Raw genomic sequence first — 86,458 nt, forward strand, 5'->3', positions numbered from 1 at the left:
CATGTCGGCGGCGATGAACGGCATGGCGCTGCATGGCGGCATCCGGCCCTATGGCGGCACGTTCATGTGCTTCACCGATTATGCCCGCCCCGCGATGCGGCTCGCGGCCCTGCAGAGGGTCCCGACCGTCTTCGTGATGACGCATGACAGCATCGGCCTCGGCGAGGACGGCCCGACGCACCAGCCGGTGGAGCATCTTGCGATCAGCCGCGCGACGCCGAACATGCTCGTCTTCCGCCCCGCCGACGTGGTCGAGACCGCGGAGGCGTGGGAGATCGCGCTGACGCAATCCTCGACACCGTCGGTGCTGTCGCTGACCCGTCAGGGCGTGCCGACCGTGCGGACCGAGCACAAGACCAAGAACCTCAGCGCCCAAGGCGCCTATGTCCTCGCCGAAGCCGAGGGCAAGCGGCAGGTAATCCTGATCGCGACGGGGTCAGAGGTCTCGGTCGCCATGTCCGCGCGCGAGGCGCTGCAGGCCGAGGGGATCGGCGTGAGGGTCGTGTCGATGCCGTGCATGGAGCTTTTCGAGCAGCAGGACGAGGCCTACCGCAAGCGGGTGCTGCCGGCAGGTCCTGTCCGCGTGGGCATCGAGGCGGCCGTGCGCATGGGCTGGGATCGCTGGCTCTGCGGCGAGCGCGGCCGGGCCCAGAAGTCGGATTTCGTCGGCATGGAGGGCTTCGGCGCCTCGGGCCCTGCCGAAGAACTCTTCGAGTATTTCGGCATCACGCCCGGCGCGGTTGTCGCGAAGGCCAAGGCGCTTCTCTGAGCGCAAGCATGTCCTCGGGTGCCCGGGCTACGCGCCGGGCACCTGCCAAGACCCTGGCTCTGCGCCTACCCGCTTGGAAGCTTGAAGATGGCTGACCGCCTTGTGATCGGCCGCCCTGGCAATCCGCACTAGCTCTCCCCTACTCGTCTTAACGGAGAGAGCCATGCGCCCGACCACGTCCATCGTAGCCGCGCTCAGCGCGCTCGGCATAAGCTCCTGCGCTGAAGCGCAGAATTTCGACCGCTCACCCAAGGAAGCCAATTTCGAGCCCGCTTTCGCCGAACAGACCCGCGCACCGCTGGTTTCTTCGGATGTCCAGACATCGATGCAGACGATCGCGGACGGCCTCGTCCATCCCTGGGGGATCGAGGTCCTGCCGGGCGATGCGGGTTATCTCGTCACCGAGCGTCCGGGGCGGTTGAGAATCGTCAGTCGCGACGGCGCGCTTTCCGATCCCATCTCTGGCGTGCCGCAAGTCGTCGCGCAAGGCCAGGGTGGCCTTCTCGACGTGGCGCTTGCGCCCGATTTCGAGACGAGCCGCCGGGTCTATCTTAGCTACGCCAAGCCCGTCGGGAACGGTCTCTCCGCGACGGCCGCCGCCTACGGAACCCTCTCCGAAGACATGTCGGCGCTCGAGAATGTCACCGACATCTTCGTGCAGGAGCCGGGCTCGCGGGTGAAGAAACATTACGGCAGTCGCATCGTCTTCGATGGCGCCGGCCATGTCTACGTAACGACGGGCGAGCATTCCTCCGACGAGACGCGGGTCTACGCGCAGGATCTCGACAAGACGTACGGAAAGGTCGTGCGCCTGACGCTCGACGGCGAGGTGCCGCAGGGCAATCCCTTCGCGGGCCGGGACGGCGCGATCCCGTCGATCTGGAGCTACGGGCACCGCAACCTGCAGGGCGCGATGATGCGGGATGGCGAGCTCTGGACCATCGAGCACGGACCGCGCGGCGGCGACGAGCTCAACCGGATCGAGGCGGGCGCGAATTACGGCTGGCCGGTCATCTCTTACGGTATCCGCTATTCCGGCGGGCCGATCGGATCGGGCGAATCCAAACGCGAAGGCATGGAGCAGCCCGTCTATTACTGGGATCCCGTCATCGCACCCGGCGGCATGCTGACCTATGACGGCGACGCCTTCTCCGAATGGCAGGGCGACGTCTTCATCGGCTCGCTCTACCCCGGCGGCATCGTGCGGCTTGAGCTGTCAGGTGATCGCGTCGCGGCCGAGGAGCGCATACGGATGGAACTCGGCCGGGTGCGTGACGTCGAGATCGACAGTGACGGCGCCCTCCTCGCGATCACCGACAAGCAGAACGGGGAGCTAGTGAAGATCACGCCCGGATCGTCGAGCTGACGACCTGGACGGCGGCTCAATGCGCCGCCGTCTCCCCTCCGCCGAAGATGCGGCCCCAGATCGGACCGATCACCTTGGTGCCGAGCGGTATGAGCGCGAAGCCGAGCGCGATCCCGAGGATGCCGTCGCAGATCGCCGTCACGATCCATTCCGCCGTGCCGCGCGCCGCCTCGGGCAGGCCGCCGCCGATTGCCACAGCGATGGAATGGATGATCTCCTCGGGCGCGTGCCAGCCCATCTGGGCGAGACCGTGCACGATAATCGACCCGCCGACCCAGAGCATCGCCGCCGTTCCGACAACCTGCAGCAGGCGCATCACGCCGGGCATCGCCTTGACGATCCCGCGCCCGAGGCCCCGGCCCGCGCCGGTGCGCCCCGTCTCGGCGAGGTGAAGCCCGATATCGTCCATCTTGACCAGCAGCGCGACGGATCCGTAAACGGCGACCGTGATCATCACCGCGACCGCGGCAAGCGTCGCCGCCTCGAGCCAGAAACTGCTTTCCGGAATGGCCGAGAGCGCGATCGTCATGATCTCGGCGGAGAGGATGAAATCGGTCTTGATCGCGCCCGCCACCTTCTGCTTTTCGAGATGCTGCGCGTCGAGCGGCTTTTTCTCCTTCTCCTTCGCGTCCGTCTCGTGCGCGAAGAAGGCGTGGTAGAGCTTTTCCGCCCCTTCGAAGCAGAGATAGGCGCCGCCGAGCATCAGGAGCGGCGGGATCAGCCACGGCGCGAAGGCGGAGAGCAGGAGCCCGGCCGGCAGCAGGAACACAAGCTTGTTGATCAGACTGCCGCGCGCGATCTGGGCGACGATGGGCAGCTCGCGGGCCGGCGGGAAGCCGTGCACGTATTTCGGCGTCACCGCGGCGTCATCGATCACGGCTCCCGCGGCTTTCGTGCCGGCCTTCATGGCCTGCGCCGCGACGTCGTCGACGGAGGTCGCCGCCACCTTGGCGATGGCCGCCACGTCATCGAGTAGTGCCAGAAGTCCGCTCATCGATTGCCCTCGCCGGTCTGCATTCGCCCGGAGCGTAGCGGCGGCGCGCCCCGCTGCAAGGCCGCGACCGAAAACCGGCCCGCCCCATGAGCGGAAAGACAGAGGCATCCGCCGGCGATAGCCCAGTTCTTGACGAAGATGCTCATCTGCCAGGGATCGGAGGGCACGAGATGAAAGACGCTAGTGACCATGCAGTAGAGTGCGAGCAAAGCGGCGACGACCGGAACCCGCCATCCCGCGATCAGCGCAAGCCCGGCAGCAAGATTGAAGAGCGCCGCGGGCCAGACCGGCCAGGCCGGTAACCCCAGTCCGGTCAGAAGCGCCATGGCGGGCGCGGGATCGATCGCCTTCTGCGCCGCGCCTGCAAGGAACAGCAGCGCGATCAACGCCCGCCCGACCAGCACCGCCACATCCGCCATTCCGATTCTCCCACCCCGGAGCACGCAACCCATGCTCGCGCTAACGGTAGCGCGAACCCTGTTCCGGAGTTAGCGCCACCACTCCCGGTGCCCACGCATTTAACGCTAACACATTGCCTCGAAAGACCTTTTGCCTTTGCGCCTGCAGCATCGCCCCACTAGGCAGTATCCGACAGTATACGAACGAGGACAGCCCAATGACCGTCACGCTCGGGATCAACGGATTCGGCCGGATCGGCCGCTGCACGCTTGCGCATATCGCAGAAAGCGCGCGCAACGACGTCGCCGTGGTCAAGATCAACGCCTCCGGACCGATCGAGACGAACGCGCATCTTCTGCGCTACGACAGCGTGCACGGCCGCTTCGGCGGCGAGGTAAAGGTCGAGGGCGACACGATGGATCTCGGCCACGGGCCGATGAAGGTGTTCTCGACCTACGATCCCGAAGAACTCGACTGGTCGGGCTGCGACGTCGTCCTCGAATGCACGGGCCAGTTCAACGACGGAAGCAAGGCCGACGTGCATCTGCGCCGGGGCGCCCGCAAGGTGCTCATCTCTGCGCCCGCGAAAAACGTCGACCGGACCGTGGTTTACGGCGTCAATCACAGGGAGATGCTGGCGGAGGAGCGGATGATCTCTAACGGCTCCTGCACGACGAACTGCCTCGCGCCGCTCGCCAAGGTGCTCGACGAGAAGATCGGCATCGAGGGCGGGATCATGACGACGATCCATTCCTATACCGGCGACCAGCCGACGCTCGACCGCAGGCACGCCGACCTCTACCGGGCGCGCGCGGCGGCGATGGCGATGATCCCCACCTCGACCGGAGCCGCCAAGGCCATCGGCGAGGTGCTGCCCGGCCTCGCCGGCAAACTCGACGGCTCGGCCATCCGGGTGCCGACGCCGAACGTGTCGGCGGTGGACCTGACCTTCGAGGCGGGGCGCGACGTGACCGTGGACGACGTGAATGCCGTGGTGCAGGACGCGGCCGCGGGTCACATGGGCTCGGTTCTCGCCTACGATCCCGAACCTAAGGTCTCGATCGACTTCAACCACACGACCGCGAGCTCGATCTTCGCGCCCGACCAGACGAAGGTCATGGGCCGCCGCCTCGTGCGCGTTCTGGCATGGTACGACAACGAATGGGGGTTTTCCGCGCGCATGGCCGACGTCGCCGGAGCGATGGGCCGCCTGCTCCACTGACCGCCACGCGCCGCGGCGTCGATCGGCGGCCCCCTTCTTCTTGACGAAAATATCCCGGGAGCGCGAGGGCAGAGCCCTCGCCGCCGCAGGCGATCAGGCGCTCAGAGATAATCCGAGCGCTGCAGGCTGTACTTCGCCATCTTCTCATTGAGCGTCCGGCGCGGGAGGCAGAGTTCCTCCATCACTGCCGAGATCGACCCCTTGTGACGCCGCATGGTGTTGTCGATGAGCATGCGCTCGAACGCCTCGACATATTCCTTGAGCGGCTTGCCTTCGGTGGTCATCACCGGCTTCATCTCCTCGTGGTCGTTCATGAGGAGCGAGGCGATGGTGCCCGAGCCGCGGCGCGACTGGAGCGTGGCGCGTTCGGCGAGGTTGATGAGCTGGCGGACATTGCCCGGCCATGGCGCCTGAAGGAGCTGTGCCGCCTCCTGCGCCGAGACCTCGGGCGCGTCGCAGCCGTATTCCTCGGCATATTGCTCGGACAGGCGCGTGAAAAGCGTCAGGATGTCCTCGCCGCGCTGGCGCAGCGGCGGCACCGTGATGCGCAGCGCCGCAAGGCGGTAGAAGAGGTCCGAGCGCAAAGCCGTCTCGCAGGTCTTGCCCTCGTCCTGAAGATTGCAGATGGCCACGATCCGCGTCTCTGGCGGGTTGCCCTGCTCGTTGATCACCGACAGCAGGCGCGCCTGCGCCTGATCGCTCAGCGCCTCGATATCCTCGAGCACCAGCGTGCCGCCGCGCGCCTCCTCCATCGCGGGGAGAACCACATCGCCCTCCTCCATCGGCCCGAAAAGCCGTTTCATCAGGGTCGGCTCGTCCATCGCGGCGCAGGGCAGCAGAACGAACTTCTTGCCGGCGCGCGAGCCGACGGCGTGAAGCGCATGCGCGACAAGCGTCTTGCCGGTGCCGGTCTCGCCGTCGATCAGGACGTGCCCGTCGGCCTGGCCGAGATCGAGAATGTCCTCGCGCAGCCGCTCCATCGCGGGAGAGGAGCCGATCAGCTTCTGCATGATCTGCGTGCCGTCCGAGAGCTCCTTGCGAAGCTGGCGGTTGTCGAGCGTCAGGCGGCGCGCATTCGTCGCCTTCTTGGCAAGCTCGGACATACGGTCCGGGTTGAAGGGCTTCTCGAGGAAGTCGAAGGCGCCGATGCGCATCGCCTCGACCGCCATCGGCACGTCCCCGTGCCCGGTGATCATCACGACGGGAAGCGTGCTGTCGACGCCCATCAGCTTCTTGAGGAACTGGATCCCGTCCATGCCCGGCATCTTGATGTCCGAGATGACGATGCCCGGGTAATCCGGTCCGACGGTCGCCAGCGCCTCTTCGGCGCTCGCAAAGCTTTCGGTGTCGTAGCCCGACAGTGCCAGCCACTGGCTGATCGACTGGCGCATGTCTTTCTCGTCGTCGACGATGGCGATCTTCATGGCCTTGGCCATAGGAGTTACTCCGCGGCTTGTTGGTCTTTTTCTTTGTGAATCGGCAGCTGCATCTCGAAAACCGCGCCACCCCCCTCGGCGTTCCGAGCCGTGAGGCGTCCGCCGAGATCATGCACGATCCCCGAAGAGATGGCGAGACCGAGCCCGGTGCCGTCTCCCGGCTGCTTAGTCGTGTAGAATGGCTCGAAGAGCGCGTCGAGATCCTCGATCCCGTGCCCGTTGTCGCGCACGGTCAGCGTCGCGGTCTCGCCGCTCGCCAGCAGGACCTCAATCTCGGGATTGCGCACGCTCTTGGTCGCATCGAGCGCGTTGCGGAGGAGGTTCACCAGCACCTGCTCGATCCGCACACGGTCGCCGAGTACCAAGACGGGTGTCTCGGGCAGAATGCGGCTGATCCGCACCTGGCGGGACTTAAGCTGGGGCTCCATCATCGACAGCGCCGAAGCGAGCGCCTCGGCCATGTCGACGGGATGGAAGGCGTCGTCACCCTTGCGGGCGTAGGATTTCAGCTGCTTGGTGATCGCGCCCATCCGCTCGATCAGGTCGTCGATGCGGTGGAAGGCGGTCGTGGCCTCCTCGGGGCGGTTGCGGCTGAGCAGGAGGCGCGCGCCGGCGAGATAGGTCCGCATTGCGGCAAGCGGCTGGTTCAGCTCGTGGCTGACGGCGGCAGACATTTCGCCGAGAGCCGCCAGCTTCGAGCTCTGTTCCAGCGTCTGCTCGGCGACGGCCAGGTTCTCCTGCACCCGCTCGCGCTCCGCGATCTCGCCCTGGAGGCGCAGGTTGAGGCGGCGCAGCTCGGCACTCTCGCGCTGGAACAGCGCCATCCTCAGGGCCGTCTTGCGCGACAGGACGTAGAACGCGCCCGCCGCCAGGAGAGCGAAGACCATGATCTCGAGCGCCAGGACGGCATTCACCCGCTCCCGGACAGAGGCGTAGGTCGTGAAGGACGAGATCGACCAGCCGCGGAACGGAATGCGACCGTCGATCCGCATGACGGCCTCGCCCCGGATATAGGCATCCGCCGAGGCGGCGGTCCAGTCGGCGGTAGCCTGGATGGCGCGTTCGATCGCGCTGTCGGGCGGCTGCCGCTCGAGCGCCTCGGAGACCTGCAGGCCGCGCCAGCGCGGCTCGGTCGCGAGGATGATCGCGCCCTCGCTGTCGGTCACGAGCACCGCGTCGGAGAGGCCCGCCCACCCCCGCTCGAACTTGTCGAGATCGACCTCGACAACGATGACGCCGAGGGGCGTTCCCCCAGTCTCGAGCCGGCGCGAGTAGTAGAAGCCGTAATCCCCGGTCTCGAGCTGCTGCGTGGTGAAAACCGTCGAATCGGTCCGCAGCGCATCGACGAAATAGGGCGCCTGCCGGTGCGTCTCTCCGAGACGGGCACGGTCGGTCGCCGCCACCGTCCGCCCGTCCCTGTCGAGCAGCATCATCGACGCGCCGCCGATCTGGTCGGCGTAGTAGATCAGCCGTTGAGAGCTCTGGACGTATTCGGCCGAGTCGAGCGCCTGGATCAGCGACTGGTCGAGGGCGAGAAGCTGCGGCACCACGGCCGCCCGGCGGATCTCGGGCAGCAGGTTCCCCGAATAGAGAGCCAGCCGCAGTTCGGCCCGGTTGCGCGTCGTCTCGGTGAAGCGCGCCGTCAGCATCTGGTTGGTGACGTAGACCGTCGCGACCGCGGCCACGAAGAGCACGATCAATGCCGCCCGGACCCGCCAGCTCAGCGGGCCGGTGCGGCTGGTCTCCTCGCTCGTGTCTGGCGCGTCGGACATTGGGCGACCCTATGCCGGGCGGAGGTCCGCCTCAAGTCAGGCGGTGGCCAGCGTCTCTGCAAGATGCGCAAAGAGCCTTTTTCCGTCGGTGCCGCCGTGACCGGGATCCGCGGCGCGTTCGGGATGCGGCATCATGCCGAGGATGCGGCGGTTTTCCGACAGGATGCCGGCGATGTCGTGCACCGAGCCGTTCGGATTGTCGCCGTAGGTGAAGGCGACGCGATCCTCGCCGGCGAGCCGCGACAGCGTCTCGGCATCGGCGATGTAGTTGCCGTCGTGATGCGCGATGGGGATCTGCAGTTCTTCCCCGGTCGCATAGGCCGAGGTGAAGACGCTGTCCTCGGTCCCGACCACAAGCGGCACGGTCCGGCAGATGTACTTGAGCCCTGCATTGCGCAGCAGGGCGCCCGGCAGCATGCCTGTCTCGGTCAGGATCTGGAAGCCGTTGCAGACCCCGAGCACGTAGCCGCCCCGGTCCGCATGTGCCTTCACCGCCCGGATCACCGGCGAGGTCGCCGCGATGGCGCCGCAACGCAGGTAGTCGCCGTAGGAAAAGCCGCCGGGAACGCCGACGAGGTCGATCCCCTCCGGCAGCGAGGTGTCCTTGTGCCAGACCATCTCGGTCTCGATGCCGGCGGCGCGCAGGGCCACCGCGAGATCGCGGTCGCAGTTGGACCCGGGAAAGACGATGACGGCAGCGCGCATCACAACACCTCGATGCGGTAGCTCTCGATCACGGTATTGGCGAGCAGGCGTTCGCACATCTCGGCGACGCGATCCTCGCTGGTCCCGTCGGCGAGGTCGAGCTCGATGACCTTGCCCTGGCGGACGCCCTCGATACCGTCGAAGCCCATCGCGCCGAGGGCATGACGGACCGCCTCTCCCTGGGGATCGAGGACGCCGTCCTTCAGCATGACGTGAACCCGTGCCTTCATTGCGTCCTCCTTCGACAACCGGGCGCGTCGCGTCGCGCTGTCAATCGCGCCCCGGCTCCTGCTTCTTCTTGGGTGGAATATTCAGATACCGGACGTTGCCGCCCGTCTTACGCTTTCAATTGATGAGCGTCGGCTTCGTGATCGGTTGCGAATTCTTCGGCATCACGCCGAGCCGGCGCGCCACCTCGGTATAGGCGTCGGCCAGATCGCCCAGATCGCGGCGGAAGACGTCCTTGTCGAGCTTCTGGCCGCTTTCCGCATCCCAGAGCCGGCAGCTGTCCGGCGAGATCTCGTCGGCCACGATCAGACGCTGGTAATCGCCGTCGTAGAGCCGGCCGATCTCGATCTTGAAGTCGACGAGCCGGATGCCGACCGCCATCATCACGCCCGACATGAAGTCGTTGACGCGCAACGCGAGGCTCAGGATGTCGTCCATGTCCTGCTGGCTGGCCCAGCCGAAGGCCGCAATGTGCTCTTCGGTGACCATCGGGTCGCCCAGCTTGTCGTCCTTGTAGTAATATTCGACGATCGGGCGCGTCAGAACCGTCCCTTCCTCGATGCCGAGACGCTTCGACAGCGATCCGGCCGCGACGTTGCGCACAACGACCTCGAGCGGAATGATCTCGCAGGACCGGACGAGCTGCTCGCGCATGTTCAGACGCTTGATAAAGTGCGTCGGCACGCCGATGTTGTTGAGCCCGGTCATGAAGAACTCGGACAGGCGGTTGTTCAGCACGCCCTTGCCGTCCACGACCTCCTTCTTCTGCGCGTTGAAGGCGGTGGCGTCGTCCTTGAAGTATTGCACAAGCGTGCCAGGTTCCGGCCCTTCATATAGAATCTTGGCCTTGCCTTCGTAGATCTTCTTGCGACGCGCCATGACGGCCCTTTCGTTCTGGGATCTCGGATCAGTCTCCCGCCCGCGCATCCTTTAGTCCATGGACAGCAGCGTCGCAAGCTGTGCCACTGCGCTTGCACCGATGCGCGCGCAGCTTCATAGCTGTGATACCGAACAACTTTGGCCAGGACCGGGATCATGACCACTTTCGATGACCGCGAATCCGCTTTCGAGAACAAGTTCGCCCATGACGAGGAGATGAAGTTTCGCGCCGAGGCGCGGCGCAACAAGCTTCTCGGTCTCTGGGCGGCCGAAAAGCTCGGCCTATCGGGTGACGAGGCCGACGCCTATGCCAGGGAGGTCGTGAAGGCCGACTTCGAGGAGGCCGGCCACGAGGACGTGGTTCGGAAAGTGGCCGCGGATCTCGGCGACAAATCCTCGCCCGAGGAAATCCGCTCCCAGATGGCCGAGTGCCTGCTCAACGCCAAGAAGCAGCTCGCCGAAGAGCACTGAGTGCCCTGGCCCGGACGGCGCCGGACGCGCCGTTTCCGGGCCACGCGATGCCGCTGGCAGGCAGGCGCCCTGCCCGGCCCTGCGGTCTCTGGCCTGTGGACACCCCCGGGGAGAGACCATCATGAACGATCCGTTGACCGCCCTTCTGTCTCGCCGCGACTGGCTGCTCGCGGATGGCGCGACCGGAACGAACCTCTTCGCCATGGGGCTCGACGCCGGTGAGGCGCCGGAGCTCTGGAACGCCGATCGTCCGGACGCCGTCCGCGCCCTTTACCGGGGCGCCGTCGAGGCCGGGTCGGACCTCTTCCTCACGAATTCCTTCGGCGCAAACGCCTCGCGCCTCGCATTGCACGCGTCCGCGGACCGGGCGTTCGAGCTGTCGCGCCGGTCCGCGGAACTCGGACGCGAGATCGCCGATGCGGCCGGCCGCGAGGTGATCGTCGCCGGCTCCGTCGGCCCGACGGGAGAGATCATGGAGCCCTTGGGGCCGCTCTCCCATGCCCGCGCGGTCGAGATGTTCCACGAGACCGCCGAAGGGCTGAAGGAGGGCGGCGCGGACGTGCTCTGGCTCGAAACGATCTCGGCACCGGGCGAGTATCGCGCTGCGGCCGAAGCTTTCGCGCTCGCGGACATGCCCTGGTGCGGAACCATGAGCTTCGACACCGCCGGTCGGACGATGATGGGCCTGACCGCGCCCGGGCTCGCGGACCTCGTCGAGGACGTGCCGAACTCTCCCGTGGCGTTCGGGGCAAATTGCGGCGTTGGCGCCTCGGATCTCCTGCGAACGGTGCTGGCGCTGAACGAGCACGGTACCGCGCGCCCCATCATCGCCAAAGGGAATGCGGGGATCCCCCGCTTCGTCGAGGGCCATATCCACTACGATGGCACCCCCGATCTGATGGCGGCCTATGCCGTTCTCGCCCGCAACGCCGGTGCGCGGATCATCGGCGGGTGCTGCGGGACGACACCAGAGCATTTGCGCAAGATGCGCGCCGCGCTCGAGGGCACGGAGCGCGGTGAACGCCCGACGCTCGGGGAGATTGCGACCACGATCGGTCCCTTCTCTTCCGCCGAGGACGGGACAGCCGAACCGACCGCCACCCCGAGGGCCGGCAATCGGCGGCGGCGCCGGGGCTGAGGCCGGTTGGACGGACGCCGAAGCTTTTCCTGGCAGGAACCGGCAGCTCAGAACAGGTCGAGTTGATCACCCGGTGACGGCGGCGGTCGGAAGAGGTCGCAGCGCAGGGGAGCGGTCTTCCGATCCAGTCTCAGCCGCCGCGCCGCGATGTCGAACCGGTGCCGGATCAGATCGGCATATTGCCCCTCGCCCCGCATCCGGCGGTGCCAGCGGCTGTCGTAGTCCTTGCCGCCGTGCATCTCCCGCAGACGGTTCATGACACGCACCGCACGGTCCGGATAATGCGTCTCAAGCCAGTCCTGCCAGAGCGGAGAAACCTCCCGCGGCAGTCGCAGCATGATCCAGCTCGCCGCATCCGCTCCGGCCTCGGCCCCGGTCTCCATGATCTTCTCCATCTCGGGATCGGTCAGCGCCGGAACGACGGGTGAGACCATCAGCCGGACCGGAATGCCTGCCTGCGCGAGGTTGCGGATCGCGGCGAGGCGGCGCTGCGGCGAGGGTGCGCGTGGCTCCATCCGCCGGGCGAGGTCCCGGTCGAGCGTCGTCACAGACAGACCGACCCGCACGAGCCCTTCCGAGGCCATCTCTGCCAGGATGTCGATGTCGCGTTCGATCAGGGCGCCTTTCGTGACGATACCGACGGGATGGCGGAAATCCCGAAGAACCTTCAACACGCCGCGCATGATGCCCCGGTCGCGCTCGATCGGTTGATAGGGATCGGTGTTGGTCCCGATCGCGATCGGTCGGCACGCATAGCGCTTGGCGCGCAGCTCCCGTTCCAGCACCTCGGGGGCGGAAGGTCGGGCGACTAGACGCGTCTCGAAATCGAGACCCGGCGAGAGGTTCAGATAGGCATGCGTGGGCCGGGCGAAACAGTAGATGCAGCCGTGCTCGCAGCCACGATATGGGTTGATCGTCCGGTCGAACGGGAGGTCGGGTGAACGGACATAATTGATCAGGCTGCGCGGCGCCTCGTCCGAGACTTCGGTGCGCAGCACGGACACCTCCTCTGGGATGTCCCACCCGTCATGTGTCAGCTCACGCCCGAAGCGTTCGAACCTGCCGGTGTCGCAACTCTGCGCTCCGCGGGCGCGGGCCGTTTCGGGAGCGACGGGGTTGAGATGGCGCGGCATGGGTGCATGATTGGAACATTTGACGAACATCCGCAAGGATCCTTGGCGGATCGCGCATGCAAAATTAACGCCTCCGTCGCAGTATGAGCGCGCGAGGTCGCAAACCGGCGATTGTCCGGGAGGACACGGAACCAATTGTGGGGAAACCGCGCGAGATGGGCCGGTGGCCCCCAGGGAGTGTGCAATGTCCGACGATCAAGACGATCTGGTCCTCTCCGAACTCGAGGATGACGACCTCGTGCAGCAGATGCACGACGATCTCTACGACGGCCTCAAGGAAGAGATCGAGGAAGCGGTGAACATCCTGCTCGAACGCGGATGGGAGCCCTACAGGATCCTGACCGAAGCCCTGGTCGCCGGCATGACGATCGTCGGCAAGGATTTCCGCGACGGGATCCTCTTCGTTCCGGAAGTGCTGCTCGCCGCGAACGCGATGAAGGCCGGGATGGCGATCCTGAAGCCGCTTCTGGCCGAAACCGGGGCACCGACGGTCGGGCGCATGGTGATCGGCACGGTCAAGGGCGACATCCACGACATCGGCAAGAACCTCGTCTCGATGATGATGGAGGGCGCAGGTTTCGAGGTGATCGACATCGGCATCAACAACCCGGTCGAAAGCTACCTCGAGGCGCTGGAAACCGAGAAGCCGGACATTCTCGGCATGTCCGCCCTGCTGACGACGACGATGCCCTACATGAAGACCGTCATCGACACTCTGGTGCAGAAGGGGATCCGCGACGACTATGTCGTGCTGGTCGGCGGCGCACCTCTGAATGAGGAGTTCGGCAAGGCGATTGGCGCAGACGCGTATTGCCGAGACGCGGCTGTCGCGGTCGAGACGGCCAAGGCGATGATGGCCCGGCGCCACAATCGTGTCGCAGTCGGCTGATTGGCGCCCGAATCCGGTATCGCTGCGTCAAAGCGCCGTGAGCACGCACGAGAGGCTTTTTCTTTCGCGCAAACGGGACCATATTGTTTGCCAAGAGAGGAGGCCATGAATGCCTGTGACGTTTTTCGCCCTGCTCGTGCTCTTCGTGGCGACCGCGGCCGCGCTGACGGTATGGGCCATGAGTGCCTTTGGGGCCCTGACGGTTCTGCCGGTTCTCCTGATCCTTGCCCTCGCCCTGCGCTGGGGCCTCGGTCACGTTCCTTTCGACGACCGCCACATCTGACCGCAACGCCTCCCGACGACGCATTGACGCATGACGGGATCGCGCCGGCTCGTAGCGGGTCCGTCCTCTTCATCGCGTGCGGCGCGCTGGCACGCGAGATACTAGCGCTCATCGAGCTGAATGGCTGGGATCACGTCGACCTCGTTTGTCTGCCAGCCATTCTGCACAACACTCCCGATGCGATACCGGACGCGGTCGAAGCGGCGGTGCGCAAGCATTCACACGCCTATGACGACATTCGAGTGGTCTATGCCGATTGCGGCACCGGGGGGCGGCTCGAAGACCGCTGCATGGAGCTGGGTGTCGCCATGGTTCCCGGTCCGCATTGCTACAGCTTCTTCGAAGGGAACGCGGCCTTCGCCGCGCACGAAGAGATGACGGCGTTCTACCTGACCGACTTCCTGGCCCGCCAGTTCGACGCCTTCGTCTGGGAGCCGCTCGGCCTCGATCGCCACCCCGCCCTTCGCGATACCTATTTTGGCCATTACGAAACGCTGATCTACCTCGCGCAAACCGATGACCCGGCGCTCGACGCGAAGGCGCAGAGCTGCGCCGATCGCCTCGGGCTCGCATACGAGCGGCGCTATACCGGCTATGGCGATCTGGCTACGGAGCTTCACTCGTGGGCCTGACCTTGCGCCCGCAACGACCCTGAGACCCGGATGAACTCCCTCGGATGTACCGCGCCCGGGATGAGGCCCAGCCGGCCTCGGAAACATTCCACACCACCGACACAGGTATCGACGCACACGACATCGAGCACACCCGCCTGTCGCCGGCGTTGCCTCACGTCGTGACCCGCGACGTTCCGGAGGGACCGGGCTGCTGTCGTGACCCTTGGCGCCCTTGACGCGCCTCCGCCGAGCGAAGCATGTATGGCGCGACCCGCGCATTCGCGGCCAGCCCCAGAGCGGCCCAGACACACAAGGGAACGCCATGCTGCTTCTCATCGACAATTACGACAGCTTTACCTACAACCTCGTCCATTATCTGGGCGAGCTCGGTGCAGAGGTGAAGGTCGCCCGCAACGATGCTCTCGATGTGCAGGAGGCGATGGCACTCTCGCCCGCCGGCATCGTCCTCTCCCCAGGTCCCTGCGATCCCGATCAGGCCGGCATCTGCCTTGCGCTCACGGAAGCTGCGGCGGAAACGCGCACGCCCCTCCTCGGTGTCTGCCTCGGACACCAGACGATAGGTCAGGCCTTCGGGGGACAGGTCGTTCGCGCCAGCGAGATCGTTCACGGCAAACCGGGCCACGTCCGGCATTCCGGCCGCGGCGTCTTCGGCGGGCTTCCGTCGCCGTTCGATGCGACGCGGTACCATTCTCTCGTCGTTGAGCGCGAAACCCTGCCCGACACGCTCGAGATCACCGCGGATCTCGAAGACGGCACCATCATGGGAGTGTCCCACCGCGAGCTGCCGATCCACGGGGTGCAGTTCCACCCCGAGTCGATCGCCTCGGAACATGGCCATCAGCTGCTGCGGAACTTCCTCGAGACGCTACCGGTGCCCGCATGAGTGACGCCCTGAAACCGCTGATCGATGCCGCCGCGGATCGCCCGCTCACCCGGGACGAGGCAGAGGCCGCTTTCACGCTTCTCTTCGATGGTGAAGCAACCCCGAGCCAGATCGGGGGGCTTCTCATGGCCCTCCGCACGCGAGGCGAAACGGTCGAGGAATACGCCGCCGCCGCGGCCGTCATGCGCGCCAAGTGCCACAAGGTCGTGGCGCCCGAGGGCGCCATGGACATCGTCGGCACCGGCGGCGACGGCAAGGGCACGCTCAACATCTCGACGGCCACCGCGTTCGTGGTGGCGGGTGCGGGCGTGCCGGTCGCCAAGCACGGCAACCGTAATCTGTCGTCGAAATCGGGATCGGCCGACGCGCTGACGCAGATGGGCGTGAACGTGATGCTCGATGCGTCGCGGGTCGGGCCCGTCCTGCGAGAGGCGGGCATCTGCTTCATGATGGCCCCGCTCCATCATCCCGCCATGGCTCATGTGGGCCCGACGCGGATGGAACTCGGCACGCGCACGATCTTCAACATTCTCGGGCCGTTGACCAATCCGGCGGGGGTCAAGCGACAGCTCACCGGCGCATTTTCCCGGACCCTGATCCGGCCGATGGCCGAGACCCTGCGCACCCTCGGCTCCGACAGGGCGTGGCTCGTCCATGGAGGCGACGGCACTGACGAGCTGTCGATCTGCGGCATAAGCTGGGTCGCGGCGCTCGATGCGGGCGAGGTCGCCGAATTCGAGATCCACCCCGAAGACGCCGGACTGCCCGAGCATTCGTTCGAGAGCATCGTCGGCGGCGCGCCCGAGCAGAACGCGCAGGCATTCCGCAGCGTGCTCGACGGCGAGCCGTCGGCCTATCGCGACGCGGTGCTGCTCAACGCGGCCGCGGCTCTCGTGGTGGCCGGACGGGCCGAAGACCTCAAGGTCGGCGCGGCGATGGCAGCCGAAAGCCTCGACTCGGGGGCGGCAAAGGCGCGCGTGGAGGCTCTCGCAAGGGCGAGCCGGGCGTGACGTTGACGCCGCCACCCGCATGGGCGCACTTACGGTTCTTCCGGGAGCGGCTGCCGCAGGTCGAGGCGGCGCTGGCGGCAGACGATCGCGCGATCCTGCCTCCCGCGCACCAGACATTTGCGGCACTCGAGGCGCTCCCGCCCGAGGAGGTCCGTGTCGTCATCCTCGGCCAGGATCCGTATCCGACCGCGGGACACGCCCACGGTCATGCATTTTCGGTCGAGCCGGACGTGAGACCCCTCCCCCGCTCATTGGCGAACATTTTCAAAGAGATGGAGGATGATGTTGGTGCGTCACCTGAAGACGGGGACCTGCGGGGATGGGCACGCGAGGGGGTCCTGCTTCTCAACACGGCACTGACCGTGCCGGAGGGCGCCGCGAACGGACATGCGAAACTTGGGTGGAGCGAGCTCGCCAAGGAAATCCTCGCCGAACTTTCGCAGTCTCCTCGGGCATTTATACTTTGGGGTGGCCATGCGAAGTCCTTCTGCCCCTTCATATCCGGCGCCGATCACCTTATCGTCTCGTCGTCACACCCATCGCCGTTGTCGGCACGGCGGGGCTTCTTCGGCTCCCGTCCGTTTTCGCGCGTCAACCACTGGCTCCGGGCCAAGGGCGATAGAGAAATCAATTGGATGAGGACATGACAGAGACCATTCTGGACAAGATCAAGGCCCACAAACTCATGGAGATCGCGTCGGACAAGGCGACGATGCCCGTCGATCTGATCGAGGGCGCCGCCAGGAACGCCGACCCGGTGCGTCCCTTCGCCGACAGCCTCGCCCGCGCGCAGACGAACGGGTACGGGCTCATCGCAGAGATCAAGAAGGCCTCCCCGTCCAAGGGTCTCATCCGCGACAATTTCGATCCGGCCGAGCTTGCGCGGTCCTACGAGCGCGGCGGGGCAACTTGCCTGTCGGTCCTCACCGACATGCACTTCTTCAAGGGCGCGAAGCCGTATCTCAGCCAAGCGCGCAGCGCGACGATGCTGCCGACCTTGCGCAAGGATTTCATCTTCGACCCCTATCAGATCGTCGAGGCCCGGTCCCTCCACGCGGATTGCATCCTGCTGATCATGGCGGCGCTCGAAGACGGCGAAGCGGCCGAGCTCGAAGCCTGTGCCATGGACTGGGGCATGGACGTTCTCATCGAGGTGCACAATCGCGAGGAGCTCGATCGCGCGCTGAAGCTCAAGTCGCGCATGATCGGCGTAAACAACCGCGATCTCAATACCTTCGAGACCTCCCTTGAAGTGACGAAATCGCTCGCCTCGGACATTCCCGAGGACCGCCTGGTGATCTCGGAATCGGGCCTCCACGGCGCCGAGGACCTGAAGGCGATGGCCGAAGCGGGGGCACGCAGCTTCCTGATCGGAGAGGCCCTGATGCGCGAAGAGAATGTCGAGGCCGCGACCGCCCGGATCCTCGCCGACCCTGTCCCGGCCTGATCCGATGCCCGATCTGACCCATTTCGACCAGGACGGCCACGCTCACATGGTCGACGTCTCGGACAAGGCCACGACCGCCCGGACGGCGGTGGCCGCGGGATGGGTGAAAATGGCATCCGAGACACTTGAGATCATTACCGAAGGGCGTGCCAGGAAGGGCGATGTCATTGGCATCGCCCGGCTCGCTGGCATCATGGGGGCCAAGCGGACCTCGGAGCTGATCCCGCTCTGTCATCCGCTGCCCGTGACGAAGGTGGCGGTCGAGCTGACACCCGATCCCGATCTGCCGGGTCTGCGCATAGAGGCGACCGTCAAGACGACCGGCCAGACGGGAGTCGAGATGGAAGCATTGACCGCCGTCTCGACCGCGGCGCTCACGGTCTACGACATGGCCAAGGCGGTGGACAAGGCAATGGAGATCGGCGGCATCCATCTGGAGTTCAAGGACGGCGGCAAATCCGGTCGCTACGAGGCGCCATGATCCCGGTCGAGGAGGCCCTGAAGGCGCTGTTCGACCTTGTCGCTCCGCTCGAGACCGAGGACGTGCCTCTTCTCGAAGCGCATGGCCGGGTCCTGCGGGCCGACATTCTCGCGAACCGGGACCAGCCGCCCTTTGCGGCCTCCGCGATGGACGGTTATGCGGTGGCCGATGCGTCCGTTGGTCAAACGCTCCGCGTCATCGGCGAAAGCTCGGCAGGCCATGGCTTCGCGGGTACGGTCGCCACAGGCGAAGCGGTCCGCATCTTCACCGGAGCGCCGATGCCCGAGGGAGCGCAGCGGGTTGTCATTCAGGAGGATGTCACCGCCGACGGCAACCGCATCACCGTCGGCGATTTGTCCGGCACCACCCATGTCCGTCCTGCCGGTGCCGATTTTCTCGCGGGTTTCCGTGTCGCCGCTCCGCGCAAGATCAGACCCGCCGATGTCGCGCTCTTTGCGGCGATGAACGCGGGCTCCGTTCGCGTGTCCCGGCGTCCTCGGGTTGCGCTGATCGCCACCGGCGACGAACTGGTATCGCCAGGCGAGGTGCCCGGTCGGGACCAAATCGTCGCGTCGAACACCTACGGGCTCCACGCGATGCTGAGGGATGTCGGCGCCGAGCCGCGGATGCTGCCCATCGCAAGGGACACGCACCGGTCGCTCGATACCGTGCTCGGCCTCGTCGACGACGCCGACCTCGTGATCACCGTCGGCGGCGCATCGGTCGGCGACCACGATCTCGTGGTTGACGCCGCGGGCGCACGCGGCATGGAGCGGTCCTTCTACAAGATTGCCATGCGGCCGGGAAAGCCGCTGATGGCCGGATGCCTCGGGGTCGCAGTCATGATCGGACTGCCGGGCAATCCGGTCTCGGCGCTGGTCTGCGGCCATGTCTTCGTGCTGCCGGTGGTTCGTGCGATGCTCGGCCTGCCTGCCGAACCGGCGCGCCGCGCCTCTGCGGTCCTGACGCACGACCTGCCGGAGAACGGCATGCGGGAGCATTACATGCGGGCTTTCCGCGATGCGCAGGGCATCACGGTGTTCGAGCGTCAGGACAGCGCACTCCTGAGCGTGCTGAACGAGGCTGATGCCTTGGCGATACGCCCCGCAAACGATCCCCCCCGCAGCAAGGGCGAGAGCATCGAGTACATCCCGCTCTGACGATCGTCACACCGTTGTCGCGGCCCGTTCCCGATGTTCCTTCGCCAGCGCGAGGTTCTGCCGCACGGTTTCGGCCAGTGCGTTGAGCGAAAACGGCTTCTGGAGAAATTGCGCCCCGTCGATATCGGCCGCCGACGCTTCGAGCGCATCGGCCGCGTAGCCCGACATGAACACGACCGGCATGTCCGGTCGGTCCTTCCGCGCCTCCCGCACCCAGCTGGGGCCGTCGAGCCCCGGCATGATCATGTCACTCACCGCAAGGTCGATGCGCGTGCCGGGGTCGGACAGAATCTCGAGCGCGCGCTCACCGCAATCCGCCTCGATGACCGTCAGTCCCTTGAGCCGCAGACCGCGAACGGCAAACGCCCGCACCGGCGCCTCGTCCTCGACCAGCAGAACGACGCCGCCGAGCGCGGCATCCGAGGGCTTCCTGAGCACCGGCTTGTCAGGGTCCTTCGCACGCGCCGGCACAGGGCCTGTATGGGCGGGGAACATGAGCCGGAATGTCGTGCCCTTGCCGACCTCGCTGTCGAGGAACACGAACCCGCCCGTCTGTTTGACGATGCCATAAACGGTCGAGAGGCCGAGCCCGGTCCCCTCGCCGCTGCGCTTCGTCGTGTAGAAAGGTTCGAAGACCTTGCGGACGTTTTCGGGCGGGATGCCGATCCCGGTATCCGAGACCTTCACGACGATGTAATCGCCCGGCTCCACCCGTGCCCGATCCCGGAGCATGGGTTCGCGCAGGCGCAGGAATTCCGTCTCGACCAGGATGCGTCCCCCCTCGGGCATGGCGTCGCGCGCGTTGACGACGAGGTTCATCATCACCTGTTCGAGTTGCCGGCGGTCGGCCCGGATCGGCGGCAGCGCAGGTTCGTAGCGCAACTCGAGCGTGACCCGCTCGCCCACGAGTCGGTTGAGAAGATGCGTGAGATCCGCGAGCGTTTCGCGCAGGTCGATGATCTCGGCCTTCATCGACTGCTTGCGCGAGAAGGCGAGAAGCTGACCGACCAGTGCCGCGGCCCGATTGGCATTCTGGTTGATCTGCACGACGTCATCGTAATCCTGATCACCGCGGCTGTGTCGGAGCAGCAAAAGGTCGCAATGTCCGGAAATCGCGGTCAGCAGGTTGTTGAAATCGTGGGCTATCCCGCCCGCAAGCTGACCGATCGCCTGCATCTTCTGGCTCTGCACGAACTGGGCTTCGAGCGTCTTGAGCTCGGTGGCGTCCGTGAGCACGGCAATGACCTCGTCCGGGGCACCCCGGGTCAGGGCGACCTGCACGATCGTCTCCTCGGGCGACCGGCTGAGCCGCAGGAATTCGGGTCGCCCGAGGCCGCGTCCCGATGCTGCATCTGCCAGCCATTCGGAAATCGGACGGCCCAGCCCTTCCAGAAGCTGACCGAGACGCGCGTCCTCCCCGTCCTCGAGTTTCAGAAGCTGACGAGCCTCGCGGTTCGCAGTGCTGACGACACCCTCGGGCGTGACGCGAAGGAGGGCGATGGGCAGGCCCTCAAGAATCGGATCACCGCCGCTGGCGGAGGCCGGAAGCAGCGCGACCTCGGTCCGGCCCTGACCGGCCTCGAAACACCGAAGTTCCAAGCGTTGCGACCCAAGAGGAGTATCGAGAAAGAAAGCTGTCCCGGTGCGGGCCTCGTCGCCGAGCCCCAGCTCGCCGAGATCGCGCAGCCTCCGGCCGAACAGCCGATGCGCCGCCTCGTTCATCGCCAGAACGGCGCCGCGCCTCCCGGTGGTGAGCACGGGGACCCCGACTTCGCTGCCGCAGGCTTCGGAGACGGGCAATATCCGCCAGAGGGTGAACGTCGCGTCGATCTTCCGACCGATGATCCGCAAGGCGCCGTTGCCCACGAGGAAGTCTTCGGTCGCGTGCCCCCCGACCTCGATCTGAGTCGCAAGGCGGTGCAGGATCGCCGTGGGATGCGCGATCCGAGGGCGCAGCAGGGTCGCGAGTGACGCGCCGATCTTGGCGTGAACTTCGCCCTGCGCGCGCGGATTGGCGTGCCGGATCCGGAAGGCGGCATCGCAGATCATGCACGACGCGGTATCGTCCTCGACGGCCTGGGCCGCCGAGCGTACCGCGTCGGGCATCCGGGATCCGGGCGACGCGCGGGCGATGAGCGCCATGGTCGCTCCAATCACTGCGCAACTGGCCCCTGCCGCGACAAATGCAACCGAAAGCGATGGAGACCCCGACATTCGCGCCGCGGCGAACGCGAGGACGCCGAGCATGAGGACCAGAACCCACGCGCAGGCAGTGCGCGTTGCATTGGGCATCGTCTGCGCCAAAGTCGTGCGGATCTCTGCCAAATGTCCGACCTGCGAATTGCCCCGCCGGGGACAATGGCGGGGGGTGGCTAACAACGGGTTAAGTCGCCCTCGCACGGATGATGCGCGCGCACCTTGCGCTGCGTCAACGCTCCCGTCTCAGTTGAGCGGTGTAAAAACCGTCACCCTGAGCGTCGGGGAGGAACTGGCGCTCCAGGACGACGGACCAGCCCGGAGCCCGGTGCAAAAAGGCCGAAACGCGTTCGGCGTTCTCCTCCGGGAGGATCGAGCAGGTCGCATATGCGAGCGTTCCACCGGGTGCGACCAGCGAGGCGGCATGATTTAGAATGCCATCCTGCGTCGTCAGGAGATCGTCGAGACCGCTCTCGGTCAGGCGCCACTTTCCCTCGGGCGCACGACGCCATGCACCGCTCCCCGAACAGGGAACGTCCGCGAGCACGATGTCGTACTCGCCTTCCGGCTCGGTACGGATGCGGATCTCGGCGCCCGCGCGCCCGGCCCGCATCGGCAGGTTGGACATGCGGCCCGCATCGGCGTCGTGGGCATCGACCGGTCCTCCGCCGAGGCGCGCCGCAAGGCCCAGCGTCTTTCCTCCGCCCCCTGCGCAGAGATCGAGCGCCGCCATGCCGGGCTCCAGCGGCAAAAGCTCGACGACCGTCTGGCTCGCCGCGTCCTGAAGCTCGACGAGACCTTCGAGATAGGCCCGGGATGCCGCGACCCGGCGCGCGTTGCCGGTCACCGTAAGGGCCATGGGGGCAAGGGGGTTCGGCGCGGTCTCGATTCCCTCGGCGGCAAGCGCCGCCTGGGCCGCGACCACACCGGTTTTCAGCGCATTGACCCGGAGCGTGACAGGGGCGCGATGCCGCAGGGCATGGGTGATCGCTTCGGCCTCTGCACCATATGCCGAGGCGACACGGTCGCAGAGCCAGCCGGGCATTTCCCATGTTTCCCGGCCTTCGGGGGACCTTCCGGCGGCGCGCTCGACCTCGCTCAGCGGTGCAGGAGCGTGCCCCTCGCCGGTGAAGATGCCCTCGGGATCCAGACCTTCTAGGCGAAGGAGACCGAGCACGCGTGCGCGCCCGGTCTCTCCGCCGCCGGCGACAGCGACGGATCGCCAGCGGCGCAGGATGTCGAACACGTGGTCGCGGACAGCCGCGCGATCTTTCGATCCGGCATAGCGTGCCTGCCTCGCCCACCGCGTCAGGGCACGCTCCGCCGGCTCGCCCGACGCAATGAGGTCGCAGAGTTCGGCGGCGGTGGCATAGCGTGCGGCGGGGGTCATCGGGCGGCTCCGGTTTGCGGTTGCGCGCCCTTCTCCCAGAGCCCGCGCGCCTCGGCAATCCGTCGATGCCTGTTGATCTGCCGCAAGGTTCCGCGTTGTGGCCCGCGCTACCGTCTCCGAATGCACCGACGCCTCGAAACGTACAGGAGACGTAATATGGACACGATCGACAAAGGCCGGCAGGAGGAGCAGCTGCTTGCCCGCCGCCAGGAACTCCTGGCGGCGCTCGGGCGCATCGAGAGCGAGCTCGACCAGCCGGCGACCGCGGATCTCGAGGATTGGGCGACCGAGCGCGAGGGCGACGAGGTACTCGAAGCTCTCGGCCACGCCGAGAGCGCGGAGCTGCGCGCGCTCGACGCGGCGCTCGACCGGTTAGCGCGAGGCACCTACGGCACCTGCCTCACCTGCGGCGAGCCGATCTCGGCGGCGCGGCTCGCGGCGGTGCCGACCGCCGCGCTCTGCCGGACCTGCGCCGCCGGGGCGTGAGGATCAGCCGATCCGGTAGTTCGGGCTTTCGCGGGTGATGGCGACGTCGTGCACGTGGCTCTCGCGAAGGCCCGCATTGGTGATGCGGACGAACTCGCAACCGTTCCGCATGTCTTTCACCGTGGCGCAGCCACAATAGCCCATGGCGGCGCGCAGACCGCCGACGAGTTGGTGGATCACCGCGCCCGCGGCGCCCTTGTAGGCCACCTGCCCCTCGATGCCTTCGGGCACGAGCTTGTCCGAGGCCGCATCCTTCTGGAAGTAGCGGTCGGCAGAGCCGCGCGCCATCGCGCCGAGCGAGCCCATGCCGCGATAGGCCTTGAACGACCGGCCCTGGTAGAGAATGACCTCGCCGGGGCTTTCGTCCGTGCCCGCGAGCATGGAGCCGACCATGGCGCAAGACGCTCCGGCCGCGATGGCCTTGGCGAAATCGCCCGAGAACTTGATGCCGCCGTCCGCGATCACCGGAACGTCCCCGGCCGCCTCGGCGCATTGCATGACCGCGGTGAGCTGCGGCATGCCGACGCCCGCGACCATGCGCGTGGTGCAGATGGAGCCCGGCCCGATGCCGACCTTGATCCCGTCCGCACCGGCATCGATCAGCGCGCGGGTCGCCGCGGCCGTCGCGACGTTGCCTGCGACCACCTGCACCTCGTTCGAGAGCCGCTTGGCGCGGCGCACGGCCTCGGCCACGCCTTCGGAATGTCCATGCGCGGTGTCGATCACCACGAGGTCCACACCGGCATCGACCAGCGCGGCCGTCCGCTCGAAGCCCGCATCGCCCACGGTCGAGGCCGCGGCGACGCGAAGCCGGCCGAGCTCGTCCTTGCAGGCAGTCGGGTTCAGCACGGCCTGTTCTGTGTCCTTCAGGGTCAGAAGGCCCGTGAGCCTGCCGTCCTTGTCGGTCACCAGCAGCTTCTCGATCCGGCGCGCCTTCATCAGGTTCTTCGCCTCGTCGCGGTCCGCAGGCTCGGTCAGGATGGCGAGGTTGTCCTTCGTCATCATGGCGTGAACGGGCGTCTCGTCTGAGGTCGCGAAGCGCATGTCCCGGTTGGTGACGATGCCCACGACCCGGCGCTGCTCGTCGACCACCGGAAAGCCGGTGAAGCCGTAGCGCTCGGTCAGCGCCCGCGCATCGCCGAGCGTCTGGTTCGGTGTCAGGGTCACCGGGTTGTAGACGATGCCGCTCTCGAAGCGCTTCACCCGGCGGACCTGGCGGGCCTGCTCTTCGGTGTCGAGGTTGCGGTGAATGACGCCCATCCCGCCAGCCTGGGCCATCGTGATCGCCATCGCGGCCTCGGTCACGGTGTCCATGGCCGAGGACAGCAGCGGGATGTTCAGGGCGATGGATTTTGTGACACGTGTCCGGGTATCGGCAGTCGACGGCAGCACGCTGCTCTTTGCGGGAACCAGCAGGACGTCGTCGAAGGTCAGCGCCTCGCGAATCTCCATGGGGACGGGCCTTTCGGATGGGTTCGGTTGGCACGGCCCTATTGCACGGGCCGGAGCGAAAGGAAAGGCCGCATGAACGGCTTGGCCGGGTCCGTGTCATCATGGCGGGTATGTCCCGCCGACTACGCCTCGGAGCGACGGGCGCCGCAGGTGGCGGAAATGCTCGAAGCGGGGACAACCGACAGGCAACACCTTCGAGACAAACGACACTTCACGCTTGCGCCATGCTCGGCGCAGGCGTTCACCTTGGGCCGAACGATCCCACCCCGGAGACTGCCCGATGACCCTGCCCCTCGCCGGCCTTGTCGTGCTCGACCTCACCCACGTTCTCGCGGGCCCCTTCGCCTCCATGACGCTCGCCGATCTCGGAGCCCGGGTGATCAAGGTCGAACGGCCGGGCATCGGCGACGACACCAGGGCCTTCCCGCCCTTCAAGGACGGGCGCAGCGCCTATTTTGCGGCGATCAATCACGGCAAGGCGTCGATCGCGCTCGACCTCAAGTCCGAGGATGGCCGCGAGACCTTCGAACGGCTGATGGCGCGCGCGGACGTCCTTCTGGAAAACAATCGCCCGGGCGCGATGGACCGGCTCGGTTACGGCTGGGAGGCGGTGCACGAGGCCTATCCCGCGCTTGTCTACGGTTCGGTGTCCGGCTTCGGACATACCGGGCCCGATGCCAAACGCCCTTCCTACGACATGGTCGCGCAGGCGCGTGGCGGGGTCATGTCGATCACCGGCGAGGAAGGGCGCGATCCTGTGCGGGTCGGGGCATCCATCGGCGACATCGCGGCCGGCATGTACCTTACGCAGGGCGTTCTGGCGGCGCTCCTCGATCGCGAGCGCACGGGTCTAGGGCGGCGGGTCGACGTCTCGATGCTCGACAGCCAGCTCGCCCTCCTCGAGCACGCCATCGCCATCGCCTCGGTGACGGGCAAGGCGCCCGGTCCCACGGGTGCGCGGCACCCCTCCATCGCGCCCTTCGAGACGTTTCATGCCAGCGACGGGCTCTTCGTGATCGCGGCGGGCAACGACACGCTCTTCGAGAAGCTCTGCGTCACACTCGGCCTGCCGATCTCGGACGATCCGCGCTTCGCCACCAACCCTGCAAGATGCGACAATGTGCGCCTGCTCAAACGGCTGATCGAGGCGGTGACACTCGAGCATCCCCGCGCGCATTGGATCGCGAAGCTGACCGCCGCGGGCATCCCCACAGGCGCGATCCAGAGCGTCGACGAGGTCATGAAGGATCCGCAGATCATCGCCCGCAACATGGTCGTGGACGTGCTCGACCGGAACGGGCGGCAGGCCTACAAGGCCGCCGGAAATCCGATCAAGATGTCCGGTGCCGAGGACAAGACCAGCCGCGCGCCCGCGCCCGACCTCGACGGCAACCGGGGGGAGATCCTGCGCTGGCTCGACGGGAGCTGACGCGGGCACTTGTCGCGGACGGGCCGCCCCGCTAATCGCGTGGACATGGATATGGCCTTTCTCGTCTCAGCCTTCATCACCCTCTTCGTGGTCATGGACCCGGTGGGCACGACGCCGGTATTCATATCGCTCACCCGCGGCATGTCAGCGGTCCAGCGGCGCACCATCGCGATCCGGTCCTGCGTCGTCGCGGGCGGCGTGCTATGCCTCTTCGCGTTCTTCGGCGAGGCAGTTCTCGGCTTCGTCGGGATCACCATGCCGGCCTTCCGGATCTCGGGCGGTCTGCTGCTGTTTCTCACCGCGCTCGACATGCTCTTCGAACGCCGCAACAAGCGCCGCGCCGACAAGGCCGAGGAAGCCGAAGCCGAGGAGGACGCCGAGGGGCCTGACCCATCCGTCTTCCCGATGGCGATCCCGCTGCTCGCCGGTCCCGGCGCGATCACGTCGGTCATCCTGCTGGTCGGACGCGCGGAGGATGCCGCCACGACCGCGGCGATCCTCGGGGTGATGTTCGCGGTGCTGCTGATCGCGCTCCTGATGCTGCTCACCTCGGGTCTGATCGAGAAGGCCCTCGGGCGGATCGGGATCACCGTCGTGACCCGCCTCCTCGGCCTGCTGCTCGCCGCTTTGTCGGTGCAGTTCGTGGCGGATGGTCTTCTCGCCTTCGGCTTCGGCTCGCCCCAGGGCGGCTGAGCCTTACCTTGGTCGCGGGGACCAACGCGGGAGCAGCTCATGAGCGGAGACGACATCGGCACCTTGGTCTATCTCGGGCTTCTGGGCGCCGTGCTGATCTTCTGGCTCGTGGTTCAGGGCCGGAACTCCATGAACAAGATGCTGCAGCAGATGGCGGTCTGGGTGCTGATCTTCCTCGGGGTGATCGCGGCGGTGGGTCTCTGGGGCGATATCCGCCAGACCGTGGCGCCTCAGCAGACCGTCATGGCGCGCGAGGGACGCATCGTCCTGCCCCGCGCTCCGGACGGGCACTACTACGTCACGCTCGACGTCAACGGCGAGCCGCTCCGGTTCATGGTCGACACCGGAGCGAGCGGTACGGTGCTGACCAAGGCCGATGCCGAGAGGGCAGGCCTGCGGGAGGACGAATTCGCCTTCTATTCCGAAGCGATGACGGCGAACGGACCGGTCCGGACTGCCCCGGTCACGCTCGACCGCGTCTCGCTCGGGCCGTTCACGGACGAGGATGTCTCTGCCTATGTCAACGAAGGCGAGATGTCGCAATCGCTTCTCGGAATGAGCTACCTGCGCCGATACGCCCGCATCGAGATCGCCGGCGGAGAATTGGTGCTGGAGCGCTGATCTAGGTCCCGGCGCTCTCGGCCTTCTTCTCCCATCGGCCCGATTCCTCGGACCAGTAGGTCGCCGTGCAGCCGCCGCCCGTCAGCGTGCGCCACTGGCCGCGCGCCACTTGGACCGCGTCCGGGTCGTTGCCGTCGAAAAAGACGCAGACCCGCTCCAGCGCCTTCACTTCGTCCGGCGTTACCTCCGCTCCGTCCACGGTCATGAGACACGCAGGCTCGTTCGGCATCGCGTCGCCCTCGGTCAGCAGCACCGGCTGCAGGGCGTCGTGCGGCCCGCCCGACAGCCCGTGGGGCAGGAACCCGTCCTCCTGCCCCAGCCAGAGCCGCTGGTCGAGCCAGTCGAGCCGCGCGCGGTCGGTGCCGCGCACCACAACCCACCAGCCATTCGCGAGGGAGCGGTCGAGAAGCACCGGCAGCGCCTCTTCGAGGGGCCGCCGGGTCAGGTGGTAGAAGTAGGCGGCGCCCATCCCGCTCAGGTCTCGTAGCGGTCCCGCACGAAGCGATTGAGTGCCATGACCCCCCAGCCGGTCGCCCCCTTTGGCGACAACGTCTGCTCGGACGGGACATGCGCGACGCCGGCGATGTCGATGTGGATCCACGGGATCCCGTCCTTGACGAACCGGTGCAGGAATTCTGCCGCGGTGATCGATCCGGCGGCGCGTCCGCCCGCATTCTTCACATCGGCGATGTCGGACTTCATGAGATCTGCGTAGGACTTGCCCAGAGGCATTTGCCAGGCCCCCTCGCCTTCTGCTTTCGCCGCCTTGCCGAAGGCCTGCCCGAAGGCCTCATCGGTCGCGTAATAGGCCGCGTTGTCGTTGCCGAGCGCGATGATGCAGGCGCCGGTGAGGGTCGCGAGATCGACGATGCCCGCCGGCTTGTAGGTCTCCTGCGCGTACCAGAGCACATCGGCGAGAACGAGGCGTCCCTCGGCGTCGGTGTTGATCACCTCGATGGTGTCGCCTTTCATCGAGGTCAAGACGTCGCCGGGCCGGTAGGCGCGGCCGTCCGGCATGTTCTCGACGAGCCCCACGAGCCCGATCACGTTCGCCTTCGCGCCGCGGCCCGCCAGCGCCATCATGGTGCCGGCGACCGTACCCGCGCCGCCCATGTCCATGGTCATCGATTCCATCCCGGCGCCGGGCTTGATGGAGATGCCGCCAGTATCGAACACGACGCCCTTGCCGACGAGCGCGAGCGGCGGCTCGTCGCCCCCCTTCATCCACTTCATGACAACGAGCTTCGCTGGCGTCTCCGACCCGCGGGCGACGGCGAGGAGCGCCCCCATGCCGAGCCGTTCCATCTCGTCCTCGTCGATCACCTCGACTTCGAGACCGACCCTCTCGAGGGCCACGAGCCGGTCTGCGAACTCGGTCGTCGACAGGACGTTGGCCGGCTCGTTCACCAGATCGCGAGTGAACACCACGGCCTCGGCCACCGCGCGGCACGAGGCGAATGCGGCCTCGGCCTCGTCGGGCTTCGAGACGTGAACCACTGCGGGAGCCAGCGCGCCGTTCTTTTCGGATTTGTACGTCGTGAAGCTGTAGCTGCGCAGCGCCAGACCGAGCGCGATCTCATGTGCATTCTTCGTGCTTTCCGCGAGCAGGATGACACCCTTGGTGCCGGCGGCCTTGGCGATGGCGGCGCCGGCCTTACGCGCCTCCTCGACGCTTGGCCGGCGGGAGAGGCGGACGAGGTCCACGCCGTCGGCCGCAAGTCCCGCGGGAAAGCCGAGCGACAGCATCTCCCCGGTCTTCTTCTTGCTCCACGCCTCCGAGTCCAGGGCGCGGGCGACAGCGCCCTTCGTCAGGCGGTTGAGACGCCTCGCCCCCGGGCTGAGCGTGCCGTCCTCCGGGATGAGAACCGCGATGCGGCCCTCGGCCTCGGGCAGCGCGTCCATGTCGGTCGCCTGAAAGCTGATCTCGCGGAGGTCGGTCATGAACGCATGTCCTTCGTTGCAACGTCTCGACGATGGCCTACCGGCTCGTTTCCGCAAAGGCCAGAGCGGGCTGACGGGATGCCAGGACGCGCGGCTTTGTGCCCGCCCCTGCGCGCGGCGCACCTTTTCGCCCCTCGCAAGCTGGTCTAGGGTCGCCGCGACACCATCAGGCGGCAAGCGGGAGGCAACGTGGCGAGATTCGACAGATACATGCTGTCGCGGTTCCTCGTGCTCTTCGGCTTCTTTGCGCTGGTGCTGGTCTCGGTCTACTGGGTGAACCGCGCGGTGATGCTGTTCGACCGTCTTATCGGAGACGGGCATTCGGCGGGCATCTTCCTCGAGTTCACGGCGCTGTCCCTTCCGAACGTTATCCGGCTCGTCCTGCCGATGGCAGCCTTCGCGGCGACGACCTACGTCACCAACCGCCTGACCTCGGATTCGGAGATGGCGGTGGTGCAGGCGACGGGCTATTCGCCCTGGCGGCTGGCACGCCCGGCCTTCGTCTTCGGGCTGATGGTGATGGCGATGATGCTGGTCCTTTCACACGTTCTCGTGCCGGCGTCGCTCGGCCAGCTGCGCGAGCGCGAGGGCGAGATCGCGGAATCGGTCTCCGCACAGCTCTTGCGGGAGGGCCAGTTCCTCCACCCGTCGGCCGACGTCACCTTCTACATCCGCGACATCACCGCGGATGGCGAATTGACCGACGTCTTCCTCTCGGACCGGCGCCAGGAGGGGCGGAACGTGACCTACACCGCCGACAGCGCGTATGTCCTCCGAGAGGACGGCGCCACCAACCTCGTCATGCTGAACGGGCTCGCCCAGACGCTCGACCTCGACACGGAGCGCTTGTCGACGACAACGTTCTCGGATCTCACCTACGATATCTCGGGGCTGGTCGCGTCTGGAGGCAGCCAGCGGCCGCGGACCTACGCGATGTCCACCTGGAACATGCTGACCCGGACCGAGGAGATGGCGGAGCTGGCGGACGACCCCGTAGGCGAAGTGCTCGAAGAGGCGCATGGCCGTTTCCAGCAGCCTCTTCTCGCGCTCGTCGCAGCTCTGATCGGGTATGCGGCGCTGATGGTCGGCGGGTATTCGCGGTTCGGCCTCGGCCGGCAGATCGTCTTCGCGATATTCCTTCTGGTCGTGGTGAAGCTCACCGAGAGCCTCGTGACCACCCCGGTGCGCGCCAACGCGATGCTCTGGCCGCTGATCTATCTTCCGACGCTCGTGGGCCTCGGCATCACCGCCGCGCTCCTACACGTGGCCAGCAGACCCTTCCGGCCCGCCCGCGCGTCCTCCGAGGCCGCGGCATGACCCTGCATACCTATTTCGCGCGCCGTTTCCTGTCGATGTTCGCCGGAATCCTGGCGGCGTTCGTGCTGTTCCTCGGGCTTCTCGACCTCGTGGAACAGCTCCGCCGCTTCGATGGAGAGGTGAGCTTCGGCCGCGTGGTCGTGCTGGTGCTGCTCAACGCGCCCGCATCGCTCTACGAGATGCTGCCGCTCATCATGATCCTTGCCTCCGTCGCGGTCTTCCTGAGCCTCGCGCGCTCATCGGAACTCGTGGTGGCACGGGCTGCCGGTCGCTCGGGCCTCGTGACCCTCGTCGGGCCCGCGACCATCGCCGCCGTCATCGGCCTCGTCGCGGTTGCCTTGATGAACCCGATCGCCGCGGCCACGTCGAAGCGGTTCGACACCCTCTCCGAGCAATATTCGAGCGGCGACAACGACGTGCTCTCGATCGGCTCGGAAGGGCTTTGGTTGCGGCAGGGCGATATCGCTGGACAGACGGTGATCCGCGCGGCGCGCGCCAATGCCGACGCCACGACGCTCTACGACGTGAGCTTCGTCACGTACGACCGTGACGTCGGTCCGGTGCGGCGGATCGAAGCCGAGGAGGCGAAGCTCGGTGACGGCCACTGGATGCTGACCGACGCGAAGTCCTGGCCGCTGGCGCCGGGGCAGAACCCTGAGGCGCTGTCCGAGCGCTTCCCGTCGCTCGAGATCGCCTCGACCCTGACGCGCGACAATATCCGCGACCGGTTCGGACGCCCCTCGTCGGTGTCGATCTGGGCGCTGCCGGCCTACATCTCGGATCTCGAACAGGCTGGCTTCTCCGCGCGCCGCCACCTCGTCTGGTTCTGGATGGAAATGGCGCGGCCGCTCTTCCTCGTCGCGCTCGTACTCGTCGGTGCCGGGTTCACCATGCGCCATTCGCGCCTCGGGCGGTCCGGTCTTTCGACGCTGACCGCGGTGCTGCTCGGCTTCGGTCTCTACTACATCCGGAATTTCGCGCAGGTTTTGGGGGAAACCGGGCAGTTGCCCGCGCTCGCGGCCGCATGGGTGCCTCCCGTGGCCTCGTTCCTGCTCGCCATCGGCTTGATCCTGCAACAGGAGGACGGATGAAGCGTCTTGTTCTCGCGCTCGCGCTCCTCTGGACCGGTCCGCTCTCGGCACAGACCGAGCAGGCGCAAGCGCCTGCTTTGCTCGTGGCAGACAGCGTCACGGTCGAAAACCGCTCGAGACTCATAGCAACGGGCAACGTCGAGGCCCTGCACGACGGCACGCGTCTTCGGGCGGAGCGGATCGTCTACGATCAAGCGACAGGAGCCTTGCGGATCGACGGCCCCATCCGCATCACCGATCCCGACGGCACGATCCTCGTCGCCGACACGGCCGAGCTCGACGAGGATTTCGAGAACGGCCTCCTCCGCGGCGCGCGCCTCGTGCTCGATGAACAGCTGCAGCTCGCCTCGGTGGAGGCCCGCCGCGTCGACGGTCGTTACACCTCCCTCAACCGCGTGGCGGTGACATCGTGTCAGGTGTGCGGACCTGGCCAGGTGCCCCTTTGGCAGATCCGGGCAAGCCGGGTCGTTCACGACGAGGTCGAGCAGCAGATCTACTTCGACAACGCGCAGTTCCGCGTGCTGGACGTGCCGCTGGTCTACTTTCCGCGTCTGCGCGTTCCGGACCCTACGCTCGAACGCGCCCGCGGCTTCCTGACGCCGTCGGTCCGCAGCTCCACCCTGCTCGGCTTCGGCATAAAGACTCCCTATTTCGTCCCCCTCGGGCGCCACCAGGACCTGACCTTCACACCCTATCTGTCGCCCGTGACCCGCACCCTCGAGACGCGGTATCGCCGCGCCTTCGCCTACGGCGACATCGAGGTGAACACCGCGGTCAGTCAGGATACCCTGGTGTCCAAGGAAACCCGAGCCTATCTCTTTGCGCAGGGCAGTTTCGAGCTGCCGCGCCGGTTCACGCTCGACTTCGACATCGAGACGACGACCGACGAGGCCTATCTCAACGATTACGATTATTCCGGGAAGGACCGGCTCGACAGCGCGATCACGCTGTCTAGGGCCACGCCATTGTCCTTCTTCTCGGCCGAGCTGGTCCACTACCAGACCCTGCGCGACAGCGAGCGCGACAGCACGCAGCCGACCATCGTGCTCCATTCGGAATACGAACGCCGGTTTCCCGATCTCTGGGGGGGCGAGTTGCGGCTCGGCACGGTCAGCCAGGGACATTACCGGTATTCCGATCTCGACACCGACAGCACCGACCCGGACGATATCGTCGACGGCCGGGACGTCGCGCGCATCACCGCCGAAGCGTCGTGGCGCCGGCGCTGGACCCTGACCGGCGGCGTGCGCGCCGGCGTGACGACGCAGGCCTGGGCAGATCAGTTCTGGATCGCGCAGGATGCAACCTCCGACGAGAAAGCCAGCCAGCTTACCCCGGCCGTCGCGGTCGAACTTCGCTGGCCCTGGACAAGGTCGGGTGGCGACGGGTCGCATTCGCTGATCGAACCCATTCTGCAGACGGCCTGGATCGGCGGCGATCGTCCCGACATCGCCAACGACGAAAGCACGCGGGTAGAGTTCGACGAGGGCAACCTCCTGGCCCTCTCGCGCTTCCCGGCCGCCGACCGGCGCGAGCGCGGCAGGGTCTCGGCCGCTGGCCTGCGCTACACGCACGAAGACCCGTCCGGCTGGTCCGGCGGTCTGACCTTCGGCCGCCTCTGGCGCGAGAATGCCGATCCCTCCTTCACGCCCAGTTCGGGCCTCGATGAAGAGAACTCCGACATCCTCGTTGCGGGATACCTCGCGAACCGGGAAGGCCTGGCGCTGACCGCGCGTGGATTGCTCGACGAGACCGAGGGCAGCTTCACCAAGGCCGAGGCCCGGCTAGACTGGCAAACCATGACCTTTGGCCTCGGCGCCTCGTATCTGCTTGTGCGTGCGGACGCGGCCGAGGATCGCGGCGGGCAGACATCGGAATGGAGCCTCGACGGCGCCTACGACATCGACGACACTTGGTCGACGGCGGCATTCGGCCGCTACGATCTCTCCGGCAACCGCTTTGCGCGCGCGGGGCTCGGGGTCGTCTACGAAAATGAATGCGTCAGCGCCAATTTCACGGTCGAGCGCCGATTTGCCTCGTCCACCACGTTAGAACCCTCGACTGATTTCGGCTTGACCGTCGCGCTGAAGGGCTTCAGCACCGGCGGCAGCGCGAAGGAGTACCGCCGCACATGTTCGTAGTTCCCTCCCGTCTTCTGACCTCTCTGGTTCTCGCTGCCGGCGTGGCGGTGTCGCCCGTGACGACGGCGGCCCAAAACCTCTTCGCTCCGGCGATCACCGTCGACGAACAGGTGATCACCGCATACGAGCTTCAGCAGCGAGCCCGCATGCTCGAGGTGCTCAACGCGCCCGGGGATCCCAACGAAGCCGCCCGCGAGAACCTGATTGAGGAACGCCTGCAACTGGCCGCGGCGCGGCGTGCAGGGATCGCCCCGACCGAGGAGGAGATCCTGGACGGGATGGCCGAATTCGCCGGCCGGGCGGATCTCAGCCGCGAGGAATTCGTCCAACGCCTGTCGCAGGCCGGTATCGCGGAGCAGACCTTCCGGGACTTCGTGCGCGCCGGTGTCTCCTGGCGGCAATTCGTCCGGCAACGCTTCGCGGCCGACGCCAATGTCGCCGAAGCCAAGGTGGACCGCGCCCTCGAGGGAGGCGCAGTCTCGTCGAATATCCGCGTCCTCGTGTCCGAAATCATCATTCCCGCGCCGCCCCCGCAAGCCGCGGAGGCCCGCGCCATCGCGGAGCAGATCTCGACCTACACGAGCGAAGCGCAGTTCTCGGCCGCGGCCCGCGAATATTCCGCGACCGCGACGCGCGAACAGGGCGGCCGGCTGCCGTGGCAGGACATCACCGACCTTCCGCCGCAGCTGCGTCCGATCCTGCTGAACCTCGAACCGGGAGAGGTCAGCGCTCCGCTTCCGATCCAGAACGGCGTCGCTCTGTTCCAGCTCCGCGGGATCGAGGAATCCGGCACCTCCGCGCCCGAGATCGCGGAGCTCGAATATGCCGCCTACTACATTGCGGGCGGCCGCTCGCGTGAGGCGCTCGCGCGCGCCCGCGTCGTCGCGAGCCAAGCCGATCGCTGCGACGATCTCTACGGAATCGCGAAGGGCCAGCCGGCCAACGTCCTCGAGGTCCGCTCCGGACCGCCCTCGTCCCTGCCGACCGACATCGCGCTCGAACTCTCCAAGCTGGATCCGGGCGAGACCTCTTCGGCGCTGACGCGCAACAACGGTCAGACGCTCGTGCTGCTCATGCTGTGCAGCCGCTCGGAAGAGGTCGCGGAGGACGAGGACGCCCGGCGCAACGAGGTCCGGCTCGGTCTCCGGAACCGCCGGGTCCAGCAACTTGCCGAGAACTACCTGGCGGAACTCCGCGCCAACGCCCGCATCGTCGAAAGATGAGCCCTGCCCCCATCGCGCTGAGCTGCGGCGAGCCTGCCGGCATCGGTCCGGAGCTTGCCGTAGCCGCGCGGGAGGCCCTCGGATCGTCCGTGGCCTTCGCCTGGATCGGCGACCCCGATCACCTCCCCGAGGGCACGAACTGTTCCGTGATCGATGACATCGGCGATGCCGCGGATGTGGCGCCCGACGCGCTCCCGGTCCTGCCGCTCGCCTTCCCCGGTCCGCGCGTGCCCGGCACCCTTCAACCGATGCAGGCGGCCAAGGTGGTAGAGGCGATCTCGATCGGCGCCTCCCTCGCCAGCGAGGCACGCGCGTCCGCCCTGTGCACCCTGCCGATCCACAAGAAGGCGCTTGCCGAGGGTGCGGGCTTCGCATTCCCCGGTCACACCGAATACCTCGCATCCCTCGCGGGGGTGGATCACGTGGTCATGATGCTCGCCTCGGAGATGCTCCGCGTGGTGCCCGCGACGATCCACATCCCGATCGCGGACGTGCCGCGCTCCCTCGACACCACGCTTCTGGACCGCACCATCCGGATCACACACGAGGGTCTTCGGCGGCATTTCGGTATCGACGCTCCGAGAATGGCCGTTGCAGGCCTCAATCCGCATGCCGGCGAAGGAGGCAAGATCGGGCGCGAGGATACCGAGATCATCGCGCCTCTGCTCGAGAGGCTACGCAACGAAGGCTTCAAGCTGTCAGGACCGCATTCGGCTGACACGCTCTTCCATGCCGCAGCTCGGGCGCGCTACGACGCGGCGATCTGCATGTACCACGATCAGGCCCTGATCCCGATCAAGACGCTGGATTTCGATCGCGGGGTGAACGTGACGCTCGGCCTGCCGTTCATCCGGACCTCGCCGGACCACGGAACCGCGCTCGACATCGCGGGACAGGGCGTCGCCAATCCGAGTTCCACCGTCGAGGCGCTCAAGCTGGCGTGGCGGATGGCTGGCGGAACGGTGTGACCAGGACAGAGCGGGCGCGCTCCCGCGCAAGGAATACGACATGGCCATAGACGAGCTCCCGCCCCTCCGCGAGGTGATCGCGGCGCACGGACTTTCGGCGCGCAAGGCGCTGGGGCAGAACTTTCTTCTCGATCTCAACCTGACGGCAAAGATCGCCCGGAACGCGGGCGATCTCAGCGGTTTCGACGTGCTGGAGGTTGGCCCCGGCCCAGGCGGGCTGACCCGCGGACTGCTCGCCGAAGGGGCTCGCCGCGTGCTCGCGATCGAGAAGGATCCCCGATGCCTGCCGGCGCTGGAGGAGATCGCGGAGCATTACCCCGGCCGGCTCCGGGTCATCGAGGGCGACGCGCTCGACATCGATCCGCTCGAGCATCTGACGCCGCCCATCGCGATCGCGGCAAACCTGCCGTACAACGTCGGAACGGAACTTCTCGTGCGGTGGCTGACGCCGGAAACCTGGCCCCCGTTCTGGACGTCGCTGACGCTGATGTTCCAGCGCGAGGTGGCGGAGCGGATCGTGGCGGAACCCGGATCGAAGGCCTACGGGAGGCTGGCCGTCCTCGCGCAGTGGCGGACCGACGCGCGAATCGTGATGTCGCTGCCTCCGGGCGCCTTCACGCCCCCGCCCAAGGTCTCGTCCGCCGTGGTGCGTCTGACCGCCCTGCCCGAGCCGAAATTTCCCGCCAATCCCAAGGTTCTGGAGCGTGTGGTGGCGATGGCGTTCAATCAGCGCCGCAAGATGCTGCGCTCGGCGCTGAAGGGTCTTCACCCGGACGTGGAGGATCTTCTGAAGAGCGCCGGGATCTCCCCCACCGACCGGGCGGAGCAGGTGGCCCTGGAGCAGTTCTGCGCGCTGGCCCGCGCCGTCGAGGCGGAAAGCTAGGGCGCGGGGCGGATCACTCCGCCGCGCGCGTCTCGCTCTTCTCCTTGGCGTCACCGTCGTTCGAGTCGGACTTGCCCTCGTCGGCACCCTGCTCGGTCTCGGATTTCTCCGCCGCTGCCTTCTTCGGCTTCGAGGACCTGCGACGCGGCTTGGGCTTGGGCTTCTCCTGCGCCGCGTTCTCCGGCGTCTCTACGAGACCGGAATCGCCCTCGTCAGCCTCGGAGAAGTCGACGACGTCGGTTTCGGCCGCAGGCTGCTGCCGCTTCTCCTTGCCGCCCTGGCCGTCGCCAGTCTGATCGGGCTTGCCCTGATCGCCGTTGCCGTCGCCGGACTGGTCGGATCTGGCCGTGTCGTCGGACTTGCCGCCGCCCTGGTTGTTCTGCCCGTCGCCGTCCTGCTTGTCGCCCCGCTCCTTGTCGCGCTGCGCCTGACGTTCGCGGTTCTCCCGCTCCTGCTGCTCGCGGCGCTGGTCCTGTTCGCGCTGAGCTTCGCCCAGAAGGCGCAGGTAGTGCTCGGCATGCTGCTGGAAGTTCTCGGTCGCCACGCGGTCGTTGGCAAGCTGGGCATCGCGCGCAAGCTGATTGTACTTGTCGATGATCTGCTGCGGCGTGCCGCGAACCTTGCCGTCCGGGCCGGAGCTGTCGAAAACGCGGTTGACCACGTTCCCCATGTTGTTCCGGTTGCGGTTCGACTTGGACCGCGAGCGTGATTTGGAGGATCGCATTTTCTAGATATCAGCCCTGTTTGTGACTGGTTCGTCCGGTGATCGCTGGCTGTGTGCTGGGGACGCGCGGAGCGCCCTCGGAGCCGGATCACGTCAGTGTATGGCTTACAGTCGAGCGGGACGGCGCCGCCATCCGCCGGCTCGACTGTTACTGAGTAAACATGTCTGTTGGCACATTACAACCCGCAACAATTGAAAAAACGTCAATCTCCCTGCGATCCCGGCCATATTGCGGTGACGACACGGGATCGGCCGTCCATGTCGGTTTGCGTTGCGACGTCCCGGAAGCCGGCGATGCGCAGGATTGACGTTACGTCGTCGCGCTGGCTCGCGCCGATCTCGAGCAGCAGACGGGCGGAAGGCACCATGTGCTCGGGCGCCGCGTCGGCGATGGCGCGATAGGCCGTCAGGCCATCGTCGCCATCGGTCAGTGCAAGAGCCGGTTCGTGATCCCGCACCTCCGGAGCCAGGCCGCCCATCTCCGCCGCAGCGATGTAAGGCGGGTTCGAGACCACAAGATCGAACCGTTCCTCGGGTGCGAGCGGACCGGTCCAGCTCCCCTCGCGCAGCGTTGCACGGTCTTCGAGACCGTGGCGCCAGGCGTTCAAACGGGCTACCGCCAGCGCTTTCGGGGAGAGGTCGGTGCCGACACCGGTGGCGCCGCCGCGTTCCGCGAGAAGACTGAGCAAGATGCAGCCCGATCCGGTCCCGAGGTCGAGCACCCTGCCGAAGGGCGCCGCCAGCGCGGCGGCGATCAGCGTCTCGGTCTCGGGCCGGGGATCGAGCACGTCGCGCGTGACCTCGAATTCGCGCCCCCAGAAACTCCGCAGGCCGGTCAGATGACTGACCGGCTCCCGCGCGGCGCGGCGCGCGACGAGATGGTCGAACTGCGTTGCGATTTCCTCGGGAACCTCGTCGCACAGCACAAGGGTCAGCCGATCCGGCGCGATCCCGAGCGCATGAGCCAGGAGACGCCGCGCGTCGCGCGCGGGCTCCGGAACGCCCGCGAAGGTGAGGCGCGGGACGGCCAGCGCAATTGCCTCGGACCCGGTCACTCCGACATCTCGGCGAGAAGCGTCGCCTGCGCATCGGCAGTCAGCGCGTCGATGATCTCGTCGAGATCGCCGGCCATCACCGCATCGAGCTTGTAGAGCGTGAGGTTGATGCGGTGATCGGTCAGGCGTCCTTGCGGGAAATTATAGGTCCGGATGCGCTCGGACCGGTCCCCCGTCCCCACCTGCCCCTTGCGCATGTCCGAGCGTTCGGCCGCCGCGCGTCGGCGTTCGTCGTCATAGAGCCGCGCCCGCAGGACGTTCATGGCGATCTCGCGGTTTCGATGCTGCGATTTCTCCGAGGACGTCACCATGATGCCGGTCGGCAGGTGGGTGATCCGGACCGCCGAGTCGGTCGTGTTGACGTGCTGCCCGCCCGCCCCCGAGGATCGCATCGTGTCGATGCGCAGATCGTTCGGATCGATCGCGATGTCGACCTCCTCGGCCTCGGGCAGGACCGCGACGGTAGCTGCCGAGGTATGGATGCGCCCGCCGCTTTCGGTTGCCGGCACGCGCTGCACTCGGTGCACGCCGGATTCGAATTTGAGCCGCGCGAAGACGCCGTCGCCCGAGATGCGGGCGACCAGTTCCTTCACCCCACCGAGCTCTGTCGCCTGCTCCTCGACGACCTCGAAGGACCAGCCCTGCGCCTCGGCGTGGCGCATGTACATGCGCTGCAAATCGCCCGCGAAGAGCGCCGCCTCCTCCCCGCCCGTGCCGGGCCGGATCTCGAGCACGGCGGAGCGCGCGTCGGCGGCATCCTTCGGCAGGAGGGCGAGATTGAGCGCGTGCTCGGCTTCGGGGAGCCGCGCGCGCAGCTCCCGCGATTCCGCCTCGGCGAGTTCCCCCATCTCAGGGTCGTCCATCATCGCGTCAGCATCCGCGATCCCCGCGGTGAGCGCGCGCCATTCGGCGATCCGCTCCACGACAGGTCGCAATTCGGCATATTCGCGGCCGAGCGCGGCGATGTCGCCGCGACCCTCGGCCATGCAGGCCTCGAGGTACTCGAAACGCTCGACAATCTGGCGCAGGCGGTCTTCGGGGATCATGGGAAGGCTCTGTCGGATATCGGCGCGCTCTGGTCAAGCGGACAGATGCCAGCCCGCTCGCGACCGGCGGATCCGCAGTCGTTGCCCGAGGCCGCCGGGTCCGGTGCCGCGCAGCGAAGCTCGCAGTCCCGAAGGCGGGACGTGCCTTCTCAGGTCTCTTCCCGGAGCTGCCGCAGCCAACCTTCCACGCGGGCCTTGTTCACCCCCATGTCCGCTTGGCCGAACCGCAGCCGGGCATAGATCTCTATGGTGCCGTCGGACAATTGCACGGTCGTGTAGTCGGGAAAGCCGAACCACTTCGAGCGCGTGACGTAGGTGACGCGTCCGCTGTCGACGCTCCCGGCGAGGCGCTCCGTGCGGACGGTCGAAGTGATGATTCCGTCGAGCCTCTGGAGCGTGTCCGTATCACCCGCAATACGCCGGCGGACACCGCCCGCCAGGTCCTGATCGGCACTCGCCTGCGGATCGACATGCCAGACATTGGGATCGGAGGGCGCGAAGCGGATCCATGCGAGGCCGCCAAGTACCAACAGCAGGATCAGCCAGAAGATGATCTTCACGTCGTCGTCCCTTTCTTGCCGTCAGCCGCGCCTGGTCCAACCCCAGAGACACATGATCTCGGTCGCCACATGGGCACCCGCCACAGCCGTCGCGCCCGTCGTATCGTATTGCGGGGAAACCTCAACCACGTCGCCCCCCACGATGTCGAGACCGGCAAGTCCCCGCAGGATGATCGCCGCCTGCCCCGTGGAGAGCCCACCCCAGACAGGGGTTCCGGTACCCGGCGCGAACGCCGGATCGAGCGCGTCGATGTCGAAGGTCAGATAGGCCGGAACCTCGCCGACGATGTCCCGGACCCTGCGTGCTATCCCGTCGGGCCCGGCGCGATGGACTTCGGGCGCGTCGATGATCGTGATGCCGAGCGTGTCCGGGTTGTCCGTGCGGATGCCGATGGCGACCGATTTCTCGACGTCGATGAGCCCTTCCTTCACCGCCTTGTAGACGAAGGTCCCGTGATCGATGCGTTCGGGGTCGTCGTCCACCCAGCTGTCGGAATGAGCGTCGAACTGGACGAGTGCGACGGGCCCGAATTTGGCCGCGTGGGCTCGAAGCAGCGGCAACGTGATCGAATGATCCCCGCCAAGCGTGATCGCGGCGGCCCCGGCGTCGAGGATGCGCCGTGCCGCGGCCTCGATCGCATGTGGGACCTCCCACGTCTTGGCGTAGTCGAAGGCGATGTCGCCCGTGTCGACGACAGTGAATTCCTCGAGCGGCGAAAAGCCCCAGCCGTAGGGTGCGTCACAAGGCTGGAGCGACGAGATCTCGCGGATCGCGCGCGGACCGAAGCGGGTGCCGGGCCGGTGCGTGACCGCCTGGTCGAAAGGCACGCCAAGGATCGCGACATCGACCCCGGCCAGGTCCTTGGTATAGCGGCGGCGCAGGAAGGACGGCGCGCCGGCGAAAGGGTTCTCGAAGGAGAGCCCGCGCGGATCCTCCCGTGTGAAGGCGTGGTCGATCTCGGTCTTGGCGTCTTCGAGGGCCATGCGTCGTCTCCTTACGTCCGTGGGCCGTGGCGGCGCTCGATCAGGCGCGCGAAGAAGGAGGCGCCGACCGGCGCGACCTCGTCGTTGAAGTCGTAGAGCGGGTGGTGGACGGACGGCCCGGCGCCCTGCCCCAGCTTGACGTAGGCCCCCGGACGCGCCTCCAGCATATAGGAGAAATCCTCGGCGCCCATCACTGCCGGGGCGTCGTCGTCGACGGCATCGCCCGCGATGTCCCGTGCCACGTCGACGGCAAAGGCGGTCTGGGCGGCGTGGTTGACGGTGGCGGGATAGCTGCGGTCGTAGTCGATCTCGGCCGCGACGCCGTAACTTGCCGCCTGCCCCTCGACGATCTCGCGGAAGCGCCGCTCGGCAAGGTCCCGCAGGCGGGCATCGAAGGTTCGGATCGTACCCGCGAGCCGCGCCGTCTCGGGGATGACATTCGTAGCCGATCCCGCCTGCACGCAAGTGAGGGACACGACGATCCGCTCCATCGGGTCGGCGTTGCGCGACACGATCGTCTGCAGCGCCTGCCCCAGCCCGAGCGCCGCGGGCACCGGATCGATGGAGGTCTGCGGCCGGGCGGCATGGCCGCCGCGCCCGCGCAGGATCACCTCGAAATCGTCGACCGCGGCCATGATCGGACCGGTCCGGGTCGCGAAACTGCCGGCCGGCCGGCCCGGATCGTTGTGGAGGGCATAGACCTCCTCGATCCCGAAGCGGTCCATGACGCCCTCCTCGACCATGATGCGGCCGCCGCCGATGGTCTCTTCCGCCGGCTGGAAGATCAGCACGACGGTGCCGGAGAAGTTCCGCGTCTCGGCGAGATAGCGCGCGGTGCCGAGCAGCATGGCCGTGTGTCCGTCGTGACCGCAAGCATGCATCTTGCCGGGGCGGGTCGAGGCCCATTCGGCCCCGGTCTCCTCGGTCATCGGCAGCGCGTCCATGTCGGCGCGCAGACCGGTCACCGGGCCCGCGCCCGAGCCACGGATGATGGCCACGACCCCTGTCTGGGCGATGCCTTCGTGCACCTCGTCGACGCCGAACTCGCGGAGCCGCGCGGCCACGAACGCACCCGTCTCGTGACAGTCGAGGCCAAGCTCGGGGTGCGCGTGAATGTGCCGGCGCCAGGCGGCCATGTCGGGCGCGAAGGAGGCGATGGAATTGAGGACGGGCATGGGCTTGAGGCTCCGGTGCATGGACTTGCGCGCCGCGATGCGGCAAGCCCGGACCAAACCGCAAGTGAGGGACGGGCGCAATGACCGACGATCTGATCCACGACCCGAAGGGCGGCATGCCGCGCCTTCTCGAGATCATGCGGCGCCTGCGAGATCCCGAGACGGGCTGCCCATGGGACATCGAGCAGACCTTCGCCTCGATCGCGCCATACACGATCGAGGAAGCGCACGAGGTCGCGGACGCCATCGAGCGCGAGGCCTGGGACGAGCTCAAGGGTGAACTCGGCGACCTGCTCCTGCAATCGGTCTACCACACGCAGATGGCGTCGGAGGCCGGCCTCTTCACCTTCGACGACGTCGCGAACGCGATCTCGGACAAGATGGTCGCCCGGCATCCGCATGTCTTCGGGGACGAGAGCAACGCCAAATCCGCCGAGCAGCAGGTCCGGGACTGGGAGGCGATCAAGGCGGCCGAACGTGCCGGCCGCGCCGAGACGGGCGTGCTCGACGGCGTCGCCAAGGGCCTGCCGGCCCTGACCCGCGCCGTAAAGCTGCAGAAGCGCGCCGCCCGCGTCGGCTTTGACTGGCCGTCGACCGACCAGGTCATCGACAAGATCGTGGAGGAGGCCCAGGAGCTGCGCGAGGCTGAAGGGGCCGCCCATCGCGAGGAGGAATTCGGCGATCTCCTCTTCGTCATGGCGAACCTCGCCCGACACATGGACATCGATCCCGAAGCCGCTCTCCGCGCCGCCAACGCAAAATTCACCCGACGCTTCGAGGCGATCGAGGCGGCGCTTGGCGAGGTCGGGCGAACACCTTATGACAGCGATCTGTCGGAAATGGACGCGCTCTGGGATCGGGCGAAGGCAGCGGAAAAGGCAGGGCGCTGACGGGTCAGGCTTTCGCCACGGCAGGCTGAGAGAGTTTCCCGACAAAACCGATCAGGCATTGACCCGAGAAAATTCGTCGGGAATAACGTCGTCACCATCTCAACGGAGGACGACATGATCCGCACCACCGCGACCGCCCTCGTCGCCCTGGCCGCAGCCACCCCGGCTCTGGCCGAGGTGAATATCTACTCCCAGCGTCAGCCTGAGCTGATCGCGCCGATCACCGACGCCTTCACCGAGAAGACCGGGATCGAGACGAACGTCGTCTTCCTCGAAGACGGCCTGCCCGAGCGCCTCTCCGCCGAAGGCGACCGGTCGCCCGCGGACATCATCATGACCGTCGACATCGCGCGCCTGAGCCAGGTGGTCGAGGCGGGCGTAACCCAGCCGGTCGAGAGCGAAACGCTCGAGAGCAACATCCCCTCGCAATTCCGCGACCCCGACAACCAGTGGTTCGGCGTCACGACGCGCGCGCGCATCGTCTACGCATCGAAGGACCGCGTAGACCCCGCCGAGGTCACCACGTACGAGGATCTCGCCTCGGACAAGTGGGAAGGCCGGATCTGCACGCGCTCGGGCACGCACCCCTACAACCTCGCGCTGCTGTCGGCGATGATCCACCATCACGGCTACGAGGAAGCCAAACAGTGGGCGTCCGACCTCAAGGACAACCTGGCCCGCAAGCCGCAAGGCAACGACCGCGCGCAGGTTCGCTCGATCTGGGCCGGGGAATGCGACATCTCGCTCGGCAACACCTATTACATGGGCAAGATGCTCGAGGATCCCGAGCAGACCGAATGGGCCGAAAGCGTCAACGTCCTCTTCCCCGAATTCGAGGACGGCGGCACGCACATGAACGTCTCCGGCGTCGCGATGACGGCCGCGGCACCGCATTCCGAAGACGCGCTCGCCTTCATGGAATTCCTCGCCTCGCCCGAAGCGCAGCAAATCTACGCCGAGGCGAACTACGAGTACCCGGTGGACAGCGAGATCGAGGCGTCCGACCTCGTCCAGTCGTGGGGCGAGTTCACGCCGGACGAAGTGAACCTCATGGAGCTGGCCGAGCTGCGCTCGGATGCCCTGAAGATCATGGAAGAAGTGAACTTCGACGGTTAAGCCGCCACGTACCTTGTAAAAAAACAACAGCCCGGCCCTTGTGGCCGGGCTGAATTCGCTTCGGGGCTGCTCGCGCCCTACCATATCCGCCACGCCGGCTCCGCAGCGCGACCGGACCGATATGGAGCAAGACAGTGAGCGACGCGACCGACAGCGCAACAACCGACAAGACAAAGACCCGGGGCGCAGGGCACGGCTCACTCAAGGCCATCGACGTGACGCGCCCGCGGCACATCCCCCCCGGTCGCTGGTGGCGCATCCTCTTGCGCGTGGGCCAGCACGCCACAGAGCACAATACCTCGGTCATCGCCGCGGGCGTGGCGTTCTACACGCTTTTGTCGATCTTCCCGGCCTTCACCGCGTTCATCTCGCTCGCCGGCTACGTGCTCGACCCCTCGGATCTGACCGATCAGCTCGAGCAGCTCGTCGGGCTCCTGCCGCAGGAGGCGGCGATGATCATCCGCGATCAGGTGCTCGAAGTGACCGGCGGCGATTCCACCGCGACGGGCATCGCCGCGATCCTCGCCCTGACGCTGGCGCTCTACGGCTCGGTGCGCGGGGTCAAGACGCTGATGGCCGGGATGAACATCGCCTATGGCGAACGCGAGAAACGCAACATCATCATGCTGAACCTCGTCGCGATCGTGCTGATGATCGTCCTGATCGTGGGGGTCGCCATCGCACTCAACGCGGTCATCGTCATCCCCGTTGTAATGGACTTCGTCGGCCTCTCCTCCGGGCTCGACATCTTCCTGCGCCTGCTGAAGTGGATCATCCTTTTCGGCATGGTGGTGTTCGGTCTGTCGCTGCTCTATCGGTTCGCGCCCTCGCGGCGGAAGGCGAAGTGGCGCTGGGTGTCGCCGGGAGCCCTGGTGGCGGCGATCCTCTGGATGATCGGCACCATAGGGTTCTCGGTCTATGTCCAGAACTTCGGGAGCTACAACGAGACCTACGGCACCCTCGGCGGCGTGATCATCCTGCTGACATGGCTGTGGCTCTCGGCCTTCATCGTGCTGCTCGGCGCCGAATTCAACGCCGAGATCGAGCATCACACGACTGCCGACACGACCGCCGGGCGCGACCGGCCGATGGGGCAACGCGGGGCGGTGAAGGCCGACACGGTACCCGACGGCAGCGTGGACACTTCGAGGTCAGGGCCCGCTGACTAAGGACCGAACAAGAAAGCGGCGCGCCCCGCTTGGGGACGCGCCGCTCCATGGAATACCGATGAGGTCAGGAGGCGGTCAGGTCGCTTCCTTGATGAACTTCACGGCGTCGCCGAAGGTCTGGATGGTCTCGGCCGCATCGTCGGGGATCTCGATACCGAATTCCTCTTCGAAGGCCATGACCAGCTCGACGGTGTCGAGGCTGTCGGCGCCGAGATCGTCGATGAAGGAGGCGTTCTCGGTCACCTTCGCTTCTTCCACGCCGAGGTGCTCGACCACGATCTTGCGCACGCGATCTTCGATGTCGCTCATGTTATCTTCCTCACAATGCTTTCGGACGCCTCTCGTCCGATGTTCCCTCGCCCGTCGGGCTGGTTTCTTTCGTGCCCCGATGTCGGGGCGGCGCCTCTTTCCCGCCCGAAGGCGGACGGGATACAGGTCCCGGAGCACCCTCCGGGCCTGAAGCTGCGAGCGCCTATAGCATATGGCTCGGCGATGGCAAACGCTTTCCCCGGTAGCATTTAGCGCCCTGTCACAGCATCGCCATGCCGCCGTTCACGTGGAGCGTGCTGCCGGTCACGTAGCCCGCCTCCGCGCTGGCGAGATACAGGGCGGCGGCGGCGATTTCCTCGGCCTTGCCCATCCGTCCGACCGGGATCTGCGACAGCAGCGCGCCGCGCTGGTCGTCGTTCAGCTTGTCGGTCATCGCCGTCTCGATGAAGCCCGGCGCGATCGCGTTGACGGTGATGTTGCGCGAGGCGACCTCGGCCGCGAGCGACTTCGACATTCCGACGAGACCCGCCTTGGCGGCGGCGTAATTGCCCTGCCCGGGATTGCCGGTGGCACCGACGATCGAGGTCACGTTGATGATGCGGCCCCATTTCGACTTCATCATGCCCCTCAGGACGCCCCGGGTCAGGCGGAAGGCCGCCGTCAGGTTCACATCGATCACCTGGCTCCATTCGTCGTCGGACATGCGCATGAAGACGTTATCGCGAGTGATGCCGGCATTGTTCACGAGGATGTCGACCGAACCCATCGCCTCCGCGGCCTGTTTCGGCAGCGCCGCGACCGCCTCGGGGTCGCCGAGGTTGCAGGGCAGGACATGGCTGCGCTCACCCAGTTTGCCGGCCAGTTCCTGAAGCGGCGCCTCGCGCGTGCCCGACAGGCCGACTGTGGCCCCTGCGTCGTGCAGCGCTGCGGCAATCGCTCCGCCTATTCCTCCTGAGGCGCCGGTCACCAGCGCGCACTTCCCGGTTAGATCGAACATCACGTCTCTCCCTCTCCCGTCGTGGCGCGCGCCGCATCTCTGTGCGGACACTGGCACGCCGCGACCATTCCATGACCCGTTACCCACACATTCACCGTACCGAATCTCTTGTGGATGGCGCTCACTTAGCGAGCGGAACCGGCAGGTTCACAAGGCGGAAACCGCACCCACATCGCCTGGCGACCCGACCGTTCTTGTGGCGATGGACCGGTCGATGCGCTTGACCATGCCCGACAGCGCCTTGCCCGCACCGATCTCCCAGATCTCCGTCACGCCCTGCCCCGCCATCCAGACGATGCTTTCGCGCCAGCGCACGGCGCCGGTGATCTGATCCACCAGAAGCTCGCGGATGGTCGCGGGATCGGTCACGGCCTCGGCCTTCACGTTGGAGACAACTGGCGCGCGCGGCGAAGCGATCTCGACGGCATCGAGCGCGTCGCGCATCCGTTCGGCCGCAGGGGCCATCAGCGCGCAATGGAACGGCGCCGAGACCGGAAGGAGCATCGCCCGTTTCGCCCCCTTGTCCTTAGCGATTGCGACGGCCCGTTCGACCGCCTGTTTGTGTCCCGAGACCACCACCTGCGCGGGGTCGTTGTCGTTCGCCGCCTGGCAGACCTCGCCTTCGGCCGCCTCGTGCGCAACCGCGCGCACCGTGTCGAGGTTGAGCCCGAGAATGGCCGCCATCGCACCGGTCCCGACCGGGGTCGCTTCCTGCATCGCGCGACCGCGGATCCGCAGAAGCCGGGCGCAATCGGTCAGTGTGAGGGCCTCCGCCGCCGCCAGAGCCGAATATTCGCCGAGCGAGTGCCCTGCCACGTAAGAGGCCTGATCGACGCCAAAGCCTTCGGCCTCGAGCGCGCGGAGAGCGGCGATCGAGGTGGCCATCAGGGCCGGCTGCGCGTTCTGTGTGAGTGTGAGCTCGTCGGCATCACCCTCCCAGATGAGGGTCGAAAGCTTCTCGCCCAGGGCCTCGTCCACTTCCTCGAACACCGCCTTCGCGGCGGGATAGGCGTCAGCCAGATCGCGGCCCATACCGATGGTCTGGGCTCCCTGTCCGGGAAAAACGAAGGCGCGGCTCATGGGCAGGTCTCCTTTCGGGGGCCGAAGTTTCGGCGTCCATTACATATGCAGCGGCGGTTGCGCAACGGATCGGAGCGCCGACGCACGACCGCTGTGCAGGGGGTCGAATTGCATCTGATCCCCTGACCCTATTTTCAGCTGGCAACACATTCCCCCAGTGAAGAGGTCCTTCATGAGCGCGAGAAATGCCACTGACCGCTACGGCACGGTCGCCAAGGCGTTCCACTGGACGACAGCCCTCGGCATTTTCCTCAACCTCGCCGTCGGCGTTCTCGCCGCCTGGCTGCCGACCGGATCGGAAGCAGAGGTGGCGCGGAAGGCGTCGGTCTTCTCGGTCCACAAGACGCTCGGCGTCGCGATCTTCGCAGTGGCGCTGCTTCGGATCGTCTGGGCCGTGACGCAGCCGAAGCCTGCCCCGCTCCACCCCGAGCGCCGGGCGGAAACCCTCCTGGCCGATACGGTGCACTGGCTTCTCTACGGCAGTCTCGTACTCGTCCCGCTCTCGGGATGGATCGGCCATGCGGCGAGCGAGGGCTTCGCACGTATCCTCTGGCCCTTGGGGCAGTCGCTTCCGCTGGTCCCGAAATCGCCTCGGCTGGCCGAGACAGCCTGGGCGCTGCACTACGTCCTGATATGGGTGCTCGTCATCGCGATCGCAGCGCATGTAGCGGGTGCACTGAAACATCACTATGTCGTCCGCGACGAAACCCTTCGGCGCATGCTGCCCGGCGAGACCCGCGCCGGCCGGCCCGGCGCGAAGCACGGGACGGTCAAGCCGGCGGCTCTTGCCGTGCTCTTCTGGGCGGTGGCCATCGGCCTCGGCGCGGGGGCGGGTCTCTACCGTCAGGGGGCCTCCGCCGCCGAGGGCCCTGCGCTCGAGGCCGTCGCCTCGGAGTGGCAAGTCGAGAGCGGGACGCTTGCCATCGACGTCATCCAGATGAACTCCGAGGTGTCGGGTGCCTTCGCGGACTGGACCGCCGACATCGCTTTCGAAGAGCCGGACGGTATGGGACGCGCGGGCGAGGTCACCGTGCGGATCAACACCGGCTCACTGTCGCTCGGGTCGGTCAGCGAGCAGGCGACAAATTCCGACTACCTTGCTTCCGAGGAATATCCCACGGCAACCTTTTCGGCCGAGATCGTGAAGAGCGGCGATGGCTATCTGGCCGAGGGGACGCTTGCGCTGAAGGGCGAGGAGGTGCCTGTCACCTTGCCCTTCACGCTGAAGCTCGACGGCAACACCGCCACGATGCAGGGGCGGACCGTGCTCGACCGCCGCAGCTTCGGCATCGGGCAGGACATGGACAGCGAGAGCCAGGTCGGTTTCGAGGTCGCGGTGAGGGTGGAACTGACCGCCACACGGTCGAGCGACTGATCGCGGTCTTTCGGGAAAAGCAAAACGGCCCGCCAATTGGCGGGCCGTTTCTTTATCATATCGTTCACGCTTCAGCTTTCGCTTTCCGCGTCCGCCTGCATGGCCTCGAACGAGATCTCGACCTGCACCTCATCGCTGACCATCGGAGCGAACATGCCGAGGTTGTAGTCCGAGCGCAGAAGCGTCGTCGTTGCGGAGAAGCCGGCCCACGGCTTGCCCTCCATCGGATGCTCGCCCGCTTGGTTCAGCGTGGCGTCGAGCACGACTTCCTGCGTCACCCCGTTCAACGACAGATCGCCGGTGATGTTGGCGGTGTTGTCGCCGGTCACCTCGATATCCGTCGAGGTAAAGGTCACCATGTCCTCTTCGGTCGCCCCGAAGAAATCGTCCGACATGAAGTGCTCGAAACGGGCCTCCCAGCCGGTCAGCATCGAGCGGACGGGGAAAGAGACCTCGACCGAGGAATTCGCGGGATCTTCCTGATCGAACATGACGTCGCCGTCGAAGCCCGAGAACATGCCGTAGCCGGTCGAGAAGCCGAGATGGTCGTAGTGGAAGACGATCTGGCTGTGCGAGCTGTCGAGTTCGTAGGCGACGGGCTCGGCCATAAGCGCGGTCGCCGGGAGAAGCGCAAGTGCGGTGGCGGCTGCAAGGCGGGTCATTGAGAATCCTCTCTGTTTGGGTTGCTCCGCGCAGAGAGGTGCAGCATGCATCGCGGCGATCAATCGCTGCGGCATCACATGTCCTGTGGAGAAGTGAACAGCCGAAGGCGAGACGGAGACCCAGCCCCGGCAAAAAACGGTGGCTCATTGCGAGACCCGTGCGCCTTCGCTTCCACGAGCGCGTGCGGTGCAGCTCTCCCCTTGCGTCACGTCACAGGGCGTGTATACGCGGGCTTCCTTCCGCAACCCGATCGGAACCGCGCAGTCTCTCGTGGGCAGGCGCGGAAGGACCAGATGCCTGTCCTTTGAAATGCGCCAGACATGAACGGAGACCACATGCCGAAGTACGAGCATGTTTTCATCTCGCGTCAGGACCTCTCGAACACCCAAGCCGAGGGCCTGATCGAACACTTCTCCTCCATTCTCAGCGATAACGGCGGCACGCTCGTCGAAAGCGAGTACTGGGGCGTGAAGACCATGGCCTATAAGATCAACAAGAACCGCAAGGGCCATTACGCCTTCCTCCGCACCGACGCGCCCGCCTCGGCCGTGCAGGAGATGGAGCGTCTGATGCGCCTTCATGACGACGTGATGCGCGTGCTCACCATCAAGGTGGACGAGCACGAAGAAGGCCCGTCGATCCAGATGCAGAAGAAAGACGAACGCGACGATCGCCGTCGCGAGCGCCGCAACTGATCGTCAGAGGATAGGAGCTATACCCATGGCAGCAAAACCGTTTTTCCGCCGCCGCAAGGTCTGCCCGTTCTCCGGCGAGAACGCGCCCAAGATCGACTACAAGGACACCAAGCTGCTGCAGCGCTACGTGTCCGAGCGCGGCAAGATCGTCCCGAGCCGCATCACCGCGGTGTCGTCCAAGAAGCAGCGTGAACTGAGCCGCGCGATCAAGCGCGCCCGCTTCCTCGCGCTTCTCCCCTACGCCGTGAAGTAAGGAGAGAAAGATGCAAGTCATTCTGCTGGAACGCGTGGCCAAGCTTGGCCAGATGGGCGACGTCGTCGACGTCAAGCCCGGCTATGCGCGCAACTTCCTTCTCCTTCAGGGCAAGGCTCTGACCGCGTCCAAGGAGAACATCGCCCGCTTCGAATCCGAGAAGGCGAATCTCGAGGCGAAGAACCTCGAGACCCGCAAGGAAGCCGAAGCGGTCGCCGAGAAACTCGACGGCGAGCAGTTCGTGGTGATTCGCCAGGCCTCCGACGGCGGCAACCTCTACGGCTCCGTGACCACGCGCGACGCGGCCGAAGTCTGCAAGGACGCCGGCTTCGACGTCGACCGCAAGCAGGTCATCATCCGCGAGCCGATCAAGGAGCTGGGCCTCCACGCCGTGGAGCTGCACCTGCACCCCGAGGTGATCGTCGAAGTGACGCTGAACGTCGCCCGTTCGCCGGAAGAGGCCGAGATCCAGAAGGCCGGCAAGTCCATCCAGGACATCGCCGCCGAGGAAGAGGCTCAGGCCGAATTCGAGATCTCCGAACTCTTCGACGACATGGGCGCTGCCCAGCTCGACGAACTCGAGACGGAGACCGAACAGGCGGCCGACGAGCCTGCCGTCCAGGACAAGGACGAACTCGACGACCGGCTCGGCCGCGGCGATTCGAACTGAACTCCCGCTACATACGGGATGTAACAAGGGTCGCCGCGGACAACGCGGCGGCCCTTTTTCGTCGATGACAACGTAGCGGCATCGAATCCGCGTGCACTTGGCAAGCAACTGACGTCATTCAGTATCGCACTTGATTTAGCGGCCATTTTGTGGCCGTTTAAAGGTACATTGAAGAAGAGTGCATCGTGAATATTGTAGACAAGCATATTGGTTCCCGCGTGCGTGCCCAAAGGCAGTCGCGCGGTCTCACGCAACGTCAACTTGGCGACAAACTGGGCGTCCGGTTCCAGCAGGTCCAGAAATACGAGAGCGGTCAGAACCGGATATCAGCGGCGCAGATGTGGCGGATCGCAAGCGTACTGAGCGTGCCGATCAGCCATTTTTTCGAGAATCTGGATCTGACGGATGCCGAGACGAGCGGCGCCGATCCCGGAACGGCCCATCTGACCCCATCCCAGGCACGGGAATTGGCGCACATCTTCACGACGCTGGACACCTCCCGGCGAGAAGCGGTGATGGCGTTTCTTCGGTCGCTTGCGCAAACCGGTCAGGATGTGCGATCCTAACGATGTGTTCGGCTCAGTTTTGCCGCGATGTCGTGGGATGTTATGGACCTCACTGATATTCTTCCCGAAAGAACGGATGAGGTACTCGTGATCGACGTCCTGCAAAGGATCTGCGATCAGTTCGGCTTGGAAAATGCCGCCTATGCGGGCTCCAACCCCGTGTCAGGTCGCGTCCATGGTCTGATGACCTATTCGCCGGACTGGCAAGCGCATTACGCCAAGAACGGATATCACCGGATCGATCCGACATTGATCGAGGCGCGTCGCAGCATCGCGCCCGTCGATTGGCACCGTCTTGCGCCGGACGACAACTTTCATACGGTGTTCCGCGACGCTGCGGATTTCGGCATCAGCAATCGGGGACTGACCATTCCCGTCCGCGGCCCTCTCGGCGATGTCGGCTCCCTCAGCGTCACGACAAATCTCTCCGAGCCGGAATGGGAAAAGCTGCGCTCGGGAATCATCGCGAATTTGCAATCCTTCGCGGTCCACATCCACGACAGGGTCATGCGCGAAGACAAGCTCATGGCGGTCCTATCGGACCATCAGCTGTCGTCTCGCGAGATCGAGATCCTACAGTGGATTGCGGCCGGCAAGACACAGACGGATATCGGCGGAATATTGTCGATCTCGCACCGGACCGTCGAGGTGCATTTGCGTTCCGCACGGACCAAACTGAACGCACTCACCACCGCTCAGGCGATCGGTCGGGCCATTTCCCGCGGGCTCATCTATCCCGAGTAATCCCCAAATTGGCCACAATTTATTGGTGTGACGCAAGGGGATACGGGATTCCCCCAATAGTTATCACGTCCTGCTTCTCTATTCTCCATTAACCGAAGGCCGGTCCAATCACTCGGATCCGCCTCGAGTCAGGGGAAGAAGGAAACGGTCATGATCCTGGTTGTGGATGCCCTCAACAAGCACAAGTTCAAGGATATCCTTGAAGAGATGTTCCGTCTTCGCGCACGTGTTTTCGCCGATCGCCTTGGTTGGGACGTGAATGTCGAGAACGGAATGGAGGTCGACCAGTTCGACGATCTCGATCCCGCATACGCCATAGGTCTGGACGATGACGGTCACGTCGTGTCCTGCGCGCGCGCCTTGCAGACCACCGGTCCGCACATGCTCGCGGACGTGTTCTCGGATATTCTCGACGGCGAGCCGCCGCTGCGCAGCCCGCATGTCTGGGAATCAACCCGGTTCTGCGTTGACACGAAGCGTCTGACCACAGGCACGGGCCGGAACTCGATCGCACATGCCACGTCGGAGCTTCAGATCGCCTGCATCGAAAGCGCCATCCGTGCCGGTGTCTCGGATGTCGTGACGGTGGTGGACCCGGTGATGAACCGCGTGCTCAAGCGTTCTGGGAACGCGCCTTACGACTACCTCGGCAAGACGGTTCCGATGGGCAAGGTCTCCGCGATGGCGGCCCTTCTCGACGCAACGCCCGAGCGCGTTGCCTCCATCCGCAGGACCTCGGGGATCACGCACGACGTCTTCGCCACCGAGGTCGAAGCCCGCGCGCTCTTCAACAAGGCGCATCCGGCAAATACCGATCAGGCCCCGGTGGAGATCGAACCGGAGCGCACTGCCGCCGGGATGGAAGCCCTTGTCAGCTATTGCAGGGACCAGATCCAGGCCGCCCAGTCCCCGGCGGAGCGCAAGGCCGCTCTGGAACTGGTTGACGCGCTCGCCGCCACGCTGCCGGCAAAGCAGCGTGCGGAGGTCCATGGCGCCGTGCGCCGGGCCGCGGCCTGAAGCAATCGAAATTAACACTCACGGAAGCTAAAAAGGGCGGCCCCTCGGGGTCGCCCTTTCGTCAATTCACTTGTTTCCGGGCCCTGCGGTGGCAGGGTCCCGAGCCGGATCAGACCTCGTCGAGATCGTCCAGCAGCTTTTGCAGGTCTTCCTTGCCGACCTCGGTCTCGGACACTTCGGCCTTCTCGAGGATCACGTCGACGACCTTGTCTTCGAAGATCGGCGCGCGCATCTGCTGCTGCATCTGCTGGTTCTGACGCACGAAGTCGAAGAACTGGCGCTCTTGGCCCGGATACTGCCGCGCCTGGTTCATGATCGCCTGGGTCATCTCGGAATCGGTGACCTGGACCTCGTGCTTGTTGCCGATCTCGGCGAGCAGAAGGCCAAGGCGCACGCGCCGCTCGGCGAGCTTGTTGTGCTCTTCCGTCGGTTCGATCTCACCGTGGTCGTGGCCGTGATCGTCCGGATGGTCCTCGTGGTAGAGCTGATGCGCGATCTGCTTGGCCTCGGCCTCGACGAGGCTCGGCGGCAGGTCGAACTGGACCTTCTCGTCCAGCGCGTCGAGCAGGCGGCGCTTGACCACCTGGCGCGCGGCGCCCTGGTACTCGGCTTCGAGCCGCTCGCGGATCTGGCCCTTCAGCGCCTCGAGATCCTCGGCACCGAACTTGGTCGCGAGCTCGTCGTTGATCTCGGCGGCAACGGGCTTCTTCACGTTCTTGACGGTGACGTCGAAGGTCGCGTCCTTGCCCGCCAGGTTCTCGGCGCCGTACTCCTCGGGGAACTTGACCTCGACGGTCTTCTCGTCGCCCGCCTTCACGCCGACGAGCTGCTCCTCGAAGCCGGGAATGAAGGAGTTGGAGCCCAGCGTCAGCGGATAATCCTCGGCCGCGCCACCCTCGAAGGGCTCGCCGTCGACCTTGCCGACGAAGTCGATCACGACCTGATCGTCGTTCTCGGCGGCGGCACCGTCCTCACGGTCCTCGAAATCGGTCGCGGTCTCGGCGAGCGACTTCAGGGCATCGTCGACATCTGCTTCGGAGGCTTTCGCGACCGGCTTCTCGACGCTCAGCTCAGTTAAATCGACCTCGGGCACGTCGGGGAGCTTCTCGTAGCTCATCTCGACATGCACGTCGTCGCCTTCGGACCAGTCCTCGTTGGTCATCTTGACCTCGGGCTGCATCGCCGGACGGTCGCCGGTGTCCTCGAAGTGCTGGTTCATGGCGCCGTCGATGGCTTCCTGCATCGACTCGCCCAAAATTCGCTGGCCGAACTGCTTGCGCAGCAACGCCAGAGGGACTTTACCTTTGCGGAAGCCCTTCATTTCCACGTCGGGCTGGGCTTCGGTCAACTTTTCGGTGACCTTCGCGTCGAGCTCGTCCGCTGTCAGCGTGATCGCGTAGCCGCGCTTCAGGCCGTCGTTCAGGGTCTCGGTGACCTGCATCTTCCGTCTGATCCTTTCGTCATCCTCTGGTGCGGGTGAAGGGACTCGAACCCCCACGCCTCGCGGCGCCAGAACCTAAATCTGGTGCGTCTACCAATTCCGCCACACCCGCAAACGCCAGTCGCGGGCGCTCGCGCGGAGGCCCGGCACCCGGTTGCCGCGGTCTCTAGCAAAGGCGAAACCCGAGCGCGAGAGGAAAATCGGCGGGCTCGCCCCGGTTCAGACGCCAAGCGCCCGGAAGACGCGCGGCAGTTCCTCGGGCAGGTCCTCGGCAACGAGGCCCGGTCCGAAGCCGCGCGCCGCCTCCGCATGAAGGAAAGCCCCGCTCGCGGCCGCATCCAGAGTAGCGAAGCCCCGGGCGAGTAGACCGGTTATGATCCCCGCGAGCACATCCCCGGTTCCGGCCGTTGCTAGCCACGGGGCCGCGCGCTCGTAGACCGAGGCTGCAATTGTCGCGGCGCCGCCGGGGGATGCGATGACCGTGTCCGGGCCTTTGAGGAGCACGGTCGCGCCCGACCGCGCGGCGGCGGCACGGGCGGCGTCGAGGCGTGACGTCGCTGGACCACTTTCCGGCGCGGCCTTGAGCGGAGCCGCGAGGTCGGGAAAGAGCTTGGAGAATTCGCCCATATGCGGCGTGAGGATGCATCCCTCGTGGAGATCGGCGAACAGCGCCGCGGGATCGTCTTCGAAAGCGGTGAGGGCATCCGCATCGAGCACCGTGCCGCGCCCTGCCTTCACTGCGACGGGTACGAGCGCACGGACCCGGTCCCGACCGAGGCCGGGTCCGAGGCAGAGCGCGTTCAGCCGCGTATCCTCCAGTACCGAAGCCAGCTCCTCTCCGTCGTCGACGCGGGTGAGCATGATTGCGGTCAGTTGCGCGGCCACTTCGAGCTGAGCGGATGCCGGTACGCCGACCGTCACCAGCCCCGCGCCGGCGCGCAAGGCGCCCCGCGCCGCAAGCCTTGCGGCCCCGGTCCGGCCCGAGCCACCCGTGAGCACCAGCGCGTGGCCGTTGTCGTACTTGTGCGAGGCGTTGTTCTTGGCGAGCGCGGCGGCGCGTGCTGCGGCGAGCGGCACGCCCTTGCCCGCCGTGGCCTCCGGCCGAAGGCCGATATCGGCAGCGACCAGCCTGCTGCAGAAGGACGGGCCTTCGGACAGGTAGTGCCCGAGCTTCGGGCGATGAAAGGTGACGGTCAGGTCCGCGGCGATCGCCGCTTCGGCGGGCTCCGTCCCTTCGGCGCGGATCACCCGCCCGCTATCGCTGCAAAGGCCGCTCGGCAGGTCGACGGCCACGACACGCGGGCAGCCGAGCGCCCGGCACTCGGCGATGTCGCGGAAAAGCCCTCCCAACCCGTCGACGGGCCGTGTCAGTCCCGTGCCGAAGAGCGCATCGACCACAAGATCGGGGCGATCCTGCCCGATCCGGAGATCGCCGCTCAGCGGGACGACAGACCCAATCCCTTCCCAGGCCTGCCGGTTTGCGCGCGCATCGGGTGGCAGCTCTTCGGTGGCGCCCATGCCGTGAACCGACACGGACCAGCCTAGCCCGTGCAGTAGCCGCGCCACGACGTAACCGTCCCCGCCATTGTTGCCCGGCCCGCAAAGCACGATCGCGCGGCGCGCCGTGCGCCCGCCGTCGGGCCACTCCGCCTGCAATGCCTCGACCACCCTGCGCCCTGCCCGCTCCATGAGCTCGGCGCCCGTAGCGATGCCGTCCTCCATGGCGCTCCGCTCGATCTCGCGCATGTCCTGCGCCGTCAGAAGGTGGGTCACGATGCCTCCGATTCAGTTCTGCCTAGTTATTGGGCCAGTCGCACAAAAAACGGTCTCCGCCTCGATTTGCTCTGGCACCCCCGCGCCGGGCCCGATCCTATCCGATTGTGACGCGGGAACGGACATGGTCTGACCCCGAGACAGCACCACGAGGAGGCGAGGCTCATGAAGAAAATCGAGGCGATTATCAAGCCTTTCAAGCTCGACGAGGTGAAGGAAGCGCTTCAGGAAGCGGGTATCCAGGGCCTGTCGGTCGTGGAGGTGAAAGGCTTCGGCCGCCAGAAAGGCCATACCGAACTCTATCGCGGCGCCGAATACGTCGTGGACTTCCTGCCCAAGGTTAAGATCGAGGTCGTCCTCGACGACGATCTCATTGACCGGGCCATCGAAGCCATCGTGGCGGCGGCAAAGACCGACAAGATCGGCGACGGAAAGATCTTCGTCAGCACGGTCGAGCAGGCGATCCGCATCCGCACCGGCGAGACCGGCTCCGAAGCTCTCTGAGCACGGCGGCACTCCCGGACAATTTGCGCCCGGCTCTCCGGGCGCGCGACCCCAAAGACAGCTATACGACAGAGAAGGACCAAGGGATGAGCAAGAGTGACGTTCTCAAATTGATGAAGGACGAAGACGTCGCATACGTCGACATCCGCTTCACCGATCCGCGCGGCAAACTGCAGCACGTGACGCTGATGCACGATCAGGTGGACGAGGACTTCCTCGAAGAAGGCTTCATGTTCGACGGCTCGTCGATCCAGGGCTGGAAGTCGATCGAAGCCTCCGACATGAAGCTGATCCCCGACCCGGACAGCGCCTATATCGACCCGTTCTATGCCGAAAAGACGCTCTGCCTGCACTGCACCGTGGTCGAGCCGGACACCGGCGAGCCCTACGAGCGCGATCCCCGCGGCACCGCGATCAAGGCCGAGGCGTATCTAAAGTCCTCCGGCATCGGCGATGCAGCCTATTTCGGCCCCGAGGCGGAGTTCTTCATCTTCGACAACGTCCGCTACTCGAACACCATGAACAAGGTGTCCTACGAGGTCGACGCGATCGACGCAGCGTGGAACACCGACACCGAGTACGAGATGGGCAACACCGGCCACCGTCCGGGCATCAAGGGCGGCTACTTCCCGGTCAACCCGATCGACCACGGCCAGGACCTGCGCTCCGAGATGCTGTCTACGATGAAGCGCATCGGCATGAAGGTCGACAAGCACCATCACGAGGTGGCGTCCTGCCAGCACGAGCTTGGTCTCATCTTCTCGTCGCTGACCGATCAGGGCGACCAGCTTCAGAAGTACAAGTACATCATCCACAACGTGGCCGAAGCCTACGGCAAGTCCGCGACCTTCATGCCGAAGCCGATCTACGGCGACAACGGCACCGGCATGCACGTGAACATGTCGATCTGGAAGGACGGCAAGCCGCTCTTCGCCGGTGACAAGTATGCCGACCTCAGCCAGGAAGCGCTCTGGTTCATCGGTGGTATCCTGAAGCACGCCAAGACGCTGAACGCCTTCACCAACCCCTCCACCAACTCCTACAAGCGCCTGATCCCGGGCTTCGAAGCGCCGGTCCTGCGCGCCTACTCGGCCCGCAACCGCTCGGGCTGCGTGCGGATCCCGTGGACGGAGAGCCCCAAGGCAAAGCGCGTCGAGGCCCGTTTCCCCGACCCGTCCGCGAACCCCTATCTCTGCTTCGCGGCGCTCCTGATGGCCGGTCTCGACGGGATCACCAACAAGATCGATCCGGGCGAGGCGATGGACAAGAACCTCTACGATCTGCCGGCCGAAGAGCTCGAAGGCATCCCGACCGTCTGCGGATCGCTGCGCGAGGCGCTCGACGCGCTCAAGGCGGATCACAACTTCCTGCTGGCCGGCGACGTCTTCACCAAGGACCAGATCGACGGCTACATCGACCTTAAGATGGAAGAGCTCGAACTCTACGAGCACACGCCGCACCCGGTCGAGTTCGGCATGTACTACAGCTGCTGAACCGGCCTTCGGTCGAGTATCGCGGGGATGGGCGCCTTCGGGCGCCCATTCTTGTTCCAAACGCGGCAGCTTCCCTCGTGACACACGCTATGGGGCTTACGGGGTGACATCGTGCTCCCCTTACGTATGGTTACCTCAGGAACGATCATACGCTGACATCGTTTGTCGTACGTCTTTCAAGAGGAGCCCTTGATGCGCCGTACCCTTGTTGCCGTCTGCATGACCGTGCTGACGGCGCCCGCAGCATTCGCAGCCCCCTGTATCACCAGTCAAGGAGCCTTCCCGAGCTACAAACAGGCTCTGTCACAACAGGCATCTGCCGCGGGCGTTGGTCAACGAGGTCTTCAGGCGCTGCAATCGGCGCAACTCTCGGGCATCACCTGGCGCTTCGAATCCAGCCCGTCGAGCCAGAGCGGTGTGTCCTACAGCGACCCGTCGAACTTCCTCGCCAAGCGTTCCGGAAGCTCCGCTCAGGCGTTCATCAATCAGGTGTCGAGCCGCATATCGAGCAACGCAAATCTGTTTTCGTCGCTCGAGCAGAGCTACGGAGTCCCGGGTAGCGTACTGGCCACGATCTGGGGGCTTGAGACGAGCTTCGGCGGGTATCTCGGCGGAACCTCCATCGTCGACGGCGCAGTCACCCTCGCCTCCTATTGCCGGCGCCACCCCCGCTTCGAGGACGCCGCGATCGCGGCGCTCCAGCTCGTCGACCGCGGCGTCATCACTCCCGGAACGCAGGGCGGTCCGTCCGGTGAGCTGGGACATATGCAGTTTCTCGCCTCAAACTGGGCCCAGTTCGGCGTAGACGCCAACGGAGACGGCCGCGCGGATCCCTACAACGCGACCGACGCTCTGGCCTCGGCGGCGAACATGCTCCGCCGCAACGGATGGCAGCCGGGTCAGCCCTTCACCGAAGGCACGCGCAACTTCCAGGTCCTGTCAGCCTGGAACGACAGCGGGAACTATCAGCGCGCGATCGCATACGCGGCGAGCCGCGCCGGCGGGTAAGGCGCACGTCTCTCGAACTGAAGTTTATCTGCACCGGGCGTCTCTCACGATCGCCCGGTGTTTTGCTGTCGGCTGTTTTTTAAGTGATGGCGAAACCGGCCGATCATTCTTCCGAGCGGTCGGGCGCCATGCCTTTGACGCAGGGAGCATCCGCCGCTGCCAGCATCCAGGTGTGAATCGTGAAGACGATCGCTCGCGTTTGCGGCAGTCGGACAAGACATTGCCGCTCCGACCGAAGATAGAGCGGGTCCTCGTTCCATTTCGGTCGGCTCGTCGGCGGATCCGGCCGATGGAGGGTCGGGTTGGACGTCCAGAGCTCGTTGCAGCGCCAGAGCGGCCGCCCCACTCCTATGCCGTCAAAGAGACGCTGGACCCTCGGAGCGATCCTGTCATCGTAGTCCGGTACAGGCTCGTGGATCGAGATCAGCGGACGGCCGAGCTTTTCGGCGAGCCGCCAGCGAGCCGGAAAGCACAAGACCGCAGCCGCCAGCACATGCTCCTCGCCGTCTTCTGGCTTTGTGAGGATACAGACGTCCTCCTGCACGAGACGCCCGACCGTGACGAGGGGATTGTCCGCATCGAGCGTCACCGAAACACCGTCGGGGCGCGTGACTACCCCTGCACTCCGGATGTAACCCTGAGGCAGGGCGTCGAGGATGACCCCCAGCGCCTCTGCGACCGCCGGCTTCGCGCCCTCAATTTCTCCGAGAACTGCTTCGGGCACGTTGTGCAGGAGGCGCTCGCGCTCCGCCATCTGCGCGGCGAATGCGTCGTCCGTCATGATCCACGCGTCGGGATCGAGGGGTGCGATCCCGGGCAACCGCGGCCGAGCGGACGGATCGTACGGAATGGATCTCTGCAGGATCATCGATGCCCCCTCGACGAAAAAGGCGCGCCGATCACACGGACCGACGCGCCGACAAACCTTCTGGCCGAGACCCGGCTCAGCCGCGCGCGCGGCCGACGAGCTTCCAGGCGGCGGGCAGGATCGCCGCCGCCAATGCGAGCTTCAAAAGGTCACCTACGAGGAACGGCGTCAGACCCCATGCGAGGATCGGCTGGTCCCAGCCGTAGAGCATGCCGAGCCAGGCGAGGCCGGGAATGTAGATGATGGCATTGCCGAGCACCATCGCTCCGGCCATCCGGGGCGCAGACCGGTCCCAGCCCTTGCGCGCCAGGGCACCTAGAAGCACCGTGGCCGCGACGTAGCCCACGAGATAACCGCCGGTTCCGCCCATCATGTAGGTCAGGCCCGCTGCCTCGGCTCCGCTGCCGGCAAAGACATCGAGGCCGAGCGCGCCCAGCATCATGTAGCCCATGATCGTCGCCAGACCGAGCCCCGGCCCGTAAGCGGCGCCGAGCGCGAGCACGGCGAAGGTGCCCATCGTGATCGGCACGGGATACATCGGAACCTTGATCTTCGCGGCGATCGCCAGCACGGCGATGCCGAGAACGACAAAAGCGGCTTGTTTGAGGCGCAGACCGGCACCCTCTGTGGCGCCGAAGGTCTCGACCAGCACGTTGCGATGGGTTGTGGTGGTCATGCGCGACCCTCCTTGCGTGTGATTGCGTCGGCTTCGTTGTGCATCACGGGAGGTGAACCCGCAAGGCTCTAGCCACGCAGCTTTTCGCGCACGAAAAGCGTCTCCATCCGGTAATCCTTGCGGGGCCCCGTCACGGTCCACGTCACGCCCCAGACTGGCCAGTCGGCGAAATCGTATTCCACCTCGTAGCGGTCTGGATCGCAGAGATGCAGCGCCCGGGGCTCGAACTCGCCCATTTCGATCAGGTGGAAGGGGCGGCCGTCGTCGAAGTGGACAGAAATTCCCGACGCCTCTTCCCGCCAGATGTAGGACCTCGTTCCCGGGATCGGCTTCTGCCCGGGGAGGTGCAGCAGAACGTCTTCGAAATATCGAAGGCCCGATCCGTGGGAAATGAGCTCCATCCGCCCTTCGGCATGACCGTCCTGGCCGACCCGGGCGTCGTGGATGCGGCGGCTGAGCCGCCAGCATCCTTCGAAATCGGAAAGCCCCGCCGGCAAAGAGGCCTCGCGCGCAATGTCTCTCGGCATCGTTTTCACCGCAGCTCCGCCCCGCCTTGTTCCACCGATCCGCTGAGTCTATGACCCGCCTTGTTCCGTCAACAATCCGTGAGAGGCCCGGTTCCCATGATCCCACGCTATTCCCGCCCCGACATGGTCGCGATCTGGGCACCGGAGACCAAGTTCCGCATCTGGTTCGAGATCGAGGCCCATGCCTGCGATGCCCAGGCCGAGCTCGGCGTGATCCCGAAGGAGAACGCCGAAGCGGTCTGGAAGGCCGATGGGGTGGAGTTCGACGTCGCCCGCATCGACGAAATCGAGGCGGTGACCAAGCATGACGTGATCGCGTTCCTGACGCATCTCGCAGAGATCGTGGGCAGCGACGAGGCGCGCTTCGTCCATCAGGGCATGACCTCGTCGGACGTGCTCGACACCACGTTCAACATCCAGCTCGTCCGGGCCGCCGACATCCTGATCGCCGATCTCGAAGGCCTGCTCGCCGCGCTCAAGCGCCGCGCCTTCGAGCACAAGGAGACGGTCCGCATCGGCCGCAGCCACGGCATCCACGCCGAACCGACCACGATGGGCCTGACCTTCGCACGCTTCTATGCCGAGATGAACCGCAACCTCGAGCGCATGAAGACAGCCCGCCAAGAGGTTGCAACGGGCGCACTTTCCGGTGCTGTGGGCACCTTCGCGAATATCGATCCCCGGGTCGAGGAGCATGTCTGCGCGAAGCTCGGTCTCGCGCCCGAGCCCATCTCGACGCAGGTGATCCCGCGGGACCGGCACGCTGCCTTCTTTGCCACGCTCGGCGTCGTCGCCTCGTCGATCGAGAATCTCGCGACCGAGGTCCGGCACATGCAGCGCACCGAGGTGCTGGAAGCGGAGGAATTCTTCTCCGCGGGCCAGAAGGGCTCCTCGGCGATGCCGCACAAGCGCAACCCGGTCCTGACCGAGAACCTCACCGGTCTCGCGCGTCTCGTTCGGATGGCGGTGATCCCTGCGATGGAGAACGTGGCGCTCTGGCACGAGCGCGACATCTCGCATTCTAGCGTCGAGCGGAACATCGGCCCCGATGCGACCGTCACGCTCGACTTTGCGCTCGCCCGGCTGACCAGCGTGGTCGACAAGCTGGTGATCTACCCCGAGCACATGCTGCGCAACATGAACCAGTACAAAGGCCTCGTGATGTCGCAGCGGGTGCTTCTGGCGCTGACCCAGAAGGGCGCGAGCCGGGAAGACGCCTATACGCTCGTGCAGCGCAACGCCATGAAGGTCTGGGAAGAGGGCCGCGATTTCCAGACGGAGCTGGAGGGCGATGCGGATGTCACCGCGATCCTGACGAAGGAGGAGATCGCCGAGAAGTTCGACCTCGGATATCACACCAAGCATGTGGACACGATCTTCCGCCGGGTCTTCGGCGAGAGCTGAACATGTGGCGGCCTCACGCCGACGTGAGGCCGCTGCCGACTTCTCGTTTTTGCGTCATCGCACGGCTGTGCTATCTTCCCCTAGGTCACCTCGGAGGAATGATGATGACGCTGAAGACGCTTCTTACCGCCTGCACGCTTACCGTGGTCTCGGCCATCGGCGCCTCCGCCGAATGCGGCTGGCAGAAACAGGCCATGAGCTGCGCCGACGGAATGACCTACGACCGCGAAAGCGGCACCTGCGTGGTTGTCTCTGGCTGAAGGCGGTTGACGGCCCGGGTCGGCGAGCCAGGCGATTTCCTCGCGTCGCGGTCCTGCTCGACGACAAGCCTTCGTTAAGGCCTCTCGGGTAGCTCTGGCGCATCAGCCAGAACAGCGATGCGCCTCAGATCATGACCGCTCTTACCCCGCTCGGTTTGCCGAACCGGCCCGTGGCAGGACGTCCTGCTCACCTCACCCGCCGCGCCAAGGCGGCCATCGTCGTGCAGTTCATCCTCAACGAAGGTGCCGACGTGCCGCTGTCGGACCTGCCCGACGAGGCGCAAGAGGCATTGACGATGGAGCTGGGCGCGATGCGCTATGTCGACCGCACCACCCTCGACGCCGTCATCGACGAATTCACCGAAGAGCTCGAGGCAGTCGGTCTGTCCTTCCCCGGCGACATGGCCGGGGCGCTCGACCGCCTCGAAGGCAGGATCAGCGCACATACCGCGAGGCGACTTCGCAAGGAGGCCGGAGTGCGCCAGCGTGGCGACCCCTGGGACCGGATCGGCGAGCAGTCCGTCGAGCGGCTTATCGAGTTCGTCACCTCCGAAAGCATCGAGATCGCGGCGGTGCTCATGTCGAAGATCAACGTCACCAAGGCCGCTCAGGTGCTCGGCCGACTTCCGGGGCCGCTAGCGCGCCGGATTACCTATGCTGTGTCCAAGACGCAGCGCATCACGCCGGAGGCGGTGGACAGGATCGGTCTCGCGCTCGCCTCGCAGATCGACGCAGCCCCGGCCCGCGCCTTCACGGGCGCGCCGGAAGAGCGGATAGGGGCGATCCTCAACTACTCGGCGGATCGCACGAGAGAGGACGTGCTCGAGGGGCTGGAACAGACCGATGCGCCCTTCGCCGAAGCGGTCCGCAAGGCGATCTTCACGTTTGCCAACATCCCGGAGCGGATCTCGGCAGCGGACCTTCCGAGGATCTGCCGCGATGTCGACAACGAAACGCTGATCATCGCGCTGGCCGGATCGCGCACCGAAGAGCTGAAAATCGCTGCCGACTATATTCTGGACAGTCTCTCGGCCCGCATGGCCGGCGCCCTCCGGGAGGAAATCGCAGACCGCGCCGCCCCAAAGGCGAAGGACGTCGAAGCTGCGCATCGCGAAGTCGTCGATACGATCCGCGGCCTCGTCAATTCCGGCGAGATCAAGCTCGTCGAGCCCGAGAGCGAGGACGCGTGAGCCCTGCACCTTGAGCTCTTTGGCCGACCGCCCTATCCCTCGGGCTCCCCCCGCGAAGGAGCGCAGCCTTGGCCGACCGCCCGCAAACCGATGTTTCAGACCCCGAGATGCCGACCGGAACTTGGGGCGAGTGGGCAAGCGATCATGCTCTGAGGTCGGCGATCAGTCTGTGCCTCGCCCTTCCGCTGAAGATGCGGCTTTGGCTGATGGGGGGACTTGTGTCGCGCATTGTCGCTCCGCTCGCGGGCTACGAGGCGCGCGCCATGCAGAACCTCGCCCATGTCTGGCCCGAGATGTCGCACACCGAACGCCGACGCCTTGCCCGCCGCGTCGCCGACAATGCCGGCCGGACAATGATCGAGAACTACGACGTGCTGGGCCTGCGGGACCGGATGAGAGACGCTCCCGTCACGGGGCCCGGGCTCCCGGCGATGGAGGAAGCGCGCGAGGCGGGCCGCCCCATCCTCTTCGTCACCGGCCATTACGGGAATTTCGAGGCGCCGCGCGCCGCGCTCGTCGCCCGCGGCTGGAAGATCGGCGGTCTCTACCGGCCGATGTCGAACGCCTATTTCAACGCGCATTACGCCGAAAACATGCACCGCCTTTCGGGCCCCGTCTTCGAGCAGGGCCGGCGCGGGACGATGGGCCTCATGCGGCACATCCGCGGCGGCGGCATGGGCGTGCTGCTCTTCGATCTCTACTCGGGCAAAGGTGTGCCGATCGAGTTCATGGGGCGCCCCGCCCCGACCCTCACCTCGGCGGCCGAGATCGCGCTCAAGACCGACGCGCTCATGGTGCCGTTCTTCGGGATACGGCAGCCCGACGGCGTGAGCTTCGAGGCGCATTTCGACGCTCCGATCCCCCCCGGAGATCCGGTCGAGATGATGCGCGCCGCGACGCGCGCGCTGGAAGCCCGCATCGAGGCTGATCCCGCGCAATGGTTCTGGATCCACAGGCGCTGGAAACCCGAGCGGCAGGCGCGGCGTCAGCGCAAGCGCGCGGCGGCCAATACCGCTCCGTAGCCGTCTTCCTGGACCATGACGACGGCGGGCGCCTCACCCTCGATCGGCACGTCTTCCGCGAAGGCGCCGGTGCCGGCCCAACGCCCCACGACGTCCCAATCGGTCACGATGTGACTGTAGTCGATCTTGTGGCCTGCATTCTCGCCGCGGTGAATCTTCACCGCGTGGCCGGGCTCGTAGCGTACGAGATAGATGACCGCCGGCCCGACCGGGGTCTCGGTCTCGGCCGTGATCATGAGCATGCCGTCCTTGCGCGAGACGTCCATCGTCACCGGGCTGTCCTTGCCGCGATGCGCGTCTATGATCGAACGGACGTCCTTCGGCCGGGTGCCGACGACGTCATGGGTGCCCCCCACGACCATTTGCGGCGTGTAGACCGAGTTGCGCCCGGCGGCCTCGGCGTAACCCTTTTGCCGCGCGGTGAACTTCGGCTGGGCGAAGCTGTCTTTCCAGCCGATATAGTCCCAGTAATCGACATGCAGAGCCAGCGGAATGACGTCCGCCTCCTGGCCCAGTTCCTGAAGCAACGCATCGGCCGGCGGACAGGACGAACAGCCCTGAGAGGTGAAGAGCTCGACCACCACGGGCTGATCGCCCGCAAACGCCGGCCCGGCACACATCGCAAGGGAGGTCGTTACCCAAAGGGCCAGTCGGCGCATCGTCGAAGCTCCAGATCGGTTACTGACCAGAACGGCTTAGACAGGGGGAACTGAAATGACCAGTCACCGTTCTGCGAGAGAATCCCGTGGTACGGTTCCGCGTCGGAAGGCCGACACTCCGGAGTTGCCGCGCCCTCTTGCCACCATTTGCATACGACAGTATACAATTCCGCGTCGTTCCCCTTGATCGAGACTGCGCCATCGGGCAAGACCCCCGCGACCATCGTTTCGATCTCCAAGCATTCTCAGGGAGGCATGCATGCCCATCACTGTTGGCCAGGACAGCACCAAGACCCGCAAGACGCTAGAGGCGGGCGGCTCGACCTTCGCCTATTATTCGATCCCGGCGGCCCAGGAAGCGGGGCTCGGCGATTTTTCCAATCTTCCCAAGTCGCTGCTGGTCGTTCTCGAGAACATGCTGCGCTACGAGGACGGCAAGACGGTCGAGACCGACGACATCAAGGCCTTCGGCGAATGGGCGGCGAACGGCGGCAACGCCAACCGCGAGCTGGCCTACCGCCCGGCCCGCGTGCTGATGCAGGACTTCACCGGCGTTCCGGCCGTGGTGGACCTTGCCGCGATGCGCGACGGCATCTCGGAGCTTGGCGGCGATCCGCAGAAGATCAACCCGCTGAACCCCGTGGATCTCGTCATCGACCACTCGGTCATGATCGACGAGTTCGGCAATCCGCGCGCCTTCCAGATGAACGTCGACCGCGAATACGAGCGCAACATCGAACGCTACACCTTCCTCAAATGGGGCCAGAAAGCGTTCAACAACTTCCGCGTCGTGCCGCCCGGCACCGGCATCTGCCACCAGGTGAACCTGGAATACCTGTCCCAGACCGTCTGGACCGACGCCGATCAGAACGGCGAGAAGGTCGCCTATCCTGACACGCTGGTCGGCACCGACAGCCACACGACGATGGTCAACGGCGCGTCCGTGCTCGGTTGGGGCGTCGGCGGGATCGAGGCCGAGGCGGCGATGCTCGGCCAGCCGATCTCGATGCTGATCCCCGAAGTCATCGGCTTCAAGCTCACCGGCGCGATGGTCGAGGGCACGACAGCGACCGACCTTGTGCTGCGCGTCTGCCAGATGCTCCGCGAGAAGGGCGTCGTCGGCAAGTTCGTCGAATTCTATGGCGACGGGCTCGACAACGTGACGCTCGCCGACCGCGCCACGATCGGCAACATGAGCCCCGAATTCGGCGCGACCTGCGCCTTCTTCCCGGTTGACGACGAGACGCTGCGCTACCTGCGCCAAACGGGGCGCGAGGAGGACCGCATTGCGCTGGTCGAGGCCTATGCCAAGGCGCAGGGCATGTGGCGCGAAGCCGGCTCCGAGCCGATCTTCAGCGATACGCTCGAGCTCGACATGTCGACGGTGAAGCCGGCGATCTCGGGACCGAAGCGTCCGCAGGACCACGTCAATCTCGACGAGGCGGCCAAGACCTTCCACAAGTACATCGAAGGCCAGCGGAGCGGCAAGGATGCGAGCCCGTCCGAGGAAGTGCGCTGGGAAGGCGAAGGCGGCATGCCCGAGCCGGTCACGATCCCCGGCGACACCGGCAGCCACAAGCGCGGCTACGTCAAGATGAAGGACATCGACGGCGAAGAGGTCGAGTTTCAGCTGCATGACGGCTCGGTTGTGATCGCCTCGATCACCTCGTGCACGAACACGTCGAACCCCTACGTGATGATCGGCGCGGGCCTCGTCGCCAAGAAGGCACGCGCGCTCGGCCTCGACCGGAAACCGTGGGTGAAGACGTCGCTTGCGCCCGGGTCACAGGTCGTGTCCGCCTATCTCGAGGCGAGCGGTCTGCAGGAGGAGCTGGACGGGATCGGCTTCAACCTCGTCGGCTACGGCTGCACCACCTGCATCGGCAACTCCGGCCCGCTCGCGCCCGAGATCAGCCAATGCATCGCGGACAACGACCTGATCGCGACGTCGGTCCTGTCGGGCAACCGCAACTTCGAGGGCCGGATCAGCCCCGACGTGCGCGCCAACTACCTCGCCTCCCCGCCGCTGGTCGTGGCCTACGCAATCGCCGGCGACATGAACGTCGACGTGGCGAACGATCCGATCGGTCAGGACAAGGACGGCAACGATGTCTATCTTAAGGACATCTGGCCGACCCAAGCCGAGATCAAGGAAATCGTCGACAGGACGGTGACCCGCGAGAGCTTCCAGGAGAAGTACGCCGACGTCTTCAAGGGCGACGAGAAGTGGCAGGAGGTCGAGACCACAGACGCCGAGACCTACGACTGGCCGGCCTCCTCGACCTATGTGCAGAACCCGCCCTACTTCCAGGGCATGTCCAAGGAGCCGGGCGAGATCCACAACGTGGAAGGCGCACGCGTCCTCGGCATCTTCGGCGACATGATCACCACCGACCACATCTCGCCCGCGGGCTCGTTCAAGGAAACGACACCGGCCGGCAAGTACCTCGTGGAACGGCAGGTGTCGCCGCGGGAGTTCAACAGCTACGGCTCGCGCCGCGGCAACCACGAGGTCATGATGCGCGGCACATTCGCCAACATCCGCATCAAGAACGAGATGCTGGACGGCGTCGAGGGCGGCTACACGCTCGATCCCGAGGGCAACCAAGCGGCGATCTTCGATGCGGCGATGGAGTATCAGGAGCAGGACACCCCGCTTGTGATCTTCGGCGGCGAGCAGTACGGCGCCGGCTCCTCGCGCGACTGGGCGGCGAAGGGCACTGCGCTCCTCGGCGTGAAGGCCGTGATCGCTGAGAGCTTCGAGCGCATCCACCGCTCGAACCTCGTGGGCTTCGGGGTCATCCCGTTCGAGTTCACCGGCGACACCCGTAAATCGCTGGAACTGACCGGCAAGGAGACGGTGTCGATCCACGGCCTCGAGGACGTGACGCCCGGCGCGCAGGTTCCCTGCACGATCACCTACGAGGACGGCTCCGAGAAGGAGATCACCCTCAAGTGCCGGATCGATACCGCAATCGAGGTCGAGTACGTGAAGCACGGCGGCGTGCTGCATTACGTGCTGCGTCACCTCGCCAAGGAGGAGGCGGCGTAAGCCACTCTTCGGCAAGCAGCTGGAAAGCGCTCCCGGGTATATCCGGGGGCGCTTTTTTATGACCGCGCCACGCTTGTTGGGTGCAGTTCCGAAGATGCCGCAGTGGCTGCATGCCGACCGAGCGCGTCACATTCATGCATTTACGCAACCCCGGCCTTCCGTCGAGTGCCCCTTGGCAAGCTGATAGCTGTTCCGCTGACGTCCCGCGGACGCAACAACAACAGGGAGGAGGCCCCTCATGCTCAACGTCATCTCGCGGCCCATGGTCAGGATCATGGACCGCTACCTGCCCGACCCGTTCGTATTCGTGGTCGTGCTCACCATCGTCGCTGCCTTCGCGGCCCTGATCTTCGAGGGCACCGCGCCTCTCGAGGTGGTGGGCATGTGGGGCGACGGGTTCTGGTCGCTCCTGTCCTTCTCGATGCAGATGCTGCTGGTCCTCGTGACCGGCTACATGATGGCCTCGACACCGCTCGTGCGCCGCGGCCTCGCCGCTCTGGCCGGCGTCGCCAAGAGCCCCGCGGGCGCCATCGTTCTCGTGAGCGTGGTGTCGGTCATGGCGTCGTGGATCAACTGGGGCTTCGGTCTCGTGGTGGGCGCACTCTTCGCCAAGGAGATCGCGCGCATCGTCCGCGTCGATTACCGCCTTCTCGTCGCGTCTGCCTATTCCGGTTTCATCGTCTGGCATGGCGGGCTGGCAGGCTCGATCCCGCTCTCCATCGCCACCGAGGGGCACCCCTTCGTCGACCAGATCGGAGTCATCTCGACGTCCGAGACGATCTTCTCGTTCTACAACCTCGCAATCGTCGCCGCGCTCTTCATCGCAGTGCCGCTCATCAACCGGGCGATGTTGCCGAAGGAGGAGGAGAGCGTCTTCATCGATCCCGCGCTCCTCGAGGAGAGCGAAGACGGCAAGACCACGACCGAGAGCCCGGCGGACAAGATCGAGACCTCGCCGGTCCTGTCGATCTTCATCGGCGCGATGGGGGCGGCGTGGCTCCTGCAATATTTCCTCACCGGCGGCGGGCTGAGCCTCGACGTCATCAACTTCCTCTTCCTGACCCTCGCGATCCTGCTTCACGGCACGCCACGCAACCTGCTGAAATCGCTTTCCGAGGCGGTGAAGGGCGGCGCCGGGATCGTGATCCAGTTCCCCTTCTACGCCGGCATCATGGCGATCATGGTGCAGAGCGGCCTCGCCGCCTCGATCTCCGAAGGGCTGACCGGCTTCGCCACTGCCGCGTCGCTCCCTTTCTGGACGTTCCTCTCTGCCGGTATCGTCAACTTCTTCGTGCCGTCCGGGGGGCGGTCAGTGGGCCGTTCAGGCGCCCGTCATCATGCCCGCGGCCGAGGCGCTCGGGTTGAGCCAGGCCAAGGCCGCGATGGCGGTGGCCTGGGGCGACGCGTGGACCAACATGGTCCAACCCTTCTGGGCGCTTCCGATCCTCGGCATTGCAGGCCTGCGCGCCAAGGACATCATGGGGTTCTGCACGGTCCACCTGATCCTGTCCGGCGCGATCATTGCGATCGGCCTGACGTTCCTCTGATCATCGCAAAGAAATCCGGCAGCGCCGCCAGGTGCTGCCGCGCGACGTGCACATTCGGCAACAATTCGCTCTCGAAGTGCAGTGTCACGGTCTCGTGAAACGCGAGCGCCACCCGGCGTTGCTACCCTCTCCTCATGGTCCAGCAGAGGAAAAAGAGGCCATGAGAACGAGCAGAAGACACGGAATGAAGACCATCACGCTGGTACAGGCCGGCGCTCTGGTCGCCCTGACGATCCTGGGGGCCTACGCGGCAAGCGGCGGAACGCCGCAAGTCGAGCCTCAGCCCCAATGCAGCGCGGAGACGTGTGTCCGCCCCGTCGGGGAGGTCTGAGGGGCGTCAGCCATCCCCCGCCATCGCCTCTTCCAGGGCCGGCACGAAACGCTGCTCGAAATCCGAGCCGACCAGCGGGCCCTGAAAGCGGAAGATCACAGTGCCCTCGCCGTCGATGATGAAAGTCTCCGGCGGCGCGGTCACACCCCAGTCGATGGCCGTGCGACCGCGCGGATCGAAGGCGACTGCGGCGAACGGGTTCTGCTCGTCCCGGAGATAGGTCAGAGCTGCATTCGACTGATCCTTGAAGTTCACCCCCACGATGTCGAGGCCCTCGGCTGCGTAGTCGAGAAGCTGCGGATGCTCGGCCCGGCAGGGCGGGCACCAGCTCGCCCAGAAGTTCACAAGCGTGACGTCGCCATCCGCCAGCATCTGCTGACCGACGGCAGGATACCCTTCCAGACCCTCGGGCGTGATCGCGGGCGCCGGCTTGTTCACCCGCGTCGATGGCAGGCTGTCGGGATCGGCGCGGTACATGCCGAAATAGGCCAAGGCGGCGAAGGCCGCGAAGACGAGCGGCGGCACGAGCATGAGCGGCTTCAGTGTCACGAGCGCTTTCCACGGAGTTCGACTTTCTCGAGATCGGACCTGACGCGTCGGGCGCGCCAGATCGAAAGCGCGACGAGCGCTGCGATCAGCACCAGCGACACGGCATAGGCCGAGAGGACGGTGTCTGCGTACTTTCCCAGGTCGGGCATCATGCCAGGCGCTCCCGTGCGATGAGCGCCCGCATCCGGCGGGCGCGGATCTCGGTCTGCGTCCGCAGGAAGACGAGCGCGACGAAGAGCAGCACGAAGCCGGCGATGCAGACCAGCAGCGGCAGGTAGAAGACGTCTGCGACGTTCTCCTCCTTGTCGAGCGAGAGCGACGCGCCCTGGTGGAGCCCCTGGTTCCAGAAATTCACCGCGTAGCGCGAGAGAAGCGCGAAGACCGAGCCGACGAGGCAGAGGATCGAGGTGAGATCGGCCGCGGTGTCGTCGTTCTCGATGGCTTCCCAGAGCGCCATGTAGCCGAGATAGAAGAGGAAGAGGATCAGGAACGAGGTCAGCCGCGGATCCCAGGCCCACCACGTGCCCCACATCGGCTGCCCCCAGATCGCCCCGGTCGCGAGCGCGATCACCGTCATCGTCGCCCCCACGGGAGCTGCCGCGCGGGCGGCGAGTGCCGAGACGTGGTGCCGCCGGACGATCCAGATGAGGGACGCGACAAGCATCATGAGCCATGCGTTGATCGCCATGAGGGCTGCGGGCACGTGGAGGTAGATGATCTTCACCGTCGAGCCCTGCCGGTAATCGTCGGGCGTGAAGAAGAAGCCCCAGATCAGGCCAATCACGAGGCAGACCAGCGCACCGACCGCGACCGGCGGCAAGAGCCGGTCCGTCAGGCGGATGAACCGCACCGGGTTTGCGTATTCCCAAAGCGACATGGGTGGTCCTTACTCTCTCTTCCCCGGCCCGTTCAAATCACATGAACTTTGCCCCGAGTCCAGTTTTCGCGAGCGGCGCCGTCAGCGCAGATTGACGCGGAGAACCGCCGCCGAGGCGAAGGGCAGAAGCGCAAGGGCCCCCGCGCTTATCCCGGCGAGCATGAGGAGCGGCGTCTCTACGGCGAGCCCCTCGGCGCCGCGGCGGGCAACCTCGGCGCCGAAGATCAGCGTCGGCACGTAGAGCGGCAGGACGAGCAGCGAGAGCAGCAGCCCGCCGCGCTTGAGGCCCACCGTCAGCGCCGCACCGAAGCTTCCGATGACCGAAAGCGCCGGCGTGCCGATCAGGAGCGACAGGAAGAGCCAGATGAAACCGGGTCCCGGAAGGTTCAGGAACACGCCGAGCGCAGGCGCCGCGATCACGAGCGGCAGGGCCGATGTCAGCCAATGAGCCAATGCCTTGACCGTCACGATGCCCTCGAGCGGCAATGGCGCGGTCGCGAGCAGGTCGAGCGAGCCGTCCTCGAAGTCGAGCGCGAAGATCCGGTCGAGGGACAGAAGGCAGGCCAGCAGCGCTCCGAGCCACAGGATGCCCGGGGCAATGACCGAGAGCCGCGCGGTTTCGGGGCCGACCGAGAACGGCACCATGACCGTGACGATCAGGAAGAACGACAGACCGAGCCCGAAGCCGCCGCCCGCACGCACCGCAAGCGCAAGATCCCGCCAGAGCAGCGCCTTCACAGGAATGCCTCGTCCGCAGCCGAGATGCGGGAGGCGGCGCTGTACGCGGTAACGTCGAGCACAGGCACCTCGCCGAGCCCGAGGTCCACATGCGTCGCGACGAGAAGAGCGCCGCCCTGCCCCAGATGGGAGCGCACGGCGTCCGCGAAGAGACCGACGGCGGCGACGTCGAGCGACACGGTCGGCTCGTCCAGCACCCAGACGGGGCGGCCCGTCACGAGCAGGCGCGCGAGGCCCAGCCGGCGTTTCTGCCCTGCGCTGAGATTGCCGGCACGGCGATCGTCCAACGCCTCGAGCTCGAACGCGGAAAGCGCAGCCGCCACTTGCGCCCGTCCGGTTCCGAAGACGGAGGCCCAGAAGGTCAAGTTCTCCGAAACCGTCAAGGCCGATTTCAGCCCGTCGGCATGTCCCGCATAGGCCACTTGATCTCGACCCATCATCTCTCCGGAGAGAGGCGGTTGAAGCCCCGCTACCGTACGCAGCAATGTGGTCTTGCCGGAGCCGTTCGGCCCGCGCAGCACGAGGGCGTCGCCGGCCCCGAGATGGAAGCCGACCCCGGAGAGCACCGGCACCCCGCCGCGCGATACGGCCAAATCCGAAACCTTCAGCATCGCCCGAGCCTTACCGCCCGACACCCCGCGCAACAAGTCGCATGCACGCGGCCCGCCGCCCGGCATGTGTCCTGCAGGCGTTTCAATATTGTCCAACCGAGAGGTACAAAGCCGGTGTCGTGGTCTTTGCTGCGCCCACCGACGGGACTGTCAGACCGGCAGGACCGCCAGCGCGACGCGACGCCCTTCCGAGAGTAGGACGTTGTAGGTGCGGCACGCGGCTGGCGAGTTCATGACCTCGACGCCGATCCCCTCTTCCTCGAGCTCCGCCCGAAGCCCCGGGGGAAGATGGGCGATCTCGGCACCGGTCCCGACGAAGAGGACGTCGATCTCCGCGGCCACGGCCCGCAAGGTCTCGGTGTCGGCGAGCCCTCCCCAGGATTGCGTCCCTTTCGGCGAGAGGCAGAGTGGACCGTCTACGGCCTTGCCACCGACCCGGAAGAATCCGGGCCCGTACCCCTCGACCGGTTCGGCATCGCTGAAGGTAATCTCGTTCAAACGCATTGTCGGCCCTCCTCGTGGCGGCGCGAGATGCTGTTGCTCCAGGCGGTTTAAGCACGAATGCCGCAGCGCAGTAAATAGCGCTTGCAGGCGCAAACCCTAGCCTAGGATCACCCGGCTTACGGCCGTTCCCGCTATCCGGGAACGACCTAAGAGTTATGCATCCACGTTCGCGAACTGGTTCCCCGACGGAGTGTCGGGCTTCGACCAATCCCGCTTCACACCCAGCCTGTAGAGAACGATGGAGGCGACGAAGATCGACGAATAGGTCCCGATGATCACGCCCCAGGTCATCGCGAAGACGAAGCCCCGGATCACGTCGCCGCCGAGAACCAGAAGCGCGATCAGCGCGATGAGGGTCGTGAGCGAGGTCACCAGAGTGCGCGACAGGGTTTCGTTGATCGACTGGTTCAGAACCTGCTTTAGGTCGCGGTTCTTGTACTTGATGAGGTTTTCCCGGACCCGGTCGAACACCACCACCGTATCGTTCAGCGAATAGCCGACAATCGTCAGCAGCGCCGCGATGATGGCGAGGTCGAAGCGGATCTGAAGCTCGGAGAAGATGCCGATCGTCAGTGCGACGTCATGCACCAGCGCCACGACCGCGCCGACGGCGAACTGCCATTCGAATCGCAGCCAGATGTAGACAAGCACGGCCCCGATCGCGAGTAGGACCGCGATCATCGCGGTCTGGATGAGCTCGCCGGACACTTTCGGACCGACGGAGGAGACCGAGGTGAACTGGATATCCGGCGCGACCTCCTGCAGTGCCGCCTCGACGGCGGTGATCGTCTCTTGAGTGACCGCCTCAGCTTCGTCCTGCGGGGCGATGCGCACCATCGCGACGTTCTGGTCGGGGCCGAAGGATGGGTCGAACACCTCCGAGATGACGATGTCGCCGAGACCCAGATCCTGAAGAGCGCCGCGGTATTCACCGACGTTCACCGGTTCGGCGCTCTCGGTCCGGATCGTCGTGCCGCCACGGAAGTCGATGCCGTAGTTCAGTCCCTGCAGGAAGAACGACGCGAGGGCGACCACGATGAGCACGGCCGAGATCCCCAGCCACAGCTTGCTGCGGCTGAAGAAATCGATGCTCGTCGAGTCGGGAACCAGTTTGAGGCGCATGCTGACGGTTCCTTTTTCAGACTGTGATCGTCTTGGGGCGGCGGCGCTCGAACCACGTCACGATCAGAAGGCGGGTGACGAAGACGGCGGTGAAGACCGACGTGACGATGCCGAAACCGAGCGTGATGGCAAAGCCTCGCACCGGGCCGGAGCCCATCGCGAAGAGGATGATGGCGGTGATGATCGTCGTGATGTTGGCATCCACGATCGCCGACAGCGCCTTCTCGTATCCGAGTTCGATGGCGCGGGCGGGGCCGCGCGCGGTCTTCAGTTCCTCGCGGATGCGTTCGAAGACCAGAACGTTGGCATCGACCGCCATGCCGACGGTCAGCACGATCCCCGCGATGCCCGGCAATGTCAGCGTCGCCCCGATCAGGCTCAGGAGCCCGAAGAGAAGCGCGATGTTCAGGATCAGCGCGATGTTGGCGAAGATGCCGAAGAGACCGTAGCTCACCACCATGAAGATGAGGACGGCCGCAAAGGCCACCGCGGTCGCGATCTGCCCGGCCGCGATCGAGTCGGCTCCGAGCTCGGGGCCGATCGTCCGCTCTTCGAGGAACGTAAGGCCCGCCGGGAGCGCGCCGGCACGAAGAAGCACTGCAAGATCAGTGGATTCCTCGATCGTGAAGTTGCCGGTGATGATGCCGGACCCGCCGGGGATGTGGCTCTGGATCACCGGGGCCGAGATCACCTCGTCGTCGAGGACGATGGCGAAGGGCGATCCGATATTGGCGGCGGTGTAGTCGCCGAAGGCCCGCGCCCCTTGGCTGTTGAAGCGGAAGTTCACCGCGGGCTGGCCGTTCTGGTCAAAGGACGGCTGCGCGTCGACAAGCTGTTCGCCGGTGACCACGGGGGTGCGATCGAGCGTGTAGTAGAGGCCCTCCTCGTCGAGCGAGGGCAGGATCTCCTCGCCGACGCCGGGTTCGGCATCGGGCCCGCTGGCGCGCGAGACGACGGGCTGGAAGGTCAGCTGCGCGGTCGTGCCGATGATGTCCTTGAGCTCCTGCGCGGAGCCGATGCCCGGCACCTGGATCAGGATGCGGTCGGGCCCCTGACGCTGGATCGTCGGCTCGCGGGTGCCCACCTCGTCGATCCGGCGGCGAATGATTTCAAGCGCTTGGCGAAGCGTTCGCTCGTCCGTCGCGGCCCGCTCGGCCTCCGACAGGGTGACCGTGATGACACCGTTCGCGGCGTCGACCTCGATGTCGTTCGCGCCGCCCTGCGCCAGGGCGGCGGTGGAGCTGACCGGCTGAGCGAGGTCGCGGATCGCCTGGAGCGCCGCCGCCTGCCCTGCCTCGTTGGAGATCTGGATCGTCAGCTCGCCCGGTGCGCTTTCCTGCAGGCGGAAGGTGCCGATCTGATCGCGCAAGGGACGAAGCGCGTCGCGGATCTGAGGCCACATCGCCTCGATGCGCGAAGCATAGACATCCTCGACCTGGACCTCGGCGAGAAGATGAGCTCCGCCGCGCAAGTCCAGGCCAAGATTGACCAATCCCGACGGAAGGAACCCCGGCCATTGCGCTGCCTGCGCCTCGAGCTCGTCGGTGGAGCCCTCACGCTCGATGGCGGTGACGGCGTCGTTGTGACCCTCCACCCGGTCGTAGAAGATGTTCGGCGCGGCGAAGATCAGGCCCGCGGCGACCACCGCCCAGATCAGGATGCGCTTCCAGAGATCGATTTGCAGCATGGCTCGGGGCGGCTTTCAGGCTCGGATCAGGACGTCAGGCTCACTTGTCGGTATTCGCCGGCTCGGTCTTGGACAGGACCTGCGCGATGGTGTTCTGCACCACACGAACCTTCACGCCCTCGGCGATCTCGAGGTCCAACTCGTTGCTGTCCTTGACTTTCACGACCTTGCCGATGAGCCCGCCCTGGGTGACGACCTGATCGCCCCGGCGCAGGTTCTGCACCATCTTCTGGTGCTCCTTCATCTTCTTCTGCTGGGGGCGGATCAGCAGGAAATACATGATCGCGAAGATCAGGATGAGCGGGACGAACTGTGCGATCGCGCTGCCTTCCATCGGCGGGCTCCTTGAGGTCGTGAGGGTCTGGCGGGGCACCCCCCGCGAATTTGCGCGGACCCTATGGCGCACGAAGGGCCGATGCAAGCAGGTGCGGCAGGACCCGAGTTTCGTACGAAAGGTACAAAATTCGGCGCGTTTCGTACGGAATTCCGGCGCGTTTGCGTCGCAGCTATGCGCCGGTGGCGACGGCTGCGGCGTTTTGACAGCCTGCTTAGGTCAGTTCGACGACAGCTCGGGCCGCGAGCGTCGCCATCTGCAACGCCCGGTGCGGTCACGATATAGAAAGGGTCGTGCGTCATCCCGGCCACCCATGGCCTCCCGTGCAGCCCTTTCCGGCCTCCCGCTTCCGCCTAGCTGCCGATCATGATCGCACGCGTCCTCCTGCTTCTCGCCCTGTCTTTCGGCCTTACGTCTCGCGTGGGCGCCGACGAGGCGATCGGGCGGGTGAACATCGCCGGATACAACAGCCGGGGGATGTGTACCGGCACGCTCGTCGGTCCCCGGGCCGTGCTGACGGCGGCGCATTGTGTGGTGGACGAGGCGGGCGCGATGCGGCGGGTGGCGGACATGGTCTTCGTCGCCGGGTGGGACGGGAGCGGCCATGCCGGGGCGAGCCGGGTCGCGAGCGTCGATCTGCATCCCGCCGCCATCGGGGAGAACGGCGCCCGAGTGACGCACGATCTCGCCCTGCTGCGGCTGAAGGAGGCGCTCGACATCCCGCCGCTCGCGCTCGGCACGGCGCCCGTCCAAGGGCCGTTCACGCTCGCCGGCTACACCGCCAGAGTGCCCCACCGGGTGACCCGGGACGCGGGATGCGCGGGCGCGCCGCGCGGTCCGGTCTGGCGGATCTCCTGCGCGATCGAATACGGTCAGTCGGGCGGTCCGGTGCTTTACGGCGACGGCGCGGCGCGGCGGGTGGTCGCAGTGCTCTCGGCGCGCGACGCGGGCGCCGCCATCGCGGTGCCGGTGGACGGCTGGGTGCGCCGGGCCCTCGCACGGGCGCGCTGATCCCCTACACCTCGGCACACGATTGCGGCATAAGCGTCGCGGAATCACCAAGATGAGGAGCGAGCGATGCACGACATCCGCGCCATTCGCGAGAACCCCGACGCCTTCGACGCCGCGCTGAAGCGGCTCGGGGTCGAGGCCGCGTCGCCCTCGCTCCTGAAGATCGACGAGGCCCGCCGGGCGGCAATCCACGAGGCCGAGACCGCGCAGGCCGAGCAGAACGCCGCCTCGAAGGAGATCGGCAAGGCCAAGGCCTCCGGCGACGAGGCGGAGTTCGAACGGCTGCGTGCGCTCGTCTCCGAGAAGAAGGCCGCCGTCGCCGAGATGCAGGCGCGCGCCCGCGATCTCGACGCCGAGCTGACGGATGCGCTGATGTCGCTGCCGAACCTGCCCTTCGAGGACGTGCCGGAGGGTGCGGACGAGGAGGACAATGTCGAGATCCGCCGCTGGGGCGAGCCGCGGCAGTTCTCCTTCACGCCGAAGGAGCATTACGATCTGCCCTGCGTGCAGGACGGCATGGATTTCGAGACCGCGGCCAAGCTCGCGGGCAGCCGCTTCGTGGTGATGTCGGGCGCGGTCGCGCGGCTGCACCGGGCGCTCGCGCAGTTCATGCTCGACACCCACGTGACCGAGAACGGGCTGACCGAGACCTGGACGCCGGTGCTGGTGCGCGACGAGATGATGTACGGCACCGGGCAGTTGCCGAAATTCGGCGAGGACAGCTACCGAACCCGCGAGGGCTGGTGGCTGGTGCCGACCGCCGAGGTGACGCTGACCAACATCGTGAACGGGCTGACGGTGGACGAGAGCTACCTGCCCCGCCGCTACGTGGCGCACACGCAATGTTTCCGCTCCGAGGCGGGCTCGGCGGGGCGCGACACCGCCGGCATGCTGCGCCAGCACCAGTTCGAAAAGGTCGAGATGGTGTCGGTGACGCATCCGGACGCGTCCCTCGACGAGCACGCGCGCATGACCGGCTGCGCCGAGGGCATCCTGCAGCGGCTCGGCCTGCCCTACAGGACGGTGGTGCTCTGCACCGGGGACATGGGCTTCGGCGCGCGCCGCACGCACGACATCGAGGTGTGGCTGCCGGGGCAGCAGAGCTACCGCGAGATCAGCTCGATCTCGGTCTGCGGCGATTTTCAGGCGCGGCGCATGAACGCGCGGATGAAGCCCGCGGATGGCGGCAAGCCGGTCTTCCTGCACACGCTGAACGGATCGGGCCTTGCGGTCGGGCGCTGCCTCATCGCGGTGCTCGAGAACGGCCAGGAGGAGGACGGATCGGTGACGCTGCCCGAGGCCCTGCACCCCTGGCTCGGCGGCAAGACGCGGATCACCGCGCAAGGAGAGCTGAGCTGACCTCCGAGACGCAAACGAAACTCTGGGCGCTGGCGGCCTTCGTCGCCGCGCTCGCCTTCGCGGCCTCTCCGTTCCTCGCGCCCGGCTTCAAGGGCTTCGAGCCGACGCAGTTCCCGGTGCCGCAGGTCGACCCCGCCGTCCAGCCGGCGGGCTACGCCTTCTCGATCTGGGGGCTGATCTATGTCTGGCTGCTGCTCGGCACCGGCTACGGCCTCTGGAAACGGGCGGACGATCCCGACTGGGCGCCCATGCGCCCTGCCCTCGTGGCAAGCCTCGCCGTCGGCGCTCTCTGGTTGCCGGTGGCCGAAGCCTCGGTGCCGCTCGCGACGCTGCTGATCTGGATCATGCTCGGCACCGCGCTGGTGGCGGTGATGCGGGCGGGCGACACCGACCGCTGGTGGCAGCTGGCGCCCGTCGCGATCTATGCGGGCTGGCTCACCGCAGCCTCCTCTGTCTCGATCGGGCTGGTGCTGGCGGGCTACGGAATCCTGCCCGAGACTCCGGCCGCGCTCCTCGCGCTGGTGCTGGCGCTCCGGATCGCGGTCACGGTGCAGTACCGCCTGCACCGCGCGCCGGAATACGGGATCACGGTGATCTGGGCGCTGGCGGCGGTCATCGTGGCGAATGCCGCGCCGTTCAACGCGGCCGTCGTCGGCCTCGCGGTTCTCGGCATCGGCGCGATCCTCGCGATCCGCGGAACCGACACCGAGTAGCGCGCCCTTCTTCTTGGCATAAATATTCCGGGGGTCCCGGGGGCAGCGCCCCCGGCCGGGGGTTTGGGGGCCTGCCCCCAAATATCGAGCGCGCGCGTCAGCGCGCTCCGCCGGATCAGGCGTTCTCGGCGGCGAGGGTGCGGATGCGCTCGATCATTGCGCGGAGGCCGTTCGAGCGCTGGGAGGAGAGGTTCTCCTCGAGACCCAGGCGGCCGAGCTCGGCCTTGGCGTCGACCTTCAGCACCTCCGGCAGGGCGAGGCCGTCGTAGAGCCGGCGCAGGAGCGCGATCAGGCCGCGGACGATGACCGCGTCGCTGTCGCCCTGGAAATGGAAGTGGTCGCCGTCGATCTGCGGATGCAGCCAGACCTGGCTGGCGCAGCCGTCGACCTTGGTTGCGGGCACCTTGAGGGCGTCGGGCAGCGGCTCCATCGCCTTGCCCATCTCGATCACCATCCGGTAGCGGTCTTCCCAGTCGTCGAGGAACTCGAAATCCTCGACCACCTCCTCGAATTGCGGCTGCGCCATGGGGTGTTTCTCCTTCGGGCTTTGAGGTGCAGGTATGCGGCTCGGGCCCCGGCGTCCAGACCCCGGGGGGAAGCGGATGCGCCCGGCTTTTCAAATCCCGCCCGATCGGCTAACCGGAACGTGAGGCAAGGAACGGGGCATACGGGCCATGAAACTCTCTCTCGGCGTTCTGCTGATTTCGGCGGGCCTGGCTGCGGGCTGCGGCGCGGTGCGCGACTCGCGGGTCAATCCGTTCAACTGGTTCGGTGGCGCGACCTCGCGGCCGGTGGCGGCCGGGACCACGGGCGCGGCGAACCCGCTGCTGCCCGAACGCTCGCGGGCCGGGCTCTTCCGCCGGGAGACCGAGGAGGTCTATGCCGCGCCGCCCATCGCGGTGATCGACGAGCTGCTGATCGAGCGCCGTCCCGGCGGCGCGGTGATCCGCACCACCGGTATCGCCGAGCGTGCGGGTCCGTTCGACGTGCGCCTCGTCGCCGAGGAGCAGGCCGAACCGACGGCGCTGGTGATGACGCTGCGGGCGCTGCAGCGTCCCGGCCCCCGCAACACCGGGCCCGACGCGCGCAAGGTGACCGCGGCGCGCTGGCTCACCGACAGCGAGCTGGCCGGAATCGGCCGGATCGAGGTGCGCGGGGCGCAGAACGTCCTGACGACCCGGCGCTAGGGCGGAGGCCGGGCCGCGCGCCCGGCTCTCAGATCTCGATGACGGCCACGTTGCGACCCTTGGCCGAGAGGGCGATCCGCCCCTCGCAGAGCTTGAGCGCGTCCTCTCCGAAGACCTCGCGGCGCCAGCCCTTGAGCGCCGGCAGGTCGCGCTCGCCCGAGGCGAGGGCGTCGAGCTCGGCGGAGGCGGCGATCAGCTTGGGCGCGACACCCGCATTCTCGGTCTTGGCCTTGAGGAGCACCCGCAGCAGGTCCGCAAGCGCCGGGTTCACCTGCTGGCGGTCCTTCGAGGTGTCGGCCTCGGGCAGGGCCTCCTTTGGCTTCTCGAGGCCGCGCTTGACCGCCTCGAGGATGCCCTCGGCGATGTCGCCGCGCCGCGCCTCGCGCAGGAGCAGCCGCGAGCGGCCGAGATCCTGCATCGATTGCGGCTTGGTCGAGGCGAGCTCGAGCAGCGCGTCGTCCTTCATCACCCGGTTCCTGGGGATGTTGCGCTCCTGCGCATAGGTTTCGCGGAAGGCCGCGAGCTCCTGCACCAGCGCCATCACGCGCGGCGAGGAGGTGCGCGTCTTGACCCGCTTCCACGCATCCTCGGGATTGGCGGTGTAGGTGGCGGGATCGGTGAGCGCGGCGATCTCCTCGACCACCCAGCGATGGCGGCCGGTGTCGCGCAGGCGCCGGTCGAGATATTCGTAGATGTCGCGCAGGTGCGTGACGTCAGCGAGCGCGTAGGTCTTCTGCGCGTCCGAGAGCGGGCGGCGCGACCAGTCGGTGAAGCGCGAGGACTTGTCGAGCTGAGCCTTGGCGATGCGCTTGACCAGCGTCTCGTAGCCGACCTGTTCGCCGAAGCCGCAGACCATCGCCGCGACCTGCGTGTCGAAGAGCGGATCGGGGATCACGCCGTATTCGACATGGAAGATCTCGAGATCCTGCCGGGCGGCGTGGAAGACCTTCACCACCGAGGTGTCGCGGAAGAGCTCGACCAGCGGGGCGAGCGACATCTCCTCGCCCTCGATCGGATCGACCAGGACGGCCTCGCCGCCATGGGTCTCGGGGATCGCCAGCTGGATCAGGCACAGCTTGGAATAATATGTCCGCTCCCGCAGGAACTCCGTGTCCACCGTCACGTATGGCGCGCCGCGCGCCGTTTCGCAGAAGGCTGCGAGGTCTTCGGTCGTGACGATGGTCTGCATGGAAATCCTGTATGTGGGTGGGGGCGGAATTTCGGCGACACTAGCGGATCGCCGGGCGGGGTGCAAAGCGGGCTTTTGCATGTTTGGGAGCGGTGAGCCGCTGCTGCACACCATCGCGTTTCGTGATGTTTGTGGCGCCAAACATTCATTTCCCGAATGCCCCGCCCGGTCTTATCTCGGTGTCATCCGCCATTCGGGAGATCCGATCATGACCATGTCCCCCCTGACCCGCCCTGCCCGTCGTCATGTCGATGCGGGTGCCGCCCTCGCCGTGATCTCGGCGCTTTTCCTTCTGGTGGGCGTCCTTGCGCTCGCCATCGGCGCGCCGCCGGCGCCGCAGGGCACGCTCGACTGGCACGGCAACTCGGCGGTCGAGATCCGCTAGAGGTCGAGCCGGCTCCGGTCGCCTTCGGCCACGCGGCGGAGGACGGCCGGGTAGAGTATGTGCTCCCGCTCGAGCACGCGTGCGGCCAGCGCCTCGGGCGTGTCGCCGGGCAGGACCGGCACCCGCGCCTGCCCGAGGATCGGGCCGTCGTCGAGTTCGGGCGTGACCTCGTGCACGGAGCAGCCGTGCATCGCATCCCCCGCCTCGATCGCCCGGGCATGGGTGTGAAGGCCGCGGTATTTCGGCAGAAGCGAGGGGTGGATGTTGAGCATCCGCCCCTGCCAGCGCGCAACGAACCCCTCGGTCAGGACGCGCATGAACCCCGCCAGGCAGATGAGATCGGGCTGCGCGGTCTCGAGCACCCGCGTCAGCTCCGCCTCGAAGGCGGCGCGATCGGTGCCGAAGGGGCGGTGATCGACGATTGCGGTCGGAATGCCGCGGTCCGCGGCCCTGGCGAGCCCGCCCGCCTGCGGCTTGTTCGAGAGGACGAGGCAGGGCCGCGCCGGATGGTCGCCGGTCATGCTGTCGGCCAGCGTGACCATGTTCGACCCGCCCCCCCGAGATCAGGATGGCGACGCGCATCAGGCGAGGCTGCCCTCGTAGGAGACCCCCTGCCCGGCCGCGACACGGCCAACGCGCGTGACGGTCTCGCCGGCCTCGGCGAGCAGTTTCTCGATCGCCTCCGCGCGTAAGGGATCGACGGCGAGCACCATGCCGATGCCGCAGTTGAAGGTCTTGAGCATCTCGGCCTCTTCCATGCCGCCCTCGTCGCGGAGCCAGCCGAAGACGCGCGGAAGCTGCCATGCCGAGAGGTCGATCTCGGCGCCGAGCCCGTCGGGCAGGACGCGCGGCAGGTTCTCGGTCAGCCCGCCGCCGGTGATGTGCGCAGCGGCATGAACGCCGCCCGCGCGGATCGCGTCCAGCACCGGGCGGACATAGAGCCGCGTCGGCGCCAGCAGCGTGGCGCCGAGCGTGCCCTCGCCCCAGGGGCAGTCCGCGTCCCAGCCGAGGCCCGACATCTCGACGATGCGGCGGACGAGGGAATAGCCGTTGGAATGCACGCCGTCCGAGCCGAGGCCGAGAAGGACGTCGCCTTGCGCGACGCCATCGGGGAGCGCGGTGCCCCGCTCCATCGCGCCGACAGCGAAGCCGGCGAGGTCGAAGTCTCCCGCGGGATACATGCCGGGCATCTCGGCGGTCTCGCCGCCGATGAGCGCGCATCGAGCCTGCACGCAGCCTTCCGCGATGCCCTCGACCACGCGCGCGGCGGTGTCCGTATCGAGCTTGCCGGTGGCGAAGTAGTCAAGGAAGAAGAGCGGCTCCGCCCCCTGGCAGACCAGATCGTTCACGCACATCGCGACGAGGTCGATACCGACGCCGCCGACATGGCCGGTGTCGATGGCGATGCGCAGCTTGGTGCCGACGCCGTCCGTGGCGGCGACGAGCACCGGATCCTCGAAGCCTGCGGCCTTCGGATCGAAGAGCGCGCCGAAGCCGCCGAGCCCGGCCATGGTGCCCGGACGGTCGGTGCGCCTGGCGGCGGGCTTGATCCGCTCGACGAGCGCGTTGCCGGCATCGATGTCGACGCCCGCCTCGGCATAGGTGATCCCGGTCTTGTCGCTCATGGCGCTGCCCCTTCTCGATCTGCGCCGTCCGGTAGCGCAAGGGACGCGGGCGGGCAATGGGGCAAGCCTGCTTGACGCCGCCCGCGCGGGCTGCAACATCGGCCCCCACGGCGGGCCTGTAGCTCAATTGGTTAGAGCAGAGCGCTCATAACGCTTTGGTTGGGGGTTCGAGTCCCTCCGGGCCTACCAAGACGCTGTAAGTCCCCATAGTTTCAAGGCTTTCGAGCGGAAGAGTGGACCATCGGCCACCCGGCGTGGTTGGCATTACCGGCCGAGCGTTGCGCGGATCGAGCGGTTACGGCGCTACTCTCCAAAGTTTCACGGCAAGCCGCGGGTGACGACGGGCGTGTTCTGGGGGGGCATTATCGTCGTCAATCGCAAAGGGTTGCGGTGGAGTCTCCCGCGCAGCCCCGATCGAATACGACAAGCGCCGGCGCCGACATCGTATCGAGATCATGTTCGTGCATTGAGGACTGGCGCCGTGTCGCCACACGCTACGACAGGTGTCCGAAGGTCTTTCTGTCGGCCAACGCACTCGCCGCGACGGTCATCTATCGGCTATGAGTCCTGACACTCGGGAGATGCAGCCCGACGTAGAAGAGGGAGGAGATACACATGAAGCGTATTATGCT

At 66.3% G+C, this 86,458-nt stretch carries 90 protein-coding genes, 2 tRNA genes and 3 pseudogenes (1 of these 95 running past the window's edge); 51 read left to right on the forward strand and 44 right to left on the reverse strand.

Going from position 1 to position 86,458, the window contains the following annotated elements:
- Positions 1 to 769, forward strand: the end of a protein-coding gene (gene tkt, locus OCH239_RS10345) for a transketolase (RefSeq protein WP_037262032.1). It extends 1,247 nt beyond the left edge of the window; only the last 769 of its 2,016 coding nucleotides appear in the window; its start codon lies off the left edge, out of view; it ends in the stop codon at positions 767 to 769.
- A gap of 163 nt (positions 770 to 932) precedes the next feature.
- Positions 933 to 2,135, forward strand: coding sequence for a PQQ-dependent sugar dehydrogenase (locus tag OCH239_RS10350; protein WP_037262035.1), 1,203 nt, complete (start codon positions 933 to 935; stop codon positions 2,133 to 2,135).
- A 16-nt stretch (positions 2,136 to 2,151) separates the two neighbouring features.
- On the opposite strand, the gene OCH239_RS10355 is transcribed toward OCH239_RS10350, so the two are convergent.
- Positions 2,152 to 3,129, reverse strand: a complete 978-nt coding sequence (locus tag OCH239_RS10355) for a DUF808 domain-containing protein (RefSeq protein ID WP_037262038.1) — start codon at positions 3,127 to 3,129, stop codon at positions 2,152 to 2,154.
- Positions 3,126 to 3,548 (reverse strand): DoxX family protein, encoded by a 423-nt coding sequence (locus OCH239_RS10360; protein ID WP_037262041.1) that lies wholly within the window; start codon positions 3,546 to 3,548, stop codon positions 3,126 to 3,128. Before OCH239_RS10360 ends, OCH239_RS10355 begins: the two co-directional genes overlap by 4 nt.
- A gap of 197 nt (positions 3,549 to 3,745) precedes the next feature.
- On the opposite strand from OCH239_RS10360, the gene gap reads away from it, so the two are divergent.
- Positions 3,746 to 4,750, forward strand: coding sequence for a type I glyceraldehyde-3-phosphate dehydrogenase (gap, locus tag OCH239_RS10365; protein ID WP_037262044.1), 1,005 nt, complete (start codon positions 3,746 to 3,748; stop codon positions 4,748 to 4,750).
- Positions 4,751 to 4,851: 101 nt separating this feature from the next.
- Here the strand turns inward: gap and OCH239_RS10370 are convergent, their stop codons facing one another.
- From OCH239_RS10370 to purC, 6 genes and pseudogenes are all read right to left on the reverse strand, one after another.
- The gene (locus OCH239_RS10370) at positions 4,852 to 6,186 is read right to left on the reverse strand and encodes a sigma-54-dependent transcriptional regulator (protein WP_037262047.1); all 1,335 of its coding nucleotides are present in this window, start codon (positions 6,184 to 6,186) and stop codon (positions 4,852 to 4,854) included.
- 5 nt (positions 6,187 to 6,191) lie between these two features.
- Positions 6,192 to 6,647 carry a sensor histidine kinase gene (locus tag OCH239_RS23875; RefSeq protein ID WP_425280285.1) on the reverse strand — a complete coding sequence of 152 codons (456 nt, stop codon included), beginning with the start codon at positions 6,645 to 6,647 and terminating at the stop codon, positions 6,192 to 6,194.
- A gap of 36 nt (positions 6,648 to 6,683) precedes the next feature.
- Positions 6,684 to 7,958, reverse strand: a pseudogene (locus OCH239_RS10375) (histidine kinase dimerization/phospho-acceptor domain-containing protein); the annotation flags it as partial.
- 36 nt (positions 7,959 to 7,994) lie between these two features.
- Positions 7,995 to 8,663, reverse strand: a complete 669-nt coding sequence (gene purQ, locus OCH239_RS10380) for a phosphoribosylformylglycinamidine synthase subunit PurQ (RefSeq protein ID WP_037262052.1) — start codon at positions 8,661 to 8,663, stop codon at positions 7,995 to 7,997.
- A complete protein-coding gene (gene purS, locus OCH239_RS10385; protein WP_037262054.1) occupies positions 8,663 to 8,893 on the reverse strand; it encodes a phosphoribosylformylglycinamidine synthase subunit PurS in 231 nt (76 codons plus the stop codon). Before purS ends, purQ begins: the two co-directional genes overlap by 1 nt.
- 115 nt (positions 8,894 to 9,008) lie before the next feature.
- Positions 9,009 to 9,770 carry a phosphoribosylaminoimidazolesuccinocarboxamide synthase gene (gene purC, locus OCH239_RS10390; RefSeq protein ID WP_037262057.1) on the reverse strand — a complete coding sequence of 254 codons (762 nt, stop codon included), beginning with the start codon at positions 9,768 to 9,770 and terminating at the stop codon, positions 9,009 to 9,011.
- A gap of 156 nt (positions 9,771 to 9,926) precedes the next feature.
- Here purC and OCH239_RS10395 point away from each other — a divergent pair, with 156 nt between their 5' ends.
- Both OCH239_RS10395 and bmt read left to right on the forward strand, forming a co-directional pair.
- Entirely contained in the window at positions 9,927 to 10,241 is a 315-nt protein-coding gene (locus OCH239_RS10395; RefSeq protein ID WP_037262059.1) for a DUF1476 domain-containing protein, read from the forward strand.
- A 121-nt stretch (positions 10,242 to 10,362) separates the two neighbouring features.
- On the forward strand, positions 10,363 to 11,379 hold the full coding sequence (gene bmt, locus OCH239_RS10400) for a betaine--homocysteine S-methyltransferase (RefSeq protein WP_037262062.1): 1,017 nt from the start codon (positions 10,363 to 10,365) through the stop codon (positions 11,377 to 11,379).
- Positions 11,380 to 11,426: 47 nt separating this feature from the next.
- On the opposite strand, the gene OCH239_RS10405 is transcribed toward bmt, so the two are convergent.
- The gene (locus tag OCH239_RS10405; protein ID WP_037262236.1) at positions 11,427 to 12,512 is read right to left on the reverse strand and encodes a PA0069 family radical SAM protein; all 1,086 of its coding nucleotides are present in this window, start codon (positions 12,510 to 12,512) and stop codon (positions 11,427 to 11,429) included.
- A gap of 184 nt (positions 12,513 to 12,696) precedes the next feature.
- On the opposite strand from OCH239_RS10405, the gene OCH239_RS10410 reads away from it, so the two are divergent.
- The 9 genes from OCH239_RS10410 to OCH239_RS10445 all read left to right on the forward strand — a co-directional run bounded on the left by OCH239_RS10410 (position 12,697) and on the right by OCH239_RS10445 (position 19,300).
- A complete protein-coding gene (locus OCH239_RS10410) occupies positions 12,697 to 13,401 on the forward strand; it encodes a corrinoid protein (RefSeq protein ID WP_037262078.1) in 705 nt (234 codons plus the stop codon).
- 109 nt (positions 13,402 to 13,510) lie between these two features.
- Positions 13,511 to 13,684, forward strand: a complete 174-nt coding sequence (locus OCH239_RS23280; RefSeq protein WP_169733013.1) for a hypothetical protein — start codon at positions 13,511 to 13,513, stop codon at positions 13,682 to 13,684.
- 23 nt (positions 13,685 to 13,707) lie between these two features.
- Positions 13,708 to 14,316 (forward strand): DUF1638 domain-containing protein, encoded by a 609-nt coding sequence (locus OCH239_RS10415; protein WP_169733012.1) that lies wholly within the window; start codon positions 13,708 to 13,710, stop codon positions 14,314 to 14,316.
- 304 nt (positions 14,317 to 14,620) lie between these two features.
- Positions 14,621 to 15,202: an anthranilate synthase component II gene (locus OCH239_RS10420; protein WP_037262081.1), complete on the forward strand. Its 582-nt coding sequence runs from the start codon at positions 14,621 to 14,623 to the stop codon at positions 15,200 to 15,202.
- Positions 15,199 to 16,212 (forward strand): anthranilate phosphoribosyltransferase, encoded by a 1,014-nt coding sequence (trpD, locus tag OCH239_RS10425; RefSeq protein ID WP_037262084.1) that lies wholly within the window; start codon positions 15,199 to 15,201, stop codon positions 16,210 to 16,212. Before OCH239_RS10420 ends, trpD begins: the two co-directional genes overlap by 4 nt.
- 2 nt (positions 16,213 to 16,214) lie before the next feature.
- Entirely contained in the window at positions 16,215 to 16,859 is a 645-nt protein-coding gene (locus tag OCH239_RS10430) for a uracil-DNA glycosylase (protein WP_037262238.1), read from the forward strand.
- On the forward strand, positions 16,856 to 17,659 hold the full coding sequence (trpC, locus tag OCH239_RS10435) for an indole-3-glycerol phosphate synthase TrpC (protein WP_037262087.1): 804 nt from the start codon (positions 16,856 to 16,858) through the stop codon (positions 17,657 to 17,659). The genes OCH239_RS10430 and trpC overlap by 4 nt, the downstream gene beginning before the upstream one ends.
- A 4-nt stretch (positions 17,660 to 17,663) precedes the next feature.
- Positions 17,664 to 18,140, forward strand: coding sequence for a cyclic pyranopterin monophosphate synthase MoaC (gene moaC, locus OCH239_RS10440; protein ID WP_037262090.1), 477 nt, complete (start codon positions 17,664 to 17,666; stop codon positions 18,138 to 18,140).
- Entirely contained in the window at positions 18,137 to 19,300 is a 1,164-nt protein-coding gene (locus OCH239_RS10445; RefSeq protein WP_037262093.1) for a molybdopterin molybdotransferase MoeA, read from the forward strand. The genes moaC and OCH239_RS10445 overlap by 4 nt, the downstream gene beginning before the upstream one ends.
- Before the next feature lie 6 nt (positions 19,301 to 19,306).
- Here OCH239_RS10445 and OCH239_RS10450 read toward each other — a convergent pair whose 3' ends face one another.
- Both OCH239_RS10450 and OCH239_RS10455 read right to left on the reverse strand, forming a co-directional pair.
- Positions 19,307 to 21,442 carry a hybrid sensor histidine kinase/response regulator gene (locus OCH239_RS10450; protein WP_244430339.1) on the reverse strand — a complete coding sequence of 712 codons (2,136 nt, stop codon included), beginning with the start codon at positions 21,440 to 21,442 and terminating at the stop codon, positions 19,307 to 19,309.
- A gap of 286 nt (positions 21,443 to 21,728) precedes the next feature.
- A complete protein-coding gene (locus OCH239_RS10455; RefSeq protein ID WP_037262095.1) occupies positions 21,729 to 22,886 on the reverse strand; it encodes an RsmB/NOP family class I SAM-dependent RNA methyltransferase in 1,158 nt (385 codons plus the stop codon).
- 156 nt (positions 22,887 to 23,042) lie between these two features.
- Between OCH239_RS10455 and OCH239_RS10460 the strand changes: the two genes are divergently transcribed.
- A complete protein-coding gene (locus OCH239_RS10460) occupies positions 23,043 to 23,372 on the forward strand; it encodes a TraR/DksA family transcriptional regulator (protein WP_037262097.1) in 330 nt (109 codons plus the stop codon).
- Between the two features lie 3 nt (positions 23,373 to 23,375).
- On the opposite strand, the gene guaB is transcribed toward OCH239_RS10460, so the two are convergent.
- Positions 23,376 to 24,824: an IMP dehydrogenase gene (guaB, locus tag OCH239_RS10465; protein ID WP_037262099.1), complete on the reverse strand. Its 1,449-nt coding sequence runs from the start codon at positions 24,822 to 24,824 to the stop codon at positions 23,376 to 23,378.
- 280 nt (positions 24,825 to 25,104) lie between these two features.
- Between guaB and OCH239_RS10470 the strand changes: the two genes are divergently transcribed.
- From OCH239_RS10470 to OCH239_RS10480, 3 genes are read left to right on the forward strand one after another with little or no spacing between them, the layout of a single operon-like run.
- The gene (locus OCH239_RS10470) at positions 25,105 to 26,253 is read left to right on the forward strand and encodes a CaiB/BaiF CoA transferase family protein (RefSeq protein WP_037262101.1); all 1,149 of its coding nucleotides are present in this window, start codon (positions 25,105 to 25,107) and stop codon (positions 26,251 to 26,253) included.
- A 45-nt stretch (positions 26,254 to 26,298) separates the two neighbouring features.
- Positions 26,299 to 26,946 carry a MarC family protein gene (locus tag OCH239_RS10475; protein WP_037262108.1) on the forward strand — a complete coding sequence of 216 codons (648 nt, stop codon included), beginning with the start codon at positions 26,299 to 26,301 and terminating at the stop codon, positions 26,944 to 26,946.
- A 39-nt stretch (positions 26,947 to 26,985) separates the two neighbouring features.
- On the forward strand, positions 26,986 to 27,567 hold the full coding sequence (locus tag OCH239_RS10480) for a retropepsin-like aspartic protease family protein (RefSeq protein ID WP_037262111.1): 582 nt from the start codon (positions 26,986 to 26,988) through the stop codon (positions 27,565 to 27,567).
- A gap of 1 nt (position 27,568) precedes the next feature.
- Here OCH239_RS10480 and OCH239_RS10485 read toward each other — a convergent pair whose 3' ends face one another.
- Entirely contained in the window at positions 27,569 to 28,036 is a 468-nt protein-coding gene (locus OCH239_RS10485; protein WP_037262114.1) for a DNA polymerase III subunit chi, read from the reverse strand.
- Positions 28,037 to 28,041: 5 nt separating this feature from the next.
- A complete protein-coding gene (locus OCH239_RS10490) occupies positions 28,042 to 29,508 on the reverse strand; it encodes a leucyl aminopeptidase (protein ID WP_037262117.1) in 1,467 nt (488 codons plus the stop codon).
- A gap of 189 nt (positions 29,509 to 29,697) precedes the next feature.
- Here OCH239_RS10490 and lptF point away from each other — a divergent pair, with 189 nt between their 5' ends.
- Genes lptF through rsmA form a run of 6 tightly spaced genes read left to right on the forward strand, consistent with a single transcriptional unit; the run spans position 29,698 to position 37,131 of the window.
- Positions 29,698 to 30,825, forward strand: a complete 1,128-nt coding sequence (gene lptF, locus OCH239_RS10495) for an LPS export ABC transporter permease LptF (protein WP_244430340.1) — start codon at positions 29,698 to 29,700, stop codon at positions 30,823 to 30,825.
- The gene (lptG, locus tag OCH239_RS10500; protein WP_037262121.1) at positions 30,822 to 31,916 is read left to right on the forward strand and encodes an LPS export ABC transporter permease LptG; all 1,095 of its coding nucleotides are present in this window, start codon (positions 30,822 to 30,824) and stop codon (positions 31,914 to 31,916) included. The genes lptF and lptG overlap by 4 nt, the downstream gene beginning before the upstream one ends.
- On the forward strand, positions 31,913 to 34,057 hold the full coding sequence (locus OCH239_RS10505) for an LPS-assembly protein LptD (protein ID WP_037262123.1): 2,145 nt from the start codon (positions 31,913 to 31,915) through the stop codon (positions 34,055 to 34,057). Before lptG ends, OCH239_RS10505 begins: the two co-directional genes overlap by 4 nt.
- Positions 34,048 to 35,280: a peptidylprolyl isomerase gene (locus OCH239_RS10510; protein ID WP_037262124.1), complete on the forward strand. Its 1,233-nt coding sequence runs from the start codon at positions 34,048 to 34,050 to the stop codon at positions 35,278 to 35,280. Before OCH239_RS10505 ends, OCH239_RS10510 begins: the two co-directional genes overlap by 10 nt.
- On the forward strand, positions 35,277 to 36,248 hold the full coding sequence (gene pdxA, locus OCH239_RS10515; RefSeq protein ID WP_037262126.1) for a 4-hydroxythreonine-4-phosphate dehydrogenase PdxA: 972 nt from the start codon (positions 35,277 to 35,279) through the stop codon (positions 36,246 to 36,248). The genes OCH239_RS10510 and pdxA overlap by 4 nt, the downstream gene beginning before the upstream one ends.
- A gap of 40 nt (positions 36,249 to 36,288) precedes the next feature.
- Positions 36,289 to 37,131 (forward strand): 16S rRNA (adenine(1518)-N(6)/adenine(1519)-N(6))-dimethyltransferase RsmA, encoded by an 843-nt coding sequence (rsmA, locus tag OCH239_RS10520; protein ID WP_037262128.1) that lies wholly within the window; start codon positions 36,289 to 36,291, stop codon positions 37,129 to 37,131.
- A gap of 13 nt (positions 37,132 to 37,144) precedes the next feature.
- On the opposite strand, the gene OCH239_RS10525 is transcribed toward rsmA, so the two are convergent.
- The 6 genes from OCH239_RS10525 to OCH239_RS10550 all read right to left on the reverse strand — a co-directional run bounded on the left by OCH239_RS10525 (position 37,145) and on the right by OCH239_RS10550 (position 42,675).
- Positions 37,145 to 37,855, reverse strand: a complete 711-nt coding sequence (locus OCH239_RS10525; protein WP_037262130.1) for a DUF4167 domain-containing protein — start codon at positions 37,853 to 37,855, stop codon at positions 37,145 to 37,147.
- A 203-nt stretch (positions 37,856 to 38,058) separates the two neighbouring features.
- Positions 38,059 to 38,910, reverse strand: a complete 852-nt coding sequence (gene prmC / locus OCH239_RS10530; RefSeq protein WP_037262131.1) for a peptide chain release factor N(5)-glutamine methyltransferase — start codon at positions 38,908 to 38,910, stop codon at positions 38,059 to 38,061.
- On the reverse strand, positions 38,907 to 39,956 hold the full coding sequence (gene prfA, locus OCH239_RS10535; RefSeq protein WP_037262132.1) for a peptide chain release factor 1: 1,050 nt from the start codon (positions 39,954 to 39,956) through the stop codon (positions 38,907 to 38,909). The genes prmC and prfA overlap by 4 nt, the downstream gene beginning before the upstream one ends.
- A gap of 149 nt (positions 39,957 to 40,105) precedes the next feature.
- Positions 40,106 to 40,516: a DUF1499 domain-containing protein gene (locus OCH239_RS10540; RefSeq protein ID WP_037262133.1), complete on the reverse strand. Its 411-nt coding sequence runs from the start codon at positions 40,514 to 40,516 to the stop codon at positions 40,106 to 40,108.
- Between the two features lie 21 nt (positions 40,517 to 40,537).
- Positions 40,538 to 41,500 carry an agmatinase gene (speB, locus tag OCH239_RS10545; protein WP_037262134.1) on the reverse strand — a complete coding sequence of 321 codons (963 nt, stop codon included), beginning with the start codon at positions 41,498 to 41,500 and terminating at the stop codon, positions 40,538 to 40,540.
- A gap of 11 nt (positions 41,501 to 41,511) precedes the next feature.
- On the reverse strand, positions 41,512 to 42,675 hold the full coding sequence (locus OCH239_RS10550; RefSeq protein WP_037262135.1) for a M20 aminoacylase family protein: 1,164 nt from the start codon (positions 42,673 to 42,675) through the stop codon (positions 41,512 to 41,514).
- Between the two features lie 80 nt (positions 42,676 to 42,755).
- On the opposite strand from OCH239_RS10550, the gene mazG reads away from it, so the two are divergent.
- The 3 genes from mazG (at position 42,756) to OCH239_RS10565 (ending at position 45,850) form a co-directional block, all read left to right on the forward strand.
- Positions 42,756 to 43,565 (forward strand): nucleoside triphosphate pyrophosphohydrolase, encoded by an 810-nt coding sequence (gene mazG / locus OCH239_RS10555; RefSeq protein WP_037262136.1) that lies wholly within the window; start codon positions 42,756 to 42,758, stop codon positions 43,563 to 43,565.
- 114 nt (positions 43,566 to 43,679) lie between these two features.
- Positions 43,680 to 44,681: a Fe(3+) ABC transporter substrate-binding protein gene (locus OCH239_RS10560; RefSeq protein ID WP_211241980.1), complete on the forward strand. Its 1,002-nt coding sequence runs from the start codon at positions 43,680 to 43,682 to the stop codon at positions 44,679 to 44,681.
- A gap of 134 nt (positions 44,682 to 44,815) precedes the next feature.
- The gene (locus OCH239_RS10565; protein ID WP_051489413.1) at positions 44,816 to 45,850 is read left to right on the forward strand and encodes a YihY/virulence factor BrkB family protein; all 1,035 of its coding nucleotides are present in this window, start codon (positions 44,816 to 44,818) and stop codon (positions 45,848 to 45,850) included.
- 75 nt (positions 45,851 to 45,925) lie between these two features.
- Here OCH239_RS10565 and OCH239_RS10570 read toward each other — a convergent pair whose 3' ends face one another.
- The 3 genes from OCH239_RS10570 to fabD form a co-directional block, all read right to left on the reverse strand.
- A complete protein-coding gene (locus tag OCH239_RS10570; RefSeq protein WP_037262137.1) occupies positions 45,926 to 46,159 on the reverse strand; it encodes an acyl carrier protein in 234 nt (77 codons plus the stop codon).
- A gap of 220 nt (positions 46,160 to 46,379) precedes the next feature.
- Positions 46,380 to 47,117 (reverse strand): 3-oxoacyl-[acyl-carrier-protein] reductase, encoded by a 738-nt coding sequence (fabG, locus tag OCH239_RS10575; RefSeq protein ID WP_037262140.1) that lies wholly within the window; start codon positions 47,115 to 47,117, stop codon positions 46,380 to 46,382.
- Between the two features lie 147 nt (positions 47,118 to 47,264).
- The gene (gene fabD / locus OCH239_RS10580) at positions 47,265 to 48,197 is read right to left on the reverse strand and encodes an ACP S-malonyltransferase (protein ID WP_037262142.1); all 933 of its coding nucleotides are present in this window, start codon (positions 48,195 to 48,197) and stop codon (positions 47,265 to 47,267) included.
- Positions 48,198 to 48,369: 172 nt separating this feature from the next.
- On the opposite strand from fabD, the gene OCH239_RS10585 reads away from it, so the two are divergent.
- Positions 48,370 to 49,572, forward strand: coding sequence for a cytochrome b/b6 domain-containing protein (locus OCH239_RS10585; protein WP_037262144.1), 1,203 nt, complete (start codon positions 48,370 to 48,372; stop codon positions 49,570 to 49,572).
- Positions 49,573 to 49,643: 71 nt separating this feature from the next.
- Here the strand turns inward: OCH239_RS10585 and OCH239_RS10590 are convergent, their stop codons facing one another.
- On the reverse strand, positions 49,644 to 50,234 hold the full coding sequence (locus OCH239_RS10590) for a YceI family protein (protein WP_037262146.1): 591 nt from the start codon (positions 50,232 to 50,234) through the stop codon (positions 49,644 to 49,646).
- Positions 50,235 to 50,570: 336 nt separating this feature from the next.
- Between OCH239_RS10590 and rpsF the strand changes: the two genes are divergently transcribed.
- From rpsF to OCH239_RS10620, 6 genes are all read left to right on the forward strand, one after another.
- Entirely contained in the window at positions 50,571 to 50,930 is a 360-nt protein-coding gene (gene rpsF / locus OCH239_RS10595; RefSeq protein WP_037262147.1) for a 30S ribosomal protein S6, read from the forward strand.
- A gap of 25 nt (positions 50,931 to 50,955) precedes the next feature.
- On the forward strand, positions 50,956 to 51,183 hold the full coding sequence (gene rpsR, locus OCH239_RS10600; protein ID WP_037262148.1) for a 30S ribosomal protein S18: 228 nt from the start codon (positions 50,956 to 50,958) through the stop codon (positions 51,181 to 51,183).
- A gap of 10 nt (positions 51,184 to 51,193) precedes the next feature.
- Entirely contained in the window at positions 51,194 to 51,853 is a 660-nt protein-coding gene (gene rplI, locus OCH239_RS10605) for a 50S ribosomal protein L9 (protein WP_037262149.1), read from the forward strand.
- A gap of 185 nt (positions 51,854 to 52,038) precedes the next feature.
- Positions 52,039 to 52,419, forward strand: coding sequence for a helix-turn-helix domain-containing protein (locus OCH239_RS22075; RefSeq protein WP_162149991.1), 381 nt, complete (start codon positions 52,039 to 52,041; stop codon positions 52,417 to 52,419).
- Positions 52,420 to 52,461: 42 nt separating this feature from the next.
- On the forward strand, positions 52,462 to 53,163 hold the full coding sequence (locus tag OCH239_RS10615; RefSeq protein ID WP_037262152.1) for a LuxR family transcriptional regulator: 702 nt from the start codon (positions 52,462 to 52,464) through the stop codon (positions 53,161 to 53,163).
- 150 nt (positions 53,164 to 53,313) lie between these two features.
- Positions 53,314 to 54,180 carry an acyl-homoserine-lactone synthase gene (locus OCH239_RS10620; RefSeq protein WP_051489414.1) on the forward strand — a complete coding sequence of 289 codons (867 nt, stop codon included), beginning with the start codon at positions 53,314 to 53,316 and terminating at the stop codon, positions 54,178 to 54,180.
- Positions 54,181 to 54,289: 109 nt separating this feature from the next.
- On the opposite strand, the gene tig is transcribed toward OCH239_RS10620, so the two are convergent.
- From tig to OCH239_RS10635, 3 genes are all read right to left on the reverse strand, one after another.
- Entirely contained in the window at positions 54,290 to 55,621 is a 1,332-nt protein-coding gene (tig, locus tag OCH239_RS10625; RefSeq protein WP_037262153.1) for a trigger factor, read from the reverse strand.
- Between the two features lie 27 nt (positions 55,622 to 55,648).
- Positions 55,649 to 55,733, reverse strand: a tRNA-Leu gene (locus OCH239_RS10630).
- Positions 55,734 to 55,840: 107 nt separating this feature from the next.
- Positions 55,841 to 57,394 carry a bifunctional ADP-dependent NAD(P)H-hydrate dehydratase/NAD(P)H-hydrate epimerase gene (locus OCH239_RS10635; RefSeq protein WP_037262155.1) on the reverse strand — a complete coding sequence of 518 codons (1,554 nt, stop codon included), beginning with the start codon at positions 57,392 to 57,394 and terminating at the stop codon, positions 55,841 to 55,843.
- A 165-nt stretch (positions 57,395 to 57,559) separates the two neighbouring features.
- Between OCH239_RS10635 and OCH239_RS10640 the strand changes: the two genes are divergently transcribed.
- The 3 genes from OCH239_RS10640 to OCH239_RS10650 all read left to right on the forward strand — a co-directional run bounded on the left by OCH239_RS10640 (position 57,560) and on the right by OCH239_RS10650 (position 60,399).
- Positions 57,560 to 57,898, forward strand: coding sequence for a P-II family nitrogen regulator (locus OCH239_RS10640; RefSeq protein ID WP_037262157.1), 339 nt, complete (start codon positions 57,560 to 57,562; stop codon positions 57,896 to 57,898).
- 86 nt (positions 57,899 to 57,984) lie between these two features.
- Entirely contained in the window at positions 57,985 to 59,391 is a 1,407-nt protein-coding gene (gene glnA, locus OCH239_RS10645; protein WP_037262159.1) for a type I glutamate--ammonia ligase, read from the forward strand.
- Between the two features lie 192 nt (positions 59,392 to 59,583).
- Positions 59,584 to 60,399, forward strand: a complete 816-nt coding sequence (locus OCH239_RS10650; RefSeq protein ID WP_037262161.1) for a lytic murein transglycosylase — start codon at positions 59,584 to 59,586, stop codon at positions 60,397 to 60,399.
- A 103-nt stretch (positions 60,400 to 60,502) separates the two neighbouring features.
- Here OCH239_RS10650 and OCH239_RS10655 read toward each other — a convergent pair whose 3' ends face one another.
- From OCH239_RS10655 to OCH239_RS10665, 3 genes are all read right to left on the reverse strand, one after another.
- Entirely contained in the window at positions 60,503 to 61,267 is a 765-nt protein-coding gene (locus OCH239_RS10655; protein ID WP_037262163.1) for a heme-dependent oxidative N-demethylase family protein, read from the reverse strand.
- A 76-nt stretch (positions 61,268 to 61,343) separates the two neighbouring features.
- Positions 61,344 to 61,943, reverse strand: a complete 600-nt coding sequence (locus OCH239_RS10660) for a biotin transporter BioY (protein ID WP_037262165.1) — start codon at positions 61,941 to 61,943, stop codon at positions 61,344 to 61,346.
- A gap of 68 nt (positions 61,944 to 62,011) precedes the next feature.
- A complete protein-coding gene (locus OCH239_RS10665) occupies positions 62,012 to 62,470 on the reverse strand; it encodes a DUF6314 family protein (protein WP_051489415.1) in 459 nt (152 codons plus the stop codon).
- A 96-nt stretch (positions 62,471 to 62,566) separates the two neighbouring features.
- Here OCH239_RS10665 and purB point away from each other — a divergent pair, with 96 nt between their 5' ends.
- The 4 genes from purB to OCH239_RS10680 all read left to right on the forward strand — a co-directional run bounded on the left by purB (position 62,567) and on the right by OCH239_RS10680 (position 66,346).
- The gene (purB, locus tag OCH239_RS10670; RefSeq protein ID WP_037262175.1) at positions 62,567 to 63,874 is read left to right on the forward strand and encodes an adenylosuccinate lyase; all 1,308 of its coding nucleotides are present in this window, start codon (positions 62,567 to 62,569) and stop codon (positions 63,872 to 63,874) included.
- Between the two features lie 104 nt (positions 63,875 to 63,978).
- Positions 63,979 to 64,134: an adenylosuccinate lyase gene (locus OCH239_RS22640; RefSeq protein WP_157577851.1), complete on the forward strand. Its 156-nt coding sequence runs from the start codon at positions 63,979 to 63,981 to the stop codon at positions 64,132 to 64,134.
- Positions 64,135 to 64,265: 131 nt separating this feature from the next.
- Positions 64,266 to 65,324, forward strand: a complete 1,059-nt coding sequence (locus OCH239_RS10675; protein ID WP_037262178.1) for a flagellar motor switch protein FliG — start codon at positions 64,266 to 64,268, stop codon at positions 65,322 to 65,324.
- Between the two features lie 107 nt (positions 65,325 to 65,431).
- Positions 65,432 to 66,346, forward strand: coding sequence for a lysophospholipid acyltransferase family protein (locus OCH239_RS10680; RefSeq protein ID WP_037262251.1), 915 nt, complete (start codon positions 65,432 to 65,434; stop codon positions 66,344 to 66,346).
- Here OCH239_RS10680 and OCH239_RS10685 read toward each other — a convergent pair.
- Complete coding sequence (locus OCH239_RS10685) at positions 66,310 to 67,005, reverse strand: DUF1223 domain-containing protein (RefSeq protein WP_037262183.1); 696 nt, start codon at positions 67,003 to 67,005, stop codon at positions 66,310 to 66,312. The two genes, OCH239_RS10680 and OCH239_RS10685, sit on opposite strands and share 37 nt — an antisense overlap.
- Before the next feature lie 259 nt (positions 67,006 to 67,264).
- Between OCH239_RS10685 and acnA the strand changes: the two genes are divergently transcribed.
- From acnA to OCH239_RS22645, 3 genes are all read left to right on the forward strand, one after another.
- Positions 67,265 to 70,057 carry an aconitate hydratase AcnA gene (gene acnA / locus OCH239_RS10690; RefSeq protein WP_037262184.1) on the forward strand — a complete coding sequence of 931 codons (2,793 nt, stop codon included), beginning with the start codon at positions 67,265 to 67,267 and terminating at the stop codon, positions 70,055 to 70,057.
- A 238-nt stretch (positions 70,058 to 70,295) separates the two neighbouring features.
- Entirely contained in the window at positions 70,296 to 71,702 is a 1,407-nt protein-coding gene (locus tag OCH239_RS10695; protein ID WP_425280284.1) for a short-chain fatty acid transporter, read from the forward strand.
- 86 nt (positions 71,703 to 71,788) lie between these two features.
- A complete protein-coding gene (locus tag OCH239_RS22645) occupies positions 71,789 to 71,935 on the forward strand; it encodes a hypothetical protein (protein ID WP_157577848.1) in 147 nt (48 codons plus the stop codon).
- A gap of 6 nt (positions 71,936 to 71,941) precedes the next feature.
- Here OCH239_RS22645 and OCH239_RS10700 read toward each other — a convergent pair whose 3' ends face one another.
- From OCH239_RS10700 to yajC, 9 genes are all read right to left on the reverse strand, one after another.
- Complete coding sequence (locus OCH239_RS10700) at positions 71,942 to 72,466, reverse strand: DsbE family thiol:disulfide interchange protein (protein WP_037262255.1); 525 nt, start codon at positions 72,464 to 72,466, stop codon at positions 71,942 to 71,944.
- 14 nt (positions 72,467 to 72,480) lie between these two features.
- Positions 72,481 to 72,636 carry a heme exporter protein CcmD gene (ccmD, locus tag OCH239_RS10705; RefSeq protein WP_211241981.1) on the reverse strand — a complete coding sequence of 52 codons (156 nt, stop codon included), beginning with the start codon at positions 72,634 to 72,636 and terminating at the stop codon, positions 72,481 to 72,483.
- Entirely contained in the window at positions 72,633 to 73,361 is a 729-nt protein-coding gene (locus OCH239_RS10710) for a heme ABC transporter permease (protein ID WP_037262185.1), read from the reverse strand. The genes ccmD and OCH239_RS10710 overlap by 4 nt, the downstream gene beginning before the upstream one ends.
- 81 nt (positions 73,362 to 73,442) lie before the next feature.
- Positions 73,443 to 74,099 (reverse strand): heme exporter protein CcmB, encoded by a 657-nt coding sequence (gene ccmB / locus OCH239_RS10715; protein WP_037262188.1) that lies wholly within the window; start codon positions 74,097 to 74,099, stop codon positions 73,443 to 73,445.
- Positions 74,096 to 74,710 (reverse strand): heme ABC exporter ATP-binding protein CcmA, encoded by a 615-nt coding sequence (gene ccmA, locus OCH239_RS10720; RefSeq protein ID WP_037262192.1) that lies wholly within the window; start codon positions 74,708 to 74,710, stop codon positions 74,096 to 74,098. Before ccmA ends, ccmB begins: the two co-directional genes overlap by 4 nt.
- A gap of 150 nt (positions 74,711 to 74,860) precedes the next feature.
- Complete coding sequence (locus OCH239_RS10725) at positions 74,861 to 75,214, reverse strand: Mth938-like domain-containing protein (protein WP_037262195.1); 354 nt, start codon at positions 75,212 to 75,214, stop codon at positions 74,861 to 74,863.
- Between the two features lie 153 nt (positions 75,215 to 75,367).
- Positions 75,368 to 76,336 carry a protein translocase subunit SecF gene (secF, locus tag OCH239_RS10730; RefSeq protein WP_037262199.1) on the reverse strand — a complete coding sequence of 323 codons (969 nt, stop codon included), beginning with the start codon at positions 76,334 to 76,336 and terminating at the stop codon, positions 75,368 to 75,370.
- A gap of 16 nt (positions 76,337 to 76,352) precedes the next feature.
- Positions 76,353 to 78,023 (reverse strand): protein translocase subunit SecD, encoded by a 1,671-nt coding sequence (secD, locus tag OCH239_RS10735; RefSeq protein WP_037262205.1) that lies wholly within the window; start codon positions 78,021 to 78,023, stop codon positions 76,353 to 76,355.
- Positions 78,024 to 78,063: 40 nt separating this feature from the next.
- Positions 78,064 to 78,357, reverse strand: coding sequence for a preprotein translocase subunit YajC (yajC, locus tag OCH239_RS10740; RefSeq protein WP_037262208.1), 294 nt, complete (start codon positions 78,355 to 78,357; stop codon positions 78,064 to 78,066).
- Positions 78,358 to 78,723: 366 nt separating this feature from the next.
- Here yajC and OCH239_RS10745 point away from each other — a divergent pair, with 366 nt between their 5' ends.
- The 3 genes from OCH239_RS10745 to OCH239_RS10755 all read left to right on the forward strand — a co-directional run bounded on the left by OCH239_RS10745 (position 78,724) and on the right by OCH239_RS10755 (position 81,440).
- Entirely contained in the window at positions 78,724 to 79,368 is a 645-nt protein-coding gene (locus OCH239_RS10745) for a trypsin-like serine peptidase (RefSeq protein ID WP_051489416.1), read from the forward strand.
- A gap of 66 nt (positions 79,369 to 79,434) precedes the next feature.
- Positions 79,435 to 80,727 (forward strand): serine--tRNA ligase, encoded by a 1,293-nt coding sequence (serS, locus tag OCH239_RS10750; protein WP_037262211.1) that lies wholly within the window; start codon positions 79,435 to 79,437, stop codon positions 80,725 to 80,727.
- Positions 80,724 to 81,440, forward strand: a complete 717-nt coding sequence (locus OCH239_RS10755; protein ID WP_037262269.1) for a tryptophan-rich sensory protein — start codon at positions 80,724 to 80,726, stop codon at positions 81,438 to 81,440. The genes serS and OCH239_RS10755 overlap by 4 nt, the downstream gene beginning before the upstream one ends.
- A gap of 115 nt (positions 81,441 to 81,555) precedes the next feature.
- On the opposite strand, the gene OCH239_RS10760 is transcribed toward OCH239_RS10755, so the two are convergent.
- Positions 81,556 to 81,966 carry a SufE family protein gene (locus OCH239_RS10760; protein ID WP_037262214.1) on the reverse strand — a complete coding sequence of 137 codons (411 nt, stop codon included), beginning with the start codon at positions 81,964 to 81,966 and terminating at the stop codon, positions 81,556 to 81,558.
- 148 nt (positions 81,967 to 82,114) lie between these two features.
- Between OCH239_RS10760 and OCH239_RS10765 the strand changes: the two genes are divergently transcribed.
- Positions 82,115 to 82,627, forward strand: coding sequence for a hypothetical protein (locus OCH239_RS10765; protein WP_037262217.1), 513 nt, complete (start codon positions 82,115 to 82,117; stop codon positions 82,625 to 82,627).
- 28 nt (positions 82,628 to 82,655) lie between these two features.
- On the opposite strand, the gene rnd is transcribed toward OCH239_RS10765, so the two are convergent.
- On the reverse strand, positions 82,656 to 83,816 hold the full coding sequence (rnd, locus tag OCH239_RS10770) for a ribonuclease D (protein WP_037262220.1): 1,161 nt from the start codon (positions 83,814 to 83,816) through the stop codon (positions 82,656 to 82,658).
- Between the two features lie 208 nt (positions 83,817 to 84,024).
- Between rnd and OCH239_RS22650 the strand changes: the two genes are divergently transcribed.
- The gene (locus OCH239_RS22650; protein ID WP_157577849.1) at positions 84,025 to 84,201 is read left to right on the forward strand and encodes a hypothetical protein; all 177 of its coding nucleotides are present in this window, start codon (positions 84,025 to 84,027) and stop codon (positions 84,199 to 84,201) included.
- Here the strand turns inward: OCH239_RS22650 and purN are convergent.
- Together purN and purM are read right to left on the reverse strand one after the other, a co-directional pair.
- Positions 84,198 to 84,783, reverse strand: a pseudogene (purN, locus tag OCH239_RS10775) (phosphoribosylglycinamide formyltransferase). The gene OCH239_RS22650 and the pseudogene purN sit on opposite strands and share 4 nt — an antisense overlap.
- Positions 84,783 to 85,826 (reverse strand): phosphoribosylformylglycinamidine cyclo-ligase, encoded by a 1,044-nt coding sequence (gene purM, locus OCH239_RS10780; RefSeq protein WP_037262223.1) that lies wholly within the window; start codon positions 85,824 to 85,826, stop codon positions 84,783 to 84,785. Before purM ends, purN begins: the two are co-directional and overlap by 1 nt.
- A gap of 112 nt (positions 85,827 to 85,938) precedes the next feature.
- On the opposite strand from purM, the gene OCH239_RS10785 reads away from it, so the two are divergent.
- Both OCH239_RS10785 and OCH239_RS22080 read left to right on the forward strand, forming a co-directional pair.
- Positions 85,939 to 86,015 (forward strand) — tRNA-Ile (locus OCH239_RS10785).
- A gap of 200 nt (positions 86,016 to 86,215) precedes the next feature.
- Positions 86,216 to 86,390 (forward strand): annotated as a pseudogene (locus tag OCH239_RS22080) (IS5/IS1182 family transposase); the annotation flags it as partial.
- Positions 86,391 to 86,458: the final 68 nt, after the last annotated feature.

The organism is Roseivivax halodurans JCM 10272, assembly GCF_000521785.1.
Taxonomy (GTDB): Bacteria; Pseudomonadota; Alphaproteobacteria; order Rhodobacterales; family Rhodobacteraceae; genus Roseivivax; species Roseivivax halodurans.

What these genes read in the sequence shown, in the direction of transcription:
- OCH239_RS10350 (WP_037262035.1), top strand. Translation starts at nt 933, where the DNA reads ATGCGCCCGACCACGTCCATCGTAGCCGCGCTCAGCGCGCTCGGCATA.
- OCH239_RS10355 (WP_037262038.1), bottom strand. Translation starts at nt 3,129, where the DNA reads ATGAGCGGACTTCTGGCACTACTCGATGACGTGGCGGCCATCGCCAAG.
- OCH239_RS10360 (WP_037262041.1), bottom strand. Translation starts at nt 3,548, where the DNA reads ATGGCGGATGTGGCGGTGCTGGTCGGGCGGGCGTTGATCGCGCTGCTG.
- gap (WP_037262044.1), top strand. Translation starts at nt 3,746, where the DNA reads ATGACCGTCACGCTCGGGATCAACGGATTCGGCCGGATCGGCCGCTGC.
- OCH239_RS10370 (WP_037262047.1), bottom strand. Translation starts at nt 6,186, where the DNA reads ATGGCCAAGGCCATGAAGATCGCCATCGTCGACGACGAGAAAGACATG.
- OCH239_RS23875 (WP_425280285.1), bottom strand. Translation starts at nt 6,647, where the DNA reads ATGGCCGAGGCGCTCGCTTCGGCGCTGTCGATGATGGAGCCCCAGCTT.
- purQ (WP_037262052.1), bottom strand. Translation starts at nt 8,663, where the DNA reads ATGCGCGCTGCCGTCATCGTCTTTCCCGGGTCCAACTGCGACCGCGAT.
- purS (WP_037262054.1), bottom strand. Translation starts at nt 8,893, where the DNA reads ATGAAGGCACGGGTTCACGTCATGCTGAAGGACGGCGTCCTCGATCCC.
- purC (WP_037262057.1), bottom strand. Translation starts at nt 9,770, where the DNA reads ATGGCGCGTCGCAAGAAGATCTACGAAGGCAAGGCCAAGATTCTATAT.
- OCH239_RS10395 (WP_037262059.1), top strand. Translation starts at nt 9,927, where the DNA reads ATGACCACTTTCGATGACCGCGAATCCGCTTTCGAGAACAAGTTCGCC.
- bmt (WP_037262062.1), top strand. Translation starts at nt 10,363, where the DNA reads ATGAACGATCCGTTGACCGCCCTTCTGTCTCGCCGCGACTGGCTGCTC.
- OCH239_RS10405 (WP_037262236.1), bottom strand. Translation starts at nt 12,512, where the DNA reads ATGCCGCGCCATCTCAACCCCGTCGCTCCCGAAACGGCCCGCGCCCGC.
- OCH239_RS10410 (WP_037262078.1), top strand. Translation starts at nt 12,697, where the DNA reads ATGTCCGACGATCAAGACGATCTGGTCCTCTCCGAACTCGAGGATGAC.
- OCH239_RS23280 (WP_169733013.1), top strand. Translation starts at nt 13,511, where the DNA reads ATGCCTGTGACGTTTTTCGCCCTGCTCGTGCTCTTCGTGGCGACCGCG.
- OCH239_RS10420 (WP_037262081.1), top strand. Translation starts at nt 14,621, where the DNA reads ATGCTGCTTCTCATCGACAATTACGACAGCTTTACCTACAACCTCGTC.
- trpD (WP_037262084.1), top strand. Translation starts at nt 15,199, where the DNA reads ATGAGTGACGCCCTGAAACCGCTGATCGATGCCGCCGCGGATCGCCCG.
- trpC (WP_037262087.1), top strand. Translation starts at nt 16,856, where the DNA reads ATGACAGAGACCATTCTGGACAAGATCAAGGCCCACAAACTCATGGAG.
- moaC (WP_037262090.1), top strand. Translation starts at nt 17,664, where the DNA reads ATGCCCGATCTGACCCATTTCGACCAGGACGGCCACGCTCACATGGTC.
- OCH239_RS10445 (WP_037262093.1), top strand. Translation starts at nt 18,137, where the DNA reads ATGATCCCGGTCGAGGAGGCCCTGAAGGCGCTGTTCGACCTTGTCGCT.
- OCH239_RS10450 (WP_244430339.1), bottom strand. Translation starts at nt 21,442, where the DNA reads ATGGCGCTCATCGCCCGCGCGTCGCCCGGATCCCGGATGCCCGACGCG.
- OCH239_RS10455 (WP_037262095.1), bottom strand. Translation starts at nt 22,886, where the DNA reads ATGACCCCCGCCGCACGCTATGCCACCGCCGCCGAACTCTGCGACCTC.
- OCH239_RS10460 (WP_037262097.1), top strand. Translation starts at nt 23,043, where the DNA reads ATGGACACGATCGACAAAGGCCGGCAGGAGGAGCAGCTGCTTGCCCGC.
- guaB (WP_037262099.1), bottom strand. Translation starts at nt 24,824, where the DNA reads ATGGAGATTCGCGAGGCGCTGACCTTCGACGACGTCCTGCTGGTTCCC.
- OCH239_RS10470 (WP_037262101.1), top strand. Translation starts at nt 25,105, where the DNA reads ATGACCCTGCCCCTCGCCGGCCTTGTCGTGCTCGACCTCACCCACGTT.
- OCH239_RS10475 (WP_037262108.1), top strand. Translation starts at nt 26,299, where the DNA reads ATGGATATGGCCTTTCTCGTCTCAGCCTTCATCACCCTCTTCGTGGTC.
- OCH239_RS10480 (WP_037262111.1), top strand. Translation starts at nt 26,986, where the DNA reads ATGAGCGGAGACGACATCGGCACCTTGGTCTATCTCGGGCTTCTGGGC.
- OCH239_RS10485 (WP_037262114.1), bottom strand. Translation starts at nt 28,036, where the DNA reads ATGGGCGCCGCCTACTTCTACCACCTGACCCGGCGGCCCCTCGAAGAG.
- OCH239_RS10490 (WP_037262117.1), bottom strand. Translation starts at nt 29,508, where the DNA reads ATGACCGACCTCCGCGAGATCAGCTTTCAGGCGACCGACATGGACGCG.
- lptG (WP_037262121.1), top strand. Translation starts at nt 30,822, where the DNA reads ATGACCCTGCATACCTATTTCGCGCGCCGTTTCCTGTCGATGTTCGCC.
- OCH239_RS10505 (WP_037262123.1), top strand. Translation starts at nt 31,913, where the DNA reads ATGAAGCGTCTTGTTCTCGCGCTCGCGCTCCTCTGGACCGGTCCGCTC.
- OCH239_RS10510 (WP_037262124.1), top strand. Translation starts at nt 34,048, where the DNA reads ATGTTCGTAGTTCCCTCCCGTCTTCTGACCTCTCTGGTTCTCGCTGCC.
- pdxA (WP_037262126.1), top strand. Translation starts at nt 35,277, where the DNA reads ATGAGCCCTGCCCCCATCGCGCTGAGCTGCGGCGAGCCTGCCGGCATC.
- rsmA (WP_037262128.1), top strand. Translation starts at nt 36,289, where the DNA reads ATGGCCATAGACGAGCTCCCGCCCCTCCGCGAGGTGATCGCGGCGCAC.
- OCH239_RS10525 (WP_037262130.1), bottom strand. Translation starts at nt 37,855, where the DNA reads ATGCGATCCTCCAAATCACGCTCGCGGTCCAAGTCGAACCGCAACCGG.
- prfA (WP_037262132.1), bottom strand. Translation starts at nt 39,956, where the DNA reads ATGATCCCCGAAGACCGCCTGCGCCAGATTGTCGAGCGTTTCGAGTAC.
- speB (WP_037262134.1), bottom strand. Translation starts at nt 41,500, where the DNA reads ATGGCCCTCGAAGACGCCAAGACCGAGATCGACCACGCCTTCACACGG.
- OCH239_RS10550 (WP_037262135.1), bottom strand. Translation starts at nt 42,675, where the DNA reads ATGCCCGTCCTCAATTCCATCGCCTCCTTCGCGCCCGACATGGCCGCC.
- mazG (WP_037262136.1), top strand. Translation starts at nt 42,756, where the DNA reads ATGACCGACGATCTGATCCACGACCCGAAGGGCGGCATGCCGCGCCTT.
- OCH239_RS10560 (WP_211241980.1), top strand. Translation starts at nt 43,680, where the DNA reads ATGATCCGCACCACCGCGACCGCCCTCGTCGCCCTGGCCGCAGCCACC.
- OCH239_RS10570 (WP_037262137.1), bottom strand. Translation starts at nt 46,159, where the DNA reads ATGAGCGACATCGAAGATCGCGTGCGCAAGATCGTGGTCGAGCACCTC.
- fabG (WP_037262140.1), bottom strand. Translation starts at nt 47,117, where the DNA reads ATGTTCGATCTAACCGGGAAGTGCGCGCTGGTGACCGGCGCCTCAGGA.
- fabD (WP_037262142.1), bottom strand. Translation starts at nt 48,197, where the DNA reads ATGAGCCGCGCCTTCGTTTTTCCCGGACAGGGAGCCCAGACCATCGGT.
- OCH239_RS10585 (WP_037262144.1), top strand. Translation starts at nt 48,370, where the DNA reads ATGAGCGCGAGAAATGCCACTGACCGCTACGGCACGGTCGCCAAGGCG.
- OCH239_RS10590 (WP_037262146.1), bottom strand. Translation starts at nt 50,234, where the DNA reads ATGACCCGCCTTGCAGCCGCCACCGCACTTGCGCTTCTCCCGGCGACC.
- rpsF (WP_037262147.1), top strand. Translation starts at nt 50,571, where the DNA reads ATGCCGAAGTACGAGCATGTTTTCATCTCGCGTCAGGACCTCTCGAAC.
- rpsR (WP_037262148.1), top strand. Translation starts at nt 50,956, where the DNA reads ATGGCAGCAAAACCGTTTTTCCGCCGCCGCAAGGTCTGCCCGTTCTCC.
- rplI (WP_037262149.1), top strand. Translation starts at nt 51,194, where the DNA reads ATGCAAGTCATTCTGCTGGAACGCGTGGCCAAGCTTGGCCAGATGGGC.
- OCH239_RS10615 (WP_037262152.1), top strand. Translation starts at nt 52,462, where the DNA reads ATGGACCTCACTGATATTCTTCCCGAAAGAACGGATGAGGTACTCGTG.
- OCH239_RS10620 (WP_051489414.1), top strand. Translation starts at nt 53,314, where the DNA reads ATGATCCTGGTTGTGGATGCCCTCAACAAGCACAAGTTCAAGGATATC.
- tig (WP_037262153.1), bottom strand. Translation starts at nt 55,621, where the DNA reads ATGCAGGTCACCGAGACCCTGAACGACGGCCTGAAGCGCGGCTACGCG.
- OCH239_RS10640 (WP_037262157.1), top strand. Translation starts at nt 57,560, where the DNA reads ATGAAGAAAATCGAGGCGATTATCAAGCCTTTCAAGCTCGACGAGGTG.
- glnA (WP_037262159.1), top strand. Translation starts at nt 57,985, where the DNA reads ATGAGCAAGAGTGACGTTCTCAAATTGATGAAGGACGAAGACGTCGCA.
- OCH239_RS10650 (WP_037262161.1), top strand. Translation starts at nt 59,584, where the DNA reads ATGCGCCGTACCCTTGTTGCCGTCTGCATGACCGTGCTGACGGCGCCC.
- OCH239_RS10655 (WP_037262163.1), bottom strand. Translation starts at nt 61,267, where the DNA reads ATGATCCTGCAGAGATCCATTCCGTACGATCCGTCCGCTCGGCCGCGG.
- OCH239_RS10660 (WP_037262165.1), bottom strand. Translation starts at nt 61,943, where the DNA reads ATGACCACCACAACCCATCGCAACGTGCTGGTCGAGACCTTCGGCGCC.
- OCH239_RS10665 (WP_051489415.1), bottom strand. Translation starts at nt 62,470, where the DNA reads ATGCCGAGAGACATTGCGCGCGAGGCCTCTTTGCCGGCGGGGCTTTCC.
- purB (WP_037262175.1), top strand. Translation starts at nt 62,567, where the DNA reads ATGATCCCACGCTATTCCCGCCCCGACATGGTCGCGATCTGGGCACCG.
- OCH239_RS22640 (WP_157577851.1), top strand. Translation starts at nt 63,979, where the DNA reads ATGACGCTGAAGACGCTTCTTACCGCCTGCACGCTTACCGTGGTCTCG.
- OCH239_RS10675 (WP_037262178.1), top strand. Translation starts at nt 64,266, where the DNA reads ATGACCGCTCTTACCCCGCTCGGTTTGCCGAACCGGCCCGTGGCAGGA.
- OCH239_RS10680 (WP_037262251.1), top strand. Translation starts at nt 65,432, where the DNA reads ATGCCGACCGGAACTTGGGGCGAGTGGGCAAGCGATCATGCTCTGAGG.
- OCH239_RS10685 (WP_037262183.1), bottom strand. Translation starts at nt 67,005, where the DNA reads ATGCGCCGACTGGCCCTTTGGGTAACGACCTCCCTTGCGATGTGTGCC.
- acnA (WP_037262184.1), top strand. Translation starts at nt 67,265, where the DNA reads ATGCCCATCACTGTTGGCCAGGACAGCACCAAGACCCGCAAGACGCTA.
- OCH239_RS10695 (WP_425280284.1), top strand. Translation starts at nt 70,296, where the DNA reads ATGCTCAACGTCATCTCGCGGCCCATGGTCAGGATCATGGACCGCTAC.
- OCH239_RS22645 (WP_157577848.1), top strand. Translation starts at nt 71,789, where the DNA reads ATGAAGACCATCACGCTGGTACAGGCCGGCGCTCTGGTCGCCCTGACG.
- OCH239_RS10700 (WP_037262255.1), bottom strand. Translation starts at nt 72,466, where the DNA reads ATGCTCGTGCCGCCGCTCGTCTTCGCGGCCTTCGCCGCCTTGGCCTAT.
- ccmD (WP_211241981.1), bottom strand. Translation starts at nt 72,636, where the DNA reads ATGATGCCCGACCTGGGAAAGTACGCAGACACCGTCCTCTCGGCCTAT.
- OCH239_RS10710 (WP_037262185.1), bottom strand. Translation starts at nt 73,361, where the DNA reads ATGTCGCTTTGGGAATACGCAAACCCGGTGCGGTTCATCCGCCTGACG.
- ccmA (WP_037262192.1), bottom strand. Translation starts at nt 74,710, where the DNA reads ATGCTGAAGGTTTCGGATTTGGCCGTATCGCGCGGCGGGGTGCCGGTG.
- OCH239_RS10725 (WP_037262195.1), bottom strand. Translation starts at nt 75,214, where the DNA reads ATGCGTTTGAACGAGATTACCTTCAGCGATGCCGAACCGGTCGAGGGG.
- secF (WP_037262199.1), bottom strand. Translation starts at nt 76,336, where the DNA reads ATGCGCCTCAAACTGGTTCCCGACTCGACGAGCATCGATTTCTTCAGC.
- secD (WP_037262205.1), bottom strand. Translation starts at nt 78,023, where the DNA reads ATGCTGCAAATCGATCTCTGGAAGCGCATCCTGATCTGGGCGGTGGTC.
- yajC (WP_037262208.1), bottom strand. Translation starts at nt 78,357, where the DNA reads ATGGAAGGCAGCGCGATCGCACAGTTCGTCCCGCTCATCCTGATCTTC.
- OCH239_RS10745 (WP_051489416.1), top strand. Translation starts at nt 78,724, where the DNA reads ATGATCGCACGCGTCCTCCTGCTTCTCGCCCTGTCTTTCGGCCTTACG.
- serS (WP_037262211.1), top strand. Translation starts at nt 79,435, where the DNA reads ATGCACGACATCCGCGCCATTCGCGAGAACCCCGACGCCTTCGACGCC.
- OCH239_RS10760 (WP_037262214.1), bottom strand. Translation starts at nt 81,966, where the DNA reads ATGGCGCAGCCGCAATTCGAGGAGGTGGTCGAGGATTTCGAGTTCCTC.
- OCH239_RS10765 (WP_037262217.1), top strand. Translation starts at nt 82,115, where the DNA reads ATGAAACTCTCTCTCGGCGTTCTGCTGATTTCGGCGGGCCTGGCTGCG.
- rnd (WP_037262220.1), bottom strand. Translation starts at nt 83,816, where the DNA reads ATGCAGACCATCGTCACGACCGAAGACCTCGCAGCCTTCTGCGAAACG.
- OCH239_RS22650 (WP_157577849.1), top strand. Translation starts at nt 84,025, where the DNA reads ATGACCATGTCCCCCCTGACCCGCCCTGCCCGTCGTCATGTCGATGCG.
- purM (WP_037262223.1), bottom strand. Translation starts at nt 85,826, where the DNA reads ATGAGCGACAAGACCGGGATCACCTATGCCGAGGCGGGCGTCGACATC.